The organism is Pseudomonas sp. S34 (assembly GCF_009866745.1).
In the GTDB taxonomy this organism is placed as follows: Bacteria; Pseudomonadota; Gammaproteobacteria; order Pseudomonadales; family Pseudomonadaceae; genus Aquipseudomonas; species Aquipseudomonas jessenii.
This window is the reverse complement of the sequence record NZ_CP019398.1, coordinates 114217-229559: the sequence shown is the minus strand read 5'-3', so window position 1 is coordinate 229559 and position 115343 is coordinate 114217. Positions and strand designations below refer to the sequence as shown.

Below are 115343 nucleotides of genomic sequence, written 5' to 3'. Positions count from 1 at the left end.
CACATTCAGGGCGATGCGCCTTTCGACATTCTCGATTTCGGCTGCGGGCCGGGTCGGGATTTGCAAACCTTCACCCGTATGGGCCACAGGGCTGTCGGCCTCGACGGTTCGGAAAAACTCGCGCAGATGGCCCGTGAGGACAGTGGTTGCGAGGTCTGGCAGCAGGACTTTTTGAAGCTTGATCTGCCGGCCGAGCGTTTCGACGGGATCTTTGCCAACGCGGTGCTGTTTCATGTTCCACGTCAGGAATTACCACGGGTGTTGAAGCAGTTGTGGGAAGCGCTGAAACCGGGTGGGGTGTTGTTCAGTTCCAATCCCCGTGGCGAGAATCAGGAAGGCTGGAACGGGCCGCGTTATGGGTCGTATCACGACCTGGCGGCCTGGCAGCATTTGTTGATCGAGGCGGGGTTTGTGGAGCTGGAGCATTACTACCGGCCGACAGGGCTACCGCGGGAGCAGCAGCCCTGGTTGGCGAGTGTCTGGCGCAAGGTGTAATGCCTGTGGATTTGCGGTGTTGGTACTGACGCCTTCGCGGGCAAGCCCGCTCCCACAGGGAACCGAGTATTCCTGAACAACTCGGTCAACTGTGGGAGCGGGCTTGCTCGCGAATAGAGCGCGAAGCGCTCGCCTTTACTGCACCTCTTTCTTCGGCTCGCGAATCTTGTACCAGGCCACATACAGCGCCGGCAAAAACAGCAGCGTCAGCAAGGTGGCGATAACGATCCCGCCGATCATCGCGTAGGCCATCGGCCCCCAGAACACTTCCCGGGCAATCGGGATCATCCCCATGCTCGCCGCCGCCGCGGTCAGCAGGATCGGCCGGCGCCGATGTTCGGTGGCCTGCACTACTGCATCCCACGGTGCATAGCCCTTCAGCTCGTATTCCTCGATCTGGGTCACCAGGATCACCGAGTTACGGATGATGATACCGATCAGCGCCAGGATCCCGAGGATCGCCACGAAGCCCATCGGCGTACCGGTAGGCACCAGCGCGATCACCACGCCGATCAGCCCCAGCGGCGCAACGCTGGCCACCAGGAACAGCTTCTGCACGCTGTGCAGCTGGATCATCAGGAAGGTCGCCATCAAGAACAGCATCAGCGGCACAACCTTGGCAATCGGTCCCTGGGCCTTGCCGCTTTCCTCCACCGTACCACCGGTGGCGACCTTGTAGCCCGCCGGCAATTTGGCAGCGAAATCGTCGATGGACGGCTTGAGGATTTTCACCAGGTCCGTCGGCTGGATCTCGTCGCGTATCGCCGCCTTGATGGTGATGGTCGGCAGGCGATCGCGACGCCACACCAGCGGCTGCTCCAGTTCGTAGCGCACCGTGGCGAACGCCAGCAGCGGTATCGACGTGCCGCTTGGCGTGACGATTTGCAGGTTCTGCAGGGTTTCCGGCGTACCGCGTTCGGAATCCACCGCGCGACCGACCACGTTGATCAGGTAAATGTCGTCATCGACCTGGGTCACCGACTGGCCGCTGACGATGCCGTTCATCAGGTTCGCCACATCCTCCGAAGACAACCCCAACTGCCGCGCCTTGTCCTGGGCGATGTCGATCCGCAGCACTTTGCCCGGTTCGTTCCAGTCGTAGATGATCTCGCCAATGTGCGGGTTCTTGTCCAGCTCAGTGGCCAGGTCGATGGCATGTCGGCGCACCTGGTCGACGTCCTTGCCGCTGACCCGGTACTGGATCGGACGCCCTACCGGCGGGCCCATTTCCAGTGCCTGGACATAACTGCCGATGCCGACGAAGTCGTTGCGCAAGCGCTCGCGAAGCTTCTGCATCATGGCCTCACGGGTATGGCCTTTGCTGACGATCACCAACTGCGCGTAGAACGGGTTTTGCAGTTGTTGGTCCAGTGGCAGATAGAAACGAATGGCACCCTGGCCGACGTAGGTGCTCCAGCGCACGATGTCCGGATCGTCCTTGAGCGTGGCTTCAAGGCGATCGACGGCCCGGCGGGTTTCGTCGATCGAGGCGTTTTGCGGCAGGTTCAGGTCCACCAGGATTTCCGGCCGATCCGAAGACGGGAAGAACTGGTTCTGCACGTAGCGCATGCTGAACACCGCCAGTACAAAGCACAGTACGGTGATGCCAATGGCCCACCAGCGATTGCGCATGCACCACAGCAGCCCGCCGTTGAACGCCTTGCCGATACGCCCGGGTTCGCCTTCATGGGGTTTCACGTTGGTACTGAGAATGTGCACGCCGATCACCGGCGCAAACAATACCGCCACCACCCACGACACCAGCATCGCGCAGGCAATCACCGCAAACAGGGTGTAGGTGTATTCACCGGCCGAGCTGGCGTTCAAGCCGATCGGCACGAAGCCCGCCACCGTCACCAGCGTACCGGTGAGCATCGGGAATGCCGTGGAGGTGTAGGCGAAGGTCGCCGCCTGCTCCTTGGTCTCACCCAACTCCAGACGCGTAACCATCATTTCCACGGTGATCATCGCATCGTCCACCAGCAGGCCGAGGGCGATGATCAGTGCACCGAGGGAAATCCGCTGCATGGTGATGCCGCTGTATTCCATGAATACGAACACCATCGCCAGCACCAACGGGATCGAGCAAGCCACCACCAGCCCGGCACGCACGCCAAGGCTGACGAAGCTGACCAACAGTACGATCACCACGGCCTCGAACAACGCGCTGGTAAAGCCGCCAACGGCCTCCTCCACCACCACGGCCTGGTCGGAGACGTTGTCAATGCCGACACCGACCGGCAGGTCGGCGGTCAACTCGTCGATACGGGTGTGCAGGGCCTTGCCGAACGCCTGGACGTTGCCACCCTTCTGCATGGCAATCGCCAGGCCGATGGCCGGTTTGCCGTTGAAACGGAATTCCGGCGAGGACGGATCGACGTAGCCGCGGCTGATTTCGGCAATGTCGGCCAGACGATAAAAGCGGTCATTGAGCTTGAGGTTGACCTCGGCCAGGTCTTTCTCCGAAGCGAACTGCCCCGAAGTGCGCACCGAAATCCGCTCCGGCCCGGCCTCGATGACACCCGCCGGGGTCACGGAGTTCTGGGTTTGCAGGCTCTGCACCACCTGACGCTGATCGATGCCCAGCGCAGCGAGTTTGCGCGTGGAGAAGTTCAGGTACAGCACTTCGTCCTGCTGGCCGACCATTTCGATCTTGCCCAGCCCCGGCACGCCGCGAATTTCCATGCGGGCCTGTTCCACGTAGTCGCGCAACTGACGCATGGTCAGGCCGTCGGCGGTGAAGGCGTAGATCGACCCGAAGACGTCACCGAACTCGTCGTTGAACGACGGCCCCTGTATGCCTTGCGGGAACTGGTATTTGATGTCGTTGATCTTCTTGCGCACCTGGTACCAGATTTCCGGGATGTCCTTGGCACTGGTGGTGTCACGCAGGTTCACGTACACCGTCGATTCGCCGGGGCGCGTGTAGCTTTTCACATAGTCGAGGGAGTCGAGCTCCTCGAGCTTTTTCTCGATCCGGTCAGTGATCTGTTCGAGGGTTTCCTCCTGGGTCGCCCCCGGCCATTTACTCTGGATCACCATGGTCTTGATGGTGAACGAAGGGTCTTCTTCGCGCCCCAGGTTGAAATACGAGAACACACCCATCAACAACGCGACGAACATCAGATACCAGATGAACGACTGATGCTTGAGGGCCCATTCCGAGAGGTTGAAAGGCCCTTTCATTGACTGTCCTCGTCGATTTTCACTGGTTGCCCCGGCTTGAGGCTGTTCACACCGGCACTGACCACCCGCTCGCCGTTCTTCACGCCGCCAGCCAGCACCACGGTGCTGTCGGTACGGCTGATCACGGTGATGTCACGGGGGGAGACGGTTTTACTCTGTGCATCAATCACCCAGATGCGTGGCTTGCCATCGACCTCCTGCAGCGCGGTGACAGGCAACTCGATACGCGGCTTGATCGCCGAGCTCAGGGTGACGCTGATGGCTGTGCCGAGGCGAAAGCCATCTGGTGTTTCAGCCAGGCTCAGGCGGGCGCGACGGGTGCGTGTGGCGCTTTGAGCCTGAGGTTCGATTTCACGGATGATGGCGGTGGTGTTGATGCTCGGATCCAGCTGCGCAGCGACCAGAAACACCACATCGCTGGGCAGTTGATCGACCAGGGTATCGGGCAGGTCGATCACCGCTTCCTTGATGTCCGGTTGCGCCAGAGTCACCACTTGCTGACCGGCCGTTACCACTTGCCCGGCCTCGGCGCTCCACTGGGTGACCACGGCTTTATGATCGGCGCGCAGCTCGGTGTAGCCCAGTTGGTCCTTGCTCTGGTTGACGGCCGCCCGGGCCTGATCGAGGGAGGCCTGGGTGGTTTTGAGGTCCGTGTTGGCCTCGTCGAGTTGCGCTTGCGCGCCGACCCCACGATCAAACAAGGCTTGCTGGCGCAGGGCACTGGCCTTGGCATTGATCAGTTGCGCCTGAATTTTCGACAGGTCGCCCTGGGCCGAACGCAATTGGTTCTGCTGGTCGGAAGGGTCGAGGGTGGCGAGCAGCGTACCCTTCTCCACCGCGGCGCCGACATCGACGTTACGGCTGGCGATTCGCCCGTCCACGCGGAAGCCGGTATTGCTTTCATAGCGCGCCTGGATGCTACCGGCGAAGCGGCCCAGGTCCTCTTCGCTCAAGGTCTGGACCTTGATCGACAACACCGGCCGTACCGGCGCCGGCGGCGGTTCGTTTTTGGAACAGGCGCTCAGCACCAGCCCGATGGACAACGCCCATAAAGGCTTCATGGCTTGGCTCCCCACGTCAGATCCTTGTAAGTGTTTTCGGCAATTTCGACTTCCATGTCCGGGTGCAAGAGTTGTCCGCCGGCGATGATGACTTTGTCCCCGTCCTTCAACCCGCCGCTGATGATGACCTTGCCGGTCAGGTAGCGGCCGACCGTGACTGAATGCAATTGGGCCTTGCCCTTGTCGTCGACAATCCAGACAGCGGGGGCACTGATGTTTTTGGTCAGCGCCGACCACGGCAACTCGATGACCGACTTGCCCGATCCGCTGGCCGTGGCACTCACCACCGAACCCAACTGCATGCCGTCGGGCAGTTTGTCGAGGCCGACCTTGACCTGCACGGTTCCGGATTGCGCCGACACCGCCGGGGTGATTTCGCGTACGGTGCCAGTGGTTTTGATCGCAGGGTTATCGACCAGGCTGAGGACAATGGTGTGATCTCTCGGCTTCTCGGCCAGCAGCGATTCGTAGACGTTGAACACCGCATCCCGGTCGCCGTCACGGGCCAGGCTGAAGATCGGCATCGTCGCCTGCACCACCTGGCCGACTTCCGCCTGGCGCTCGGTAATGATCCCCGGTGCATCGGCGATCAGCGCCGTATAGCTCAACTGATCCTTGGCATTGGCCAACTGCGCCTTGGCAGCGCTCAGGGCGCTCTGGCTGCTGTGCAAGGTTGCCTGGGCCGAGTCGTATTCGCTCTGGCTGGTGTAACCCTTGGGCAGCAATTTTTGCTGACGCACGAACGCCGCCGCACTTTGCGTCACCCGCGCCTGTTCGGCGACGACTTGCGCCTGGGCCGAATCGACATTGGTCTGCAAATCCTTGGGGTCGAGCCGGGCCAGCACTTGCTTGGCGGTCACTCGATCACCGACGTCGACCGAGCGCTGGATGATCTTGCCACCCACGCGGAAAGACAGCTCCGTCTGTACCCGGGCCTGGATATCACCGGTGAGGGTAACCGGGACCGCGTAATCGGCCGGCTTGACGACTTGCACGAACACCCGTGGCAGGTATTCCTGCACGGGTTTTTTCTCGTCGCAAGCCGTCAGCAGGGTGACGACACTCAAGGCCATGACTACTTTAAATCCGGGAACCACCATGCAAACTCCTTGGCCTTTTCCATGTACAACTCGACAGAGAGCTTAGAACAGGATTGAAACCTTGCACGAGCGTCTTATGAAGAAAAAGCTCACACTCTTTCAGCCCTGAAACACTTGCCATAGACGCCTGTGCATGCCTGACAATGAGCCCCGGTCGATCCCCCATCAGGAACCCAAATGCTCAAGACCCTCGCGGTGGCCAATTATCGCTCGATCAACAAACTGGTGATCCCGCTGGGACGGCTGAATCTGATCACCGGCCCCAACGGCAGCGGCAAGTCCAACCTGTACCGTGCGCTGCGCCTGCTGGCGGAAACCGCCCACGGCGGGGTGGTCAATGCCCTGGCCCGTGAAGGTGGCCTGGATTCGACCTTCTGGGCCGGCCCGGAAACCATCTCCCGGCGCATGCGCACTGGCGAAGTCGCCATCGAGCCCACCGTGCGCCAGGGCGTCAAACGCCTGCGCCTGGGATTTGCGGGAGAGGATTTCGGCTACTCGATCAGCCTCGGCCTGCCCGATTCCAATGGCCATTTCATGCTGCCCGGACGCAGCACGCCGATACCGTCTTATTTCAGCCTCGACCCGCAGGTCAAACGCGAATGCCTGTGGGCCGGAGCGTTCTATCGCCCGGCCAGTCTGCTGGTCGATCGTGACGGCCCGATGATCCGTGCCCGCGCCGATCGAAAGTGGGATGTATTGGCGCAGCACACGCCGACTTTCGACAGCCTGTTCGATCAGGTCGGCAGCCTGCGCAGTTCGCCGGAAGTGCTGGAGATGCGCGAGTTCATCCGCCGCTGGCGCTTTTACGATCACTTTCGCAGCGATGCCGACGCCCCGGCGCGGCAACCGCAACTGGGCACCCGCACGCCGGTGCTGCACCACGACGGACGCGATCTGGCGGCGGCCTTGCAGACGATCATCGAAATTGGCGACCCCGAGGCCTTGCGGGCGGCGATCAGCGACGCCTTCCCCGGCGCACGACTGAACATCGAACCTCTGCCGGGTGGGCGCTTCGCCATCGAGTTCTTTCAGGAAGGTTTGTTGCGGCCGCTGTCGGCCGCCGAGTTGTCGGACGGAACGTTGCGTTACCTGCTGTTGGTCGCAGCGCTGCTGACGCCACGCCCGCCGACGCTGATGGTGCTGAACGAACCGGAAACCAGCCTGCACCCGGATCTGCTGCCGGCGCTGGCGCGCTTGATCATCCGCGCGTCCGAGCAGTGTCAGGTGTGGGTGGTGTCCCATGCGCGACGTTTGATTTCGGCGTTGCAGGAGGACCCGGAGTGCAATTGCATCGTGCTGGAGAAGAATCTCGGACAGACCGGGATTGTCGGGCAGCGGATGCTGGATGAGCCGGCGTGGTATTGGCCGGATTGAGATCTAGAGGTGGACCACTCAGGTCCTTCGAATTCTTTTGTTCGGTTTGAGCGGCAACCACTGACGCCTGGCCACCAGGATTGGCCGGTTAGTTCCTACTTCAAGCATTTCATCATAGGATCGCTTGCCAGTCAGCTTCAGGGGGCCTGATCTGAATGCGCCTGGTGATAGTGGCGGGGCCGAGGGCGAAGTCGGGGCAAAAAAGGAAGGCGACTCAGGTGGTGCCGATGGCAGGAACCGGTCAGGCGGTGCCTCACCCGTTGTAACGACTCGCCCCTTGTTCTCTACAAAACGCTTCAAGGCAGGGACAGTCTTGGGATCGCGCGCAGCCCAGTAAACAGTCGCTCTCGATACCACCGTAAGCCCCGCTAATCCTAATGCAATAAACCCGAGAGTTTTAGCTGACTCAGAGTCCCCGGTAATACCCGCAACAGCACTGGCAACACCCGTCAGCGCTGAAGCCATCGTCGCCACTCCCGCCACAGTCGAGCCTGCTGCACCGAGGGTGTATTTGTAGGCTAACCGACCTGCTGCACCCCATTGCAAAGCATCCTTGGCCAACTTGAAGGGAATAGCGGGCGACATGGTAATTCGAGCATTGGCCACGCTGAACAGGCTCGTGATCAACCTGGCAAACCGCCCCGTCGGATCACTGAAATTCACCGGGTCCCCCAGGCAATACGCATACGCATTCAGTCCTCCCCGACCAAACGGGCTCAAGCTGTCCGGTCTGTTGAAGCGCATCAGCACCGGGTTGAACGCCCGATGCCCGTTACCCAGCAGATAATGGCCGGTGGCCGGATCGACCACTTCGCCGGTGAATCCGAGCAAACCGCCGGGACCACTCTCGACCCGCCGATGACCGTAGGGCGCGTAGACCTGACGCACACCTGCGTCGGGGCCGGTCATCTGCAATACCGAGCGTTGCTGATCAGTGACCAGTAACAGGCTGTTGCGCTCGGCACCGTCCAACGATTGCACTGCCAGCACTTGCCTGTCGTGTTGAAGCACGCTGTACGCATCCTGTCCTTTCAGTTGCGTCACCAGGTGTTCGCCGCGGTAGAACCGGGTCAATTTTTCCAGCTCCAACGGCTCCAGTTCGACCAACCGATCAAGAGCATCATAGCGGTAGCGATTGAGGGGGCGAGTCATTGGGCTCATGAGGGTCAACTCCCGGCGAAGGAAGCAGTTTGCACCCGCTTGAATGCGCCGACACCTAGCAGAACTGTTAGTACCGGGAGAAAGCCGTCGCCCGAATTTGCCCAGACAAGAGAGAACAGCTACTTTCCATTGCGCCGTAGGAAGGATCTTTTTTTCGAAACACCGCTCCAGGGACGAACCACTTTTGGCCAGAATCCCGGCCAAAATCTCACAAGGACGAGAACATGGCAGACGTACAACCGCCGCAACGGCTGGATCCGCAGGACATTCTGAAACTCTTGATGGCGTTGCGCAGGGCCTTGAAGGCCGGGCCGGCCTGAGCAATCCAGAGTCAACTGGCTCCCTGTGGCGAGGGGGCTTGCCCCCGTTGGGCTGCGAAGCGGCCCCAAACAGATCTCCCGCGCTCCCCTGGGCGAATGCTGCGCATTCGAACGGGGCGATGCGGCGGCCCGACAAGCCCCCTCGCCACAGTTAAATCGAGCACCCATAAAAAAACGCCGACGCTAAATCAGCCGTCGGCGTTTGAAACCTTGAAGGGGTTTGCTTCGCGAATCAGAACGCAGGCAGTACCGCGCCGCTGTACTTCTTCTCGATGAAGGCTTTCACTTCCGGGCTGGTCAGGGCCTTGGCCAGTTTCTGGATGGCAACGCTGTCCTTGTTGTCCGGACGGGCCACCAGGAAGTTCACATAAGGCGAATCGGCACCTTCGATCACCAGGGCGTCTTTAGCCGGGTTCAGACCCGCTTCCAGCGCGTAGTTGGTGTTGATCATGTCCAGGTCGACCTGATCCAGCACGCGCGGCAACATCGCGGACTCGAGCTCCTTGAACTTGAAGTTGTGCGGGTTCTTGGCGATGTCTTTCGGCGTGGCCAGGGCGTTTTTCGGGTCTTTCAACTCGATCAGGCCAGCCTTCTGCAGCAGGATCAGGGCACGGCCGCTGTTGCTGCCTTCGTTCGGGATGGCGATGGTCGCGCCGTCTTTCAGCTCAGCCAGGGTTTTGACTTTCTTCGAGTAGCCGCCGAAGGGTTCAACGTGAACACCGATCACGGTTTCCAAGTGAGTGCCTTTGCCTTCGTTGAAGCTCTTCAGGTACGGCAGGGTCTGGAAGTAGTTGGCGTCCAGACGCTTCTGATCGACCTGCACGTTCGGCTGAACGTAGTCGGTGAAGACTTTGATTTCCAGGTCCACGCCTTCTTTGGCGAGGGTTGGCTTGATCAGCTCGAGAATCTCGGCGTGTGGAACCGGGGTCGCGGCAACCACCAGTTTCTCGCCAGCCTGGGCCAGGCCCGCGGTCAGGGCAGCCGCCAGTGCGGTGAACAACAGAACCTTTTTCATGCAGTGTCCTTATCGAGAATCACAGTCGCTTGTGGCGACGGCTTGAACATGAGAGTGCCAGTGAAGTGCTATCGCTGGCGTGAAGCGGACAATACCGGGATTTTTTATTCCCGAACAATAACGTTTATTCAGCTTCATATTCCATTTTGTTCATACAGCTGTAGGAGCGAGCTTGCTCGCGATGGTCGCCAGGACAACGCGGGCATTCAGGAAACGCGCGTCATCGTTGACGACCATCGCGAGCAGGCTCGCTCCTACAGGAGGCCGGTGCCTTTAAGCATTTGTTTCAAGGCGTCTTTTTCGGCGTCGGAACCGTTGCCAAGAATCTGCTTGAGCTGCTTTTCGATCTGTCCCAGACCTTCATCAGGCAAATTCAAATGCTCCGGCAAGATCTCGTCGCCGGTACTCACCAACAGCGCAAAGTGGATGACGTTTTCCAGTTCCCGGGTATTGCCCGGCCATTGGTGGCGTTCCAGCACGCGTTGCGCGGCCTCGCTGATCAGCGGCACCGGCAGCTCCAGGCGTTGGCTGTAGATGCCGAGGAAGTACTCCGCCAGCGAGAGGATATCCCCCACCCGCTCGCGCAGTGCCGGCAGCTCGAGTTGGCCTTCGCTGAGGTAGTGATAAAGGCGTTCATGGAATTTTCCGGCGGCAACCGCCTGGGCCAGATCGATGCTGGTGGCCGCCACCAGACGCACATCCACCGGGCTCGGCTGATGGGCTCCGACGCGGGTGACTTCGTGGTTCTCCAGGGCAGCGAGCAATTTGGTCTGGATCGGCAGCGGCAGGTCGCCGATTTCGTCCAGGTACAGCGTGCCGCCATTGGCCGAACCGAACCACCCGGCGCGGCTGCTCGCCGAGCCGCTGTAGCTGCCCGCCGCATAGCCGAACAATTCGGCGTCGGCGTAGGTCGGGCTGATGGCGCCGCAGTTGACCGACACGAATAACCCGCCGCGATCACTGGCGCGGTGGATATGGCGGGCCAGCAACTCCTTGCCGGTGCCGGTTTCGCCACGGATAAGCACTGACACTGAACGCGTGGCCAGTTGCTCAAGGTCTTCACGTAATTGTCGTGAACGCGGATCGACAAACACCAGCGCCTTGGCGCGGATGCTCAGGGGACTTTTTTCCGCATCGGGAAAGGTCAGCAGCGGCTGGCCGAAGGTTTCAAAGCTCATGGCAGACTCCCGCCCAAAACCGCCGGGAGACGGGGGCGTTAAATAAAGAAAGTGTTCAAGCGCGGCGCAGGGCGTGGTGTTCCATGCGGTTTTGCAGTCGATAGAGGTAGGCAAAACCTTGCTCCCAACGCTGGTGACCGGACTTCACGTTGATGTGCCCGGCCCCCGACAGAATCCCCGCCTCGGCGCCCCAGTTACGCGCCAGCTCCAGCGCCCGCGGTGCACTGACGGCGCTGTCGTTGTCGGAGCTGACAACCTGGCTGGGGAACGGCAGCAGATCCGTCGGTATCGGTGCGAAGTTGCGCAACGCCGGCGCGCAAGCCGGGCGTTCGACATCTGCCGGTGCGACGAGCAACGCGCCGCGCACTTGACGCAAAAACTGCACGGGGGCACTCGCGGCCCAATGGGCGACGGTGATGCAACCCAGGCTGTGGGCAATGAGAATCACCGGCGTGCTGTCGGCGGCAATCGCCTCGGCCAGCGCCGCGACCCAGTCTTCACGGCGCGGCGTCAACCAGTCAGCCTGTTCCACCCGTGCGCTATTCGGCAGGCTGTTCTGCCAGTGGCTTTGCCAATGATCTTCTGGCGATCCTTGCCAGCCCGGCACAATCAGGTAGCGAATTGATTCGTTGCGCATGGGGGAGCTCTCCTGCGTGTCTGTTCCCGGTCGAGTATAGGGAGAGGATTTATATTCGTTAAGGAATAAGAAGCTATTTGTTAAGACCAGTATCGAATATACAATTCAATCTAATGTGGGAGCGGGCTTGCTCGCGAAGGGGCCATCAGATCCAACATCCTTGTCGCTTGACACTCTGCATTCGCGAGCAAGCCCGCTCCCACAGGGGGTTTGTGGTGTTACTGAAATCGAGGCATAAAAAAAGGGCCGCACCCTGCCAAGGAGACGGCCCCGGAAAACGAAAATCCGTTAACGCGCAGTAATCACCGACAGCCTGGTAATCCCTGCCCGTTCAATCGACGCCATGGCCCGTGCCACTTCGCCGTAATTCACCCCATCGTCCGCCTGCAACTGCACGCGCACCTCGGGGTCCTTGGCCTTCGCCGACTTGAGGTTGAACTCCAGCAAGTCCGGCTGTATCTCGTCCTTGTTGATAAACAGTTTGCCGGCACCGTCGATGCTCACCACCAACGGGTCTTTCTGCTCCACCGGCGCCACCGCTTCGGTCTTGGGCAGGTTGATCGGAATCGCGTTGGTCAGCAGCGGTGCGGTGACGATGAACACCACCAGCAACACCAGCATCACATCCACCAGCGGCGTCACGTTGATCTCACTGAGCACCTCATCGGTGTCTTGCGTGGAGAAGGCCATATCAGGACGCCTCCTTCACTTTCTGCACGCTGCCCTGGGCCGCCACTTTGTGCGCCGTCGGGTGGATCAGCACACGGAACGAACTCTTCTGCGCCAGGCTGTAGAAGTCGTGGGCGAAGTCATCCAGGTCCGCCGCCGTCAGTTTCAAACGACGCAAAAAATAGTTGTAAACCAGCACCGCCGGCACCGCGACGGCGATCCCTACGCCGGTGGCGACCAGTGCCGCGCCAATCGGCCCGGCGACCGTTTCAAGGCTTGCCGAGCCCGCCGCGCTGATGCCTTTCAACGCTTCCATGATTCCCCACACCGTGCCAAACAGACCAATGAACGGCGAGGTGCTGCCAATGCTCGCGAGTACCGCCAACCCGGTTTCCAGCGACCGGCGCTCGCGCACGATCTGCTGTCGCAAGGCTCGCTCCAGACGATCCTGATGATTGATCGCCTGGCTCAGGTCCGCCGCCTGCGGCGCCTCGCCCACCTGGATGGCCGCATAACCGGCCTGTGCAACCCGGGCTGCCGCTCCGGGCCTGGTTTCGCTCAGTTCGGCCGCCGAGTCGAGACTCGAAGCGGCCCAGAACTGTTGATGAAACTTTCGATCCTGTGCCTTGAGGCGACCGAACTGCACGCCCTTGAGCAATGCCAGACCCCAGGTCGCGACGGAAAAAACCACCAGCAGCCAGATCACCGCGCTTTCGATGGATTCAAGTGGAGATGCCAGTAACGTCATGATGTATTCCTCGTGTAAACGTTTCGCGCGAATTTGGTTTCGGTTTAATGAATCTTGAAATCGATCGGCACACTGACCCAACCGTCCTGGGCGACATCACCCTGCTTGGCCGGCACGAAACTCCAGTGCTTCACTGCATTCAGCGCCGCCTCATCAAGCGCATCGCGGCCACTGCTTTTCTGCAGCTGGATATCGCCGGGCTTGCCGCTGGCCAGCACATGCACGCGCAACAACACCGTGCCCTCCCAGCCTTTACGCTGGGCCAGCGAGGGGTATTCCGGTGCCGGGTTTTTCAAGTAACCGGCGGTGGCCGAGGCCGGTGTCACAGGTGCGGGCGCAGGCGGTGCAGGTGGCACCGGGGCCGCGACAGGCGCTGCCGGTTGTGGCGGCGCAGGTGGTTGTTCAACGGCTTTTGGCGCCGGCTTCGCTACCGGTTTGGCGACAGGTTTGGGCTTGGGAACCGGCTTCGGTGGCGGCGGCTTCACAGCCAGTTCGTCTTCCACGGGCGCAAGCGGCTCAACCACTGGCTGGACAGGTTGCGGTGGCGGCGGCTCGACCACCGGTGGCGCCGGACGCGAGAACTCGATGGTCATCGGCGGAATCTGCGGTGGCACGATGGGCAGCACGGTGGTCGGTTGCTGATTGACCCAATAGATCACCGCGCCATGCACCAGCAACGCCAGCAAGCCCAGCACGATCGTTTCCCGTCGGCGAAGGACGCCTTTTGGCGCGCGCTGCAAACGCAACTGGCCCAAGGGCACCCGGTGCGGTCGGCCGAGGTCGACCAGCTCACCACCGGGTGCCTGGCGCCACAGCACTTCATGTGCACCGGCGGCGGTCTGGACATTGCCCATTGTTTAACTCCCTGCGGTCTCTTTGCGGATTACCGGAACGTCGTGCTGAACATCCCCCGACGACGTCCTGGTAGAGCAATCATTGGCTTGAACGCTTAGCTCTGAAAGTAATGTTTAAACTTATGTTTAGACCTTTAGTGAATATATAAAACCATCAACCCACCGCCAGAGCCCGCCGTTCAAGGGCTCCGGCGTAGTGGAAAAAAACCGATGCCTTGCCCGCATTGAAAGTATTCATTCAAGGCATGGTTTTTTGCCGTCAGAAGTCGTATCGACCGGTCACGCCCAGCGTCCGCGGTGTGCCGAGCAGGCCTTCATAACCGCCATTGGCGGCCGTCCACAGCGTCGTGTAGTAGGTTTTGTCGAAGGCGTTTTTCAGCCACAGCGAAACGTCCCACTGCCCCTGATTGAAGTCGCCGCGAAGGCCGGTGGACAGGTTGACCACCGCATAACTCGGGATCTGCCCGAAGTCGGAATCTTCCACCGTGCCCACCGCTTTGGAGCGGAACGCATAGCTGGCGGTGACGTACTCTTCGAAGCCGTTGCTCAGGTTCCATTTGTATTCGCCATTGGCGTTGCCGATCCATTTCGAAGCACCGACCACTTGATGACCGCTGAGGTCGCAGGACGCTGGAGCGCCCGGCGCCAGGCTGACTTCCGGCGGGCAAGGTGCGTCCTTGTAGGAGAGGTAGCTGACGTCGTTGTACGAGCCGTTGATGTTCAGCGTCAGGCCACGCAGCGGGATCAGGGTGCTTTCAAACTCCACGCCACGGGAGCGCACGGAACCGGCGTTCGTCAGGTATTGCACGCGATTGACGGCGTCGTAGGCGTTGGTCTGATAGCCGTTGACCTGGGTCCAGAACAGGTTGGCATTGAGTTGCAGGCGACGGTCCCACAGGGTGCTCTTGAAACCGAGCTCGGCGTTATTGGCGCGCTCGGTGCCGATCAGCAGCGAGTCGGCGCCGGCAACCGCTGCCGTGCCTACCGCCAGATTGACCCCGCCGGACTTTTCGCCATGGGACAAGGTGGCGTATGTGAGCAGGTCGTCGGTGATGCGGTAGCTGAGGTTCAACAGACCCGAAGGGCTGGAGCTGTACTGATTCAGATCGCCGGAGTCGAAAGCGCCGGCACGACCGCGCCGTGCGGCGGCGGCCGCACCGGTTACCGCAACGCCACCGACCGGTGCCTCGCGCGTGACATTGGCGTTTTTCTCTTCATAGGTGCCACGTAGCCCGGCGGTGAAATCCAGGCGTTCGGTCAAGTGCCAGGTGCCTTGGGCGAACAGCGCAAAGCTGTTGGTTTCGATATGACCGTTGCCGACGCTGTCGATGTTGTTCAGCGCACCGTTAGGTGTACCGCTCCAGATATCCGCTTGCGGTCCGTAGAAGGTGAAGGATTTGTTGTCCAGGTCGGAACCGAAGTAGTAGGCGCCGAGCACGTAATCGAAGAGTCCACCGGTAGGCGACGCCAGGCGAAACTCCTGAGAGTACTGCTTATCCTCCACCGAAACGCCAGCGTTGTGGAAGGCGGATACGTTCAGACCATCATCGTTGCGCGGGGTGAAATTCCACCAGCGATAGGAGCTGATAGAGGTCAGGGTGAAGTCGCTTGGCAGCGTCCAGTTGGCCTCGACCGAAGTACCACCCTGATGCACGGTGACGTGCTGTTCGTTGTTCAGGTTGACCTTGCGGTGCGTGCCGTCGACCAGTGTCGCGCCCGCCGCGTTGGCCCGGGTCTGATACAGGTTGGTGCCATTGATGGTTGGGCCGGTGTTGTACAACACACGGGTGCCGGCGCTGGAATCTTCCTCGTTGTAGTCGCCGATCCAGCGCAAGTTGAACGACTCGTTAGGCTTGAACAGCAACTGCCCACGGAAGCCTTCGCGGGAGCCACCGTTCAAATCGTGGCCGTCGAATTCATTCTTGATGTCACCGTCGCTGCGGGTGCGATACGCGGAAAAACGTCCCGCCAGCTCGTCGTTCAGCGGGCCGGAAATCGTGCCCTTGGTCTGGAAGTAGCCATCCTCGCCCACCGAAGATTCGATGCTGCGTTCAGGGGTAAAGGTCGGCGCGCGGGTGCTGATGTTGATCACGCCGGCGGTGGTGTTCTTGCCGAACAAGGTGCCTTGCGGACCACGCAGCACTTCGAGTTGCTCGATGTCCATCAGGTCGAATACAGCCATGCCGGGGCGGCCGAGGTAAACGTTGTCGATGTACAGGCCGACACTGCCTTCCAGGCCATCGCTGGCCGGGTTGTTGCCCAGGCCACGGATCGACACGCTGGACTGGCGCGCATGCATGTAGGCGACGTTGACGCTCGGCACCAGTTGCTGCAGATCCTGGATGCGATAGACCCGCTGGGTTTCCAGGGTCTGGCCACTGACCACGCTCATCGGCGTCGGCACATCCTGAGAACTTTCTTCGCGGCGGCGAGTGGTGACCGTCACGGTTTCCAATTGCGCGCTGTCGGCCGTGGCGGCCTTGACCGGAATGGATTCCGGGGTGGCGCTGTCGGCTGCATAGCCTTGGGTCCAACTGGCGCTGCCTGCCAGCAACAAGGCCAGTGGCAGGCGTTTGAGCCGTTGGGGTGAAGAGGTTGAAGCGAGGTGCAACGGACTCATAAGGCGGGGTTCCCGATCAAAGTAAATGCTGTGTTGCTTGCCAGGCCGCCATCGCGAGCAAGCTCGCTCCCACACTGATCCTGTGAACTGCGAAGATCCCCTGTGGTAGCGAGCTTGCTCGCGATAGCGTCAGTTCAGACGCCGTCGATATCCGGCCCTTTCACCGTCTGGCTGACCTGCCCGTTCACCCCCACCGGCACTTCCCCCTTGAGCGTCACCCGGCGCACGATGCGATCCTGGGTCCCGTAGTCATCCACCGCGTAATGCTGGGTGGAGCGGTTGTCCCAGATCGCCACATCACCGGCCTTCCAGCGCCAGCGCACGATGTTTTCCTGGCGGATCACATGGCTCTGCAACAGACCGAACAGGTGCGCCGAATCGGCCTGGGAATAACCCTTGATGCGTTTGACGAAATGCCCCAGCAACAGGCTCTTCTCACCGCTGACCGGGTGCACGCGGACCACCGGATGCTCGGTCTCGTACACGGTCGAAGTGAAGATCTTGCGATAGCGCTCCAGCTTCTCGGCCGAGACGTCAGGCCTGGTGCCGGCGTAGTCGTATTCGTTGCTGTGCACGGCGACCAGCTTGTCGGCCAGCTCACGCAGCTCCACCGACAGCCCGTCATAGGCAGTGGCGGTGTTGGCCCACAGGGTGTCGCCGCCGAAAGCCGGGGCCACCACCGAGCGCAGGATCGAGGCTTTTGGGTAGGCTTCGACGAAGGTCACGTCGGTGTGCCAGGAGCTCGCACGCTGGCCCTCGGCACCGTCCAGCTCCAGCAGAAAACGCGTACCTTCGCGCACCGGCACAGTCGGGTGCGCCACCGGTTCGCCGAGCAGGTGGGCGAACGCCTCCTGGCGTTGGTCGTCGAGTTGGGTCTGGTCGCGGAAGAAGATCACTTTGTATTGCAGCAGTGCCTGTTGAATGGCTTCAACAGTGGCGGCATCCAGCTCGCCCGAAAGCTGTACGCCACGGATTTCGGCACCGATGCGACCGGCCACCGGATGGATTTCAAGCGCGTGAACAGCGGGTTGTACAGCGAAAGCGGCATTGCTCATGGGTAGACCCTCATCAGACTGCTTGCGGTTGAACCGGCCGCGAAACACTGCTCTATCTATATTCTATTTAGATCTAATAGATATCTATATGCTTCGTTGACGGAATAAGAGGTTGCATTTAAAACCTCAGTCAACCCTCGTCGCAAATGCCTTCGAGCTATTTTTAGGATGCCGGAAAAGCATATGGATCTTCGCCAGTTGCGTTACTTCATCGCCCTCGACGAACACCGCAGTTTCGTGCGCGCAGCCGAGGCCATGGGCATTACCCAGCCGGCCTTCAGCCGCAGCATTCAGGGGCTCGAACACGAGTTCGGCTGCGTCCTGGTGGACCGTGGCAACAAGGATTTGCGCCCCACCCCTGAAGGCTTGGTGGTGCTGCAACATGCCCGCAGCCTGGTGCAGGGTGCGGCGTTGCTCAGTTGCGAAGTGACGCAGATGACCAAGCTCGATGCCGGTGAACTGCGCTTCGGTTGCGGCCCGGCACCGGCGGTGAAACTGGTACCGGATGCGGTGGCGCAGTTCATCAACGCGCACCCGAAAGTGCGTACCTGTTTCGAGGTGGATAACTGGGAGAAACTCAGCCGCGCCCTGAGCCGTGAAGAGATCGAATTCTTCATCGCCGACATCCGCCATTTCGAGTCCGATCCGAACTTCCAGACCCAGGCTCTGACGCCCAAGCGCGGCGTGTTTTTCTGCCGGCCAGGGCATCCGCTGCTGGCCAAGGAGAGCCTGTCGACCAACGACATGTTCGATTACCCGCTGGCGACCACGATGATCCCGCCGGGCATTCGCAAACTGCTGGCGAACCTCAGTGGGCGGGTGGATTTTTCACCGAGCATCGAGACCGAACATTTTCCGGCGCTGGTGAAAGTGGTGCTGCAATCCAACGCCATCGGCGTGGGGACTGAAGAAGCGTTTATTGAAGACATTGCCCAGGGCTCGCTGGTGCTGCTGCACTGGCGCAACCTGCCGCAGAACATTGAGAGCATGAATGCGCGGTGCGGGATTGTCAGCCGCACGGGGTTCCGGTTGTCACCGGCGGCGCGGGCGATGATCGAAACGTTGGTGGCGGTGGACAGGCAGCAGATCAGCGTTGCTGTTTAGGGCCCCTTCGCGAGCAAGCCCGCTCCCACATTGGATTTGTGTACGACGCAAGTCCAATGTGGGAGCGGGCTTGCTCGCGAAAGCGTCCGCATTGACGACAAAAATTCAGAGCTTCGCCGCAGCCAACTCCGGCGCCACCCAATCACTGACCTTGAACGACTTGCGAATCAGCTTCTGCTGCGAAGCCAGGTCCACGGCATCCTGCAATTTGCCGAGGAACACCGGGTCAAGCGTCGAGGGGAACACCTCGCTCAGTTTCTGATCCTTCAGGTCCTGTGTGAGGATCACCGCCGGATAACTCGCCAGCCCCGACACCAACTGAATGTAGGCGTCCTTGTTGCTGTCCTGGGTCAGCCACTCCACGGCCTGCTGTTGGGCCTTGAGCAGTTTCGCCACCGCCTCCGGATGCGCATCGACAAACTTTCCAGTCCCTATCAGCACCGCCTGCACGCTGCCCGCACCGCCCAGATCCTTGGTGTTTAGCGGCAACTCGGCCAGCCCCTTGGCTTGCAACGCCGTCAGCCCGGAACCGCCCCACGAGGCATCGATCTGCTTCGCCGCCAGCGCCGCGACCGCCGCGTTGAAGTCGAGGTTGATGACTTTCACATCCTTCTCGCTCAACCCCTGGCTAGCCAACGCCGCGTCGAAGGACAGCTGGCTGGCGGTGCCACGGAAGATGGCCACGCGTTTGCCCTTGAGGTCCTGCAGGGTCTTGATCCCTGAACCCGGCACCACGCCGAGGTAATGCTTCACCCCGCGTGCCGAGGCGCTGAGCAGTCGTGTATCCAGACCATTGGATTTGCCGATGATGGCCGCCAGATCGCCGAGGTAGGCCAGGTCCACTTGACCGTTGGCGAACGCCTCGTTGATCACCGGGCCTGCGCCCTTGAAGAAGCTCCACTGAATCTTGATGCCTTGATCGGCGAAAGCCTTTTCGAAGATCTGTTGATCACGCAGCACATCCACGACACCGCCACCACTGTGCTGGGTACCGGCACTCAGGTCCGGCACGGCGATGCGGATTTCCTTGAGTTCACCAGCGTTGGCCGTGAAAGCCAGCAGGCCCGCCAGGGCCGGTGCGGCGAACAGACTGATGACACGTTTGAAGGGAAGGTTCATGGGTGCGGCTCCTTGAGGCAACGGGCGTTGAGGAGCCGAAAGTAGGCCCAAGTAGAACCAACACTTAAATACTATAAATTCACATTTTTAGACTATTTAGATCTATATCAACGCCTGCGGACCTCTCCGTGGCGTATGCCTTGGCAGCATCAAAAATATTCTTCGAATGCATTGGATGCAGTGGCTTATGGAGGCCTTAAATGGTTTCGCTTATCTCTCAATAGTATTGATTTTAATTTTTATAGATCAATTTTGCATACGCCTTGGACCCTGTGGGAGCGGGCTTGCTCGCGAAAAGGGAGTGTCAGTCACTTCATGGCTGCCTGATACGCCGCTTTCGCGAGCAAGCCCGCTCCCACAAAAAAGCAGGCCTGTATTGCAACTCGACAACGGAGGTCATCCATGGCCCGTGTTTCTCTGCTCAGCTTGCCATTGCCCGCGCCGTCGCTTGAAAGCAAGCAGCGCTGGCCGAGCCTGAACCATCGGCTGTTGCCATGGTTGTTGCCGACTCTCCTGTTCAGCCTCTGGTGGCTCGCCAGCCGCAATCACTGGATGAGCGAGCAGATCCTGCCGGCGCCGACCCTGGTCTGGAGCAGCGCACTGGAACTGTCCCAAGGCGAGTTGTGGGGCCATTTGTGGATCAGCCTGCAACGCTTGTTCTGGGGGCTGCTGGCAGGGATCAGCGCAGGTGCTGTTTTGGGTGCCGCACTGGGCTTCAGTCGTCGACTGGAGCGTCTGGTATTTCCAACCTTCGCCGGGTTGGCGCAAGTTCCGACCCTGGCCTGGATTCCATTGTTCATGGTGTTTTTCGGCATTGGCGAAGTACTGAAACTGGTGGTGTTGATCAAGGCCATCGTGGTGCCGGTGACCCTGCATACGCTGGTCGGTGTGCGTGATGCACAACCAAAACTGCGCGAAGCCGCCGCCGTGTTGCGCTTGCCCAGGCATCTGTTGATCCGACGCCTGGTGTTGCCTGCCGCACTGCCGGCATTCATGGCCGGTGTGCGCCTCGCACTGGCCGCCGGCTGGACTTCACTGCTCGCTGTTGAACTGCTCGCTTCCAGTGAAGGCATCAGCTACCTGATGGTCTGGGCGCGGCAGCTGTTCATGCTCGACATCGTGTTCGTGTGCATTGTGGTGATCGGTTTGATCGGTGTGGCGATGGATCGCGGCATCGGTTTGCTGGACAGGAAACTGGTGCACTGGCCGCACCCGGCCACGGCCGAAATCCGTCGCGGGCCGCGTTATCGAGGTTGGCAGCGATTGCAACCGTGGCTGCTGCCACTGGCGCTTCTGGCGTTGTGGCAACTGACCTCGGATCAGCAATGGATCGACGCGAACATTCTGGTCAGCCCGCTGGCCGTCCTGCAGACCACTCGGGATGGTTTGCTCGACGGCACATTGCTTGGTGGCATGGCCCTGAGCCTGGGCCGAACCCTTGGCGGGTTGCTGCTCGGTGGCGGGCTCGGGTTTGCCTTGGGATTGCTGCTGGGGTTGTCGCGCACCAGTGAACGCGTGCTCGGGCCAACCCTCGCCGCCATCCGTCAGATCGCCATTTTCGCCTGGGTGCCGCTGCTCACCGCGTGGTTCGGCCTGGGGGAATTGGCCAAATGGGTGTTCGTTGCCCTCGCCGCCTTTTTCCCGCTGTTTATCGCCACCCAACGCAGCGTCGTCCACCTCTCGCCGCAACTGAACGAGGCCGCGCAGGTGTTGCGCCTGAGTCTGCGTCAGCGCCTGGTTCGACTGGTACTACCGGGCGCGGCACCGGGAATTTTTGCAGGGCTTCGGCTGAGCCTTATCTACGCCTGGCTCGGCACCATTGGCGCTGAATACTTCATGCCGTCCAACGGCGGCATCGGCAGCCAGATGATCGGCGCCCAGCAACTGCTGCGCATGGACCTGATCATGGCCGGCATGCTGCTGGTGGGCCTGACCGGCGCCCTGCTCAACCTCATTGGCCAACGCCTGGAAATCCGCGTCACTCGCTGGAGACACGCATGAACGCACCGATAGTCAGCTTCAATCACGTGGGCAAAACCTTCGACGTCGACGGCTTCACACTTGAGGCCATTCGCGAATTCAACCTGGACATCGCCGAGGGCGAGTTCGTCGCCATTGTCGGCTCCAGCGGTTGCGGCAAATCCACTTTGCTGCGGCTGCTGGTGGGCCTCGATACGCAGTTTCGCGGGCAAATCAGCGTTGACGGAAAAGCCGTCACCGGCATCGGCGGCGAGCGCGGCATCGTCTTTCAGGAACACCGCTTGTTCCCGTGGCTGAGCGTGGCCGACAACATCGGCCTGGGCCTGGTCAACGAGCCATTGAGCGCTGCGCAAAAGCACAGGCGCATCCATGATTTCATCGAACTGGTGGGCCTGGTCGACTTCGCCCGCGCCTATCCGCACCAGCTCTCCGGCGGCATGGCCCAGCGCGTGGCCATTGCTCGCGGCCTGGTGGCCAGCCCACGGATTCTGCTGCTGGATGAGCCCTTCGGCGCCCTCGACGCACTGACCCGCCAGCAGATGCAGGACGAACTGTTGGCGATCCGCGCCCGGGCAAAAATCACCACCGTGCTGGTCACCCACGATGTCGAGGAAGCGATCTTCCTCGCCGACCGTGTCGTGGTGATGGAGCCGCGTCCGGGGCGGATCAAGCAAGTGGTCGACATTGCCCTGCCCCATCCGCGCCAGCGCAGCAGTTTCGACTTCCACCAGTTACGCGAGGAACTGCTTCACGAACTCACCAGCGACGATCACTACCAGCCCCCCGTGCCGGTGCAGGTCCGCGATCTGCCGTTGTCCTTCATTGCCTACTGAAAAAGGAAATTCTTGATGCCGCAACGTCCCAACTTTCTAGTGATCCTGGCCGATGACCTGGGCTTTTCCGACATCGGCGCCTTCGGTGGCGAAATCAACACGCCGAACCTCGATGCACTGGCCAACAATGGCCTGCGCTTGACCGACTTCCACACCGCGCCGACCTGCTCGCCGACCCGCTCGATGCTGCTCACCGGTACCGACCACCACATCGCCGGCATCGGTACCATGGCCGAAGCCCTGACCCCGGACCTGATCGGCAAACCGGGTTACGAAGGACACTTGAACGACCGCGTGGTCGCCCTGCCCGAGCTGCTGCGCGAGGCCGGTTACCAGACATTGATGAGCGGCAAATGGCACCTGGGCCTGACCGCAGAGCTGGCGCCTCACGCCCGGGGTTTCGAGCGTTCGTTTTCGCTGTTGCCCGGCGCGGCCAACCATTACGGCTTCGAGCCGACCTACGATGAAACGACGCCACGGCTGCTGAAATCCACCCCGGCGCTGTACATCGAAGACGACCAATTCATCGATGAACTGCCGAAGGATTTTTATTCCTCCGATGCCTTTGGCGACAAGCTGCTGCAATACCTCAAGGAGCGCGACCAGACCCGGCCGTTCTTCGCCTACCTGCCGTTTTCCGCGCCCCACTGGCCGCTGCAGGCGCCGGCCGAGGTGGTGGAAAAATACCGCGGGCGCTATGACGCCGGCCCTGAAGTACTGCGACTAGAGCGTCTGGAAAAACTCAAGAAACTGGGGCTGATCGAGGCCGATGTCGAGCCGCATCCGTTGATCCAGTTGACTGCACAATGGGACGCCCTGAACGACGAGCAACGGCAGATCTCCGCGCGGGCCATGGAGGTTTATGCGGCGATGGTCGAGCGCATGGACTGGAACATCGGGCGGGTTGTCGATTACTTGCGCCAGCAGGGGCAACTGGACAACACCTTCATCCTGTTCATGTCCGATAACGGTGCCGAAGGGGCGTTGCTGGAGGCCTTTCCGAAATTCGGCCCGCAGTTGCTTACCTATCTCAACCAGCATTACGACAACAGCCTGGACAACATCGGTCGCGCCAACTCCTACGTCTGGTACGGGCCGAACTGGGCACAAGTGGCGACCGCGCCGTCGCGGCTGTTCAAAGCCTTCACGACCGAAGGCGGGATCCGTGTTCCGACGCTGGTGCACTACCCGCAGCTGCCGCTCAAGGGCCAGATCAGCCATGGGTTTGGCACGGTGATGGACATCACGCCGACCATTCTTGATCTGGCCGGCGTGCGTCATCCAGGCAAGCAGTGGCACGGCAAACCCGTGGCGGAAGTTCGAGGCAAGTCGTGGCTTGGGTTCTTGTCGGGCGAGACGGCGCAAGTGCATGACGAGCACACCGTCACCGGTTGGGAATTGTTCGGACGACGGGCGATTCGGCAAGGGCAATGGAAGGCGGTCTACATCCCGGGACCGGTGGGGCCGGCGACCTGGCAGCTGTATGACCTGGGCAATGATCCGGGGGAGATTCATGACCTGGCGTCGAGCCAACCGCAGAAGCTCAGTGCCTTGATCGAACATTGGCAGCGGTATGTGGATGAGACAGGGGTGATCTTGAGTGAGTCGCCGTTTCAGCCGGATTGATATTGCCTGATGCACCGCATTCGCGAGCAAGCCCGCTCCCACAGGGGATCTCGGTTGTTCACAAATAATGTGTTCTCTGAAGATCAAATGTGGGAGCGGGCTTGCTCGCGAAGAGGCCCTTGCAGACAACCATCAAGCCCGAGCCGTACGCACCTTATCCCCGACCACTTCGTCCTTGCGCTCAAACCGGTTGGCCCGCGCAAACGTACCGAAATCATTGAACCGCACACCCATCTCGCGCATCACCTTGTGTCCCACCGGCACGGTGAGCTGCCGGATGTAGAACGGTTCCTTCACCACAAAATGATGAATCCCGTGGCTGCTGCCGAAGTTGAAGCAGAACGCCTGCAACGGCCACAGCCACCACGCGTTCAGCACTTGCGTCTGCTGCATCACGTTGCCCGGCTCCACGTCACCGTAGTAGTGCATGTTCGAGCTGATGAAGTGCAAGCAAAACGTGCGCAACACGTTCGGGCCGATGATCACGACCGCCGCGATGTCGATCACCTGCATCACCGACAACGTGGTCGCCGACCACTCGATAGGTGCGCCCATCAGATGCGCAACGCCATTCGCTGCGTGGAAACCGAGAAACACGTACCACGCGCCCCAATGCATCAGCGCCAGCGGTGCGTAGACCTTCAGGGTGCGCTGGACGATGTTGATCTTTTGCGCCCAGGTCTTGGCCCGCAGCATGCGGATGAACGACGACATCATGTTGTCGCCAATCATCAAGAATCGCGCGATGCCCCAAGGCTCGCCGTTGGTAATGGCGCGTTCTTCCATATCGGTTTCAGAGCCCGACACCTTGTGGTGATTGAGGTGCAGATGGCGGCGAATCCACGGATTGATAGTGCTAGGCCGCGCCAGCCACACCAGCCCCATCATCAGGTTGTGCGGCACCTTCTGCTTGCGGAAGTACATGCTGTGGATCAGGTCGTGCTCCAGCTCATGGGTCAACGAGGCGAAAAATGCGTTGAGCAACAGGCACGCCCACCACGCCATGTGCCCGGTCATATAGAGCACCGCTGAGCCGACCATACCGGCGATGGCGAAGGTCAGAATGCCTGCGCCGAGGGCGTCCTGATGCTTGAGAATCGGGTATTGCTCACGCAACTCGACGCCTCTGGCCAGCACCACTTCACGGATATGGGCCGATCGTTGGGCTGCATTCAGTCGTTGGGGGCTTGCAGAAGTACCGTCCATGCTTCCATCCTCTGGTTATTGATGGTTGCATCCTGCCTTGCGAACCCTCGCAACGCGGTAGCCGAGAACGCCAACCTGTTGACCGGAAGCGCCAATCAGCATGACTGAACCGACCTCCCTCGCCAGCTGGACCCGCGCCCTGCGCAAGCAACTCGATGCCCTGGGCATCGACAGCACCGCCCTGTGCCAGCAAGCGGGGCTCGACCCGCAACTGATGGACGACCCGAACGCGCGCTACCCACTGTCGGGCACCACGCACCTGTGGAATCTGGCGGTGCAGGCCAGCGGTGACCCGGCGATCGGTTTGCGGGTTTCGCGTTTCGTCAGCCCGACCACCTTCCATGCGCTGGGTTATGCGCTGGTGGCCAGCGGTAGCCTGCGGGAAGTGTTCGAGCGCATCGTGCGCTATCACCAGGTGGTCAGCGATGCCCTGGAACTGGAACTGACCCGTGCCGAGGATCGCTACCGTTTCAGCCTGAAAATCCCGGCCGGCAACCCCGCCCCGGCCTTCGAAGCCATCGATGCGTTCATGGCGATTTACGTGCGCACCTGCCGCAATCGCCTGGGTCGCGACTACGCGCCACTGGCGACCTACCTACGTCGCCCGGAGCCGGCGGACGCGCACCAATGGCATAAAGTCTTCCGCTCGCCCATGAACTTCGGCGCCGACGAAGACCGGTTGGAGTTTGCCCTCGTCGACTTCGACAGCCACCTGGATGACGCCAACCCGGAACTGGCCGAACACAACGAAACCGTGCTCAAACGCACCCTGGCACAACTCAAGCCGCTGACCTGGGAGCGCAAGGTTCGCGATGCCATTGAAGAACAACTGCCCGAAGGCGAACCCAGCGCCGAACACATCGCCAAGGCCCTGCACCTGAGCCTGCGCAGCCTGCAACGGCACCTGGCCGATGAAGGCTGCCGGTTCGACACGCTGCTCAACGAAAGCCGCGAAAACCTCGCCCTACTGCACCTGCGCGACCCTCAAGTCTCGCTGAGCGAAATCAGTTACCTGCTCGGGTTTGCTGACACCAGCAGCTTCAGTCGCGCGTTCAAGCGCTGGACCGGGATGACACCGGGGCAGTTTCGGGATGGGTTGCGGTGATTGATTCTGAAGGTGGGTTGTCTTATCCGGCCTCTTCGCGAGCAAGTCGGATCGCCGCACCGCCGCTCCCACAGGTTTTTTCGGCGACCACAAACTTTTGATTCACACAAATCCACTGTGGGAGCGGGCTTGCTCGCGAAGGCGTCAGTTCAGCCATATCAATATCGACTGACACACCGCTTTCGCGAGCAAGCCCGCTCCCACAATGGTTCGGTGTTCACCGTCAGATTGTGGCCAGTGCCCGCAATCGCTCGGCATCGAGGATTTCAATTTCGCCGTAACTCAGCCCGATGATCCCCTGCCCCTGCAGTTCCTTGAGAATCTGGTTGGTGGTCTGGCGCGACAGCGACAGCATTGCGGCAAGCTGCTCCTGGGGCAGTTGCAGGACGCGGCGCGCAGGGATGGTCTCGCCATAGCCTTCGGCGATCATCAATAAGCGGTGCGCCAGCCGTGCCGGGGCCGGCAACAGGCTCAGTTGTTCGAGGTTGATGAAGGTCATGCGCAATTTCTGGCTCATCAGCAATGCCAGTTGCCGCCAGTGCTGCGGATGCTCATCGAGCAGCGCCAGCAAGGTGTTCTGGGGAATGTGCAGCAGCGTGCACTGGCCCATGCCGTAGGCATCGTGAGTGCGTGGCTGGCCATCGAACAGGCAGATTTCGCCGAACCAGTGCGGCGGCTCCACCAGGCTCAGCAACGCTTCCTTGCCTTGCTCGCTGACGGCACCGACGCGCACCGCGCCTTCAAGCACCGCGTACAGGCCACAGGGCGGATCGCCACGCTTGAACAGCCGCTGGCCTGGCGACAGGCGCCGCAGCCTGGCCACCGACAGCAGGCTATCCTGTAGGGAAACAGGCAAATGGCTGAACCACTGACCGCTCATCAGGCGTGGACGCCAGACCTGCATATCCATGAAAACTCCTAGAGATTGTCGCCTGGCTGACAGAGCGGGAAATGGCCCCGGGGCATGATCAATCACCCTACAGGAGAACAACAATGAAAAGCCTCGTCGACCACCTCAGTCAATACGCCGCCTACCACCGTGACCCGCGCAACATTGCATCGCACTTTATCGGCATTCCGCTGATCGTGGTTGCCGTCGCGGTATTGCTGTCCCGGCCGCAATGGTCGCTGGGCGGCGTGTGGCTGTCACCGGCGGTGCTCGTCTCGCTGGCGTCGGCGTGGTTTTACCTGCGTCTGGAGTTGCGCCTGGGCGTGTTGATGACCGTATTGCTCGGGCTAAGCGTCTGGGCCGGTCATGCGCTGGCACAGCAAAGCACGCTGGTGTGGCTGGGCAGCGGCGTGGCGATGTTCGTGATCGGTTGGGCGATCCAGTTTGTCGGCCATCACTACGAAGGGCGCAAACCGGCATTTGTCGATGACGTGACCGGGCTAATTGTCGGGCCGCTGTTTGTGGTGGCCGAGTTGGCGTTCATGCTGGGGATGCGGCATGACCTCAAAGAGCAGATCGAGGCGCGGGCGGGTGGTGTGCGGGTCAATCCGAAGCGTGCTGCTGTCTAGATCGCAATCGCGAGCAAGCTCGCTCCCACAGAGGATCTATGGTGCACATAGACCCCCTGTGGGAGCGGGCTTGCTCGCGAAGCTTTTGCTTTAGATGTTGGCGACCTTCTGCCAGACCTTCGGCTTGAAGAACAGCGTCTCGCCTTTTGCCAAACCAACCAGACTGTCGTGATCCTTGACCACTTCGGCCTCGATCAGATCGCTCTGCCCTTCAACCTTAAGCGTCACCCGCGTTGTCGCGCCCAGCGGACGAATGTCCCGCACTTCCGCCGCGTGGTGGTCTTCCAGTTCATGGCGTGACAGCGACACCTCGTGCGGGCGGAACAGCACGTGGTTGTCTTCGCCCAGGTGCAGTCGGTTCGAATCACCGAGGAAGTGATAGACGAAATCGCTGGCCGGGTTTTCGTAGACGTCACCCGGTGAGCCGATCTGCTCGATCACACCCTTGTTCATCACCACGATACGGTCGGCGACTTCCATCGCTTCTTCCTGGTCGTGGGTGACGAACACCGAGGTCAGGTTGATGTCTTCGTGCAACCGCGCCAGCCAGCGGCGCAGTTCCTTGCGAACCTTGGCGTCGAGGGCGCCGAAAGGTTCGTCGAGCAGCAGCACTTTCGGCTCCACCGCCAGGGCTCGGGCCAGGGCAATGCGCTGACGCTGTCCGCCGGAAAGTTGTTCCGGGTAGCGATCCGACAGCCAGTCCAGCTGCACCATGTTCAGCAGTTCGTGGACTTTGGTTGCGATCTGGCTTTCACTCGGGCGCTGGTTTTTCGGTTTCATGCGCAGGCCGAACGCGACGTTGTCGAACACCGTCATGTGGCGGAACAAGGCGTAGTGCTGGAACACGAATCCGACGTTGCGATCACGCACGTCGTGGCCGGAAACGTCTTCACCGTGGAACACGATGTTGCCCTGGTCCGGGGTCTCCAGGCCGGCGATGATTCGCAGCAGCGTGGTCTTGCCGCAGCCCGACGGACCGAGCAACGCGACGAGTTCGCCGCTCTGGATGTCCAGGCTGATGTTGTCCAGCGCCTTGAACGCGTGGAAGTTCTTGCTGACATTACGCACTTCGATCGACATGAATTATTCCTCCGCGGCGCTGGCGCGCAGGCGGTTAATACGGTTTTCGCTCCACTGCTTGAGCAGCAGGATGAAGAGCGCCAGGATCAGCAACAGGCTCGCCACGGCGAACGCGGCCACGTGGTTGTATTCGTTGTAGAGGATTTCCACGTGCAGCGGCAGGGTGTTAGTCACCCCGCGAATGTGCCCGGAAACCACCGACACCGCACCGAACTCCCCCATGGCCCGCGCGGTACACAACACCACGCCGTAGATCAGGCCCCATTTGATGTTGGGCACGGTGACGTGCCAGAACATCTGCCAGCCGTTGGCCCCGAGCAGGCGCGCGGCCTCCTCTTCCTGGGTACCTTGCTCCTGCATCAGCGGGATCAGTTCACGGGCCACGAACGGCACGGTGACGAAGATCGTCGCCAGCACGATGCCCGGCAGGGCGAAGACGATCTGGATGTCGTGGTCCTGCAACCATGGGCCGAACAGGCCTTGGGCGCCGAACATCAGCACATAGACCAGACCGGCGATCACCGGCGACACCGAGAACGGCAGGTCGATCAGTGTCACCAGCATGCTCTTGCCGCGGAACGAGTACTTGCTCACGCACCAGGCGGCGCTGACGCCAAACACCAGGTTCAGCGGCACCGAAATCAACACGGCGATGACCGTGAGTTTCAGGGCCGACAGCGCGTCCGGCTCAAAGATCGCGGTGAAGAACGCACCGAGGCCGAGCTTCAGGCCCTGGGACACCACGATGAACAACGGCAGCAACAGGAACAGCGCAAAAATCAGCCAGCCAAGGCCGATCAGGATTCGCCGCGAGGTCGCGCTGCCACGGCGGGCAGCGTTCGAGGAAGCGGCAGCAATAGACGATTGGGACATGGGTGCGCCTCCTTATGGGGTTTCGATGCGCCGCTGCAACAAGTTGATCAGCAGCAACAGGACGAAGGAAACCACCAGCATCAGTACACCAATGGAGGTAGCGCCGGTGTAATCGTATTGGTCGAGCTTGACCATGATCAGCAGCGGCAGAATCTCGGTTTTCATCGGCATGTTGCCGGCGATGAAAATCACCGAACCGTACTCGCCGACCCCGCGGGCAAAGGCCAAAGCGAAACCGGTAAGCCATGCCGGAAGCAGTGCCGGCAGCAGGATATGGCGGAAAACCTGCAAGGGTTTTGCACCCAGGCACGCCGCCGCTTCCTCGACTTCACGAGGAATATCCGCCAATACTGGCTGTACGGTACGTACTACGAATGGAAGTGTCACAAAAGTGAGGGCAAGGGTGATGCCCAGAGGGGTGTAGGCGATCTTGAAACCCAGATCCGCCGCAAACTGGCCGACCAGACCCGTAGGGGTGTACAACGCCGTCAGCGCAATACCGGCCACCGCCGTGGGCAATGCGAACGGCAAGTCGATCATTGCATCGATCACTTTTCGCCCTGGGAAGGTATAGCGCACTAATACCCAGGCCAGCAGCGTGCCGATGATGCCGTTGATGATCGCGGCACACAGGGCGGTGCCGAAGCTGAGCTTCAACGCGGCCAGCACCCGTGGCGCCGAGATGATTGCCCAGAACTGATCCCAGGTGAGTTGAGCGGCATGCACGAACATCGCCGCCAGTGGTATGAGCACAATCAGGCTGAGGTACACCAAGGTGTAGCCCAGCGTCAGCCCGAAGCCGGGTATGACGGGGGAGATACGACGCGACATAAAAGTCCTTGGTTAAAAAGCGATCCGCTAAACGCATCAATGTGGGAGCGGGCTTGCTCGCGAAGAGGCCATATCAGTCAACATTTACGTCGCCTGACACACCGCCTTCGCGAGCAAGCCCGCTCCCACAGTTACGAGCCCAGGCATCAGGCTCGTTGCGTGGCTTGAGTCAGATTACTGCGCCTGGTAGATCTGGTCGAACACGCCCCCATCATTGAAGAATTTCGGCTGTGCGACTTTCCAGCCGCCGAAATCCTTGTCGATGCTCACCAGCTCCAGTTTCGGGAACTGCTGGGCGTATTTGGCGGCCACGTCCTTGTCACGTGGACGATAGAAGTTCTTCGCCGCGATTTCCTGGCCGGCCGGGCTGTACAGGTACTTGAGGTAGGCTTCGGCGATCTGCCCGTTGCCCTTTTTCTCGGCATTTTTGTCGACTACCGCCACCGGCGGCTCAGCGAGGATCGACAGCGAAGGCACGACGATGTCGAACTTGTCGGCACCACCCTCTTCTTTCAGGGCCAGGAAGGCTTCGTTTTCCCAGGCCAGCAATACGTCGCCCTGACCGTTGTTGACGAAGGTAATGGTCGAGCCGCGGGCGCCGGTATCCAGCACTGGCACGTGCTTGAACAGGGTTTGCACGTATTCCTTGGCCTTGGCTTCGTCGCCGCCATTGGCTTTCAGGCCATAGGCCCAGGCCGCGAGGAAGTTCCAGCGCGCACCGCCGGAGGTCTTCGGATTCGGTGTGATCACCGAGACATCATTCTTGACCAGGTCGCCCCAGTCCTTGATGCCTTTAGGGTTGCCCTTGCGCACCAGGAACACGATGGTCGAGGTGTAAGGCGTACTGGCGGCCGGCAGGCGCTTTTGCCAGTCCGCCGGCAGGGACTTGCCAAGCTTGGCGATTTCGTCGATATCGCCGGCCAGGGCCAAGGTCACGACGTCGGCACGCAGGCCATCGATCACCGCCCGACCTTGCTTGCCCGAACCGCCGTGGGATTGCTGGATTTTCACGGAGTCACCGGCGTGGTCCTTTTGCCAGAACTTGATGAATTCGGCGTTGTAGTCCTGATACAGCTCGCGGGTCGGGTCGTACGACACGTTGAGCAGCTCATAATCCTTGGCAACGGCGGAACCGGCAAAAAGGGCGCTGGCCAGGGCGGCCAAAGCGAAATGACGAATCGACGACATGGTGAAAGCTCCTGGAATTCTTGGTTTGTTGGCTTTTTCTTATGGGATATCGCGTTGCCTGATTCGCCTCAGCCCGACTTGTTGCCCGGCTGCTGCAAACGGAATTTTTCCTTGCGTTCGATCTGCACCACCTGGGCGTTGTGCACAGTGATTTCCACGGCGCCAAAGCGCAGATCGCGCAGTGCACTCTGGATTTCACGCAGGATGGTGGCTTCGTCTTGACCGTCGACGCTACGCAGGGATGCGCTCATATTGCTGCTCCTTCAACTGAGAGGTTGCCTCGCAGTGTCGGCACTGCTTGCGGCTTGAGAGCAATACTAGAGAGGTGTAGATATTCTTAAAAAGACTATTTAAGAATGTTTATATAACCAGAAGAGATTAACTGTGGAGACAAGAGCTTGAGGTGAATCACCCTCTTTCAGGCACACCAAAAAAACCCTGTGGGAGCGAGCTTGCTCGCGATGAGGGAGTGTCAGCCACCAGAAATGTCGACGGATATTCCGCTATCGCGAGCAAGCTCGCTCCCACAGGTTTTGCTCCTACACGATCACCGGCTCATGCATCCAGTCAAGCTGCTCCGCCGGTACCGGCCGCCCGAACCAGTAGCCCTGACCCAGATCGCAATCGTGCTCGAGCAGAAATTCCGCCTGCTCAGCCTGCTCGATCCCCTCGGCATGCACCTGCATGCCCATACTCTGGGCCAGCGCAATGATCACCCGCGAGATCGCCGCATCATCCTCATCCCACGGCAATCCGGCGACGAAGCCCTGGTCGATTTTCAACTTCTGCACCGGCAGACGCTTGAGCCGCAGCAGCGATGAGTAACCCGTGCCGAAGTCGTCGATGGCCAGGCGCACACCCAGCTCGCGCAGGCGATGCATCTGCTCCAGCGCGACTTCCGGGTCTTCCATCACCGCGCTTTCAGTGACTTCCAGCTCGAGAAACGCCGGCTCCAGCCCGGTTTCGCGCAGGACCTGCGCCACCTGCTGATACAGCTCACGACGGGCGAACAGACGCGAAGAAACGTTGACCGCGACGAACGACAGCACCACCCCGTCCTGCTGCCACTGGCACATCTGCCGGCACGCCTGCGCCATGACCCAGGTGTCGATTTCTGCAATCAGACCGGTTCGTTCGGCGACCGGAATGAATTCCGCCGGCGACACCAGGCCCCGCTGCGAGTGCTGCCAACGCACCAGCGCCTCGACGCCGATCAGGCGACGGCTCTTGAGGTCGTGAACCGGCTGGTAATAGACCCGCAGCTCTTGTCGGTCCAGGGCGCGGCGCAATTCGAAGGCGATCTCGAGCCGTTGCTGGGCGTGGGCCGTCAGCTCTTCGGTGTACAGGGCATAATCATTGCGCCCCGCGCTCTTGGCCTTGAACAGTGCAGAGTCGGCATTGCGCAGCAGTTGCTCGACGCTCAACGCATCGCTGGGGAACAGGCTGATGCCGATGCTGGTGTTGATGGACAGCTGGTGCCCATCAATAAGGAACGGCTCTTTAAGGCCCTCGATGATCCGCTGAGCCAACGCAGCGGCCTGAACCAGTTGCGGACAGCTTTCGGCAAGTATGGCGAACTCATCCCCGCCCAACCGCGCCAGGGTGACGCCCGGACCGAACATGGCCCCCAGGCGCTCGGCCACAGCCTTGAGCAACTGGTCGCCAATGGTATGCCCGAGGCTGTCGTTGATCATCTTGAAGTGATCGAGATCGATCATCAGCAGCGCGCAGCCACGCTTATGGACCTGTGCCGAGGCCAGGGCCTGTTCGGCGCGGTCGATGAACAGCAGGCGGTTCGGCAGATCGGTCAGCGGATCGTGGTGCGCCAGGTGCATCAGTTCGTGTTCTGAATTCTTGATTGCACTGATGTCGGAAAACACCGCCACATATTGGCTCGGCCGGCCGTAGTCGTCGTGGATCAGGCGGATCGTTTGCCATTGCGGGTAAATCTCGCCGCTTTTGCGCCGGTTCCAGATTTCTCCACTCCACTCCCCGACACTGGCGAGCGTGGCAAACATCACCTGATAGAACTCAGGAGAGTGTCGCCCGGACTTGAACAGGTTGGGCCGCTGCCCCAGCACGTCCTCACACCCGTAACCGGTGATTTCCATGAACGCCCGGTTCACATGGACGATCAGACCTTCCCGATTGGTGACCAGCACGCCTTCGCGGGTGCAGTCGAACACGGCTGCCGCCTGGCGCAAGCGCATGCGGTCGGCATCGCGCTCACGCAGTTTGGCGCCGATACCCAGACACCGCAGCACCCGCGCCCGGGCAATGAAGATCAACCCGGCACTGAACAGCACCCAGACATAACCGTTGATCAGTTGCCATCGCAATCGCTCGGCAGAGCTATCGAAGAAACTGTTTAATAAATAGCCACTGATCTGCAGCCAAACCACAGAAAGCAGCAGATAGAGCAGCGCTGCACGCAAGGCATCGCGATAGGTGGCAGACATCCGGCGATCCATGTCCCTACAAAAAGGTTGGAATTATAGTTTAAAGACACATCCAGCCACTCTTATCTGAAAGGGTGACTGGTTTTCTGTGTGGGCTTAGTGATAATGCAACGGCTGTTTTTTCTTTATCGAGGGCCCTACAGCCTATGTGGTACGAAGGTTTTCTTGGCTTGTCGCCCTGGTCGCTGGTAGCAGTCACCCTGCTGATGACCCACGTCACGATCATCGCCGTCACGGTCTATCTGCATCGTTACTCGGCCCATCGCTCCCTGGAGCTGAATGCCGGCCTGAAGCATTTCTTCCGTTTCTGGCTGTGGCTGACCACGGCGCAGAACACCCGCGAATGGACCGCCATCCACCGCAAGCATCACGCCAAATGCGAAACCGTCGATGACCCGCACAGCCCGGTCATCAAGGGTTTGTCCACGGTGCTGCGCAAAGGCGCCGAGCTGTACCGCGCCGAAGCGGAAAACCCCGAGACGCTGCGCATCTACGGCAAGAACTGCCCCGAAGACTGGATCGAGCGCAACCTCTACAGCCGCTTCCCGCTGCTGGGCATCGCGATCATGGGCGTTATCGACCTGCTGCTGTTCGGCACCATCGGCATCACCATCTGGGCCATCCAGATGATGTGGATCCCGGTGTGGGCCGCCGGCGTGGTCAATGGCCTGGGCCATGCCATCGGCTACCGCAACTTCGAATGCCGCGATGCGGCGACCAATCTGGTGCCTTGGGGCATCCTGATTGGCGGCGAAGAGCTGCATAACAACCATCACACCTACCCTAACTCGGCAAAACTGTCGGTGAAGAAGTGGGAGTTCGACCTGGGCTGGGCGTGGATTCAAGTCTTCAGCTTCCTGCGCCTGGCCAAGGTTCAACGGGTTGCGCCGATTGCCCACCGCGTCGAAGGCAAGGGCAACCTGGACATGGACACCGCCATGGCGATCCTCAACAACCGCTTCCAGATCATGGCCCAGTACCGCAAATTGGTGATCGGCCCGCTGGTCAAGCAAGAGCTGGAAAAAGTCGATCACTCGGTACGTCACCAGTTCCACCGGGCCAAACGCCTGCTTTCGCGGGAGACCAGCCTGCTGGATGAAAAACACCATGTACGCATCCAGAACATGCTCGAGCACAGTCAGGCGCTGAAGGTAATTTACGAGAAACGCCTGGCCCTGCAACAGATCTGGGTCAAGACCAGCTCAAATGGCCACGACATGCTGGCGGCCATCAAGGACTGGGTACACGAAGCCGAAGCCAGCGGGATTCAATCCCTGCGCGACTTCGCCGATCAGTTGAAGACCTACTCCCTGCGCCCTGCCGCCGTCTGAAGCAACCTGTGGGAGCGGGCTTGCTCGCGAAGGCGGTGAGTCAGTCGACATCTTCATTGACTGGCCCACCGCCTTCGCGAGCAAGCCCGCTCCCACATTGATTTGTGACTGCAAAAATCCGTCTCCCCTACCGCCCGGCGGGAGCAGGCTCCCTCGCCACACAAGGCGGGAACTTCATCCCAAAAGCCCTATCTCAAAGACACTTCGCCATTCCCGGCGGGCTTGGTGTTGGCCGCTGTCGAACGCGCGGCATGCCCTTTGAGATTTGTGTCGATGGCCCCAAAAAACCTGCAAGACTCATCTCCGCCCCATTGGCCCGAGGCCGCGCAGCCCCTGATAGCGCTGATGCATGCCCAACGTGAAGTCGCACGCCTGAGCGAACGCGAACAGTTGTTCAGCACCTTGCTGATGAGCGTCAATGCAGTGCTGTGGGCATTCGATTGGGAAACCCGCAAGGTGCTTTACGTCAGCCCCGCCTATGAACGGATCTTTGGCCGTTCGGCCGATCTACTGCTGGCCGACGGCAATCAATGGTGCGACAGCATTCACCCTGACGACCTGGACTATGCCGAACGCAGCCTTGCCGAAGTACTGGACAAAGGCGCCGTCGAAGACCGCGAGTATCGAGTCATCGCCGCCGACGGCCAGGTGCGCTGGCTAAGCGACAAATGCTACATCAACCGCCAGCCCGAGCCGGGGCAACCGGTGATCATCGTCGGCATCGCCGAAGACATCACCGACAAGAAGCAGATGGAAACCGAGCTGCATCGCCTGGCCACCATCGATGCGCTGACCCAGAGCAGCAACCGCCGTCATTTCTTCGAATGCGCCCACCGCGCGTTCGCACACACCCGGCAACAGGGCGAGCCGCTGTCGTTTCTGATGCTGGACATTGATAACTTCAAGACGATCAACGACACCTACGGTCACCAGGAAGGCGACAACGTGTTGCAGCGCATTGCCGAAAGCGGCCGCGCAGCGTTGCGTCGCGGCGACCTGTTCGGGCGTATTGGCGGTGAGGAGTTTGCAGCGGTGTTTCCCGGCTGTACACCGCAAATGGCCCTGCAAGTGGCTGAACGCCTGCAACGGCAGATTCAGCAATTGAGTTTCAACCATGAGGGCCAGATGTTCGGCATCACCGTCAGCCAGGGCCTGACCAGCCTGACCGCCGCGGACGAAAACGTGGAAAACCTGTTTTCCCGGGCAGATGCCGCGATGTACCAGGCCAAGCGCGAGGGAAAGAACCGGATTGTGACGGGCTGAGATTTCGTTGGCACCACCGGATACCTGTGGCGAGGGGGCTTGCCCCCGTTCGGTTGCGCAGCAGCCGTAAACCAGCGAATGCGGTTGTCCTGACAATGCTGGAACACCAAATGCAGGACTGCTTCGCAGCCCAACGGGGGCAAGCCCCCTCGCCACAAAAGCTCGCTCCCACAGGGGTTGGTGGTGTGCTTACTTTTTGCGCAAACGCATCAACTCCGGCAGGCCGATCTTGAGCAACCTCGCCGTCCGGCTCTTCGCCAGCGCCTCGATGCCCTCATGCTCGGTCAAGCGCGCCATCTGCGCCGCCATGTTCATCACCAGTGCTTCGCGCGAGTAAACCCCGCCACCGAGCTGATAGGCCGCCGCAATCAGTTCGCGCAACTCCAGTGGCAGACGCCAGCGCGTGCGCAGGGCCGAGCCATAGGCCGCGCCAAATTCAACCAGCGCTTCGCCCACTTCCTCCTGCTCGTCCAGTTCGCCACCGGCCTGTTTCCATTCCTGCAAACACCGCAGCAACGCCAGATCGCCGAGACGATGCAACATGCCGGCGCAATAGCAGCGCTCCTGATCCAGATCGAGCAAGCGCGCCAGGGTTCTCGCGTATTCGGCGGTGTGCAGGGACAGATCCCAGTAACGCTCGGCATAGTCGGCCAATTGCGGATCGCTGAGCCGGGCACTGCGCTTGAGCGCCAACCCGAGAATCAGGTTCATGCTCTGCCCGGTCCCCAGGCGATGCAGCGCCTGGGACAGGGTTTGCACAGCGGTGCCGTGGTGCTGGGCCGCGCTGTTGGCAGCGGCGATCAGCACAGCGGTAACCTGCGGATCGGTGCGGATTTCGTCTTCCAGCACCGTCAAATCGAGGCCATTGGGGTTGAGGCTGCGTTTGACCGCCACTTGCACGTCGGTCATCAGCGGCGCACCGTCAGCCAATTCCCGTCGACGCTCCAGAAACACCGACAACGTCATGCCCGGCGCCAGCGATGGCACCTCGCACGAGACTTCTTCGCCAGCGTTCAGCAGCACTCCCTGCAACCGATGGGTCAGGCTTTTCATATTCAGGGGTTTGGTCAGGTACGCGGCCGGCGCCAGCGGCAAGGCCTCGCGCACGCTGGCACTGTCGTTGCGACTGCTCATCAGAATGAACGGCATCGGCGGATTGCGTTTGCGCTGACGGATGCTGCGCAGGACGTTAAGGCCATCGACGCCGGGCAACTCCCAGTCGGCGATCACCAGGTCATAGGGGTTGGCGGCCAACAGTTCCAGCGCTTGCTGACCATCGGCGCACAAATCCAGCCGCGCATCGCAGCGTACGTTCAACAACACTTCCTTAAGCAAATCCCGGGACCAGGGGTCGGCCTCGGCGATCAGGACTCTTGGAACGGCGGGTAAAATGACGGTTGTCATACAGCTCTCCCTGGCAATGCGCAAACCTTAGCCAATGCTGGCCATCCGATACAGCGCTAATGGGCGGGATGTGTTTCAAGGGGCATGAAAAAACCCGCCGAAGCGGGTTTTTTGTGGATCAGGTCACACAGGGGATCAGAGTTCGGAGAAGCACTCTTCGATGATCGCCAGACCTTTGTCCAGTTGCTCGTCCGGCGAGGTCAGCGGTACCAGGACGCGCAGAACGTTACCGTAGGTGCCGCAGGACAGCAGGATCAGACCCTTGTCGCGAGCCTTGGCCACAACGGACGCCACGGCTGCAGCGTTCGGCTTGTGGCTGTCGCCGTTTTCGAACAGCTCGACCGCGATCATCGCGCCCAGGGCACGGACTTCACCGATCACCGGGTACTTGGCCTGGATGGCCTTCAGGCCGGTTACCAGACGCTCGCCAACAGCCTTGCAACGATCCAGCAGGTGTTCTTCTTCGAACACTTCCATCACGGCCAGGGCCGCGGCGCAAGCGATCGGGCTACCGGCGTAGGTGCCGCCCAGGCCGCCTGGAGCAATGGCGTCCATGTATTCGGCCTTGCCGCACACACCGGCCAGCGGGAAGCCGCCAGCGATGGATTTGGCGAAGGTGGTCAGGTCGGCAGCAACGCCCATCTGTTCCATCGCGAAGAATGTGCCGGTACGGCCAGCGCCAGTCTGTACTTCGTCAGCGATCAGCAGGATGCCGTGCTGGTCGCACAGGGCACGCAGACGCTTCATGAATTCTTTCGGCGCGACGTAGAAACCACCTTCGCCCTGAACCGGCTCGATGATGATCGCAGCGATGTCTTTCGGCTCGGCGTCGTTCTTGAAGATGCGTTCGATGGAAGCGATCGAATCGTCGATGCTCACGCCGTGCAGTTCGTTCGGGTACAGCGCGCGGAAGATGCCGCCTGGCATCAGGCCCATGCCGGCCGAGTAAGGCACGACTTTACCGGTCAGGCCCAGGGTCATCATGGTGCGACCGTGGTAAGCGCCGGTGAAGGCGATCACGCCGGCGCGGCCAGTGGCGGCACGGGCGATCTTGATGGAGTTTTCAACGGCTTCGGAACCGGTGGTCACCAGCAGGGTTTTCTTGGCGAAATCACCTGGCACCTTGGCGTTGATTTTTTCGCACACTTCCACGTACGGCTCGTAGGCCAGTACCTGGAAGCAGGTGTGGGTCAGCTTGTTCAGCTGCTCGGTCACGGCGGCGATGACTTTCGGGTGCACGTGGCCAGTGTTCAGCACGGCGATACCGCCGGCGAAGTCGATGAATTCACGACCTTCAACGTCGGTTACGGTCGCGTTCTTCGCGGAATCGGCGAAGATCGGGTGAATCTGGCCAACACCACGTGGAACAGCAGCGGTACGGCGGGCCATCAAAGAAGCGTTAGTCTTGCTCATACATTCCTCATTCACCGCTCATCGGGCGGCGTGGTTCAAGGATAAAGCGACGGGGAGCAACGGCGGCAGCATGCGATGATCGACTGCCACTGCGTTCCCGGCCACCGAGAAAATTCCGGTTTGAAGCGGCGCAAAGGGACAGCGCTCTCGTGCCCTTTGCGCTTGAAGCAATGCTCTTCCGGGGTTAGATGCCCAGGCAGAGGTATTTGATTTCCAGGTAATCTTCGATGCCGTACTTGGAGCCTTCACGGCCCAGGCCCGAGGCCTTGATGCCGCCGAACGGCGCGACTTCGTTGGAGATCAACCCGGTGTTGACGCCGACCATGCCGTATTCCAGGGCTTCAGCCACACGGAACACACGGCCCAGATCACGAGCATAGAAGTACGAGGCCAGACCGAACTCGGTGTCGTTGGACATCGCGATCACATCGGCTTCGTCTTTGAAGCGGAACAGCGGAGCCAATGGACCGAAGGTTTCTTCCTTGGCCACGGCAGCGTTATTCGGCACGTTGGTCAGGATGGTCGGCTCGAAGAAGTTGCCTTCCATCGACTTGCCGCCGGACAGCACGGTGGCGCCTTTGGAAACGGCGTCAGCGATGTGCTCTTGCACCTTGGCCACGGCTTTTTCGTCGATCAGCGGGCCAGTGGTAGTGCCGTCTTCCAGACCGTTGCCGATCTTGAGCTTGGCAACAGCCACTTTCAGCTTCTCGGCGAACGCGTCGTAGACCGAATCCTGAATGTACAGGCGGTTGGCGCAGACGCAGGTCTGACCGTTGTTGCGATACTTGGAAATGATCGCGCCTTCGACGGCCTTATCCAGGTCCGCGTCGTCGAACACGATGAACGGCGCGTTGCCACCCAGCTCCAGGGACACTTTCTTGATGTCCTTGGCGCATTCCGACATCAGTTGACGACCGATTTCGGTCGAACCGGTGAAGGACAGCTTGCGCACGATCGGGTTGCTGGTCAGCTCGCTGCCGATGTCGCCGGCGCTGCCGGAAACAACGCTGAACACGCCAGCCGGGATTCCGGCACGCTGGGCCAGTTCGGCCAGGGCGAATGCAGAGAACGGAGTTTGCGAAGCAGGTTTGAGCACCATGGTGCAACCGGCGGCCAGGGCTGGACCGGCTTTACGGGTGATCATCGCGGCCGGGAAGTTCCACGGGGTGATCGCAGCGGTCACGCCGATTGGCTGCTTGATCACGATCAGGCGCTTGTCTGGCTGGTGGCCCGGAATCACGTCACCGTAGATGCGCTTGGCTTCTTCGGCGAACCACTCGATAAAGGAAGCGGCGTAAACGATTTCGCCCTTGGCTTCGGCCAATGGCTTGCCTTGTTCCAGGGTCATCAGGCGCGCCAGGTCTTCCTGGTTCTCGATGATCAGCTCGTACCAGCGACGCAGCTTGGTCGCACGTTCTTTGGCGGTCAGTGCACGCCAGGCCGGCAGCGCTTTGTCAGCAGCTTCGATCGCACGGCGGGTTTCGGCAGCGCCCATTTTCGGCACGGTGCCCAGAATTTCGCCCGTTGCCGGGTTGTTGACCTTGATCGTCTGACCATTGTCCGCATCGACCCACGCGCCATCGATGAAGGCTTGCTGGCGGAACAACTGGGTGTCTTTAAGCTGCATGTCGGCTTTCCTTAACAGCACCGCAAAGAATGCGGAGCAAATTATGATTGTAGAAAGGCGCCTCGATAGGCTGCCGTCAGGGAAATCATTCACCGGGCTGAAGCACATAAATAGCGCACTGATTGAACTCGTGCGGTTCAGCACCCAGACAAGAGCGTTTGAAATCTCAAACGAATCCTAGGATCAAAGGGGGTAAAGGACAATAGCCTGTTCGAAAAAAAGAACGAAAACGACGCTTTTGCCCATTTTTTCTGATCAACGTAGCAACCGCGCGTTACAGCTTCAAAAAACACAGGCGATTCAGCAGCATGGACGCCTTCAACGCATATGAGTATCATGGCGCCCGCTGCACCAGTAGCTCAGCTGGATAGAGTACTGCCCTCCGAAGGCAGGGGTCGTGGGTTCGAATCCCGCCTGGTGCACCATTTCAAGACTCCTTCAATGATTTCGCATGCATACACATCGCTGAAATCATCACTGAAAAGCCCGCAAATTGCGGGCTTTTGTGTTTTTCCATCCTTCCAGATATTTGTGCACAGCCTTGGAACAACTGGCATCACCAGTTCGCACCGCCATACTGCTTTGCCAGCTTCTCGAATTTAGCGCAGGTGTTGTAGGTGGCCACATCATCGACCACGTTGGAAACGCAGCGGCCATAAGCGATCAATTCGTATACCTGCAGTCCATGACGCTTGGTCAGGTAGTACTCCACAGGTAATAGCTGTGCCATGTAGCCCACCTCCAGATGCGAGTCTTCAATGGCCTTCATGACCTGCTTCTGGTCACCACTACGATCGACTTCCTTGAACAGCATGTTGAATGTCCAGGCTGTACGCCCGGCACTTTGCAGGCTGGTGCGCAAATAGGATGCCGCACGCGCCGAGTCGCCAGCGATGGAGTAAGCCACCGCCAGTTTGTTGGTGACTGCAACATTGCCCTGCAGGGTCGTCGGCAAGGGCTGCGCCTCGATGCGAGCCAGATTCACCTTGAGCTGTTCGCGATTGCTGGAAACCAGATCGTTCAGTCGGAACAGATAGTCCGCCGAAGTGAAATCCGGTAGCGGCCCCGCCGGCCGGCGACGGCGCTGCTCTGGCGGCAGGCTGGCGGTGAGTTTCACGATCGGTTCCAGCCGCTGTTCGGACGGCTGGTAGATACTCTCGTCCACATGGCTCAGTTCCTTGCTACAGCCCTTCAGATTGATCTGGTAATTACCACCCTTACCCGTCACACAACGGGTTGTTTGCGGGGCGTGCGCCACCAGCGCACCTTCACTGTATTTGCCGAGACGGCGTACAGCCATTTTAAGACCATCGAGCGAATACCCGGCTTTCACCAGCAACTGCGCGGAAAAATGGTCTGCCGCAATTTCCTGCTCCTGGTTCCAGTGCCGATAGACTAGGCCCTTGGTCATGTCATCGACGGTCTCGCCGAAGAGCAGGCTATAACCACCGGCTCCAGCTGCCCAGGCGCCCAGCTTGGTCATGTCCAATGCAGTCTGTTGCAGGCCGCCCTTGGTGGTATCACCTTGATAGACATGCCCAAGCTCGTGGGCGATGACCGCTGCAACCTCATCTTCTGAACTGGCCTGGGCTATCAGCCCGGCCGACACCACGATGGTTGTAGCCGAGAGAGAATAGGCCTCGTACCCGCTGAACGAGTCCACGACCACCACGCAGTCGCACGGCACCGCCCAAGCACCTTCAAGGCGCTGGCGGATACCCTGCACATATTGGATCAGCGCAGGATCCAGGACTGGCGTGCGATCCATCTGCCGCAACAGCCGCACATCATCAATGTTGACTTTGCGATCGGCGCCCTCCAACGGCTTGAATGCACTGTACTTCGGGTCGACAGCGCAACCGGACAGCGCCGCCAGTGCAAATGCGAACAGACAGGCACCCAGTCTCATCATTTGCATCCTTCGCCCGCTCCCTTGACGCTTGCAGATTTCGCATCGCCAGCCAGGGTCACAGGTATGGTGCTACAGGCATCGACCACCAGTTTTTCGTTCACCAACTCCACATCGGCACGCGAAACCTTCCAGGCAGCAGCGCCCTGGCGAAACTCCAGGCGGTTGCCTTCCACTGACTTGGCCGCCAGTGGGTAAGTCAGTTTGCCCAGCTCCGACACCAACCGATACTCGCCACCCTTGGCGGCTTCAACTTCGATGAGTTCGGGATGGGGAATTGCCTGGATCTGCAACGTATCTGCCGAAGCCGAAACAATATTCAGGCTAGCAAGTAGCAACAGCTGGATTGAGAAACGCTTTTTCATCAGGTCCATCCTTAGAGTAATTCTGCTCACCGGCCAAGACGACTTCCCACAGGAAAGGCATGAAAGCCGCCAGCGCCAGCCAACCGTCGGGAGCCATGTTCGCCAGGTAGAACAGGTAGTAGCCGACCGCGACTACCAATGTGTTGAGTGCGGTAAAACCCAATGTCTTCATGATCTTAAAGACAAATGAATCTTTCTCGGCGGCGCTGGATTTGCGTGTCTGGACTTGCCAGCCAAGGGTGCCCTGCAAGTGCATACACATCAGAATCATCACCAACAGGAATAGAAAGTTGGCAATTTGGGAATCGCTCTGATGTATGTAGTGCTCTCCCCTTTCGTCCAGGTTTGCCAATGCATTGGCGTGCAGGTATACGCCAGCCACCTGGCCATACAATGGCGACTGTACGTAGTCGTTCAGGCTGGGCATGACGTTCCCCACCAATACCACGAAGGGTTCACCGGGCTTGAGTCGAGGCGGCCTTAGACTTACCGGGTGCTCGCCGTACAACTGCGACAGTCGAACCTGATGGACCGGCATGCACGCGGCTGTCGGGTTTTCGGCTGCCGTCGAGAGACCGGCGAGACGCCAAAGAATCGAAATCACATCGCGCAACGCACTCGCGTGCTCGGCCCTGCAATCGTCCCGCGAAGTCATAGCCCACTGAATGGAGAGCTCTGGCAGGCTTGCCGCCTCGGCCCAGCGACAATCTTCGGCGCGCGCCTTGCACAGATCCTGGTAGAGCGCGCCAGCCGCCGTCGCCACGGGTTCAGCGGTGGTCGCCGTGCCCAGAGGCGCCTTCAGCGGATAGAGATCGCCTACCCCGTCCCACGCAGAGACTGCCAGCGAGGCAGACTGCAACTGCTCGCGAGCCTGTGGAGACATCGGCACAAAACTCCCTCCCCCGGCCAAATGAATCCTCGAGGCCACCTGGTTTGCGTCCAAACGCTCCAGAACACGGCCAAGCTGCTGCAAGTCGCCACTCGTGGTGCGAGGGCGTTCAAAGAAGATGTCGTAGAAGATGGCCGCCGGAGCCGGCTCGCCGCTTTTGGGCAGGGCGAGGTCACGCAGAATGCGGCCATGATCGGCGTAGGTCAGGGGCCAGTCATTGGCCTCCAGCCAACCCTTTCCATCATTGTGCAACCCGGCGATGCTGGGGTAATCAATCGCGACGACCGTTACCGGTGCGGGCGCGACAGGATGGCTGAATGCCCGAAATCGCCCGAGTTGATCCGACAGAGCCTTGTCAGCGGCGGAGGACAGACCAAACGGATCACAGAACAAGCCCCAGTAGCCAAGCATCAAATAAAGCCCTATACGAGCCAGCGGCCACTTGCGGAGCTTTTCAAAACCGTCATCCAAAACCCTGAACACTTCATCGCTCCGTGATGTCACTAGGCCACTTTCCGATCAAGGATATCTAAATGATTTGTGCGATGTACATTTAATTAAATAGTTTTGCCTCCAGTCAGGTGGCGGACGTTGTCGGCGGTTAGGCCCACATGGGCAAACTGTTTAGACAGGAGAACGCCCCAGTTCCCAAGGCCCGAGGCTTTTTTGCGAAGCAAAAAAAACCGCCGAAGCGGTTTTTTTTCATTCTGTAGTCCAGTCGAATTCGTCGTACTCATCATCGTCCTCGTCGTCCTCGAAAAACTCCTCTTCAAGGTCGTCGTCTTCAACAACATCCTCTTCCGGCTGATTCAGCAGAAAATCCTTGCGACTCTCGGTAATCGCTCGCCGCAGTTCTTCACCCTTTTGCGGGCAGTTGAGCATTTGGGCGATGCGGTCGATCTTTTTTGCCACGGCATCCTCCAACGCATCGGCTATAGCACTGATAGTGCGCGCTTTCGGGGGTGGATGCCAAATCCCCGGAATGCCGCGCACTTCAGTTTTCTGCAAATCCGCTGGGGCGATCAGCCTTTAGCGGTGATAGCGCCGCACCACGCTGCTGTTTTTCAGGACGTGGCCTCTGATTTTTTCCAGCAGCTGCGCGCGGGTCAGGCCGGCGGGCAAGGCGTCCGGGGGCAGGTCCAGGGCGTAGATCTGGATGATGTAGTGGTGCGCGCTGTCGCCAACGGGCGGGCAAGGGCCGACATAGCCGGTGGTTGCCTTGCTGTTGGTACCGGCGACGCCCTCGAGGCCGGGTTTGCTCCCGGCACCGGCCGGGATCTGGTGGGTGCCGGCCTTGATGCCGTAATGCACCCACTGATCGATGCCCTGGCCCTGCTGGCCGTCAGGGTCGTGCATGACGATGGCGTAGCTTTGGGTGGCTGCCGGGCCGGCGTTCCAGTTCAATGCCGGGGAAATGTTATGCCCGCCACAGCCCGCGGAGTCGCTGGCGGCGGCCGATGTGAACAGGCGATCATCGGAGACTCCAGGAATGTTCAGGGTGAAACGTTCCTGGGCCTGCGCCGGGAACTGCACGCAAAGGGCGACTGCCAAGGCCGCGAGCCAAGGGTTCATTGAGGTCAATCGGGGCATACCGGAGCACCTTGTACGTGTTGGGCCGTCGTCGGCGTGCAAACTATAGCCGCACCGTTCACGCCGTGGCAGGGGCAATTGGCTGAACCTCGCGATAAGTACCAGACTCATAAGTGAAACGTCTGTCTGGAGAGCAATCATGACTCTGCATCGCGTTGCGCGTGTCGCCAATGTGCCCGAAGACCGGGGTCTGGAAGTGCAGGTCCAGGACAGCAAGATTCTGCTGTTGCGGGCCGGCGAACAACTGCGCGCGTATCAGGCCGAATGCCCGCATGCCGGAGCCCCGCTGGCGGACGGCGCGATATGCCACGGGCGCCTGACGTGTCCATGGCACAAGGCGCAGTTTCGGGTCGAGGATGGCGGGCTGTGCGAACCGCCAGCCCTGGACAGCCTCAAGCGCTATCCCCTTGAAGTCCGTGACGGCGACATCTGGGTCGGCGACCAGCCGATGCCGGACGCCCACGCGCCACCGGCCGACGATCCACGAACCTTCATCATTGTCGGCGCTGGCGCGGCAGGCACAGCGGCGGCGGCGTGTTTGCGCGAGAAAGGTTTCGGCGGCCGGTTACTGTTGATCGACCGCGAAGCCGATGCCGGATACGACCGCACGGCGCTAAGCAAATACGTGATCGCCGGGGAGATGCCGCTGCACGAAGTCCCGCCGCTACGCGATGAGGATTTTTACCGCGAGCAACGGATCGAGCGCCTGCGAGGCGAAGTGGCAAGCCTGGACGCGCAAAACCGGACGCTGCGGCTGACTGACGGCCAATCACTGACATACGACGCCGCGCTGCTGGCCACCGGCGGCGTGCCCAACCCGCTGACGCTGCCCGGCGCCGACCTGCCGCAAGTGTTCGTCCTGCGCTCCAAAGCCCATGCGCAGCAGATTCTGGACAGCGCCAGCGCCGGCCAGCAGGTGGTGATCATCGGCGACAGCTTCATTGCCATGGAATCCGCCTCGTCCCTGCGCCAGCTTGGCCTGCACGTGACCGTACTGGCCCGCCACGAGGTGCCGCTTGCCAAACAGTTCGGCGACACGGTCGGCAAGGCCATTCGCGCACGACATGAAGCCCATGGCGTCGTGTTTCATACCCAGGGCAATGCGGTACAGATCGAAGGGACGGACAAGGTCGAAGCCGTGCGCCTGGACAACGACCAACGCCTGGCGGCCGATCTGGTGCTGGTCGGCATCGGCGTGACGCCAGCCACGGCGGCCTTTACCGGGTTACCGAAGGAGCAGGATCACTCGCTGCATGTCGATGGCGCAATGCGCGTGGCCGACGGTCTCTGGGCGGCTGGCGATATCGCAACGTTCCCGCTGAACAACCAATACCTGCGCATCGAACACTGGCGACTGGCCCAACAACAGGCGCGGATCGCCGCGGCCAATATGCTGGGCGGTGACGAGCATTACCTCGACGTGCCGTTTTTCTGGACCTGGCATTTCGGTAAAACCTATGACTACCTCGGCCACTCCGAGGCCTGGGACGAAGTCGAGTTCAAGGGCGACCCTTACAACCCGCCGTTCATAGGCCTGTTCGGAAAAAACGGCGTGGTGTCGGCGGCGGTAGCCTGCGAGATGGACCGGGCAATGGCGATGCTCGCCGAGCGGATGAAACAACCGCTGCCATGGGAAGAGGCATGGCGCCTGATCCGTGACGTTCCCTAGAGTTGCCAGACAGCAAAACGCCCGGCGCCTGCGCGATGCAGAGGCCGGGCGTTGCGGGGTAAACGGCCGCCGTTATTCGGTGGCGCCAGCATCCGCAAACTTGCTCATCACAAAACCGGCAAACTCTTCGACGGTCATTTTCTGGCCGTTGAAGTCCACCTGATTGTTGGCGTAACGCAGGTTGGTGACGATGTTATTGCCGTCCAGTTTTGCCAGTTGGCTGCCGACCGCCATGCTGCTGAACATGTCCGCGGTGGCGGTGGCCTGATCGGCAATCAGCTTGGCGTCGGTCTGACCGTCGATTTGCGATTGCACGGTGAGCAAATCGATCAGCATGGGTTTGGACACTTGCAGCTTGAAGTCCAGCAGCGCGATCAGCTGTCTGACCAACTGATCGGTCGGCAGATCGATAGCTTGTGGCTTGGTCAGGTCGAGCACCATGTTGGCGCGGCTCTCACCGTTGGCGGTGTTGAACGACAGGTTTTCCAGGGCCACTTGTGGTCCGGCCGCCAGCAGTTTTTCCAGGCTGGACTTGAGCAGCGCCTCTTCGGCTTCGGTCAGTTTCAGCTCCGGTGCCGGCAGACCGGCTGCCGTTGCTTCGGCCACCGCCCTTTCATACGGCTGCAGTTTGCTCTGGTAAACCTGCATCAACGACAGGGTCGCCGGAATGTCGAGGTTCTTCAGGCTCATGGCCAGCGCACCGGAACCAATGGTCTTGCCGTTCAGGGACACTTCGCCGACCTTGTAGTCGGCACGCCCGGAGACGTTGCTGCCCTTTTCTTCAGTCAGGTTCTTCATTTCGAATTTCTTGAAGTCCAGCACCGACTGCTTGACGCCAAAAGTCGATTTGCCGCTAACCAGTTCAACGACGTTTTCGCCGGTGTAGAAACCGTAGGTACTTTTTGTCAGGTTGCTGGCCAGGGTCAGGCCATTGAATTCAACCTGCACCGGCGTCTGGTCTTCGGACACGGTGGTCACCTTCAGGCTGTCCATGTAGCCGTTGGCCTTGACCTTCTGCGCCTTGGCGCTGGCGTCGACGTCCATTTTCAAGCCGGAGAACTTCATGCTCGACTTGTCATCCAGTGCCATTTCCAGCGGCTGCAACTCGAAGGTGCCATTGGTAGCGTTGTCATAGCCGATATTGACCACGCCGGTCAGCGGGGACTTGTCCTTGGCGGCGGCAAACCACTTCTCGGTGAACGGGGTCTTTTCCAGCTCGTAGTGACTGGTCGCCAGGACCGGCAGCCACTTGAGCGACATCAGGCGCGAGAACGGCAACGGGCCGTGTTCGATGTGATCGACAAACAGCAACTCAACCGGCGCTTCGCCGAACATTTCGCCTTCGCCCTTGAGGCGATAGTGCGCGGTGCTGCTGAACACATGACGCTCCAGCGACACCAGCTCCAGCGACGCCGTGCCGTTGGAACCAACCATCGCCGCCTGCAGTTCCTTGTTGGCATCGGCAATCGAGGTGTTCAGCACACCTTCGATCCTGGTGCTGGTGAACCAGGCCCCGCCTGCGCTGATGGCACCGATTGCGACAACAATTCCCAGTAGCACGCCTGCTGATTTATTCATGTATGACCCGTTCAGTGTCCGTTGTTGAAAGTGAGGTCGTCTTCCCTGAACCCATGACGGGTTGCGGCTCGACTGTGCTGAAAGTGGAATGGAGATTAGCACCAGGGGCGACGAACGGCCCAATGATTAAAGGTGAAAGAGTGTCTTGGGGTTGTTCACAGGGTTGGGGATTATTTGTGCCTATGCAATCGCCTTCGCGAGCAAGCCCGCTCCCACATGAGAATGCATTCCAATGTGGGAGCGGGCTTGCTCGCGAAGGCGTAGGTACAGCCAATATCGATATCTCAGGAATACTGGACTTCAATCTCATCCAACTGATGATCAAAGCTTTTGAGCCGCGCAGTCCAGGTGTACACCAGCACTTCGAAGTCACGGTTGATCACCGCCCCGCCCGTCACTTCCGCGCGCGGGTCGCAGACGTCCAGTTGATAGCGTTCGCGGGCCATGGCCGTGGCGACATCGGCCAGTTCGCGGGCATTGCTGAGCCAGTGCCGACCGTCGTCAGCCACCTGCCGGTCCAGCGCCAGGCACTGTTTTTTCAGGCTCTCGAGGCTTTTTTCCAGCGGCGTGCCGGTCAATTCGCCCATGACTTCCTGAAAGGTGCGCCCCGGTTGCCAGTAACTGCCCCAGAAATAGCAGTCGAACACCGTTTCGACACGACGCAACGCCACCTTGGTGTCCCAGATGAGGACCAGGGTCTTGCCCTGTTCGAGTTGTCTTTTCTTGATGCGTTGATTCTGGACCGAGGCCCAGGCCACCACCGCAATGGACATCACGGCAATCAGCGCGGCGGCACTGTCGAGGAACGCCATAGCCTTGTCGATCTGGTGGGCCAGCATGATGCCGTAGAAATAGGTGGCCGACAGCAGCACCAACGCCACGATGGCGCACCAGAAGCCGAGAGCATAAGGGTTTTTCATTATTGGTTTCCCCCTGACCTGCGCGAGCCTTGTGCGAAGAAAGGGCGCTTTTGCACGGGGCGCCCCTCCAACACTTCAAAGCATAGCAACGGCCTCAGGGTTTGCCGGAGTTCGACGCTTGCGTTCGTCCGCTTTCCCAACCGCCGCCCAAGGCGAGGAACAAATCGATCTGGCTGGCGGCAACCTGGGTGTTAGCGGCCGCCAGCTGCGCCGTGACGTCGATGTAGGTGCGGGTGGCTTGCAGGTCGGCCAGGAACGAGGCGCGGCCGGCCTGGAAGAAGCGGTGGGTCTGGTCGGCCGCCAGTTTTGCCGATTGCTCGGCATCGGCCAGTGCATCGCGGCGTTGCAGCAATGCCGTGTACTGGGCAAGACCGGTCTGGGTCTCGCGAATGGCGTTGAGCACCACCCCGTCGAAATGCGCCAGGGTCGCCTGGGTCACCGCTTCGGCTTCGCGGATGCGCGCCCGGGCGCCGTTGGTCGGCACGTTCCAGGTCAGCGACGGACCGAAGCCCCAGCGGTTGGTAGACGGGTCGCCGAGATCGTCCAGGATACCGACGGTACCGATGGTCGCGCCGATGCTGATGTTCGGATACAGCTCGCCCGTGGCGACGCCGATACCGGCCGTCGCGGCCGCCAGTCGCCGCTCGGCCTGCCGCACATCGGGACGACGCTTGAGCAACGTGGCGCCATCGCCCACCGGTACCAGTTGCGCGATTTTTGGCAGCTCGTCGCAGGTGGCGGTGCCGGCCGGCAGTTGGTCCACCGGCTTGGCCAGCAACATCGACAAGCGGTACAGCCCGGCCTGACGCGACGCTTCATAGCGCGGCATGTCGGCGCGCAGGGATTTGAATTGGGTCTGCGAGCGGGTGACCTGGGTTTCGTCGCCACGCCCGGCATCGCGCAAGCGCTGGATCAGCGTGGTGCTCTGGGCTTGCAGGTCGAGGGAATGCTGGGCAATTTCCCGCTCTTCATTGGCCGCGCACACCTGGGTGTAGGCGCGAACCACGTCGGCCACCACGGTGATGCGTGCAGTATCGGCAGCTGCCTGTGTCGCATCGGCATTGGCCTTGGCCGCTTCGATACCGCGTTGCAAGGTGCCGAACAGGTCGAACTGGTACGACGCGCTGATGCCGATATCGCCGATGTTGGCCACCGGCACTTTTTCCGGCAGCAGGAATGCCTGGCCAGACTCCTGCAAGCGCTGGGCGCCCATCTGCACGCCGCCGCTCCAGCCGCCCGCCGCTTCGGCCTCATCAACCTGCGCACGAGACCGCGACAGGCTGGCCGCCGCCACACGCAAATCGGTGTTGGAGGCCATGGCCTGCTGCACCAACTGGTCGAGCCGCGGGTCCTTGTACAGGCGCCACCAATCGGCCGGCACCGGTGCGGAAACCACCGTTTTGCCGTCGACCGCCAGATCGCCCTGGAAGTCTGGACGATGGACAGCCGCCTCTTCGGGCAGATGATAATCCGGCCCGACCATCTGACACGCCGACAGCAGCAAACCCAATCCGGCGACCGCCAAACCCGAGGCCTTGCTCATTGCGCCGGCTCCCGTTGCCGATCGTCGATGATCGATACCGTGGCGGTGCGCCCGGCGATCATGCGGAAGTCGTCCGGCACGTCATCGAAGGCTATTCGCACCGGAATCCGCTGGGCCAGCCGCACCCAGCTGAAGGCCGGGTTGACGTTGGGCAGCAGGTTATTGCCGCTGGTGCGGTCGCGGTCTTCGATACCGGCGACGATGCTCTCCACATGCCCGCGCAGGCGTGCATTGTCGCCGATCACCCGGATGTCGACGCTCTGCCCGATATGAATGCCGTTCAGTTTGGTTTCTTCGAAATAGCCGTCGATGTGGAACGAGTTGCTGTCGACCACCGACAACACGGGCCGCCCGGCGCTGACGAACTCCTGGGGCCGTGGCGCGCGGTCGTTGACGTAGCCGTCCACCGGGCTGCGAATCACCGAGCGGTCGAGGTTGAGCTGCGCGCTGTCCACCGCCACCTGGGCTTCCATCAACGCCACTTGGGCGCGGGCCACTTTCGACTGGCTTTCTTCCAGTTGCTCACCCGGCACCAGGTTGCCAAGACCCTTGTTCCGCTTGGCCTCGCGCTGGGCCTGGGCCAGGGTTTCTTCACGGTCGGCGACTGCCGCTTTCGCTTGGCGCAGGGCCAGCTTGAAGCGGTCCGGATCGATACTGAACAGCACCTGGCCGCGCTTGACCAACTGATTGTCGCGCACCTCCACTTGCTGGATCAGCCCGGAGACATCCGGCGCGATTTGCACGATGTCGGCGCGGATGTGCCCATCGCGGGTCCAGGGCGCGAACATGTAATACATCACCATGCGCCAGACCACGACCACGGCGAAGCTCACGATCAGCAGGGTCAGCACCACGCGACCCAGGGTTAGAAACGGTTTTTTCATGTCATCAGGTATCGACTGAGTGAGTCCACGGCGCCAAGCAGCAAGGCGTAGAGGGCCACGTTGAACAATGCCCGGTGCCAGACCAGACGGTAAAAGTGCAGGCGCGTCAGCACCCCGTGCACCAACAGGTACAACACATACGTAATGCCCATCAGCACCAGCAGCGTAGGCAGGAACACCCCGCTCAGATCCAGGTCACCGATCATAAGGGTGCTCCATCAATGCCATGGGGAAGCGGCTCTTCGGGCTCGGCGGAACCGACGAATTCGACGCCGGGCAACAGTGCCAGGCGCAGGCCGCTCAGGGCGTGCAGCAGATGCCGACGGGTTTCATCATCGCCGGCACCGCTGAGGGCGCGACGCGTGCGGTCGAGGGTCATCAGCAACGGGCTCGGTGCCTGCAAGCGCTCACCGGCCTTGAGACAGGCCTTGAAGTACTCGCCAACCTCGGCCACCACCTGGCGCAGCAGCACCTGCGGCACACCAAGGACCCGCGGCGTATAAGCGAGCAGGTCCAACAGATTCAGCGCCACCCGCACTTCCCGCAGCGCCACGCCGGAGTCCTGGCCGGTCATGGCCAGGCGCGGCAGGTGCTGCATCAGCCGATCGAGCATCCGTATGCCCAGAAGCCGATGCTCAGACAACGTGGCCGGCTCGGCAAGGCCGACAATGTCACGCCAGCTGAAACGCGTCAGGCGCTTGGCTGCCAGTTCGGCACCGAACGGCCGGGCGATCAGGGTCCAGATGAACGCGAACAGCAACCCCATGGGGCCGGCCAGGTTGGAGTTGGCGAAACTGAGGAAGTCCGCGTCGTAAGCGCCCTGAATGCTGATGAAGGACGAGGTGTTGACCAGGGTCAGCAGCATGCCCAGGTAAAACTGCGGCTTGACCGTCAGGGTGCCGACACAAATGAACGGCACGGCAAACGCCAGTACCAGCATCGGAAAGTCATGCAGGTTGGGCAGCACCAGAAACAGATAAAGGCTGGCGAACACCACCGACATCGCCGTCCAGAAAAAGAACCGGTAAATCTGCGGCGCGGGGTCGTCCATCGAGGCAAAGAAACTACACGCCACCGCCGCCAGGATCACTGCGCTGCCGCCATCGGTCCAGCCGAGCAGAATCCACAGCAGCGAAGCGACGATAATCGCGGTGACGGTGGAAGCAGCGGAATAAAACATCAGGCCGCGATCCAGAAACGGGGACAGCCGCCCCAGCCGCCAATGCCGATACACCGCTCGCCAGTTGTCCTGGCTTTCGCACTGGATGGCGTACTGCAGGCTGCGGCAGTCCTGCCACAAATCGATCCACTCGCCGAGACGGTAAATGGCGTTGGAGAACAGCAGCTGCTTGCGGTCATCCAGCGCTTCGGGAGCCGGTTGCAGGGCCTCGAGTTTATCCTTCAGTGCCTGCCAGCGGTCGAGATCGGCCTCCTTGTGCGCGAGCCACTCGGTGGTGGCCGTCAGCAATGGCGCGAACTTGTCCACAAGCTCGGGGGTGCGCCGTTCCAGGGCGTAAAGCGCATCGTCGAGGGCATCGATCACTGGCAGCAGGTGAATCATCCGTCCGCGCAATTCCTTGGTGTTGCGCACCGTCTGCGGACGCGAGCCTTCGTGGGGCAACTGGCCGATCATCAACTCCAGGGAGTTGAAGGTAGCAACCATCGATGCCCGCAACGCGCTGACCTCTTCAGGCTGCACGTTGCGGCTGAGGAAGCGCAGGCTGTAGGTCGATGCATCGGTAAACCATTTACTCACCGAATCATTGAACACCGGCGCCAGGCGCCGGGGCCAGAACATGGCACCGACCACTGCCGCCACGGCGATGCCCAGAAAGATTTCTTCGGTCCGCGCTTCGGCCACGTCCCACACCCCCAGCGGGTTGTTCACCACCGGCAGGGCGATCAGCGGCAAGGTGTAACCGGCGAGCATCAAGGCGTAGTTGTTGGCCGTGCGCAAATGCAGGGACAGAAACAGCAGCGTCCCGGTCCACAGCGCAATCACCACCACCAGCACGTAGGGGCTCTGCACGAACATCGGCACGAACAAAACCGCCGCAGCTGCGCCGATAAAGGTGCCGACCGCCCGGTACAGCGCCTTGGAACTGGTAGGACCGAGAAACGGACTGGAAACGATGTACACCGTAGCCATCGCCCAATACGGACGCGGCATTTGCATGAGCAGGGCGATGTACAGCGCGATCATCGATGCGGCGAAGGTGCGGACTCCGTAGAACCAGTCCCGCGCCGGGGGCATGCCAGAGAAAAATCCGCTCAAGAGTTGGCCACCGATGGCGGCGTGGCCGCTTCAAATGCTCTCAGTACCCGCAGCGTAGCTTCCAGATCACTCTGGTCAATGCCTTCAAGGACTTCGTGGCGCAAGCGCACCAGTTCCACTTCGACCGCCTGCACCAGCTCCCGACCGGTTTCGGTCAGGCTCAGGCATTTGGCGCGGCGGTCCTGTGCATCTTCGGTGCGGCAGACGTAGCCGCCATGGCACAACTGATCGAGCAAGCGCACCAGCGACGGGCTCTCCATCCCTGCCGCCTGGGCCACCGTTACCTGACGCACACCCTCGCCCAGCCGCCCGATCATCAACAACGGAACGGCGCAGGCTTCGGAGATTCCATAGTTGGCCAACGTGGTCTGGCAGATTTTGCGCCAGTGCCTGGCGGCCACCACCATGGCACTGCTGATGTTCATCTGGAGGATGTCGAGGTTATTCGGCACGAGGGAAAACACACACTGTTAGTTTGCTAACTATCAATATCGCATTGGAAGGGATTTTTCGTCAAGTTTTGAAACATATTGGCTTCCATCCGTCGCGAAGCCATATGGGGTGAACAAGCCACCGTACTTAAGATGTATATACTTTGTCAGCACGACAACCGAGAAGGCAGCCATGTCGAAACAAGCCGTTTTTACAATGAAACTTGAGTCTGAACTGCGCGAGCAGTTCATGGCAGAGGCAGAAGCCGCTCATCGCCCCGCCTCGCAAATCGTCCGGGAAATGATGCGTCAGTTTGTTCAAACCCAACGGGAGGCTCGCGAGTACGAAGCATTCCTGCAGCGTAAGGTCGACACCGCACGCGCTTCGATGCGCGCCGGCGACGGGCTGACAAATGATGAAATTGAGGCAGAGTTCGCTGCCAGGCGCAGGCGGGCCGAGCTACAGGAATGAAAATAATATGGACGAAAGAAGCAGCACAGGACCGTGCAGACATTTGGGATTACCTGCATGCCGTTAACCCAAAAGCAGCCATCGACATGGACAACCGGTTCAGCAATGCGCTATCCCGGCTTGCCAAATACCCGGAAATCGGCCCTGCCGGGATCATTTCAGGCACTCGCGAGCTGACGCCACATCAGAGTTACCGCATTGTTTATGAGCAGGGACTGGACGCCATCTGGATACTCGCCCTGGTCCATACATCCCGGCAGTGGCCGCCCGGACGATGACGATTCACACCCCGCGCCCCTTCCTCAACATCACATCCAGTTGATCCACCACCTCGGCCCAATCCGCGTCATCGAGAATCTCCTCCCGCAGAAGTTCCGCCTGGCTCGGGCTCCAGAAAAACGCATCCGCAAGGTGCAGCTCCGGTTTGAGCGGTGAATGGGTGGCGATGAATTTATCGATGCTTTCGGCGTCGTCCGGCAGGCCGAGTTGCTTGAACAGCGAAGGAAGGTTGTGGGTCGGGCTTTCCATGTCGAACTCCTGGGGACCAATTCAAGGACCGCTGCGCGGTCATCGCGAGCAAGCTCGCTCCCACAGGAAATGCGATAAATCTGTAGGAGCGGGCTTGCCCGTGATGACGTCAGCATTGACGAAACAAAACTCAATGACTCAATTCCCGCACCTCGGCATGCGGCACCATTTTCAGAAACTCGGGCATGTCCATGCGCACCAGGTTGACGTGGTTTCCAGCCTCCAGATAGATGTCTTTTTGCCGGGTCAGCAGCGGATCGATGACCACCTCCAACCCATAGGACTCACCCAGCGCCGGTACTGCACCGCGCTCGCAATCATCGAACAGGTGCGCGAGGTTGCTTTCGCGGGAAACCTGCCACTCACCGCTGCTGCGGACTTTGCTCAGGTCAAGGTGACGGCTGGCGGGCAGCACGGCCATCAGGTAATGCCCATGGTGATCGTCGAGGATCACCGATTTGGCCACCCGTTCGGCAGGAATACCTGCGACCCGCGCCGTTTCAAGGCTGCTGGCCGAGTGTGGGTGGCTGACGATGTCGTATTCGCATTGAGCCTTTTCCAGGCTTCGCTGCACGGTTCTTGCCATACGCATGATGCACCTCGGTGTCCGCCATGATCGCTTGCGGACGATGATTAAAGCTTGGCTTGCGTAGTAAAAGTCTAGGCCCGTCAGCGCGTTCCGGTGGGAAATCCGCTCATCGGCTGCCGACGGTAATTGAGCAAAATTCATACCGGCCGAGGCTCAACTAAACTGTATTCAGAGCCACTCCACGACTCTCCCGGAGGGTCAAGTGAACATGCGGTGCTGTGCAGTTGCGTTGCTATTGGCGTTGAGCGGATCGGCCTGCGCCACCGACACAGTTGTGTTGCTGGTGCCCAACCCCATCGGGATCTGGTTGATCACCTTCGGCATTGCGTTCCTGATCGCCGAGGCGGCTCTGCCCAATTACGGCGTGATCGGCCTGGGCGGCATCGTGATGTTCGTGATCGGCGCGGTGATCCTGTCCAATACCGAAGTGCCCGTGCCGTTGATGATCGGCCTGGGACTGGTCAGCGCGCTGTTGCTGATCTACCTGGTGATTCACGCCATGAAGACACGACCGCGCGACATCGTCAGCGGTGATGCCGGGCTGCTCGGCAGCGTGACGGCGGTGACGTCATTGCAGACCGGTAACGCCTATGGCGGCTGGATTCATCTGCAAGGAGAACGATGGCAAGTGCTTAGCGCGACGCCGCTGCAACCCGGGCAGCGGGTGCGGGTGGTGGGGCGCAAGGGTTTGCTGCTGCAAGTGGCCGCGGCTGACGCGGCACCGGGCGGAGAATAGTCATGGGTTTGCAATTGGGTCTTGTCGCGCTGCTATTGTTGATCATCGCACTGGCAGGGGCGACGTTCCGCATCCTGCGCGAATACGAGCGCGGCGTGGTGTTCCAGCTCGGGCGCTTCTGGCAGGTCAAGGGCCCTGGCCTGATCCTGCTGATTCCGGTGGTTCAGCAAATGGTAAGGGTCGATTTGCGCACCGTGGTGCTGGACGTGCCGCCGCAAGACGTGATCACCCGCGACAACGTGTCGGTCAAGGTCAACGCAGTGCTGTATTTCCGCGTGCTCGATCCGCAAAAGGCGATCATCCAGGTCGAAGACTTTCTGATGGCCACCAGCCAATTGGCGCAAACCACGCTGCGGGCGGTGCTGGGTAAACACGAACTGGACGAACTGCTGGCCGAACGCGAACGCTTGAATCTGGACATCCAGCAAGTACTCGACGCCCAGACCGACGCCTGGGGCATCAAGGTCGCCAACGTCGAGATCAAGCACGTGGACCTCAACGAATCGATGATCCGCGCCATCGCCAAGCAGGCCGAAGCCGAACGGGAACGGCGAGCCAAGGTAATCCACGCCGAAGGCGAATTACAGGCCTCGGAAAAACTCATGCAAGCCGCCGAAATGCTGGGCCGCCAACCGGGGGCCATGCAGCTGCGCTACATGCAGACCCTGAGTTCGATTGCCGGCGACAAGAGCTCGACCATCGTCTTTCCACTGCCGATCGAGTTGCTCAAGGGCATGGCGGACTTGTCGTCGAAACCTTGAACTCAGACGCTTACTCAGTCTGCGCCGCCAACGGATACACCGACTCCCATCCGCCGCCGAGGGCCTTGTACAACCCGACCATCGCCAGCGACACGCCGGTCGAACTCTCGACCCATTGCTCCTGGGTCGCCAGTAGCGCACCTTGCACGGTGAGCACATTGACAAAGTCCACCACCCCTTCGACATATTGCTGTTGCGCTGTTTGCAAGGCGATCTGGTTCTGCCGCACCGCTTCGGCGAGGCTGTCGCGGCGCAACTGGCTGGCGTTGTAGGCAGTCAACTGGTCATCGATTTCATGCCAAGCGCGCAGCACGGTTTGTTGGTAGGCGATGGCCGCTTCCTGTTGCTGGGCTTCGCGCAAATTCAGCACGCCGCGCAAGCGCCCGCCGTCGAACAGCGGCAGGCTGAATTGCGGGCCGATGCCGAACGCTCGCGAGCCCCACGAACCAAAATCGCTCAACTGCATGGCTTGCGAACCGACATTGTCCGACAGGGTAATCCGCGGATAGAAATCGCCCTTGGCCACGCCAATGCTGGCCGTGGCGGCATGCAGCCGTGCTTCGGCCTGGCGAATGTCCGGCCTGTGTTCAGCCAGTTGCGAGGGCAAGCCAATGGCGACCTGGCGCGGCGTTTGTGGCACCGGTGCGTCTGTGGATAACTCCGCCGCCAATGCCTGGGGCGGTTCGCCCATCAACAGACTCAAGGCGTTGATCAGTTGCCACTGGCGCTGCTCCAGTGCGGGCAGGCGTGATTCGATGGCCGCCACCTGCGCGGCGGCTTCGGCGACATCCAGATCCGTCGCGACACCGTCGGCCAGGCGCAATTGCGAGAGCTTCAGGCTATGGCGGGCAACGTCGAGGTTCTGTTCGGTGACGAGCCTGGTGTTCTGTACACCGCGCAGCTGAATGTAGTCCTGGGCGGTTTCGGCCAGCACCGACAGCAGCACACCGCGTCGGTCGTTCTCGGCGACTTCCAGGTTGGCGTCGGCCGCTTCGGTTTCCCGCCGCACGCGGCCCCAGAGGTCAAGCTCCCAAGACGCGGAAAAGCCGGCATCCCACAGGTTGAATGCGGACTGGCCGTTGTGCCCTGACGGGTCGCTCAGGCCTTCACCACTATTACGTTTTCGGGCGTAACTTCCCGTGGCGGCGGTATTCGGATAGCGGTTGGCGGTGATCACCTGGCGAACGGCACGGCTTTGCTGCAAACGGCTGCCGGCCAGCTTCAGGTCGAGGTTGTCGGTCAGGGCGCGTTGCGTGAGGGCCGAGAGTTTCGGGTCGTTGAACACCTCCCACCAGCGCTCCTTCATCGTTTCGGCGAGTACTTGGCTGGTGGCTGCCTTTGATGGTTTCGACCACTCGGTGATTTGTGTGGGCTGAGGTTTGTGAAAGTCCGGGCCGACGGTGCAGGCGCTGAGGCTCATAGCGAGCAAGGCACTCAAGGTAAGTTGCGACAGTTGGCCCCTTCGCGAGCAAGCCCGCTCCCACAATGGACTTTCTGTGATGCGAAAATCTTGTACATCGCGCATAAACCTTGTGGGAGCGAGCCTGCTCGCGATGGCGTCCGTACCGTCAACACAGGTTTTCATCGCTGAGTCTCCTCACGCGAGACACCACTGACGGTATCGATGCTCGCCTCCACCGACATCCCCACCCGCAAGCGCTCGGCCAGCGATTGTCCCGGCTCCAGCACGATTTTCACCGGTATCCGCTGTACCACCTTGGTGAAGTTGCCGGTGGCGTTATCCGGTTTGACCGCGGCGAATGTCACCCCGGTGGCCGGTGCAATGCTTTCGACACGACCGCTCAGTGCCGCACCGCCCAGGCTGTCGACGCGCACTTGCACAGCCTGCCCAGGCTGCACATCCGTCAGTTGGGTTTCCTGGAAATTGGCCATCACATAAGCCTGTGCCAACGGCACCACTGCGAGGATTTTACTGCCCGGTGTGACGTAGGCGCCGACCCGCACCGCGCGCTCGCCGACCATGCCGTCCTGCGGCGCGACGATCCTTGTATAGGACAACTCGTAGCTGGCCATTTCCAGCTTCGCTTGCGCCCGTTTCAGGCCACCTTCGGCTGCGTCGCGCTGGGCCGTAAGTATCTCCACTTGCTTGCGCTCCGCCGCCAGTACCGCCGTGGCATTAGCCAGTCGCGCGGAGGCCTGATCGATGCGCGTTTGCGCCTGTTGCGCATTCTGCACCGTGCCGGCACCCACCCCGGCGAGGTGCTTGTAGCGGTTCAATTCATGCTCGGCAAACGCCATTTCCGCCTTGGCCGAAACCACCGAGGATTGCGCCTGGGCAATCACCGACACCTGGCGCTCGAGGGTCGCCCGGGCGTTTTGCAGTTGCGCCCTGGCCACCAGCGTTTCGGCATCGGCGGCATCGGCGGCGGCGCGTAGATCCCGGTCATCGATCAGTGCCAGCAACTGCCCGGCCTTGACCTGCTGGTTGTCCTCAACCAGCACTTGCTTGATAAACCCGGCGACTCGCGGCACTACCAGGGTGAAATCCGCCGAGACATACGCATCGTTGGTGTTCTGTTGGGTACGCTTGCCGAACAGGCCGGGCATCGCCAGGTACAGCAGCACACTGACGGCCAATGCGGCGGTCATGGCAACCGCGACTTTCTGCTTTGCTTGAGTGTTCATAAAAACCTTCTGTTTCAGTGGAGCAATCAGGTCGGTGCGCGCGGTGGATAAATCCGCGTCGGCAGCCAGAAAATCAGCAGGATCAAGGTCACGGCGATACCGGCCATGCACAGGTAAAGGTCGGAGGAAGTGAGCACCACCGCTTGTTCATGCAGACGATGAGCGAGACTTGCGCTGTCGCGCTCCGCCAGCGGTGAGTTGCCGAGACGGTCGACCAGCATGGTCGAGTGGAAATGCAGGCGTGCCGTGGTCAACGCCTCGATCACCCCGGTGGCGATGACCGCCGACAGGCCTTTGACGGTGTTGAACCAGGCCGATGCGAACGGCCCTTCCATCGGGTTGATGCTGCCGGTGGACAGCATCAGCAACGGCAACACCGCCATGGGCTGACCGAAAATCTGCAGCCATTGCAGCACATAGAAATCGTCGCGAATCCACGCGGACGTCAATTGCGAGCCGCCGACGCACGACAGCGTCAGCATGCCCAGGCCAATGCCCAACACCCAGCGGCAATCGACCCAGCGAAAGTTGCACAGCGCCGCCACCAACGGCAGCGCAATCAATTGCGGCAGCGCCGCCAGCAGCATGATCGGCGCGGTCTGCACCGGGCGATAACCCTGGACCTGCGCCAGGTAGCTGGACGGAATAATGATCACCGCCTGCAACACCACCAGCACGCCCGCCAGGGTCAGCAGGGCGAAAGACAGGTTACGGATGCCGAGCATCTGCATCTTGAAAAACGGAATCGGTTGCGACCACTCGCCGGTCAAAAACAGCACCAGCAACAACAGCCCGCCGCCGAGCAATCCGCAGATCAGGTTCGACTCGAACCAGTCCAGGCGATTGCCCTGCAGGATGCCGATCACCAGCATGCAGATGGCGGGAAAGCCCAGCAGCACACCACGCCAGTTGAAGGACTTGAAGCGCTCCAGGCGCAAGGGGTCCTGGGGTAAGCCATACGCCACTGCGGCCATGGCAATCAGGCAAGGCGCGATGATTTGCCAGAAGGTCCATTGCCAGCCGACATACTCGGTCCACAACCCCGCCAGCGGCGTGCCCAGACCCGGGCCGAACGTCGCCGTCAGGGCATAACCGGCCAGGCCATACAACTTCACATTGGCCGGCAGAAAGCGCAGGGCCACGGTCATCAGCATGGGTGGCAATGCACCGCCCGCCAGGCCTTGCAAGGTGCGTAGCAACAACAGGCTTTCGTAATTCGGGGCGATGGGGCACAGCGCACCCAATAGGGTGAACAGGCTGATGGCGCACAGGGTGAAACGCCGCAACGAGAACGTCACCGCACACCATGGCGCAAAAGCCATGGCCGCCACCGAAGTCGCGGTGTAACAGGCGACCAGCCAGGTGCCCTCGTCGTAGCCGATGGCCAACGCACCACGGATGTCGGCCAGGGCGACTTTGGTCACCATCTCGTTCAGGCCCGACACCAGCACTGCCAGCAATACGCCAACGAGGCCGATGATGATCCGCGGGCCGAAGACGGGTGGAGCGGCTGCCGTGCTGGCCGCAGCAACAGGTGCCGTGACCGTAAGGGAAGTCATGTACTGCAAGCTCCGGCGTGGAAAGACCGAAGCATTCTAGGAAGCGTGATGCCTGACGAAAATCAACTTATTGGCAGGTTATAAGTGCGCTAGACGCAACAATGCAAAGCCCTTGTGGGAGCGGGCTTACTCGCGAAGGCGTTGGGTCAGTCGGTATCAATGTTGAATGACAAATCGCATTCGCGAGCAAGCCCGCTCCCACAGGGGGAAATTGCGCTCGACCTCAGTCCGGCTGCGCAGCCAGCCACGTCTCATCGCAACACGCCTTGAGCGTTTCCCGCAGCCAACGGTGGGCCGGATCCTTGTCGAAACGCGGATGCCAGGACTGGGTCAGCATCAGGGTCGGCAACGGGATCGGCAAGTCGAAGGAGCGCAGCTTCAGCCCGAGCCGTCGCACGCTCAGCAGTGCCTCTTTGGGCACCGGCAGAATCAGGTCGGAATCGGGCAAGGCAAACATCGCCGCATGAAAGCTCGGCGCGATCACCGCCACCCGCCGCTCCAGCCCCAGGGCATTGAGCGCGGTATCAATCGGCCCCCGGGCAATTCCGCGCCGGGACATGCTGATATGCGAGAACCCCGCGTAACGCTCCGCGGTGATCTCACCGTCCAACAGCGGATGATCCTCGCGCACCAGACCAACGAAGTGGGTGGAAAACAGGTTCTGAATCTTCACTTCCGGGGTCAACGGCCGGGTGTTGCTGACGCTCAGATCGATCCGCCCTTCGCGCAACGCCTCATCATCGCCATCGCCTTCCGGGACGAAACGCAATTCGCAGTGCGGCGCCTGCCGGTCAAGGGTGTCGAACAGCTTGCCGCCGTAGACGCCGACAAAGAAGTCGTTGGCCCGAATACTGAAACGCCGCCGTAGCGAACTCAGTTCCACCGCATCGGCCGAACGAAACAGCAAACCGGCCTGTTCCACCACGCTGCGAACCTGTTCGCGCAACTCCAGTGCCTTGGGGGTCGGTACCAGGCCACGGCCGGCGCGCACCAGGATCGGATCGCCAATGGCCTCGCGAATGCGCGTCAACGTCCGGCTCATGGCCGCCGGGCTGAGGTTCATCCGCCGCGCCGCGCCCACCACACTGCCCTCGTCGAGCAAAGCATCGAGGGCGACCAACAGGTTCATGTCTGGGAGTTGCATGGTGAGCACTCGTGTTTGATCTGAGCTGATTCAGACGCAATGCTAGCAAACAAACTGCCGAATCATGTGTTGGCAGCACCGACCTCTTCGCGAGCCTGCTCGCGAAAGCGGTGGAACCGTCACCACATCCATTCGCGCTAACCCATAGATACAACTCACACCACTATCAGTTCTGATAGTTCGCAAACCTGGCTCAAGCGAGTAAAACTCAAAGCCTGCCCCGTTTCCGCGAAGATCCCGGCATGAGCCAACCTGTTGATCGAGACAACCGCAGCCGGCCACGCGTAGTACTGCTGGCAACCGACCGCAGCCAATCCATCATTGGCGAAATCGTCGATGGCCAGACCAAAACCATCGCCTACTCCGCTTACGGCGAGCAGTCAGCGCAGCAGAAAGTCGAGACACGACTGGGGTTCAATGGCCAGTTACGTGAAGCGAATATCGGTTGGTATTGGCTGGGTAATGGTTACCGCGCCTACAACCCTCGGTTGATGCGTTTTCATAGCCCGGACAGTTTGAGTCCATTTGGTAAGGGTGGACTGAATGCATATATGTATTGCGGCGGGGAACCGGTGATGAATTCGGACCCTACGGGGCACATACGCATTAAACTCCCCCTACCAGTTCGCTCTCTTCCGCAAAGAGCTAGCGTGATTGTAGAAAACCCAAACTCCTCCAAGCTCTTCCCAAAAGCAGCCGCTGAAATCAGCACGGTAAAGCCAAATACAAAAAACCCGGTCGCTGTACCTGTAGCCGCACTGGACCAACCCTCCTCAATCATAAACAACACCAATGCCAACGCGGTCGCACCAAGCATTTCCCCTTCTTCACTAACGGTTAATGCCCCGCATACACAATCATCAGAGCTGCAGGGCATGCCTAAGTTGAAAACAATGATCGACATCTATCAACAGCCACTAATGCGCGGAAAACGGAAAATGCCGGAGCTTTCCATTAGCGCTACAGAAGAGGAAATTAAAAAAATACCTCGATTGAACCCTGTCGTTCACCTGATTCGCCTTACTTAGAGCACTCTCTCGATCAGGTGAACACCTGTGATCTAACGATCGCACTTAGCAGGCAGGTCAGTTTCTTATTGGAGATAGCCATTCATAAGAAATGAATAAGATGTTGACACCCCCTCACCGCACCATCCCCCACCGCCTTACCGTCACCCGCTCCAACGAATCAAACACCAGATTCTCCACCAGCAACCCAATCAGAATCACCACCGCCAACCCGGCAAACACCTTGTCGGTGTACAGCTCATTGCGATTCTGAAAGATGTACCACCCCAACCCACCTTTGCCGCTGGTCGCACCAAACACCAACTCGGCAGCAATCAAGGTCCGCCAGGCAAACGCCCAGCCGATTTTCAGGCCGGCGAGGATTGACGGCAGTGCCGCCGGAATCAGGATGAACAGCACGAAGCGCATGCCCTTGAGGCCGTAGTTGCGCCCGGCCATGCGCAGGGTTTCCGAGACGCCGAGGAAGCCAGCGTAGGTGTTCAGCGCCAGCGCCCAGAGCACCGAATGCACCAGCACGAAAATCAGGCTGTTTTGCCCTAAGCCAAACCACAACAGCGCCAGCGGCAACAGCGCGATGGCCGGCAACGGGTTGAACATTGAAGTCAGAGTACTCAGCAGGTCACGACCGAACTGGGTCGACACCGCCAGCGTGGTCAGGGCAAACGCCAGGACGATGCCGATCAGGTAACCCTTGAGCAACACCACCAAAGAAATCCACACCTTGCCCAGCAACTCGCCGCTGAGCAGGCCGTCGTAAAGCGCTTGAGCGGTTTGCACAAAACTCGGCAGCAGCAGGTCGTTGTTTTGATACCTGGCAACAGCTTCCCAAAACACCGCGAGCAAAATCAGGATCAGGCTTTTGCGCAGCCAACCTTGCTGCCATAGACGCTGGCCGAGGGGTAACTCCCGCTCCAGCGGCACGCTGGTCAGTGGCTGCAAAACCGTTTCGAACTCTTCACGCGGGGATGATAAATGGCTCATCGGGCCCTCCTTTCAACTGGCTCAATAAGCGATGCGGATGTCGGCGAAATCCAGCTCATGCTCAGCGTTCGCCGCATCACCTTCGTCGAACAACAGCCGATGAATACGTCGCGCCGATTCCTGAAACGCCACACCGCCGAGGCTGTGCAAATCGTATTGGTGGCTGTGGACTTCCGCTCTCACCCGTCCCGGATGGGGTGACAGCAACAGAATGCGATTGCCCACCACCAGTGCCTCTTCGATGGAGTGCGTGACGAACAGCAGGGTGAAACGCACCTCCTCCCAGAGCAGCAGCAATTCTTCCTGCATCTTGCGTCGGGTCAGGGCATCGAGCGCGGCAAAGGGTTCGTCCATCAACAGGATTTTCGGCTGCATCGCCAGCGCCCGAGCGATGGCGACCCGTGCCTTCATCCCGCCTGACAAGGTGTGCGGATAAGCATCGGCAAACGCCGCCAGGCCGACCTTTTCCAGATAGTGCAGCGCTCGCTCTTCGGCCTCCCTGTACTTGAGGGTTTTTGAAGCCAGAAGCGGAAACATCACGTTCTGTTTGACGGTTTTCCACGGCGGCAGTTGATCGAATTCCTGAAACACCACGATCCGGTCCGGTCCCGGCGCATCGACGCGCTGACCTTGCAGACGGATCTCGCCCTCGACGGGCTGGATAAAGCCGGCAGCGGCCTTGAGCAACGTCGACTTGCCGCAACCGGACGGGCCGAGCAGGACAAAGCGGTCCGCCGGATCGATCTCGAAACTGACCTGATGGGTCGCCCGCACCACGCGCTGCGGTGTGCGGTATTCGAGGCTGACGTTATCGACCGACAGCAGCGCCTGGGCTGCCGCGATCGGTTTGCTGACCGTGTGGCCTTGCAAGGGAGCGTTCATTTCGGTCAGCTCCCTTGCAGTGGTTTGTTGTCCTGGAAGAAGTAATCCTTCCACGAATCCGGTTTGTTTTTGATCGCGCCAACGCGGTACAGGAACTCGGCCAACGGGTAGGTATTTTTCGGCGTGACGCTGAACTCGAACTGCGGGTTGTCGATGATTTTCAGTAACGCTGCGCGGTCGATCTTGGCCTTGGTGACGCGGATGTAAGTGTCGGCTGCCGCGCCCTTGTCGTTCTGCGCGAATTGCGCCGCTTCGGTCAAAGCGTCAATAAACGCTTTGTAGGTTTTCGGGTTCTCATTGCGGAATTTCTCGGTAGCGAACAACACCGTCGGCGAATTCGGCCCGAGCAGGTCATAGGTGTTCAGCACCACGTGCACGTTGGGATTGGCCAGTTCCTGATCCTGGAACGGCGGGTTGGAGAAGTGCCCGCTCAGCTCGGTGCCGCCAGCCACCAGCGCCGCTGTCGCATCGGGATGCGGAACCGCAATGGTGTACTTGTCGAGGCGATTGAACTCTTTGTCGCCCCACTGTTTGGCCGCCGCGTATTGCAGGAAGCGCGACTGTACCGACACGCCCACCGCCGGCACTGCGATTCGGTCTTTCTCGGTGAAGTCGGCAATGGTTTTGACCTTGGGATTATTGCTCACCAGGTAGTACGGGAAGTTGCCCAGGGAAGCCACGGCCTTGACGTTCTGCTTGCCGTGGGTGCGATCCCAGATGGTCAGCAGCGGGCCGACGCCGGCGCCGGCAATGTCGATCGAGCCTGCGAGCAACGCATCGTTGACCGCTGCACCGCCGGAGAGCTGGGTCCAGTCGACCTTGATGTCGATGCCTTCCTGCTTGCCGTACTTCTCGATCAGGTTCTGATCGCGCACCACGTTCAGCAGCAAGTAAACAATGCCGAACTGTTCGGCAATGCGGATTTCACCTTCGGCGTGGGCCACGTTTGGCGCCACCAGGCTGCCGGCAATCAGGCTGAAACCCAGACCGATGGCTGCGGCCAGCGGTGCGAATGGAAGACGTTTGGACATGGTCAGATCTCCGACAAATCAGAAAGGCGCGTCGCCCTGGATGGTGGTGCGATACAGCTTGCGGCGCAGATGGCTGGGGCATCCGGCGGCGAGGTGGATCAGCGAACGGTTGTCCCAGAACACCAGGTCATGGGGCTGCCATTGATGGCGGTAGATGTTTTGCGGCAGCACGCTGTGGGCGTAGAGCTCGGTCAGCAGTTGCTGGCTCTCGTCTTCCGGCAGGCCAACGATGCGGGTGGTGAACCCCTCGCTGACGAACAACGCCTTGCGACCGTTTTCCGGGTGGGTACGCACGACCGGGTGGACGACTTCGGCGACCTGGGCGAGTTGCTCCGGGGTCAGGGTCGGGCGCCAGTTGCCTTCGAATTTGGTCTCGCTGTAACGCGCGGTGTAGGAGTGCGCTGCCGAGCGCCCTTCAACGGCGTTGCGCAATGCAAGCGGCAGGTCGTCCCAGGCTTTGTGCATATCGGCGAACAATGTGTCACCGCCTTCTGACGGCAGCTCCTGGGCATGCAGCATCGAGCCCAGGCTCGGCAGTTCTTTGTAGGAGAGATCGGAATGCCAGAACTTGCCGGCGTCACCCAGGCCGATGTTCTGGCCGTTTTCGACGATGTTGGAGACGATCAGGATTTCCGGATGCCCTGCCAGCAGGAACTGCTTGAGCACATGGATCTGCAACACGCCAAAACGACGGCTGAAATCGATCTGTTGCTCAGGAGTTATGCGCTGGTCGCGGAACACCACCACGTGATGATCCAGGTGCGCGCGGTGAATACGGGCGAAGTCCCGATCATTGATCGGACGGGACAGGTCGAGACCGATGATCTCGACGCCCACCGCTCCGCTGAACGGGCGGACTTCAAAGAATTGTGGCGCGATGCTTGGCGAAGCTGAAGCTGAAGCTGCAGACATAAATCACTCCCACGCACGGCACGCTCAAAGGCGCGCGCGTCGATCAGAAACTCACGGAGGTCCCGTGTTGGTTCGTGTCGTGCGGCGCGCCGATTGGTCGACAGGTACGCAGGAGATTCACTTTATAGATATAAGAATTGAAATTTAAATACCGTTAACGAATAACGATATGGCGATTGCGAAGGGAGTGGAGGAATCGTGGGATGACGTTATTTGTCACTTTCTGACAGGATTTTGGTGTTTTGGCGGACGCTATCGCGAGCAAGCTCGCTCCCACAGGGGTCAGTGGAAACACAAAAATTGCGTTTCAATACAGATCCATTGTGGGAGCGAGCTTGCTCGCGATGGGGCCAGTGGCCCCGAAGGTGGATTACCGCTCGTGCAGCGCCTCGGCCCGCGCACGGATGATCGGCTTGAGCAGGTAGCTCAGCACGGTCTTCTTGCCAGTGATGATATCCACGGAAGCCACCATCCCCGGAATGATCAGCAACGGCTTTTCATCGGTGCCCAAGTGGCTGCGGTCGGTGCGCAGCTTGATGAGGTAGTAGGTGGTCTTCTTGTCTTCATCGGTGATGGTGTCGGCACCGATCTGCTCCAGTTTGGCCTTCATCCCGCCGTAGATGGTGTAGTCATAGGCGGTAAATTTCACCGTCGCTTCCTGCCCCGGGTGCAGGAACGCGATGTCCTGCGGGCGGATCTTCGCCTCGACCAGCAAGGTGTCGTCCAGCGGTACGATTTCCACCAGGTCGCTGCCCGGCTGGATAACCCCGCCGATGGTATTGACCAGCAACTTGTTGACGATGCCCCGCACTGGCGAAGTGACCAGCGTCCGGCTGACCCGGTCTTCCAGGGCCTTGCCGGTGGCCTGGGCCTTGTTCAGGTCGGTGCGTGCTTCATTGAGTTGGGTCAGGGCTTCGCTACGGAACTTGCCACGGGTTTCATCGACCTTGCGCTGCACTTCCTTGATTGCCGATTCGGCTCGTGGAATTGCCAGCGTGGTGGCGTCGAGCTGACCACGGGTCTCCGCTTCGGCACGCCTGAGGCGCAGGACTTCCACCGGTGATACCGCGCCTTGGGCCACCAACGGCTCGGACATGCTGATTTCCTGACGCTGGAAGCCCAATTGCTGGCGATACTGCGCCTGTTTGGAGGTGAATTCGCGCAGCTCTTGCTGGCGCTGGATCAGCTGCTCCTGCAAGCCACCAATCTCATCGTGCAACTGTTGGCGACGACTGATATAGAGCGACTCTTCACTCTTGGCCTGACCCGGCACGGCCTTGAGCACATCCTCGGGGAAGTTCAGCGGACGCTCTTCGACCTCGGCGCTCAGGCGCTCGACCCGCAGCAGCATCGACAACCGATCGGCCTCGGTTTCACCGACGTTCGAAGCAAATCGCGTGTCGTCCAGGCGAATCAGCGGTGCGCCGGCTTCGACAATCTGACCTTCCTTGACGAACAGCTCGGCAACGATACCGCCTTCAAGGTTCTGGATCTTCTGGATCTTCGACGATGGAATCGCCTTGCCGTCGCCCTTGGTCACCTCGTCGATCACCGCGAAGTTGGCCCAGAGCATCAGGAACACAAAGAACGCGATGATCGCCCAGATCGTCAGCCGCACCACGCGGGGCGCATCCTCGATCAGCGCCTTGTTGACCTCCGGCAGCGGCTGCCCCTGAAGTGAAGCAGAGCCTTTGAAGTAGCGAAGGATCGAACCCTTACCCGACTTAAGCAACACTGATCTGCCCCTTCTTCAACGCTTCCATCACTGCGGCTTTCGGGCCGTCGGCGAGTATCTGCCCGCGGTCGACCACGATCAGGCGATCCACCAGCGACAACAGCGATGCCCGGTGCGTTACCAGCACCATGGTCTTGTTTTCGATCACCGCTGCCAGGCGCTGCTTGAGGCGCTCTTCACCGGTGTTGTCCATGGCGCTGGTCGGCTCGTCGAGCAGCAGGATCGGCGGATTGAGCAGCAATGCACGGGCCAGGGCGACGTTTTGCCGTTGACCGCCGGAGAGGTTCTGCCCGCGCTCGCCGACTTGCAGCTCATAACCCTGCGGATGCAGGCGCGCATACTCGTGGACGCCGGCCAGTTCTGCGGCTTGCAGCACCAGTTCGTCCTCGACATACCGCGCACCGGAAACCAGGTTGTCGCGCAAGGTGCCGGCGAGCAACTGAATGTCCTGGGGCACGTAGCCGATGTTGTAGCGCAGCTCGCTGACGTCGATCTGGCGGATATCCACACCATCGACCAACAACGCGCCGTCATCCGGCTGATACAGCCCCACCAGCAACTTCGCCAGCGAGCTCTTGCCCGAACCGCTTCGACCAATGATGCCGACCTTCTCGCCGGGACTGATCGACAGGTTGATGTTCTTCAGCGCCAGGTTCTGCTGTTGCGGGTAGGTGAAGTTGAGCTGGCGGCACTCAATGCCGCCCTGCAGCACCTTGCGGCTGAGCGGACGCTCTTCGAAATTGCGCTCCTGGGGCAGCTCCATCATCTGGTCGACCGAGGTCATGGTCACCCGCGCCTGCTGATAACGAGTCAGCAGCCCGGACAGTGACGCCAGCGGGCTGAGCGCACGACCACTGAGCATGTAGCAGGCAATCAGGCCGCCCATGCTCAGGTGACCGTCGATGATCTGGTACACGCCGAAGACGATCATGATCACGCCGGCCAGTTGCTGGATCAGCAAGGTGATATTCATCGCCAGGCCGGAGAGCATTTTCACCCGCAACTCAAGGCGACTGAGGGTGCCGATGGTCTGCTCCCACTGATACTGGCGTTCGCTTTCGGCGTTGTTGACCTTCACCGCATCCAGGCCGGCCAGGGTCTCGATCAGGCTCGACTGACGCTCGGCCCCCAGCGCCATGGTCCGTTCCATGGTCGCCACCAGGGGTTTCTGCAAGGCATAGCCAATGGCCAGGGCGATCGGGAACGCCAGCACCGGTATCCACACAAGATGCCCGCCAAGGATCGCGATGACGATAAAGATCAGAATCGTGAACGGCAGGTCAATCAGGCTGGTCAGTGTCAGCGAGGCGAGGAAGTCCCGCAGGCTCTGGAACTCATGGATGTTCTGGGCAAAGCTGCCGACCCGCGCCGGCCGGTATTTCATGGCCATGCCGACGATGCGCTCGAACAGCGTGGCCGAGATAATCAGGTCGGTTTTCTTGCCGGCCAGATCCAGGCACAGGCTGCGCAGGCTTTTCAGGATCAGGTCGAACAGGTAGGCGCCCGAGATGCCGAATGCCAGCACCCAGAGCGTCGCTTCGGCCTGGTTCGGCACGACACGGTCGTAGACGTTCATCACGAACAACGGCGCGGCCATGGCAATGATGTTGATCAGAAAACTGGCGGCGATGGCGTCGGCGTACAACCAGCGCGAACGCTTGAGGGTGTCGCGGAACCACGAGCGCGCACGCGGAATCAGCGTGCCGTGATTGACGTCGAACTTGTGCTGCGGCTGGGCGAAAAAGACTTTGCCGGTGTAGTCATCGGCCAGCAGGTCACGGCTGACCAGGGACTCACCGCCGTCGCTTTCGCTGAGCAGCACCCGTACCTGATCTTCGCCTTGCCAGCCGAGCAGGACGGCACTTCGACCGTCCCTGAGCAACAACAATGCTGGCATCGCAATCGCCGGAATATCCTCCAGCTTGCGTTGCAGCACCCGACCTTGCAGCCCCGCGCGAGCTGCCGCGCGAGGTAGCAAGTCGACACTCAAGCGTTGCTCGGGCAGCGGCAGGCCGGTGGTGAGCATTGCCGCGCTGGCAGGCTTCTGGTGCAGCATGCAAAGAGCGAGCAGACCATCCAGTAGCGGATCGTCATGCAACGCGCGCGGATCATGAATGAGTTGAACCCGACTGACTTCTGATTCCACGCTCGGCACTCTTGGCTAACAATTGAACAATGAAGGTCCTGCTCAATTCATACCGGGCAATTGGACCTTGGGCTTCACGTCGTTCTGCACAACGGATGCCAATGGTGCGACCACTCCCTGGCTCTTGAGCAACTCGCCCATGGTCGCCTTGATTCGGTATTGAGTAAATAACTGAATGTTCTTGATCTCCACCAGACGGCGCGAAGAGGTGAACAGCTCGTTCTCGCTGTCGAGCAAATCCAGCAGGGTGCGCTCGCCAAGGCTGAACTGACGCTGGTAAGCGGTACGCACGGCGGTGCTGTGGTCGACGTATTGCTGGGCGATCGGCACTTGCGCGTTGGCGTTGTTCAGGGCGTTCCAGGCCAGGCCCAGCTCTTCATTCAATTGGCGCAGGGCGTTGTTACGGATATCCAGCGCCTGGTTCGACAGGTAGGACTTGGATTCCAGATCGGCCTTGTTGCTGCCGCCGGCATACAGATTGAAGCGCATGCGCAGCATGGCTTGCCATTCATTGTTGTGGCCGTTCTGACCATCAATATCGTTGTCCGCGGTGCGACCCAACTCAGCATCGAAGCGCGGGTAGAACGTCGACTTGGCCGTGTCGTATTGCTTCTCGGCAGCGGCGATATCGGATTCGGCCGAGCGCAGGATCGGGCTGTTTTCCAGCATCTGCGCACGGGCTTCATTCAGGTTGGCCGGCATCAGTGCCAGGAAACTCGCCGGGCGCTCCAGTTGATCGGGCATCTGGCCAACAGCGGAGAGGTAGTTGGTTTCGGCGTCAGCCAGGTTGGTCTGCTCGGTGATCAGGTTGTTTCGCGCCTGGGCCATCCGCGCCTCCGCCTGATCAAGGTCGGCGCCACTGCCGACGCCACGCTGGGTGCGCAGTTGGATCTGGTCGTAAATGCGCTGGTGGCTCTTGAGGTTGTCCTCGGCCAGACGTACGAATTCGCGGCGGGTCAGCACGTCGAGATAGACCTGGGCCACGGTCAGCCCGGTACGCTCGGAAGTACTCAGCAGCGAGTAGGCGCGGGAGTTGACAGTGGCTTGTTGACGCCCTACTTCGCTGGACGTCGCAAAACCGTCAAAAACCATTTGGGTCAGACGTAAACTTGACTCACTGCGATTCAGGGTTTCCCAGTGATTGTTGCTGCCGTCCGTTCGTGTGGTCACGCTGTCGGTGCCCTCACGACCATAACCGCCCAGCAGGTCGACCCGTGGCAGGTATCCACCTTTCGCAGCCTTCAACTGATAATCCGCAGCCAATCGACTGTTGACGCCTGCCTGGACCTCCGGATGGACATCCAGCGCTTGTTGCATGGCGTTTGGCAAGGACTGTGCCTGGACGAAAGACGCGGCGAGGGCGAAAGGTACAGCCATGAACAAAGGCGAACGCATTGTAGGAATTTCCCAGGACTTCTTGTCTTGAATCACAGCAAAAGAACGCGCTGCGTCGGAAGATGGCAAGCGGAATGACCGTATGTCGGAAAGTTCAAAAAGTGGAACTGGATCACATACCGAGGACGAGTCACAGCTTAAATATCAATGTGACATTATTGGGACGATTGTTTAGGATGGCTCCAAGAAGGTCAATAGTTTGGCATAAAGTTAATAGCGAAAAAATATAGCCAATAAATTGACGAATTGATGCGTCAAATTTGTGCATCTATTTTGCAATGTACGTCCAGACTGGTCGGCGCCGACAGACGCCATCAGGTCCATGGAAGTCAACTGAACGGACACCCCGGAGAGTCTTCAATGAGCAGTGTTGTTGCCATCGTCAAAAGCATTGTCGGTCAAGTTTTCGTGGTGTCCCCAGAGGGCATCCGCCGAGTTCTCGTTGAAGGCGACAAGTTGTTCGCCGGTGACCAGATCGACACCGGCCTTTCCGGTGCCGTATCCCTGGAGCTGGCCGATGGCCGCACCCTCGATCTGGGCCGTGACACTCAGTGGAGCGCCGACGCTCCAGACTCCAGCACTGATCTGGCAGCCGCCACCGCGCAAGCCGCGCCTTCGGTAGAAGAGCTGCAACAGGCCATTGCTGCCGGTGCCGACCCGACAAAAGACCTTGAAGCCACCGCTGCCGGCCCGGCTGTCGCAAGTTCTGGCGGTGCCGCCGGTGGTGGTCACAGCTCCGTGATGCTCGACGCCACCGCTGCCCGCGTCGATCCGACCATCGGCTTCGCAACCAATGGTCCTGATTTCACTGCTACCCCCACTACGCTCGATACCGGCAACCAGACCATCACGACCATCACGTCCGTCAACGCCTCGAGCGTAATGACCGCTGATACTGGCACTCTGGCCGAAGACAGCGTCGCAACGGGTAATGTACTGACCAACGATAGCGATGCCGAGACGCCGCTCAGCGTCACCGGCTTCACCATCGCTGGCGTGACCGGCAGTTTCACCGCAGGCCAGACAGCGACCATCGTCGGTGTCGGTACGTTGACCATCGGTGCCAATGGCGACTACACCTTTACTCCGGACGCCAACTACAACGGTGCTGTACCGCAAGTTACGTACACCACCAACACCGGCTCCAGCAGCACACTGGGTCTCACCGTGACGGCGGTCGATGACCCGAGCGTTTTGACTGCCGACACCCAAGTCACTGCTGAAGACACCGCAGCGATCGGCAACGTGCTGAGCAACGACAGCGACATCGACAACGTTCTGAGCGTGGTTACTTTCACCATTGACGGCGTCAATGGCACTTTCACCGCCGGCCAGACGGCGACCATCGCCAACGTCGGCAGCCTGGTGATCGGCGCCAATGGCGCCTACACCTTCACGCCGGCCGCCAACTACAACGGCACGGTGCCGACGGTCAGCTACACCGTGACCGACGGTTCCACCTCGACCCTGACCATCAACGTCACCCCGGTCGACGACAGCTTCAGCGACCTCAGCGAAAGCGTGACTACCAACGAAGACACCGCCGTGACCGGCAGCGTCCTCACTGGCACCTCGAGCGTCGACGGGCCGGTCAGCGTGGTCAACTTCACCATCGGTGAAACCACCTACGCCGCCGGCAGCACGGCGACCATCGCCAACGTCGGTACCCTGGTGATCGGCGCCAACGGCACTTACACCTTCACGCCGGCCGCCAACTACAACGGTACGGTGCCAACCGTCAGCTACACCGTCACCGACGGTTCCGGCAGCAACGTTACCTCGACCCTGACCATCAACGTCACCCCGGTCAACGACAACTTCACCGACGCCAACGAAACGGTCTCGACCCTGGAAGACACCGCCTTGACCGGCAGTGTGTTGACCGGCACCTCGAGCGTCGATGGCCCGGTCAGCGTGGTGAATTTCACCATCGACGGTGTTGCTGGCACTTTCACCGCCGGCAGCACGGCAACCATCGCCAACGTCGGCAGCCTGGTCATCGGCGCCAACGGCGCTTATACCTTCACGCCGGCCGAAAATTACAACGGCAGCATGCCAACCGTGAGCTACACCGTCACCGACGGTTCCGGCAGCAACGTCACCTCGACCCTGACCATCAGCGTCACCCCGGTCGATGACAGCTTCACCGACCTCAGCGAAAGCGTGAGCACCAACGAAGACACCGCCGTGACCGGCAGCGTCCTCACCGGCACGAGCAGCGTCGACGGCCCGGTCAGCGTGGTGAATTTCACCATCGACGGTGTTGCTGGCACTTTCACCGCCGGCCAGACCGCGACCATTGCCAACGTCGGCAGCCTGGTGATCGGCGCCAACGGCGCTTACACCTTTACCCCGGCCGCCAACTACAACGGCAGCGTGCCGACCGTCAGCTACACCATCACCGACGGCTCGGGCAGCAATGTCACCTCGACCCTGACCATCAACGTCACCCCGGTCGACGACAACTTCAGCGACCTCAGCGAAAGCGTGACCACCAACGAAGACACCGCCGTCACCGGCAGCGTCCTCACCGGCACGAGCAGCGTCGACGGCCCGGTCAGCGTGGTGAACTTCACCATCGGTGAAACCACCTACGCCGCCGGTAACACGGCGACCATCGCTAACGTCGGCACCCTGGTGATCGCGGCGAACGGTGCTTACACCTTCACCCCTGCCGAAAACTACAACGGCAGCGTGCCGACGGTGAGCTACACCGTCACCGACGGCTCGGGCAGCAACGTCACCTCGACCCTGACCATCAACGTCACCCCGGTCGATGACAGCTTCACCGACGCCAGCGAAACGGTCTCCACCCAGGAAGACACCGCCGTCACTGGCAGCGTCCTCAGTGGCACCTCGAGCGTCGACGGGCCAGTCAGCGTGGTGAACTTCACCATTGGTGAAACCACCTACGCCGCCGGCAGCACGGCGACCATCGCCAACGTCGGTACCCTGGCGATCGGCGCCAACGGGACTTACACCTTCACCCCGGCCGCCAACTACAACGGCAGCGTGCCGACGGTGAGCTACACCGTCACCGACGGCTCGGGCAGCAACGTCACCTCGACCCTGACCATCAGCGTCACCCCGGTCGACGACAGCTTCACCGACCTCAGCGAAAGCGTGACTACCAACGAAGACACCGCCGTCACCGGCAGCGTCCTCACCGGCACGAGCAGCGTCGACGGCCCGGTCAGCGTGGTGAATTTCACCATCGACGGTGTTGCTGGCACGTTCACAGCCGGCCAGACCGCGACCATCGCCAATGTCGGCACCCTGGTGATCGGTGCCAACGGCACCTATACCTTTACGCCGGCCGAAAATTACAACGGCAGCGTGCCGACGGTGAGCTACACCGTCACCGACGGCTCGGGCAGCAACGTCACCTCGACCCTGACCATCAGCGTCACCCCGGTCGATGACAGCTTCACCGACCTCAGCGAAAGCGTGACTACCAACGAAGACACCGCCGTCACCGGCAATGTGTTGACCGGCACGAGCAGCGTTGACGGCCCGGTCAGCGTGGTGAATTTCACCATCGACGGTGTTGCTGGCACGTTCACCGCCGGCCAGACCGCGACCATCGCCAACGTCGGCAGCCTGGTGATCGGTGCCAACGGCGCTTATACCTTCACGCCGGCCGAAAATTACAACGGCAGCGTGCCGACGGTGAGCTACACCGTCACCGACGGCTCGGGCAGCAACGTCACCTCGACCCTGACCATCAGCGTCACCCCGGTCGATGACAGCTTCACCGACCTCAGCGAAAGCGTGAGCACCAACGAAGACACCGCCGTGACCGGCAGCGTCCTCACCGGCACGAGCAGCGTCGACGGCCCGGTCAGCGTGGTGAATTTCACCATCGACGGTGTTGCTGGCACTTTCACCGCCGGCCAGACCGCGACCATTGCCAACGTCGGCAGCCTGGTGATCGGCGCCAACGGCGCTTACACCTTTACCCCGGCCGCCAACTACAACGGCAGCGTGCCGACCGTGAGCTACACCGTCACCGACGGTTCCGGCAGCAACGTCACCTCGACCCTGACCATCAACGTCACCCCGGTCGATGACAGTTTCACCGACCTCAGCGAAAGCGTGAGCACCAACGAAGACACCGCCGTCACCGGCAGTGTGTTGACCGGTACCTCGAGCGTTGACGGGCCGGTCAGCGTGGTGAATTTCACCATTGGTGAAACCACCTACGCCGCCGGCAGCACGGCGACCATCGCCAACGTCGGCAGCCTGGTGATCGCGGCGAACGGGGCTTACACCTTTACCCCGGCCGCCAACTACAACGGCAGCGTGCCAACCGTGAGCTACACCGTCACCGACGGTTCCGGCAGCAACGTCACCTCGACCCTGACCATCAGCGTCACCCCGGTCGACGACAGCTTCACCGACCTCAGCGAAAGCGTGAGCACCGCCGAAGACACCGCCGTCACCGGCAGTGTGTTGACCGGCACCTCGAGCGTCGACGGTCCGGTCAGCGTGGTGAACTTCACCATCGGTGAAACCACCTACGCCGCTGGCAGCACGGCGACCATCGCCAATGTCGGCAGCCTGGTGATCGGCGCCAACGGGACTTACACCTTCACCCCGGCCGAAAATTACAACGGCACGGTGCCGACGGTGAGCTACACCGTCACCGACGGTTCCGGCAGCAATGTCACCTCGACCCTGACCATCAACGTCACCCCGGTCGATGACAGCTTCACCGACATCAGCGAAACCGTGACCACCGCCGAAGACACCGTCGTGACCGGCAGCGTCCTCACTGGCACCTCGAGCGTTGACGGTCCGGTCAGCGTGGTGAATTTCACCATCGGTGAAACCACCTACGCCGCCGGCAGCACGGCGACCATCGCCAACGTCGGCAGCCTGGTGATCGCGGCGAACGGGACTTACACCTTTACGCCGGCCGCCAACTACAACGGCACGGTGCCGACGGTGAGCTACACCGTCACCGACGGCTCGGGCAGCAATGTCACCTCGACCCTGACCATCAGCGTCACCCCGGTCGACGACAACTTCACCGACCTCAGCGAAAGCGTGAGCACCAACGAAGACACCGCCGTGACCGGCAGCGTCCTCACCGGCACGAGCAGCGTCGACGGCCCGGTCAGCGTGGTGAATTTCACCATTGGTGAAACCACCTACGCCGCCGGCAGCACGGCGACCATCGCCAACGTCGGCACCCTGGTGATCGCGGCGAACGGGGCTTACACCTTTACCCCGGCCGCCAACTACAACGGCAGCGTGCCGACGGTGAGCTACACCGTCACCGACGGCTCGGGCAGCAACGTCACCTCGACCCTGACCATCAGCGTCACCCCGGTCGACGACAGCTTCACCGACCTCAGCGAAAGCGTGACTACCGCCGAAGACACCGCCGTCACCGGCAGTGTGTTGACCGGCACCTCGAGCGTTGACGGTCCGGTCAGCGTGGTGAATTTCACCATCGGTGAAACCACCTACGCCGCCGGCAGCACGGCGACCATCGCCAACGTCGGCACCCTGGTGATCGCGGCGAACGGGACTTACACCTTTACGCCGGCCGAAAATTACAACGGCAACGTGCCGACGGTGAGCTACACCGTCACCGACGGTTCCGGCAGCAATGTCACCTCGACCCTGACCATCAGCGTCACGCCGGTCGACGACAACTTTACCGACCTCAGCGAAAGCGTGACCACCGCCGAAGACACCGCCGTCACCGGCAGCGTGTTGACCGGTACCTCGAGCGTCGACGGCCCGGTCAGCGTGGTGAACTTCACCATCAACGGTGTTGCTGGCACTTTCACCGCTGGCCAGACCGCGACCATCGCCAACGTCGGCAGCCTGGTGATCGCGGCGAACGGGACTTACACCTTCACGCCTGCCGAAAATTACAACGGCAGCGTGCCGACGGTGAGCTACACCGTCACCGACGGTTCCGGCAGCAATGTCACCTCGACCCTGACCATCAACGTCACCCCGGTCGACGACAGCTTCAGCGACCTCAGCGAAAGCGTGACTACCGCCGAAGACACCGCCGTCACCGGCAGTGTGTTGACCGGCACCTCGAGCGTTGACGGTCCGGTCAGCGTGGTGAATTTCACCATCGGTGAAACCACCTACGCCGCCGGCAGCACGGCGACCATCGCTAACGTCGGCACCCTGGTGATCGCGGCGAACGGGACTTACACCTTTACGCCGGCCGAAAATTACAACGGCAACGTGCCGACGGTGAGCTACACCGTCACCGACGGCTCGGGCAGCAATGTCACCTCGACCCTGACCATCAGCGTCACGCCGGTCGACGACAACTTTACCGACCTCAGCGAAAGCGTGAGCACCAACGAAGACACCGCCGTGACCGGCAGCGTCCTCACCGGCACGAGCAGCGTCGACGGCCCGGTCAGCGTGGTGAATTTCACCATTGGTGAAACCACCTACGCCGCCGGCAGCACGGCGACCATCGCCAACGTCGGCAGCCTGGTGATCGCGGCGAACGGGGCTTACACCTTTACCCCGGCCGCCAACTACAACGGCAGCGTGCCGACGGTGAGCTACACCGTCACCGACGGTTCCGGCAGCAACGTCACCTCGACCCTGACCATCAGCGTCACCCCGGTCGACGACAGCTTCAGCGACCTCAGCGAAAGCGTGAGCACCGCCGAAGACACCGCCGTCACCGGCAGCGTGTTGACCGGTACCTCGAGCGTCGACGGCCCGGTCAGCGTGGTGAATTTCACCATCGACGGTGTTGCTGGCACGTTCACCGCCGGCCAAACCGCGACCATCGCCAATGTCGGCAGCCTGGCGATCGGCGCCAACGGGACTTACACCTTCACCCCGGCCGCCAACTACAACGGCAACGTGCCGACGGTGAGCTACACCGTCACCGACGGCTCGGGCAGCAATGTCACCTCGACCCTGACCATCAGCGTCACCCCGGTCGACGACAACTTCAGCGACCTCAGCGAAAGCGTGAGCACCGCCGAAGACACCGCCGTCACCGGCAGCGTCCTCACCGGCACGAGCAGCGTCGACGGGCCGGTCAGCGTGGTGAACTTCACCATCAACGGTGTTGCTGGCACTTTCACCGCTGGCCAGACCGCGACCATTGCCAACGTCGGCAGCCTGGTGATCGCGGCGAACGGGACTTACACCTTCACGCCGGCCGAAAATTACAACGGCAGCGTGCCGACGGTCAGCTACACCGTCACCGACGGTTCCGGCAGCAATGTCACCTCGACCCTGACCATCAACGTCACCCCGGTCGATGACAGCTTCAGCGACCTCAGTGAAAGCGTGAGCACCGCCGAAGACACCGCCGTGACCGGCAGCGTCCTCACCGGCACGAGCAGCGTCGACGGTCCGGTCAGCGTGGTGAACTTCACCATCGGTGAAACCACCTACGCCGCCGGCAGCACGGCGACCATCGCCAACGTCGGCACCCTGGTGATCGCGGCGAACGGGACTTACACCTTCACGCCGGCCGAAAATTACAACGGCAACGTGCCGACGGTGAGCTACACCGTCACCGACGGCTCCGGCAGCAACGTCACCTCGACCCTGACCATCAACGTCACCCCGGTCGATGACAGCTTCACCGACCTCAGCGAAAGCGTGAGCACCAACGAAGACACCGCCGTGACCGGCAGCGTCCTCACCGGCACGAGCAGCGTCGATGGTCCGGTCAGCGTGGTGAATTTCACCATCGACGGTGTTGCTGGCACTTTCACCGCTGGCCAAACCGCGACCATTGCCAACGTCGGCAGCCTGGTGATCGGCGCCAACGGGACTTACACCTTCACGCCTGCCGAAAATTACAACGGCAGCGTGCCGACGGTGAGCTACACCGTCACCGACGGCTCGGGCAGCAACGTCACTTCGACCCTGACCATCAGCGTCACCCCGGTCGATGACAGCTTCACCGACCTCAGCGAAAGCGTGAGCACCGCTGAAGACACCGCCGTCACCGGCAGTGTGTTGACCGGCACCTCGAGCGTTGACGGTCCGGTCAGCGTGGTGAATTTCACCATCGGTGAAACCACCTACGCCGCCGGCAGCACGGCGACCATCGCCAACGTCGGCAGCCTGGTGATCGCGGCGAACGGGACTTACACCTTTACGCCGGCCGAAAATTACAACGGCAACGTGCCGACGGTGAGCTACACCGTCACCGACGGCTCGGGCAGCAATGTCACCTCGACCCTGACCATCAACGTCACCCCGGTCGATGACAACTTCACCGACATCAGCGAAAGCGTGACCACCGCCGAAGACACCGCCGTCACCGGCAGCGTCCTCACCGGTACCTCAAGCGTCGACGGCCCAGTCAGCGTGGTGAATTTCACCATCGACGGTGTTAGTGGCACTTTCACCGCTGGCCAAACCGCGACCATTGCCAACGTCGGCACCCTGGTGATCGGCGCCAACGGCACTTACACCTTCACGCCGGCCGCCAACTACAACGGTACGGTGCCAACCGTCAGCTACACCGTCACCGACGGTTCCGGCAGCAACGTCACCTCGACCCTGACCATCAACGTCACCCCGGTCGATGACAGTTTCACCGACCTCAGCGAAAGCGTGAGCACCAACGAAGACACCGCCGTGACCGGCAGCGTGTTGACCGGTACCTCGAGCGTTGACGGGCCGGTCAGCGTGGTTAACTTCACCATCGATGGTGTTAGTGGCACTTTCACCGCCGGCCAGACCGCAACCATTGCCAATGTCGGCACCCTGGTGATCGGCGCCAACGGCGCCTATACCTTTACGCCGGCCGAAAACTACAACGGCACGGTGCCGACGGTCAGCTACACCGTCACCGACGGCTCGGGCAGCAACGTCACTTCGACCCTGACCATCAACGTCACCCCGGTCGATGACAGCTTCAGCGACCTCAGCGAAAGCGTGAGCACCGCAGAAGACACCGCCCTCACCGGCAGCGTCCTCAGTGGCACCTCGAGCGTCGACGGTCCGGTCAGCGTGGTGAACTTCACCATCGGTGAAACCACCTACGCCGCCGGCAGCACGGCGACCATCGCCAACGTCGGCACCCTGGTGATCGCGGCGAACGGGACTTACACCTTTACGCCGGCCGAAAATTACAACGGCAACGTGCCGACGGTGAGCTACACCGTCACCGACGGCTCGGGCAGCAATGTCACCTCGACCCTGACCATCAGCGTCACGCCGGTCGACGACAACTTTACCGACCTCAGCGAAAGCGTGAGCACCGCCGAAGACACCGCCGTCACCGGCAGCGTCCTCACCGGCACGAGCAGCGTCGACGGGCCGGTCAGCGTGGTGAACTTCACCATCAACGGTGTTGCTGGCACTTTCACCGCTGGCCAGACCGCGACCATTGCCAACGTCGGCAGCCTGGTGATCGCGGCGAACGGGACTTACACCTTCACGCCGGCCGAAAATTACAACGGCAGCGTGCCGACGGTGAGCTACACCGTCACCGACGGTTCCGGCAGCAATGTCACCTCGACCCTGACCATCAGCGTCACGCCGGTCGACGACAACTTTACCGACCTCAGCGAAAGCGTGACCACCGCCGAAGACACCGCCGTCACCGGCAGCGTGTTGACCGGTACCTCGAGCGTCGACGGCCCGGTCAGCGTGGTGAACTTCACCATCAACGGTGTTGCTGGCACTTTCACCGCTGGCCAGACCGCGACCATCGCCAACGTCGGCAGCCTGGTGATCGCGGCGAACGGGACTTACACCTTCACGCCTGCCGAAAATTACAACGGCAGCGTGCCGACGGTGAGCTACACCGTCACCGACGGTTCCGGCAGCAATGTCACCTCGACCCTGACCATCAACGTCACCCCGGTCGACGACAGCTTCAGCGACCTCAGCGAAAGCGTGACTACCGCCGAAGACACCGCCGTCACCGGCAGTGTGTTGACCGGCACCTCGAGCGTTGACGGTCCGGTCAGCGTGGTGAATTTCACCATCGGTGAAACCACCTACGCCGCCGGCAGCACGGCGACCATCGCTAACGTCGGCACCCTGGTGATCGCGGCGAACGGGACTTACACCTTTACGCCGGCCGAAAATTACAACGGCAACGTGCCGACGGTGAGCTACACCGTCACCGACGGCTCGGGCAGCAATGTCACCTCGACCCTGACCATCAGCGTCACGCCGGTCGACGACAACTTTACCGACCTCAGCGAAAGCGTGAGCACCAACGAAGACACCGCCGTGACCGGCAGCGTCCTCACCGGCACGAGCAGCGTCGACGGCCCGGTCAGCGTGGTGAATTTCACCATTGGTGAAACCACCTACGCCGCCGGCAGCACGGCGACCATCGCCAACGTCGGCAGCCTGGTGATCGCGGCGAACGGGGCTTACACCTTTACCCCGGCCGCCAACTACAACGGCAGCGTGCCGACGGTGAGCTACACCGTCACCGACGGTTCCGGCAGCAACGTCACCTCGACCCTGACCATCAGCGTCACCCCGGTCGACGACAGCTTCAGCGACCTCAGCGAAAGCGTGAGCACCGCCGAAGACACCGCCGTCACCGGCAGCGTGTTGACCGGTACCTCGAGCGTCGACGGCCCGGTCAGCGTGGTGAATTTCACCATCGACGGTGTTGCTGGCACGTTCACCGCCGGCCAAACCGCGACCATCGCCAATGTCGGCAGCCTGGCGATCGGCGCCAACGGGACTTACACCTTCACCCCGGCCGCCAACTACAACGGCAACGTGCCGACGGTGAGCTACACCGTCACCGACGGCTCGGGCAGCAATGTCACCTCGACCCTGACCATCAGCGTCACCCCGGTCGACGACAACTTCAGCGACCTCAGCGAAAGCGTGAGCACCGCCGAAGACACCGCCGTCACCGGCAGCGTCCTCACCGGCACGAGCAGCGTCGACGGGCCGGTCAGCGTGGTGAACTTCACCATCAACGGTGTTGCTGGCACTTTCACCGCTGGCCAGACCGCGACCATTGCCAACGTCGGCAGCCTGGTGATCGCGGCGAACGGGACTTACACCTTCACGCCGGCCGAAAATTACAACGGCAGCGTGCCGACGGTCAGCTACACCGTCACCGACGGTTCCGGCAGCAATGTCACCTCGACCCTGACCATCAACGTCACCCCGGTCGATGACAGCTTCAGCGACCTCAGTGAAAGCGTGAGCACCGCCGAAGACACCGCCGTGACCGGCAGCGTCCTCACCGGCACGAGCAGCGTCGACGGTCCGGTCAGCGTGGTGAACTTCACCATCGGTGAAACCACCTACGCCGCCGGCAGCACGGCGACCATCGCCAACGTCGGCACCCTGGTGATCGCGGCGAACGGGACTTACACCTTCACGCCGGCCGAAAATTACAACGGCAACGTGCCGACGGTGAGCTACACCGTCACCGACGGCTCCGGCAGCAACGTCACCTCGACCCTGACCATCAACGTCACCCCGGTCGATGACAGCTTCACCGACCTCAGCGAAAGCGTGAGCACCAACGAAGACACCGCCGTGACCGGCAGCGTCCTCACCGGCACGAGCAGCGTCGATGGTCCGGTCAGCGTGGTGAATTTCACCATCGACGGTGTTGCTGGCACTTTCACCGCTGGCCAAACCGCGACCATTGCCAACGTCGGCAGCCTGGTGATCGGCGCCAACGGGACTTACACCTTCACGCCTGCCGAAAATTACAACGGCAGCGTGCCGACGGTGAGCTACACCGTCACCGACGGCTCGGGCAGCAACGTCACTTCGACCCTGACCATCAGCGTCACCCCGGTCGATGACAGCTTCACCGACCTCAGCGAAAGCGTGAGCACCGCTGAAGACACCGCCGTCACCGGCAGTGTGTTGACCGGCACCTCGAGCGTTGACGGTCCGGTCAGCGTGGTGAATTTCACCATCGGTGAAACCACCTACGCCGCCGGCAGCACGGCGACCATCGCCAACGTCGGCAGCCTGGTGATCGCGGCGAACGGGACTTACACCTTTACGCCGGCCGAAAATTACAACGGCAACGTGCCGACGGTGAGCTACACCGTCACCGACGGCTCGGGCAGCAATGTCACCTCGACCCTGACCATCAACGTCACCCCGGTCGATGACAACTTCACCGACATCAGCGAAAGCGTGACCACCGCCGAAGACACCGCCGTCACCGGCAGCGTCCTCACCGGTACCTCAAGCGTCGACGGCCCAGTCAGCGTGGTGAATTTCACCATCGACGGTGTTAGTGGCACTTTCACCGCTGGCCAAACCGCGACCATTGCCAACGTCGGCACCCTGGTGATCGGCGCCAACGGCACTTACACCTTCACGCCGGCCGCCAACTACAACGGTACGGTGCCAACCGTCAGCTACACCGTCACCGACGGTTCCGGCAGCAACGTCACCTCGACCCTGACCATCAACGTCACCCCGGTCGATGACAGTTTCACCGACCTCAGCGAAAGCGTGAGCACCAACGAAGACACCGCCGTGACCGGCAGCGTGTTGACCGGTACCTCGAGCGTTGACGGGCCGGTCAGCGTGGTTAACTTCACCATCGATGGTGTTAGTGGCACTTTCACCGCTGGCCAAACCGCGACCATTGCCAACGTCGGCACCCTGGTGATCGGCGCCAACGGCGCCTATACCTTTACGCCGGCCGAAAACTACAACGGCACGGTGCCGACGGTCAGCTACACCGTCACCGACGGCTCGGGCAGCAACGTCACTTCGACCCTGACCATCAACGTCACCCCGGTCGATGACAGCTTCAGCGACCTCAGCGAAAGCGTGAGCACCGCAGAAGACACCGCCCTCACCGGCAGCGTCCTCAGTGGCACCTCGAGCGTTGACGGGCCGGTCAGCGTGGTTAACTTCACCATCGATGGTGTTAGTGGCACTTTCACCGCCGGCCAGACCGCAACCATTGCCAATGTCGGCACCCTGGTGATCGGCGCCAACGGCGCCTATACCTTTACGCCGGCCGAAAACTACAACGGCACGGTGCCGACGGTCAGCTACACCGTCACCGACGGCTCGGGCAGCAACGTCACTTCGACCCTGACCATCAACGTCACCCCGGTCGATGACAGCTTCAGCGACCTCAGCGAAAGCGTGAGCACCGCAGAAGACACCGCCCTCACCGGCAGCGTCCTCAGTGGCACCTCGAGCGTCGACGGTCCGGTCAGCGTGGTGAACTTCACCATCGGTGAAACCACCTACGCCGCCGGCAGCACGGCGACCATCGCCAACGTCGGCACCCTGGTGATCGCGGCGAACGGGACTTACACCTTTACGCCGGCCGAAAATTACAACGGCAACGTGCCGACGGTGAGCTACACCGTCACCGACGGCTCGGGCAGCAATGTCACCTCGACCCTGACCATCAGCGTCACGCCGGTCGACGACAACTTTACCGACCTCAGCGAAAGCGTGAGCACCGCCGAAGACACCGCCGTCACCGGCAGCGTCCTCACCGGCACGAGCAGCGTCGACGGGCCGGTCAGCGTGGTGAACTTCACCATCAACGGTGTTGCTGGCACTTTCACCGCTGGCCAGACCGCGACCATTGCCAACGTCGGCAGCCTGGTGATCGGCGCCAACGGCACTTACACCTTCACGCCGGCCGCCAACTACAACGGTACGGTGCCAACCGTCAGCTACACCGTCACCGACGGTTCCGGCAGCAACGTCACCTCGACCCTGACCATCAACGTCACCCCGGTCGATGACAGCTTCAGCGACCTCAGCGAAAGCGTGACTACCGCCGAAGACACCGCCGTCACCGGCAGTGTGTTGACCGGCACCTCGAGCGTTGACGGTCCGGTCAGCGTGGTGAATTTCACCATCGGTGAAACCACCTACGCCGCCGGCAGCACGGCGACCATCGCCAACGTCGGCAGCTTGGTCATCGGTGCCAACGGCGCCTATACCTTCACCCCTGCCGAAAATTACAACGGCAACGTGCCGACGGTGAGCTACACCGTCACCGACGGCTCGGGCAGCAATGTCACCTCGACCCTGACCATCAGCGTCACCCCGGTCGACGACAACTTTACCGACCTCAGCGAAAGCGTGACCACCGCCGAAGACACCGCCGTCACCGGCAGCGTGTTGACCGGTACCTCGAGCGTCGACGGCCCGGTCAGCGTGGTGAATTTCACCATCGACGGTGTTGCTGGCACGTTCACCGCCGGCCAAACCGCGACCATCGCTAACGTCGGTACCCTGGCGATCGGCGCCAACGGGACTTACACCTTCACCCCGGCCGCCAACTACAACGGCAACGTGCCGACGGTGAGCTACACCGTCACCGACGGCTCCGGCAGCAACGTCACCTCGACCCTGACCATCAACGTCACCCCGGTCGATGACAGCTTCACCGACCTCAGCGAAAGCGTGACCACCAACGAAGACACCGCCGTCACCGGCAGCGTCCTCACTGGTACGAGCAGCGTCGATGGTCCAGTCAGCGTGGTGAATTTCACCATCGACGGTGTTGCTGGCACGTTCACCGCCGGCCAGACCGCGACCATCGCCAACGTCGGCAGCCTGGTGATCGGTGCCAACGGCACCTATACCTTCACCCCGGACGCCAACTACAACGGCAGCGTGCCGACGGTGAGCTACACCGTCACCGACGGCTCGGGCAGCAACGTCACCTCGACCCTGACCATCAACGTCACCCCGGTCGATGACAGCTTCACCGACGCCAGCGAAACGGTCTCCACCCAGGAAGACACCGCCGTCACTGGCAGCGTCCTCAGTGGCACCTCGAGCGTCGACGGGCCAGTCAGCGTGGTGAACTTCACCATTGGTGAAACCACCTACGCCGCCGGCAGCACGGCGACCATCGCCAACGTCGGTACCCTGGCGATCGGCGCCAACGGGACTTACACCTTCACCCCGGCCGCCAACTACAACGGCAGCGTGCCGACGGTGAGCTACACCGTCACCGACGGCTCGGGCAGCAACGTCACCTCGACCCTGACCATCAGCGTCACCCCGGTCGACGACAGCTTCACCGACCTCAGCGAAAGCGTGACTACCAACGAAGACACCGCCGTCACCGGCAGCGTCCTCACCGGCACGAGCAGCGTCGACGGCCCGGTCAGCGTGGTGAATTTCACCATCGACGGTGTTGCTGGCACGTTCACAGCCGGCCAGACCGCGACCATCGCCAATGTCGGCACCCTGGTGATCGGTGCCAACGGCACCTATACCTTTACGCCGGCCGAAAATTACAACGGCAGCGTGCCGACGGTGAGCTACACCGTCACCGACGGCTCGGGCAGCAACGTCACTTCGACCCTGACCATCAGCGTCACGCCGGTCGACGACAACTTCAGCGACCTCAGCGAAAGCGTGAGCACCGCCGAAGACACCGCCGTCACCGGCAGCGTCCTCACCGGCACGAGCAGCGTCGACGGCCCGGTCAGCGTGGTGAATTTCACCATCGACGGTGTTGCTGGCACGTTCACCGCTGGCCAGACCGCGACCATCGCCAACGTCGGCAGCCTGGTGATCGGTGCCAACGGGACTTACACCTTCACGCCTGCCGAAAATTACAACGGCAGCGTGCCGACGGTGAGCTACACCGTCACCGACGGCTCGGGCAGCAACGTCACCTCGACCCTGACCATCAGCGTCACCCCGGTCGATGACAGCTTCACCGACCTCAGCGAAAGCGTGAGCACCGCCGAAGACACCGCCGTCACCGGCAGCGTCCTCAGTGGCACCTCGAGCGTCGACGGTCCGGTCAGCGTGGTTAATTTCACCATCGACGGTGTTGCTGGCACTTTCACCGCTGGCCAGACCGCGACCATCGCCAACGTCGGCAGCCTGGTGATCGGCGCCAACGGCGCTTACACCTTTACCCCGGCCGCCAACTACAACGGCAGCGTGCCGACGGTCAGCTACACCGTCACCGACGGCTCGGGCAGCAACGTCACCTCGAGCCTGACCATCAACGTCACCCCGGTCGACGACAGCTTCACCGACCTCAGCGAAAGCGTGAGCACCGCCGAAGACACCGCCTTGACCGGCAGTGTGTTGACCGGCACGAGCAGCGTCGATGGTCCGGTCAGCGTGGTGAATTTCACCATCGACGGTGTTGCTGGCACGTTCACCGCCGGCCAGACCGCGACCATTGCCAACGTCGGCACCCTGGTGATCGGCGCCAACGGCGCCTATACCTTTACGCCGGCCGAAAACTACAACGGCAGCGTGCCGACGGTCAGCTACACCGTCACCGACGGCTCCGGCAGCAACGTCACCTCGACCCTGACCATCAACGTCACCCCGGTCGATGACAGCTTCACCGACCTCAGCGAAAGCGTGACTACCAACGAAGACACCGCCGTCACCGGCAATGTGTTGACCGGCACGAGCAGCGTTGACGGCCCGGTCAGCGTGGTGAATTTCACCATCGACGGTGTTGCTGGCACGTTCACCGCCGGCCAGACCGCGACCATCGCCAACGTCGGCAGCCTGGTGATCGGTGCCAACGGCACCTATACCTTCACCCCGGACGCCAACTACAACGGCAGCGTGCCGACGGTGAGCTACACCGTCACCGACGGCTCCGGCAGCAACGTCACCTCGACCCTGACCATCAACGTCACCCCGGTCGATGACAGCTTCACCGACCTCAGCGAAAACGTGACCACCAACGAAGACACCGCCGTCACTGGCAGCGTCCTCACCGGCACGAGCAGCGTCGATGGTCCGGTCAGCGTGGTTAACTTCACCATCGGTGAAACCACCTACGCCGCCGGTAACACGGCGACCATCGCTAACGTCGGCACCCTGGTGATCGCGGCGAACGGTGCTTACACCTTCACCCCGGCCGAAAATTACAACGGCAGCGTGCCGACGGTCAGCTACACCGTCACCGACGGTTCCGGCAGCAACGTCACCTCGACCCTGACCATCAACGTCACCCCGGTCGATGACAGCTTCAGCGACCTCAGCGAAAGCGTGAGCACCAACGAAGACACCGCCGTCACCGGCAATGTGTTGACCGGCACGAGCAGCGTTGACGGCCCGGTCAGCGTGGTGAATTTCACCATCGACGGTGTTGCTGGCACGTTCACCGCCGGCCAGACCGCGACCATCGCCAACGTCGGCAGCCTGGTGATCGGTGCCAACGGCGCTTATACCTTCACGCCGGCCGAAAATTACAACGGCAGCGTGCCGACGGTGAGCTACACCGTCACCGACGGTTCCGGCAGCAACGTCACCTCGACCCTGACCATCAACGTCACCCCGGTCGACGACAGCTTCACCGACCTCAGCGAAAGCGTGACCACCGCCGAAGACACCGCCGTCACCGGCAGCGTCCTCACCGGTACCTCGAGCGTCGACGGCCCGGTCAGCGTGGTGAACTTCACCATCGGTGAAACCACCTACGCCGCCGGCAGCACGGCGACCATCGCTAACGTCGGTAGCCTGGTGATCGGCGCCAACGGCGCCTACACCTTCACGCCGGCCGAAAATTACAACGGCAGCGTGCCGACGGTCAGCTACACCGTCACCGACGGCTCGGGCAGCAACGTCACCTCGACCCTGACCATCAGCGTCACCCCGGTCGATGACAGCTTCACCGACCTCAGCGAAAGCGTGAGCACCGCCGAAGACACCGCCGTCACCGGCAGCGTCCTCACTGGCACGAGCAGCGTCGACGGCCCGGTCAGCGTGGTGAATTTCAGCATTGGTGAAACCACCTACGCCGCCGGCAGCACGGCGACCATCGCCAACGTCGGCAGCCTGGTGATCGCGGCGAACGGGACTTACACCTTCACGCCTGCCGAAAATTACAACGGCAGCGTGCCGACGGTGAGCTACACCGTCACCGACGGCTCGGGCAGCAACGTCACCTCGACCCTGACCATCAGCGTCACGCCAGTCGATGACAGCTTCACCGACATCAGCGAAACCGTGACCACCGCCGAAGACACCGTCGTGACCGGCAGCGTCCTCACTGGCACCTCGAGCGTTGACGGTCCGGTCAGCGTGGTGAATTTCACCATCGGTGAAACCACCTACGCCGCCGGCAGCACGGCGACCATCGCCAACGTCGGCAGCCTGGTGATCGCGGCGAACGGGACTTACACCTTTACGCCGGCCGCCAACTACAACGGCACGGTGCCGACGGTGAGCTACACCGTCACCGACGGCTCGGGCAGCAATGTCACCTCGACCCTGACCATCAACGTCACCCCGGTCGACGACAACTTCACCGACCTCAGCGAAAGCGTGACCACCGCCGAAGACACCGCCGTCACCGGCAGCGTGTTGACCGGTACCTCGAGCGTCGACGGCCCGGTCAGCGTGGTGAATTTCACCATCGACGGTGTTGCTGGCACGTTCACCGCCGGCCAAACCGCGACCATCGCTAACGTCGGTACCCTGGCGATCGGCGCCAACGGGACTTACACCTTCACCCCGGCCGCCAACTACAACGGCACGGTGCCAACCGTGAGCTACACCGTCACCGACGGCTCCGGCAGCAACGTCACCTCGACCCTGACCATCAACGTCACCCCGGTCGATGACAGCTTCACCGACCTCAGCGAAAGCGTGACTACCAACGAAGACACCGCCGTCACCGGCAATGTGTTGACCGGCACGAGCAGCGTTGACGGCCCGGTCAGCGTGGTGAATTTCACCATCGACGGTGTTGCTGGCACGTTCACCGCCGGCCAGACCGCGACCATCGCCAACGTCGGCAGCCTGGTGATCGGTGCCAACGGCACCTATACCTTCACCCCGGACGCCAACTACAACGGCAGCGTGCCGACGGTGAGCTACACCGTCACCGACGGCTCGGGCAGCAATGTCACCTCGACCCTGACCATCAGCGTCACGCCGGTCGACGACAACTTTACCGACCTCAGCGAAAGCGTGACCACCGCCGAAGACACCGCCGTCACCGGCAGCGTGTTGACCGGTACCTCGAGCGTCGACGGGCCAGTCAGCGTGGTGAACTTCACCATCGGTGAAACCACCTACGCCGCCGGCAGCACGGCGACCATCGCCAACGTCGGCAGCCTGGTGATCGCGGCGAACGGGACTTACACCTTCACGCCTGCCGAAAATTACAACGGCAGCGTGCCGACGGTGAGCTACACCGTCACCGACGGTTCCGGCAGCAATGTCACCTCGACCCTGACCATCAACGTCACCCCGGTCGACGACAGCTTCAGCGACCTCAGCGAAAGCGTGACTACCGCCGAAGACACCGCCGTCACCGGCAGTGTGTTGACCGGCACCTCGAGCGTTGACGGTCCGGTCAGCGTGGTGAATTTCACCATCGGTGAAACCACCTACGCCGCCGGCAGCACGGCGACCATCGCTAACGTCGGCACCCTGGTGATCGCGGCGAACGGGACTTACACCTTTACGCCGGCCGAAAATTACAACGGCAACGTGCCGACGGTGAGCTACACCGTCACCGACGGCTCGGGCAGCAATGTCACCTCGACCCTGACCATCAGCGTCACGCCGGTCGACGACAACTTTACCGACCTCAGCGAAAGCGTGACCACCGCCGAAGACACCGCCGTCACCGGCAGCGTGTTGACCGGTACCTCGAGCGTCGACGGCCCGGTCAGCGTGGTGAATTTCACCATCGACGGTGTTGCTGGCACGTTCACCGCCGGCCAAACCGCGACCATCGCTAACGTCGGTACCCTGGCGATCGGCGCCAACGGGACTTACACCTTCACCCCGGCCGCCAACTACAACGGCACGGTGCCAACCGTGAGCTACACCGTCACCGACGGCTCCGGCAGCAACGTCACCTCGACCCTGACCATCAACGTCACCCCGGTCGATGACAGCTTCACCGACCTCAGCGAAAGCGTGACTACCAACGAAGACACCGCCGTCACCGGCAATGTGTTGACCGGCACGAGCAGCGTTGACGGCCCGGTCAGCGTGGTGAATTTCACCATCGACGGTGTTGCTGGCACGTTCACCGCCGGCCAGACCGCGACCATCGCCAACGTCGGCAGCCTGGTGATCGGTGCCAACGGCACCTATACCTTCACCCCGGACGCCAACTACAACGGCAGCGTGCCGACGGTGAGCTACACCGTCACCGACGGCTCCGGCAGCAACGTCACCTCGACCCTGACCATCAACGTCACCCCGGTCGATGACAGCTTCACCGACCTCAGCGAAAACGTGACCACCAACGAAGACACCGCCGTCACTGGCAGCGTCCTCACCGGCACGAGCAGCGTCGATGGTCCGGTCAGCGTGGTTAACTTCACCATCGGTGAAACCACCTACGCCGCCGGTAACACGGCGACCATCGCTAACGTCGGCACCCTGGTGATCGCGGCGAACGGTGCTTACACCTTCACCCCGGCCGAAAATTACAACGGCAGCGTGCCAACCGTGAGCTACACCGTCACCGACGGTTCCGGCAGCAACGTCACCTCGACCCTGACCATCAACGTCACCCCGGTCGATGACAGCTTCAGCGACCTCAGCGAAAGCGTGAGCACCAACGAAGACACCGCCGTCACCGGCAGCGTCCTCACCGGTACCTCGAGCGTCGACGGGCCAGTCAGCGTGGTGAACTTCACCATCGGTGAAACCACCTACGCCGCCGGCAGCACGGCGACCATCGCCAACGTCGGCAGCCTGGTCATCGGTGCCAACGGCGCCTATACCTTCACCCCGGCCGAAAATTACAACGGCACGGTGCCAACGGTGAGCTACACCGTCACCGACGGTTCCGGCAGCAACGTCACCTCGACCCTGACCATCAACGTCACCCCGCTCGACGACAGTTTCACCGACCTCAGCGAAACCGTGACTACCGCTGAAGACACCGCCGTCACCGGCAGCGTCCTCACTGGCACGAGCAGCGTCGACGGTCCGGTCAGCGTGGTTAACTTCACCATCGACGGTGTTAGTGGCACTTTCACTGCTGGCCAAACCGCGACCATTGCCAACGTCGGCAGCCTGGTGATCGGCGCCAACGGCACTTACACCTTCACGCCGGCCGCCAACTACAACGGTACGGTGCCAACCGTCAGCTACACCGTCACCGACGGTTCCGGCAGCAACGTCACCTCGACCCTGACCATCAACGTCACCCCGGTCGATGACAGCTTCAGCGACCTCAGCGAAAGCGTGACTACCGCCGAAGACACCGCCGTCACCGGCAGTGTGTTGACCGGCACCTCGAGCGTTGACGGTCCGGTCAGCGTGGTGAATTTCACCATCGGTGAAACCACCTACGCCGCCGGCAGCACGGCGACCATCGCCAACGTCGGCAGCTTGGTCATCGGTGCCAACGGCGCCTATACCTTCACCCCTGCCGAAAATTACAACGGCAACGTGCCGACGGTGAGCTACACCGTCACCGACGGCTCGGGCAGCAATGTCACCTCGACCCTGACCATCAGCGTCACCCCGGTCGACGACAACTTTACCGACCTCAGCGAAAGCGTGACCACCGCCGAAGACACCGCCGTCACCGGCAGCGTGTTGACCGGTACCTCGAGCGTCGACGGCCCGGTCAGCGTGGTGAATTTCACCATCGACGGTGTTGCTGGCACGTTCACCGCCGGCCAAACCGCGACCATCGCTAACGTCGGTACCCTGGCGATCGGCGCCAACGGGACTTACACCTTCACCCCGGCCGCCAACTACAACGGCAACGTGCCGACGGTGAGCTACACCGTCACCGACGGCTCCGGCAGCAACGTCACCTCGACCCTGACCATCAACGTCACCCCGGTCGATGACAGCTTCACCGACCTCAGCGAAAGCGTGACCACCAACGAAGACACCGCCGTCACCGGCAGCGTCCTCACTGGTACGAGCAGCGTCGATGGTCCAGTCAGCGTGGTGAATTTCACCATCGACGGTGTTGCTGGCACGTTCACCGCCGGCCAGACCGCGACCATTGCCAACGTCGGCACCCTGGTGATCGGCGCCAACGGCGCCTATACCTTTACGCCGGCCGAAAACTACAACGGCAGCGTGCCGACGGTCAGCTACACCGTCACCGACGGCTCGGGCAACAACGTCACCTCGACCCTGACCATCAGCGTCACCCCGGTCGACGACAGCTTCACCGACCTCAGCGAAAGCGTGACTACCAACGAAGACACCGCCGTGACCGGCAGCGTCCTCAGTGGCACCTCGAGCGTCGACGGCCCGGTCAGCGTGGTGAATTTCACCATCGGTGAAACCACCTACGCCGCTGGCAGCACCGCGACCATCGCCAACGTCGGCACCCTGGTGATCGGTGCCAACGGCGCCTACACCTTCACGCCGGCCGAGAATTACAACGGCAGCGTGCCGGCCGTGAGCTACACCGTCACCGACGGCTCCGGCAGCAACGTCACCTCGACCCTGAGCATCAGCGTCACCCCGGTCGACGACAACTTCACCGACCTCAGCGAAAGCGTGAGCACCGCCGAAGACACCGCCGTGACCGGCAGCGTCCTCACTGGCACGAGCAGCGTCGACGGTCCGGTCAGCGTGGTGAACTTCACCATCGGTGAAACCACCTACGCCGCCGGCAGCACGGCGACCATCGCCAACGTCGGTACCCTGGTGATCGGCGCCAACGGGACTTACACCTTCACCCCGGCCGAAAATTACAACGGCAGCGTGCCGACGGTGAGCTACACCGTCACCGACGGTTCCGGCAGCAACGTCACCTCGAGCCTGACCATCAACGTCACCCCGGTCGATGACAGCTTCACCGACCTCAGCGAAAGCGTGAGCACCAACGAAGACACCGCCGTCACCGGCAGTGTGTTGACCGGTACCTCGAGCGTTGACGGGCCGGTCAGCGTGGTGAACTTCACCATTGGTGAAACCACCTACGCCGCCGGCAGCACGGCGACCATCGCCAACGTCGGTAGCCTGGTGATCGCGGCAAACGGCGCCTATACCTTCACCCCGGACGCCAACTACAACGGCAGCGTGCCAACGGTGAGCTACACCGTCACCGACGGTTCCGGCAGCAACGTCACCTCGACCCTGACCATCAACGTCACCCCGGTCGATGACAGCTTCACCGACCTCAGCGAAAGCGTGAGCACCAACGAAGACACCGCCGTGACCGGCAACGTCCTCAGTGGCACCTCGAGCGTTGACGGCCCGGTCAGCGTGGTTAACTTCACGGTTGGCGGCACCCAGCACCAAGCCGGTGAAACCGCAACCATTGCCAATGTCGGCACCCTGGTCATCGGCGCCAACGGCGCCTACACCTTTACCCCGGACGCCAACTACAACGGCAGCGTGCCGACGGTGAGCTACACCGTCACCGACGGCTCCGGCAGCAACGTCACCTCGACCCTGACCATCAACGTCACCCCGGTCGATGACAGCTTCACCGACATCAGCGAAAGCGTGAGCACCGCCGAAGACACCGCCGTCACCGGCAGCGTCCTCACTGGCACCTCGAGCGTCGACGGGCCAGTCAGCGTGGTCAATTTCACCATCGACGGTGTTGCTGGCACTTTCACCGCCGGCCAAACCGCGACCATCGCCAACGTCGGTAGCCTGGTGATCGCGGCAAACGGCGCCTATACCTTCACCCCGGACGCCAACTACAACGGCAGCGTGCCAACCGTGAGCTACACCGTCACCGACGGCTCCGGCAGCAACGTCACCTCGACCCTGACCATCAGCGTCACCCCGGTCGATGACAGCTTCACCGACCTCAGCGAAAGCGTGAGCACCAACGAAGACACCGCCGTCACCGGCAGTGTGTTGACCGGCACCTCGAGCGTTGACGGTCCGGTCAGCGTGGTCAATTTCACCATCGGTGAAACCACCTACGCCGCTGGCAGCACGGCGACCATCGCCAACGTCGGCACCTTGGTGATCGGCGCCAACGGCGCTTATACCTTCACGCCGGCCGAAAATTACAACGGCAGCGTGCCGACGGTCAGCTACACCGTCACCGACGGTTCCGGCAGCAACGTCACCTCGACCCTGACCATCAGCGTCACCCCGCTCGACGACAGCTTCACCGACATCAGCGAAACCGTGACCACCAACGAAGACACCACCGTGACTGGCAGCGTCCTCACCGGCACGGGCAGCGTCGACGGCCCAGTCAGCGTGGTGAATTTCACCATCGGTGAAACCACCTACGCCGCCGGTAACACGGCGACCATCGCCAACGTCGGCAGCCTGGTGATCGGCACCAACGGGACTTACACCTTCACCCCGGCCGCCAACTACAACGGCAGCGTGCCAACCGTGAGCTACACCGTCACCGACGGCTCCGGCAGCAATGTCACCTCGACCCTGACCATCAGCGTCACCCCGGTCGATGACCCGAGCGTTCTGATCGCAGATACCAAGACCGTCGATGAAGACCACGTTGCAATCGGCAATGTGCTTGGCAATGACATCGATGTCGATAACGCCCTGAGTGTCGCGACATTCGCCATACAAGGCGTCCCTGGCTCCTTTACTGCGGGTCAAGTCGCGACTATCAGCGGCGTCGGTACTGTGACTATCGCCACCAACGGCGATTACAGTTTCACCCCTGCCGCAAACTGGAACGGCACCGTTCCACAGATCAGCTACACAACCAATACCAATGTCACCAGCACGCTGGATATTACGGTCAACTCGGTCAACGACGCTCCGACCGTTAATTCCACCTCGGCCAGCGGTAATGAAGATCATGTGATCGCCGTGCAGCTCGGCGGAAATGACATTGACGGCAGCGTCAACCACTTCACCCTGACCAGCCTGCCGGCCAATGGCAGTTTTTACGCAGACGCGGCCGGGACCATTGCGTTGACCACCAGCAGCGTGATCGCCGCAACCGCCAATGGCGCAACGGTTTACTTCAAACCCACCGGCGACTGGAGTGGCACCACCAGCTTCACCTACAGTGCGACCGACAACGGGGGCATGCCTTCTGCTACTTCGGCGACCGGCACCATCGTCGTCGCGCCAGTGACCGATACCCCGAGCCTGTCACTGACCGGTGGCGGTATGGTTGCCTCAACCGACTTCCAGGAAGTCGCGGTGAACGGTTCGAATACCAACGTCGATGTCAGCAAGCTTGGCAACGGCGTCTGGCACACGGACAACCAAGGAGGTATGGTCGAAATCGGCAAGGCCAGCGTTTACGGTGCCGGCGGCAATAGCCAGGTCATCGAACTTGAGCGCAATGCCGGTGATGCGAGCAACCTCTACACCACTATCGATGCGAAGTCCGGCACCACCTATAACGTGTCGTTCGACTATGCACCGCGTGCCGGCGTAGATAATTCGCTTATCAACGTGTACTGGGGCGGCAAGCTCATTGGCACCCTGAACACCTCGACCACGGGCATGCAGCACTACAGCTTCGACGTTCCGGTCATTGCCGATGGCAACCAGAATCTCGAATTCCGCGCCGGGGACAGCAACAGCCTGGGCGGCGTGCTGGACAACATCAATGTCACTCAGGTGCTCAACTCTGGCCTTGAAGACAACGCGATCCTGTTGTCCACCATCCAGGCCCACACCAATGACGCCGACGGTTCGGAAACGCTCACTCTCACACTGAGTGGCTTGCCGGCGGGCTCCATACTCACCGATGGCAACCATACCTTCAATGCTGCCGACAGCTCGACGTCGGTGGACATTACGGGTTGGAACCTGTCCACGCTCAAGCTGACACCGCCGACGAACTTCAATGGCGACATTCCCCTGACCGTTACGGCCACCGCCAAAGACGGCGACGCCCCAAGTGCGAGCACCTCGCTGCCACTGGTGGTGCACGTTGCTGCCGTCGATGACGCAAGCGTGCTGCAGACGGACAAGATCACCGTCGAAGAAGATCACAACGCGATCGGCAACGTGCTGACCAACGACCACGATGTCGATAATGTCCTGAGCGTCGCAAGCTTCAGCGTGAACGGGGTCAACGGCAGTTTCACGGCGGGCCAGACCGCAACCATCACTGGTGTCGGTACGCTAATCATCGCCAGCAACGGCGACTACACCTTCAAGCCGGCTGCCGACTGGAATGGCAACGTTCCACAGGTGACGTACACCACCAATACTGGCTCAAGCAGTACGCTGAACATCAGCGTCACGCCGGTCAACGACAACGTTACCGACGCCAACGAAACCGTCTCGACCCTGGAAGATACCGCCTTGACCGGCAGTGTCCTCACCGGCACGAGCAGCGTTGACGGCCCGGTCAGCGTGGTTAACTTCACCATCGGTGAAACCACCTACGCCGCCGGCAGCACGGCGACCATCGCCAACGTCGGCACCCTGGTCATCGGCGCCAACGGCGCCTACACCTTTACCCCGGCCGCCAACTACAACGGCACGGTGCCAACCGTCACCTACACCGTCACCGACGGTTCCGGCACAGACGACACTTCGACCCTGAACATCAGCGTTACGCCGGTCAACGACAACTTCACCGACGCCAGCGAAACAGTCTCGACCCTGGAAGACACCGCCTTGACCGGCAGTGTGCTCACTGACACGAGTAGCGTTGACGGCCCGGTCAGCGTGGTCAACTTCACCATCGGTGCAACCACTTACACCGCCGGCAGCACGGCGACCATCGCCAATGTCGGCACCCTGGTGATCGCGGCGAACGGGGCTTACACCTTCATCCCGGCCGCCAACTACAACGGCACGGTGCCGACTGTCACCTACACCGTCACCGACGGTTCGGGACCGAACGACACCTCGACCCTGAACATCAGCGTCACGCCGGTCGATGACAGCTTCACCGACGTCAACGAAACGGTATCGACCTTGGAAGATACTGCCCTCACCGGCAGTGTCCTCACCGGCACGAGCAGCGTCGACGGGCCAGTCAGCGTGGTTAACTTCACCATCGGTGAAACCACCTACGCCGCTGGCACCACGGCGACCATCGCCAACGTCGGCACCCTGGTGATCGGCGCCAACGGCGCCTACACCTTCACCCCGGCCGCCAACTACAACGGCGCGGTGCCAACCGTCACCTACACCGTCACCGACGGTTCGGGACCGAACGACACCTCGACCCTGAACATCAGCGTCACGCCGGTCGATGACAGCTTCACCGACGTCAACGAAACGGTATCGACCCTGGAAGACACGGCCCTCACCGGCAGCGTCCTCAGCGGCACGAGCAGCGTCGACGGGCCGGTCAGCGTGGTCAACTTCACCATCGACGGTGTTACTGGCACTTTCATCGCCGGCCAGACCGCGACCATCGCCAACGTCGGCACCCTGGTGATCGGCGCCAACGGTGCCTACACCTTCACCCCGGCCGCCAACTACAACGGCACGGTGCCGAGCGTCACCTACACCGTCACCGACGGCTCGGGATCCAACGACACCTCGACCCTGAATATCAGCGTCACGCCGGTCAACGACAACTTCGCCGACGCCAACGAAACCGTCTCGACCCTGGAAGACACTGCCCTCACCGGCAGCGTCCTCACCGGCACGAGCAGCGTCGACGGCACGGTCAGCGTGGTCAACTTCACCATCAACGGTGTTACTGACACTTTCATCGCCGGCCAGACCGCGACCATCGCCAATGTCGGCAGCCTGGTAATCGCAGCAAACGGGGCTTACACCTTCACCCCGGCCGCCAACTACAACGGCACGGTGCCAACCGTCACCTACACCGTAACCGACGGCTTGGGACCCAACGTCACCTCGACCCTGAACATCAGCGTCACGCCAGTCGATGACCCGAGTGTGCTGGCTGCTGACCTCGAAACCACCCTTGAGGACAAGATCGCCGCCGGTAACGTTCTGACCAATGACCGCGATGTGGACAACGGTCTCAGCGTGACCAAGTTCACTATTGGTGGCATCGAATACACCGCGGGGGGCACTGCCACCATCGCAAACGTGGGCAGGCTGACTCTCGGTGCCAACGGTGACTACAGCTTTACCCCTGCCGACAATTGGAGTGGCAAGGTTCCGACTGTGACCTACACCACCAATACCGGTTCAAGCACCACGCTGGACATCAGTGTGACCGCGGTCGCGGATACACCGATCGTGACCGCCACCACGTCTCAGGTGGCCGAGAACAGCAGCATCGCGTTGGGCTTGAAGGTAACGTCAGTGGACACTGATGGCTCTGAAACCCAGACCATTACCTCGATCGGCGGCATCCCGGCAGGTGCGACCCTGACCGATGGCACGCACACCTTTACCGGCACAACCGGTAACGGCGTCGTCAACCTCAGCGGGTGGGATGTAAGCAAGTTGAGCTACACCCCGGCACCGTACGCCACCGGCACCAACACGCTGACCGTGACGGCAGTCTCGACCGAGAGCCAGGGTGATTCGGCCAGCAATACGACGCAAATTCCGATCACGATCAATCCAGCGGTCTATAACCCGATCACTGCCACCGCAGATAATGACAATGTCACCGGCACCGATGCCAATGACATCGTGGTAGCGGATATCGGTGGGCTGACGGTCGTACCGGGTCAGAACTACAATATCGCCTTCATGGTCGACAGCTCCGGCAGTATGAGTTCCTCGTCGATCAACTCGGCCAAGAACTCGCTGACGTCGGTGTTCAACACCCTCAAGCAAAGCCTGGGCAGCAACTCGGGTACAGTGAACATCTTCCTGGTGGACTTCGACACCCAGGTCAACAAGTCGGTATCGGTGAACCTCAAAGACCCGAATGCGCTGACTCAGTTGAAGGCGACTCTGGACTCGATGTCATCCGGCGGCGGCACCAACTACGAGGACGTGTTCAAAACCACGGCCAACTGGTTCCAGAGTGCGGACGTCGTGGCCAACACGGGGGCGAAGAACCTCACGTATTTCATTACTGACGGCAAGCCAACTTACTACCAAAGCGGCGAGTCGACCAACCCGACCCTGTATGGCAGCACAACACTCGATAGCCTGATCACCACCAGCAACTATCAGCCGGGCACAGCGATCAGCCTGTTCCCCGACAGCACGCACCAGATCGACATTACCGCCTCGGGCTATGTGACCGTCTGGACCAAGAGCAGCAACGGCAACAACGGCAATGGCAATGGCAATGGCAACGGAGGTAGCTGGTCATACAAGGACTTCGGGTATCTGCGTGCCCAGGGTGACGGAACCTACGAATTTTCGAGTCGTGACGGCGACGGCAGTAGCACCGACTGGGACACCACCAGCAACTCAACCGGCAGCTTTACGTTGCTGAGCAACCTGTCGAATGTCGAGGCCATTGGCCTCAACAGCGGAGTGAGCCTCAACGACCTGAAGCCGTACGACTCGAATCAATCGCCACAAACCAACATTGATCCGAAGGACCTGGCCAACTCGATCATCGGCCACACCGAAGCGACGATGCCGGGTCACGACACCGTCAGCGGTGGCGACGGCAACGACCTTCTGTTCGGCGATCTGGTGAGTTTCAACGGCATTGCCGGCGAGGGTTACCAGGCAATGCAAGCCTTCGTGGCGCAGCAATCCGGTGTGGACGTCAGCAACGTCACCACCAGCAATGTGCACCAGTACATCACCGAGCATTACAACGCGTTCGATGTGTCCGGTGCCCATGACGGCAACGACACCCTGCTGGGCGGGGCGGGCAATGACATCCTGTTCGGTTCGGGCGGTAGCGACACCCTCGACGGAGGCAAGGGCAATGACATCCTGCTCGGAGGTACCGGCAACGACACGCTGATGGGCGGACAGGGCAACGACATCCTGATCGGTGGTTCCGGTGGTGACACCTTCGTCTGGAAAGCGGGCGACACCGGCAACGACGTGATCAAGGACTTCAAGGCCAGCGAAGGTGACCGGATCGACCTGCGCGATCTGTTGCAGGGTGAAACCGGCAGCACCATCGACAACTTCCTGAAGATCTCCACGGTCGATGGCGTGTCGTCGCTGCAAGTCAGCACAACCGGCCAGTTCAACTCGGGCAATGCGGCCGCCGCCACACCGGACGTGACGATCAAACTGGAAGGCAACAACTGGTCGAGCGCCAACCTGCACAACCTGATTGCCGGTAGCGACCCGACCATCAAGATCGATCACAACAACAGCTGATGCACGAAAACGGCCGTCCTTAGGGGGCGGCCGTCATGTTTGCGTCCACTGCCCGGTGACGATTTCGTCGCCGCGCCACATACTGGCGCGCAGTTGACCTATGCTGCTGACAGCACGACGCTGGTTCAATTCTGAGGGATGCTCAATGTTTTACGTGCAACGCGATGCGCAGGGCCTGTTGGTACGCGTGGAACCCGCCGCCTACGCCGAGGCCACGGAAACGCTGGCGGCCGACAATCATGAAATCCTGGCCTGGTTTGCCAACGCGGCTGTGGAAAACAGCCTCAAACAGCTCAAGCAGAGCGACTTTGAAATGATTCGGGTACTCGATGACCTGATTCAGGTGCTGACCCAAAAAGGCGTGATCCGTGTCACCGACCTGCCACCGGCGGCCCAGGCCAAACTGATGGACCGGACCCAGGCGCGTGAGGCGTTGGGTGGGTTGAGTCAGTTGATCGATGAGAATGAAAGCGGGTTGATCTGATCATCGATCTTCAGTGACTGTTCCAGCCGTCGTCGCGGGCTTGCCCGCGATGAAGGCGTCACTGACAACCCGACGCCAAGAGTTACTTCCAGGGCTTGGGCTCGCCGAACAGCTGGCCCTGCACACCATATAGCCCCATCTCGCGAATCACCGACAATTCCCCTTCTGTCTCGACCCGCTCGGCAATCAGGGGCAAGTCAATGCTGTGCGCCGCTCGCTGGATCGCCTCGATGAACAGGCGTTTGTCACTCTCCAGATCAATCGACCGAATGTAGCTGCCATCGATTTTCAGGTACGCCAGACCCAGCCGGGCCAGGTTGCCGATCATGCTGAAGCGGCCACCGAAACGTTGCAGGCTCAGGGAGAACCCCAGTTCGCGCAGACGCCGGGTCAGTTGCTCCAGCACTGCCTGATCAGGCAGTTGCTCTTCGCCAATTTCCAGGGTCAGACGCGGGCCGAGGTTGGAATGCGAGCGCAGTATCTCGAGGATTTTGTTTTGCGCCTGCGGATCGGCCAGGGTAGCCGACGACAGGTTCAGCGCCAGCGATTCCTCATGCCCGCTCATTTGCTCCAATACCCGCTCGAGCATCAGCCGATCCAGACGTGCAGTCCAGCCGAAGCGCTCCAGCCAAGGCAGAAAACGCCCGGCGGGGATGGTCTGGCCGTGTTCGTCGAGCAGCCGCGACAACACTTTGTAGTGCAACACCAGTTGCGTGTCCTGGGCGGCCACTACCGGTTGGAAATACAGCTCGAAACGTTGCTGTGTCAGCGCCTGGTCGAGCATGAGGTGCCAGGCGTGGTGATCGTCGCCGACACTGGCCGCAAGGCTGTGTTCGATACAGGCCCAGTTTTGCTCGCCCTGGCCTTCGGCCTGGGCCAGTGCCTGATCGCCGAGGCTAAGCACGGCTTGCGGCGAGTCGCCGTGAGCAAAAGGCGCCAGGCCGATAGAGGCTACGGCAGCCACATCGGTGGCGCCGGTAGCGTGAAGACTGGCCAAGGCGCTGTCGAGGTTCTGTGCCAATTGCAGCGCTTCTGTGCGCACCAGTCCCGGTGCCAGTACGGCAAATTCGCCACCACGGATACGGGTGACCAGGTTTTGGGTTTCCGGGTATTTGGCGCACTCGCGGGACAATTGCTCGCCGACGGCCTTGAGCACTTCATCGGTGCGCTGACCACCAAGGCGCTGGTTGAGACCGGCCAGATCCTTGACCCGCAACAACAGCAGGTAACCGGAACTGGCCTGCTCCGGGTTGCTTACCCGCGCATTCAATTGCATCTCGAAATAACGCCGGTTGGCCAACCCGGTCAACGAGTCCTGATAGGACTCGACCCGAAGTTTTTCACTGCGTTCGGCCTGCTCCTGGAAGAGTGCCTTGAGCTTCTCGACCATCTGGTTCATGGCCTGCACTACCCGGCGAAGTTCGGGGGTGCGCGGCAGTTCTGGCAGACTGAGGAATTCCCGCCGGGCGATGGCGTGGGATTGCTTGACCATGTAATCCAGCGGTTTCAATTGCTGACGCAGCAACAATGCGCCAAGTACCGCACTGACCGCGCCACATAGCAGCAACCAGCCCAGGCTGCCCAAAGCGCTTTGCCATAACTTGGCCAGCGCGAACATTGGGTGGCTGACCACCTCGACCCGGGCAGCCTGCTCCCAGCCACGGCTGACGATCGCATCACCACCGGCGGGCTCCAGGCCGATCAGTTTGACGAACCAGTCCGGAACATTGTTGATCGCCGGAATGCCCGTGCGCTCGACCAGGGGCTGATTGGTTTTCACATCGACCACGCGGATGCTCGCGTAGTAACCGCTGTCGAAAATCGAGCTGACCAGCAACTCGACCATCGCCGGGTCGTCGATGTTCGGTGTCAGGGACAGCGCCAGCGCCGTCGCGGCGTCCTGGGCATGGGAGCGCAACTGGTTGACGTACTGAGTACGCGAGCTCTCCAGGCTGACCATGAAACTACCGGTGAAGGCGACCACCAGGAACAGACAGATAGCAATCAACAGCTGTTTGAACAAAGACATCTGAGCACGTGCTCCTAGTTAGTCGTCTCGACCGGGAATCCTTCGGCCTGCATTTTTTTCAACACATCCTGCCAACGCGAAAGGCGTTTGGTATCGCCGACCTTTTTATTGCCCTTGGCACCCGGCAACCACATCCCTTCCGCATTGAAAGAGTAGACCGGCAGCAAATCCTTTCGCTGGCTGGCCGGCTTGATTGCATCAATCAGGCTGTCGAGCACCAGGGGCTCGGCCTCCGGACTCGAGTAGTAGGTCAGCACCATGTGCGCACGGTTCTGGGTCAGTGCCTTGACATAGGTGATACGCAGCTTTTCACTGGCTACACCGAGGTGTCGCAGGCTGAAGTACTTGGCAATAGCGTAGTCCTCACAGTCGCCGGCGCCTTTCCAGAGGGCTTCGATCGGGGTTTCCCAGTAGTCGACTTCATGCCACAGATCCATGTCTTCGACGTATCGCAGCTGTTTGTTGAAGAAGCGATTGACCACATTGAGTTGTTCCAGCTCGCCGAGCTGCTTCTGGCTGGTCAACAAGTATTGCCAATCATTAATGCGCTGCTGACCTTCTCCCAAAGGTCCGTACAATGCCTGCGCTCGCCGGCTGATCAGGGAAAAATCCCAATCGGCGCTCAAGCTGCCCAGCATCACGCCAGTCAGCAGCAATGCGCTGCACAGCCAGCGTAAAACCCGGGGGATCGTTAAACTTGCCACCAATGCGAGGCATCCTGGATAGGCAGGAGGGAGTCGTTCGAATGGTGAAGGTTAGCCCGGAAAAAGACAATGGCACTGTGAGATCACTGGCGGCGCGCTAAACTGGAAGAAAGGCACTCCAGAGCTTGTTTGACAAGCAGTCAGCCAGTCACTAGTGTCATTTGGATCCAAAAATATTCCATCAATCAGGGTGCGTTTAGTGACACAAAAGCCCAACCCTCTCAGCAGTATCAAGGTCAACGGGCCGATTCCTGCACACATGGCACGCTCGGTGATCGAAGAAACCCTGCGCGCGGCCATACTCGACGGGCGCATTCCTTGCGGTGCGGCCTTGCGACAGCAAGACCTCGCCGACCTGTTCGGCGTCAGCCGCATGCCTGTACGCGAAGCCTTGCGCCAACTCGAAGCACAATCGTTGCTCAATGTGGTTGCCCATAAGGGCGCCGTGGTCGCGCCGCTGGTACAGGGCGATGCCGTGGAAACCTATGCGCTGCGCATCCTGCTGGAATCCGAAGCCCTGCGTCTCTCGGTACCACTGCTCCAGGACGAAGATCTCGAACAGGCTGCCCGCTACATCGATGCACTGGAAATGGAAAGCGACTACACCGAAATCGGTCGGCTCAATCGCCTGTTCCACATGACGCTTTACACCCGGGCGCCGAATCGCCGGCTGTTGAAACTGGTCGAAGACGGCCTGACCGAAGAAGAACGGTTCCTGCGTTTCAACCTGGAAGCCATGGGCCTGGGCAAACTCTCCCAGGATGACCACAAGGCACTGTTGCAGGCAGCCGAAGCCCGGGACGTCGAACACTCCGTGCAGCTGCTCGAGCATCACCTGAACCGAGGGGTCGAGGTCATTACGCGCTACCTCAACAGCCCTGAAGTCCAGGCCAGGAACAGGTCGAAGTAGCCCGCGGCGGCAAGCCCGGGGAATGTACCGAAGGGTTTTCCTCGCTTGCCGCGCATCCCCCCAAATGCTCCGCGAATGATTTGATTACAAATCCCCCGCCCCCATACCACACCACCCTTGCGGCGCCATACCGCGCCCCAACGCCCCGCCGCCTTAAAACCCGACCATTGCAACGTTTGCGTGATGCCTCAGTAATGGCGGCCACCTCGATTTACGCCCACTCTGGATAACCAGGACAAAAAACGGGTGACGCTCCGTGCGAATGGAGCAGTCTCTGTCCCCAGAAGCGAAGGAAGGAGCCTCATCACGGGAACGGAAGGATCGGTATCACTCGCGACCCACTTCCACCCCCTCAGACACCCACAACGACGCCCGTAAAAAGTTACTTCGAGTGAGGCATTCACTCTTTATTTAATTCTGACTTACATAAGCCGGAAGGAGTAACTACGCCAAAATAAAACCAATATAAGAAGTTTTATTGGAACTTTTCATCTTCGAAAAAGTTGAATATTGAAATAACAACAAAACAACTTGATCAAGACTTTATATGTGTATTAGTTTTTCTTCGCCGCCAGCCACAAACGGCAGTAACGCCTCAGCTACTCGGCATCAATAGCACTGAAAAAGATCAATACGTTTGAGGTACCCGTTCGCCAGGAGAAAACTTCCAGCGAACTTCAGTGCTTGATTACTTCTCACCCCGGATCATTTACAGGCTCATCCATGAAACCAACTAAAGAACGTCTGCTTCAAAAAAAATCAGAACTTAGCGAGCACCCGATCTTCTCTGAAATACATTCGCTGCCGGTCCTGCGACGCTTCATGGAAACCCACGTGTTTGCCGTATGGGACTTCATGTCGCTGACCAAGCGTCTGCAACAGGAATTGACCTGCGTGCGACTGCCCTGGCTGCCACCGCAGGATCCCCAGGCCGCGCGGTTGATCAACGAGATCGTACTGGGTGAGGAGTCGGATGATCGTCCGGCCCGGGGTCATTACAGCCACTTCGAGTTGTACCTGGATGCAATGCGCGAGGTCGGCGCCTGTACCGTTGCCATCGAACGCTTCGTGGCCCTGCAGCAAGAGGGTGTGAGCTACGACGTGGCATTGCAGAGCATCAAGGTCGATCCGGCGGCCGCGGATTTCGTTCGCCATACGCTACACACCGCACTGCATGCACCGGGTCACAGTGTGGCGGCGGCGTTTCTGCACGGTCGCGAGAGCGTTATCCCGCAGATGTTCCAGCGCATCCTCGACGATTGGGGCATCGGTATCGAACAGGCACCGACTTTCCGGTACTACCTCGAACGGCACATTGAGGTCGATTCCGAGGACCACGGCCCGGCAGCGGAAAAGCTCCTGTCGCGACTGGTCGATAGCGACCCGCAACGGCAGGAAGATGTATACGCCAGCGCCATCGCAGCCGTGGAAAGTCGTATCGCCCTGTGGGACGGGTTGCGCCTGAGCATGAACGCATCCGTCACGGAGGTGAGCGCATGAACGCCGCAGACTACCAATCCTTCGCTGATGCCTGGGAGAGCCGCGCGACCATCCGCACCCGCCCGCGCCGTGTGCTGGAAAACGACGACAAACTGATCTACCCGTTGAGCCGCCAACCGCTGGTGCTGAGCGAAACCTTTGTGCGCCAATGCCCGGAACAGCGCGACTTCGCCCTGGTGCAGACCCTCTACAAGTTCATCAACGATGTGGTGATCTTCGAAACCGAGATCGTCGACAAAACCGCCCGCAGCATCGCCAAGAATCGCTTCGCGGTCGAGTTCCCGTTCGCCTGCCGCTACGACGCCATGACTGTCGTGGTGGACGAGGATTATCACGCACTGGTGGCGATGGATTTCATGCAACAGACCATCGCGTTGACCGGCATCACCCCCATTGAATTGCCGGATGAAATCGAACTGAGCCGAGCAATACCGGCGGCCGTGGCGCTCGCACCGGAGCACCTGCGTAGCGCTGTAGAACTGATCTGCGTGGCCATCGCCGAAAACACGGTGACCGGTGATGTCGCCGCATTTGCCAAGGACGACACGGTCAAGCAATCGATCAAGGGCCTGATGGCCGATCACTTGCTGGACGAGGGGCGTCACTCCGGTTTTTGGGCGCGGCTGGTACGCATCTACTGGCATGCCGCAAGTGCAGACGACCGCCAGTGCATCGCCCAGATCTTGCCGGTGTTCATTACTCATTACCTGACCAACGACATCCAGAAATCCTTCGACTTCTGCCTGATCGACGCACTGCAGATCAATGACGCGGCGCGCCACGCCCTCAGGAACGAAGTATCGGCACTGGCCTTCCCGATAAGTCGCCATCACCCGCTGGTGGCCAACATTGTGCGGTTTTTCCACAGCAGTTCGTTGCTCGATTCGCCGTGCGTACAAACCGCCCTCAGCGACTACCTGGTTTGACGAGGAGCCCATCATGAGACGTCTCGACATCTTGCTCATCGGACAAAGCCAGGCGCTGACCGAGCTGGCATTGGAACTCGAACAACACGGTCACTCACTGACGCGGATGTTCGCACTCGACGAAATGTCGGGGCCTGCGGATCTACTGATCGACGATGGCACGTCACCTCCGTTCCCCTGTCAGGCGCAACGACTGACATTGCAATTGGGCCTTGGCCTGCCGCAGGCGTCCGGCCTGCCTTCGCTGGACCTGTTGTGCTGCCATGGTTCAACGCTGCTGACCCGTGTACCCATCGCCGATGAACCGTCGGGTAACGGCCAGGCGTTGCGTAGGCAGACCATGACAGCACTGGTTGACCACGTGGCGCTGCTGGTCAGTCGCTACTCGCGCGATGCCGACTATTTTCGGCTCGCCGAACCCGCCGAACCTGTTCGCTTCGAGCGCATCGAGAGTTTGCGGTTCCTTGATAGCCTCGCGTTCGTGCATCGCCTCAATACCACCGCCGACCCACGACTGCAGCAACTTGCGCAAACGCCGATGATCGAAAGGCTGGAGCAACAGTGCATCCAGAATGCTGACCGTCCGGCCTTGAGCATCGATGGCACCACCCTCGACTATCGCCAGTTGCACGCCCACAGCCGCGCCATCCAGCAACGCCTGCGACCGCTGCTGGAGCAGCATCAAGGCCCGATAGTCATCGGGATCTGCCTGCCCAAATGCAGCGCGCTGTATGCGGGAATCCTGGCGATCCTGGGCAGCGGCGCGGTGTACTTGCCGCTGGAGCCGAGCCATCCGTTGCAACGTCAGCAGTACATCCTGTCGAATGCCGGGGCGGTGTTGTTGCTGCATGACGGCGAGCACCCCCTGGCGAACGAGATGCCAGGGCTGGACATCAGCAGCATCGACGCCCATGCAGCAGATCTCTCTCAACCGTTGATGCGCCAACGCCCCGACCTCGATGCACCATGTATGGCCCTCTACACCTCGGGCACCACCGGCCATCCGAAGGGCGTGCTGCTCAGCCAGGCCAACCTCGCGCACTTCACCCACTGGTACGCCGACTATGTTCAGCTGACCAGCCAGAGCCGGGTGCTGCAGTTTTCTTCGTTGAGCTTCGACTCATCGCTGATCGACATCTTCCCCCCCCTGTTGCAGGGCGCCGAGCTGATCGTGCCCGGCGATGACCAACGCCGCGATCCCCTGCAACTGGTGGAACTGATCCGTCATCGGCAACTGAGCCACGCCTTTTTGCCGCCGGCCTTGTTGAGCATCCTGCCGCTGGAGCAATTGCAGCGCCTGGACCATGTGATGACCGGCGGCGATGTCTGCGAGCCGTGGGTCATCGAGCAGCTGAGCCGTCAGGGCAAGCTCTACAACCTCTACGGGCCCACCGAGGCCACGGTGCTGATTACCGCGCGCAAACGCCAGCCAGGCGACCACAACCGCTCGCTGGGCGCTCCAATCGCCAACAGCCAGGTGTTGATTCTCGATGACGATTTTCAACCAGTGGCCGAACAAACCGTCGGCGAGTTGTACATCGCCGGCCCCGGTGTGTGCCTGGGTTACCTGAACAACCCGCAGCAAACCGCAGAACGCTATCTGGAACTGAACTTGCCTGATGGCCGGACCCTGCGCGTCTATCGCACCGGGGACATGGCGAAGTGGACGGCTGAAGGGATCGAGCTGTGCGGTCGGCGTGATAATCAGGTGAAGATTCGCGGCTTCCGGGTCGAGCCGGAAGAGATTGAGCGCTGCCTGCGCGACAGCCAGTTGTACCGCCAGATTGCCGTGGTCATCGATAGCCAGCGGCGGATTCTGGCTTTCCTTGCCCAGCCCCGAGAGAACCTTCCCGGCAGCGCTCGCCAGGCGTTGAGGGCCCACGCGACACAGCACCTGCCGGACTACATGCACCCTGTTGCATGGACCGAGCTGGCAAGCATGCCTTACGCCAGCAATGGCAAGGTCGACCGCAAGGCGTTGCTGGATCTGCCGGTGAGCGTCACCGAGAACCCTTCACGGCGCCTGCCCGTCAACGCCGATGAGGCCCTGCTGCTGGAAATCTGGGCGCAGTTGCTGGAGCTGCCGGCGAGCGACATTTCCACCGACGAAAGCTTCTTCAATCTGGGCGGGCACTCGATCCTGCTGTCGCGCATGCTTCTGCGACTGCGCGAGGAGTTCGGGCGCAGCATCTCGATCAACCGCTTCATCGAAATGCCCACCCTCGAGAAACTGGCGACACTGGTACGCGGTTTCGGCAGCGAAGAAGTGCTGAGCGAACAGGCCATGCGCGATGCCTTCCGCGAGCTGGATATTCAGCCAATGCCCGTCAGCCGCATGGGCGATGTGCACAAGGTGATCGTCACCGGTGCCAACAGTTTTGTCGGTGTACACATCGTCGAGGCATTGCTGGCCTGGGGCGCCAGTGAAGTCGCCTGTCTGGTTCGCGACGGCAACGGGCAATCGGCAAACGAGCGCTTTGCCCAGGCGTTACGGGAGAACCGTCTGGAGCATCTGGATATGAGCCGGGTGCGGGTTTACACGGCAGACGTCACACGGCCGGAACTCGGTTTGGCGCCCGAGGTTTACCAGCGGCTGGATCAGGAGTTTGGCGCTCTGGTGCACAACGCGGCCAACGTCAATCACGTCCTCGATTACGAGTCGCTCGCCCAGGACAACGTCGAGCCGATTTTCGAATGTTTACGCCTGTGCGAAGGACGCAGCAAAAAAATCTTCAACTTCGTCTCGACGCTCTCGGCCTCCAGCACGATATCCGCCGATGGCCGAGTGCTTGAGTTGCCGGCCGCACTCACACCACCGATCTACATCAAGAACGGCTACAACCTGTCCAAATGGGTTGGCGAGCGAATCCTCGAACGGGCACGGGAGCTTGGTGTGCGGGTCAATCTCTACCGTCCCGGCAACATCAGCTTCAACAGCCTCACGGGCGTGTGTCAGCCGCACAAGAATCGCCTGATGCTGATGCTCAAGGGCTCGATCCAGCTTGGCCAAGTACCGGAGTTCGCCTTGAATTTCGACTTGATGCAGTGGACTTTCTCGCCCGATTCATCGCCTTCCACGCCAGTCGTTATCAACCGGAACAAGCGGTATTCAACCTGCACAACCCCGAACCCTTGAGCTGGGACAACTACGTGGCGTCCTTCCGCGAGGCAGGCCGCGAATTCACGATGGTCAGCGTCGCCGACTGGCAGCAGCAACTGGGTCGGGTCGACAGCGACAACGCGTTGTTCGGCGTGCTGGGGTTCTACCTCAACGGTTTCGAGGAGGACATCGGCGATATCTCGATGATCGGCCACGACAACGCCCAGGCCGGTGTTCGGCTAATGGGCGCGCACTACCCGCAAAAGTCCCCGGCGCTGCTGCGTCGCGGCTGCGATTACCTCAAAGAAATCAATTTCATCTGACGCAACCAAACGGAGCAAAACCATGAGTATTCTGCAACCCGACACCCTGATCAAAAACCCTCAAGGCTGCCACGTGGTGTCCTCGGTGGACGTGCCCGCCGATGCCACTCGGGTATGGGCCGTAGTCGGTAACTTTGCCGGCTTCGATCGCTTCATCCCGGCACTGTCGCATATAGAGATGACCGGCGAAGGCGTGTCATCGTTGCGCAAAAAGTTTTTCAAGGACGGCAACCTGGTGGTCGAGCAGCTCAACTCCCGGGACGACCAGGCACGGCACATGACCTGGACCACTATCTACAACACCCTGGGTGTGGCCAATCTGTGGGCCGCGATGAGCGTTGAACCACTGGATGCGGGCAAGTCCAGAGCCACCTGGACCATCATCGCCGAACCGGCGCAGGGCGCCGCCGAGGCACTGCCGGGCTTCAAGGACTTCGTACAGGGTTTTGCCGATGATGCGATGAACAATGTGCTGAAGCTGTTTGCGTAAGACGTGAAAAAGCCCGTTGTGGAGAGGCTCCACAACGGGCTTTTCAGTACCCCTGAAACGACAAAACCCCTGTCTGCGTTAGCAGACAGGGGTTTCGGAATTCAATCTTGACGATGACCTACTCTCACATGGGGAAACCCCACACTACCATCGGCGATGCATCGTTTCACTTCTGAGTTCGGGATGGGATCAGGTGGTTCCAACGCTCTATGGTCGTCAAGAAATTCTGTAACCAGCCCGTTAGAACTTTAACGTGCCAGTGAAAACTGGTGACTTCTACTAAAACAAAACCCCTACCTGCATACGCAGATAGGGGTTTCGGAATTTAATCTTGACGATGACCTACTCTCACATGGGGAAACCCCACACTACCATCGGCGATGCATCGTTTCACTGCTGAGTTCGGGATGGGATCAGGTGGTTCCAACGCTCTATGGTCGTCAAGAAATTCGGGTACTGAGTCGTGACCGGCTGGCCTCGCTTCAGCAAATTGGGTATGTGATAAAAATCGGTGTTTTGTGAGCGTCGAACTTTCGGTTCGTTTCGTCTTCACACACCGCAATCTGATGCTCTTTCGAGTAGTCAAATTGCTTGGGTGTTATATGGTCAAGCCTCACGGGCAATTAGTATTGGTTAGCTCAACGCCTCACAGCGCTTACACACCCAACCTATCAACGTCGTAGTCTTCGACGGCCCTTCAGGGGACTCAAGGTCCCAGTGAGATCTCATCTTGAGGCAAGTTTCCCGCTTAGATGCTTTCAGCGGTTATCTTTTCCGAACATAGCTACCCGGCAATGCCACTGGCGTGACAACCGGAACACCAGAGGTTCGTCCACTCCGGTCCTC

Annotated in this window: 73 protein-coding genes, 1 tRNA gene, 3 rRNA genes and 1 pseudogene (2 of these 78 only partly in view); 24 read left to right on the top strand and 54 right to left on the bottom strand. The window is 60.9% G+C overall.

The window, feature by feature from the left end:
• On the top strand, positions 1–495 hold the 3' portion of the coding sequence (locus tag PspS34_RS00960) for a class I SAM-dependent methyltransferase (protein WP_154861267.1). The gene continues 132 nt to the left of window position 1, outside the view; the window shows 495 of its 627 coding nt (coding positions 133–627); its start codon lies off the left edge, out of view; the stop codon is at positions 493–495.
• Positions 496–630: 135 nt separating this feature from the next.
• On the opposite strand, the gene PspS34_RS00955 is transcribed toward PspS34_RS00960, so the two are convergent.
• The 3 genes from PspS34_RS00955 to PspS34_RS00945 are packed head-to-tail and all read right to left on the bottom strand — an operon-like array spanning position 631 to position 5842.
• Positions 631–3681, bottom strand: a complete 3051-nt coding sequence (locus tag PspS34_RS00955; protein WP_154861268.1) for an efflux RND transporter permease subunit — start codon at positions 3679–3681, stop codon at positions 631–633.
• On the bottom strand, positions 3678–4742 hold the full coding sequence (locus PspS34_RS00950) for an efflux RND transporter periplasmic adaptor subunit (protein ID WP_150812057.1): 1065 nt from the start codon (positions 4740–4742) through the stop codon (positions 3678–3680). Before PspS34_RS00950 ends, PspS34_RS00955 begins: the two co-directional genes overlap by 4 nt.
• The gene (locus tag PspS34_RS00945) at positions 4739–5842 is read right to left on the bottom strand and encodes an efflux RND transporter periplasmic adaptor subunit (protein WP_057712492.1); all 1104 of its coding nucleotides are present in this window, start codon (positions 5840–5842) and stop codon (positions 4739–4741) included. The genes PspS34_RS00950 and PspS34_RS00945 overlap by 4 nt, the downstream gene beginning before the upstream one ends.
• A 177-nt stretch (positions 5843–6019) precedes the next feature.
• Here PspS34_RS00945 and PspS34_RS00940 point away from each other — a divergent pair, with 177 nt between their 5' ends.
• The gene (locus tag PspS34_RS00940; RefSeq protein ID WP_154861269.1) at positions 6020–7216 is read left to right on the top strand and encodes an AAA family ATPase; all 1197 of its coding nucleotides are present in this window, start codon (positions 6020–6022) and stop codon (positions 7214–7216) included.
• An 18-nt stretch (positions 7217–7234) separates the two neighbouring features.
• Here the strand turns inward: PspS34_RS00940 and PspS34_RS00935 are convergent, their stop codons facing one another.
• From PspS34_RS00935 to PspS34_RS00895, 9 genes are all read right to left on the bottom strand, one after another.
• Positions 7235–8377, bottom strand: coding sequence for an RHS repeat-associated core domain-containing protein (locus PspS34_RS00935; RefSeq protein WP_154861270.1), 1143 nt, complete (start codon positions 8375–8377; stop codon positions 7235–7237).
• 552 nt (positions 8378–8929) lie between these two features.
• A complete protein-coding gene (locus tag PspS34_RS00930) occupies positions 8930–9712 on the bottom strand; it encodes a MetQ/NlpA family ABC transporter substrate-binding protein (protein ID WP_007972924.1) in 783 nt (260 codons plus the stop codon).
• 254 nt (positions 9713–9966) lie between these two features.
• Positions 9967–10890 carry a sigma 54-interacting transcriptional regulator gene (locus PspS34_RS00925; protein WP_154861271.1) on the bottom strand — a complete coding sequence of 308 codons (924 nt, stop codon included), beginning with the start codon at positions 10888–10890 and terminating at the stop codon, positions 9967–9969.
• Positions 10891–10945: 55 nt separating this feature from the next.
• Positions 10946–11527, bottom strand: coding sequence for an alpha/beta hydrolase (locus tag PspS34_RS00920; protein WP_090452457.1), 582 nt, complete (start codon positions 11525–11527; stop codon positions 10946–10948).
• A 288-nt stretch (positions 11528–11815) separates the two neighbouring features.
• A complete protein-coding gene (locus PspS34_RS00915; RefSeq protein WP_008045412.1) occupies positions 11816–12217 on the bottom strand; it encodes a biopolymer transporter ExbD in 402 nt (133 codons plus the stop codon).
• 1 nt (position 12218) lies between these two features.
• Positions 12219–12944, bottom strand: a complete 726-nt coding sequence (locus PspS34_RS00910; RefSeq protein WP_057712499.1) for a MotA/TolQ/ExbB proton channel family protein — start codon at positions 12942–12944, stop codon at positions 12219–12221.
• Between the two features lie 44 nt (positions 12945–12988).
• Complete coding sequence (locus tag PspS34_RS00905; protein ID WP_154861272.1) at positions 12989–13798, bottom strand: energy transducer TonB; 810 nt, start codon at positions 13796–13798, stop codon at positions 12989–12991.
• Positions 13799–14057: 259 nt separating this feature from the next.
• Entirely contained in the window at positions 14058–16418 is a 2361-nt protein-coding gene (locus PspS34_RS00900) for a TonB-dependent receptor (protein WP_154861273.1), read from the bottom strand.
• A gap of 134 nt (positions 16419–16552) precedes the next feature.
• Positions 16553–17473 carry a TauD/TfdA family dioxygenase gene (locus tag PspS34_RS00895; protein WP_090452452.1) on the bottom strand — a complete coding sequence of 307 codons (921 nt, stop codon included), beginning with the start codon at positions 17471–17473 and terminating at the stop codon, positions 16553–16555.
• 183 nt (positions 17474–17656) lie between these two features.
• Here PspS34_RS00895 and PspS34_RS00890 point away from each other — a divergent pair, with 183 nt between their 5' ends.
• Positions 17657–18577 carry a LysR family transcriptional regulator gene (locus PspS34_RS00890; RefSeq protein WP_154861274.1) on the top strand — a complete coding sequence of 307 codons (921 nt, stop codon included), beginning with the start codon at positions 17657–17659 and terminating at the stop codon, positions 18575–18577.
• A 105-nt stretch (positions 18578–18682) separates the two neighbouring features.
• Here PspS34_RS00890 and PspS34_RS00885 read toward each other — a convergent pair whose 3' ends face one another.
• Complete coding sequence (locus PspS34_RS00885) at positions 18683–19696, bottom strand: ABC transporter substrate-binding protein (protein WP_154861275.1); 1014 nt, start codon at positions 19694–19696, stop codon at positions 18683–18685.
• 402 nt (positions 19697–20098) lie between these two features.
• On the opposite strand from PspS34_RS00885, the gene PspS34_RS00880 reads away from it, so the two are divergent.
• Genes PspS34_RS00880 through PspS34_RS00870 form a run of 3 tightly spaced genes read left to right on the top strand, consistent with a single transcriptional unit; the run spans position 20099 to position 24135 of the window.
• On the top strand, positions 20099–21697 hold the full coding sequence (locus PspS34_RS00880; protein ID WP_159389494.1) for an ABC transporter permease subunit: 1599 nt from the start codon (positions 20099–20101) through the stop codon (positions 21695–21697).
• The gene (locus PspS34_RS00875) at positions 21694–22509 is read left to right on the top strand and encodes an ABC transporter ATP-binding protein (RefSeq protein WP_154861277.1); all 816 of its coding nucleotides are present in this window, start codon (positions 21694–21696) and stop codon (positions 22507–22509) included. The genes PspS34_RS00880 and PspS34_RS00875 overlap by 4 nt, the downstream gene beginning before the upstream one ends.
• Positions 22510–22524: 15 nt before the next feature.
• The gene (locus PspS34_RS00870; protein ID WP_154861278.1) at positions 22525–24135 is read left to right on the top strand and encodes an arylsulfatase; all 1611 of its coding nucleotides are present in this window, start codon (positions 22525–22527) and stop codon (positions 24133–24135) included.
• A 132-nt stretch (positions 24136–24267) separates the two neighbouring features.
• Here PspS34_RS00870 and PspS34_RS00865 read toward each other — a convergent pair whose 3' ends face one another.
• Positions 24268–25341, bottom strand: coding sequence for a fatty acid desaturase (locus tag PspS34_RS00865; RefSeq protein WP_154861279.1), 1074 nt, complete (start codon positions 25339–25341; stop codon positions 24268–24270).
• 100 nt (positions 25342–25441) lie between these two features.
• Here PspS34_RS00865 and PspS34_RS00860 point away from each other — a divergent pair, with 100 nt between their 5' ends.
• The gene (locus PspS34_RS00860; RefSeq protein ID WP_150812069.1) at positions 25442–26446 is read left to right on the top strand and encodes an AraC family transcriptional regulator; all 1005 of its coding nucleotides are present in this window, start codon (positions 25442–25444) and stop codon (positions 26444–26446) included.
• Between the two features lie 223 nt (positions 26447–26669).
• On the opposite strand, the gene PspS34_RS00855 is transcribed toward PspS34_RS00860, so the two are convergent.
• Complete coding sequence (locus PspS34_RS00855; protein ID WP_154861280.1) at positions 26670–27356, bottom strand: Crp/Fnr family transcriptional regulator; 687 nt, start codon at positions 27354–27356, stop codon at positions 26670–26672.
• A gap of 83 nt (positions 27357–27439) precedes the next feature.
• Between PspS34_RS00855 and PspS34_RS00850 the strand changes: the two genes are divergently transcribed.
• On the top strand, positions 27440–27964 hold the full coding sequence (locus tag PspS34_RS00850) for an Mpo1-like protein (protein ID WP_154861281.1): 525 nt from the start codon (positions 27440–27442) through the stop codon (positions 27962–27964).
• A gap of 90 nt (positions 27965–28054) precedes the next feature.
• On the opposite strand, the gene PspS34_RS00845 is transcribed toward PspS34_RS00850, so the two are convergent.
• The 6 genes from PspS34_RS00845 to dibA all read right to left on the bottom strand — a co-directional run bounded on the left by PspS34_RS00845 (position 28055) and on the right by dibA (position 34395).
• Positions 28055–29044 carry a sulfate ABC transporter ATP-binding protein gene (locus tag PspS34_RS00845; RefSeq protein WP_154861282.1) on the bottom strand — a complete coding sequence of 330 codons (990 nt, stop codon included), beginning with the start codon at positions 29042–29044 and terminating at the stop codon, positions 28055–28057.
• 3 nt (positions 29045–29047) lie between these two features.
• The gene (cysW, locus tag PspS34_RS00840; protein ID WP_007972954.1) at positions 29048–29917 is read right to left on the bottom strand and encodes a sulfate ABC transporter permease subunit CysW; all 870 of its coding nucleotides are present in this window, start codon (positions 29915–29917) and stop codon (positions 29048–29050) included.
• Between the two features lie 12 nt (positions 29918–29929).
• A complete protein-coding gene (gene cysT / locus PspS34_RS00835) occupies positions 29930–30748 on the bottom strand; it encodes a sulfate ABC transporter permease subunit CysT (protein ID WP_007972956.1) in 819 nt (272 codons plus the stop codon).
• Between the two features lie 174 nt (positions 30749–30922).
• Positions 30923–31936 carry a sulfate ABC transporter substrate-binding protein gene (locus PspS34_RS00830; protein WP_159389493.1) on the bottom strand — a complete coding sequence of 338 codons (1014 nt, stop codon included), beginning with the start codon at positions 31934–31936 and terminating at the stop codon, positions 30923–30925.
• Between the two features lie 68 nt (positions 31937–32004).
• A complete protein-coding gene (oscA, locus tag PspS34_RS00825; protein WP_056726967.1) occupies positions 32005–32187 on the bottom strand; it encodes a sulfur starvation response protein OscA in 183 nt (60 codons plus the stop codon).
• A 288-nt stretch (positions 32188–32475) separates the two neighbouring features.
• Positions 32476–34395 carry a phosphodiesterase DibA gene (dibA, locus tag PspS34_RS00820; protein WP_154861284.1) on the bottom strand — a complete coding sequence of 640 codons (1920 nt, stop codon included), beginning with the start codon at positions 34393–34395 and terminating at the stop codon, positions 32476–32478.
• Between the two features lie 146 nt (positions 34396–34541).
• Between dibA and desA the strand changes: the two genes are divergently transcribed.
• On the top strand, positions 34542–35726 hold the full coding sequence (gene desA / locus PspS34_RS00815; protein ID WP_154861285.1) for a delta-9 fatty acid desaturase DesA: 1185 nt from the start codon (positions 34542–34544) through the stop codon (positions 35724–35726).
• A 273-nt stretch (positions 35727–35999) separates the two neighbouring features.
• Complete coding sequence (locus tag PspS34_RS00810; RefSeq protein WP_154861286.1) at positions 36000–36989, top strand: sensor domain-containing diguanylate cyclase; 990 nt, start codon at positions 36000–36002, stop codon at positions 36987–36989.
• A gap of 189 nt (positions 36990–37178) precedes the next feature.
• On the opposite strand, the gene PspS34_RS00805 is transcribed toward PspS34_RS00810, so the two are convergent.
• From PspS34_RS00805 to gabD, 3 genes are all read right to left on the bottom strand, one after another.
• Positions 37179–38393 (bottom strand): response regulator, encoded by a 1215-nt coding sequence (locus tag PspS34_RS00805; RefSeq protein WP_150812075.1) that lies wholly within the window; start codon positions 38391–38393, stop codon positions 37179–37181.
• Between the two features lie 135 nt (positions 38394–38528).
• Positions 38529–39806 carry a 4-aminobutyrate--2-oxoglutarate transaminase gene (gabT, locus tag PspS34_RS00800; protein ID WP_057712519.1) on the bottom strand — a complete coding sequence of 426 codons (1278 nt, stop codon included), beginning with the start codon at positions 39804–39806 and terminating at the stop codon, positions 38529–38531.
• A gap of 184 nt (positions 39807–39990) precedes the next feature.
• Positions 39991–41433 carry an NADP-dependent succinate-semialdehyde dehydrogenase gene (gene gabD, locus PspS34_RS00795; protein ID WP_154861288.1) on the bottom strand — a complete coding sequence of 481 codons (1443 nt, stop codon included), beginning with the start codon at positions 41431–41433 and terminating at the stop codon, positions 39991–39993.
• Between the two features lie 348 nt (positions 41434–41781).
• Between gabD and PspS34_RS00790 the strand changes: the two genes are divergently transcribed.
• Positions 41782–41858: transfer RNA gene (locus PspS34_RS00790), tRNA-Arg, on the top strand.
• Between the two features lie 131 nt (positions 41859–41989).
• Here PspS34_RS00790 and PspS34_RS00785 read toward each other — a convergent pair.
• The 5 genes from PspS34_RS00785 to PspS34_RS00765 all read right to left on the bottom strand — a co-directional run bounded on the left by PspS34_RS00785 (position 41990) and on the right by PspS34_RS00765 (position 46186).
• Positions 41990–43342 (bottom strand): M48 family metalloprotease, encoded by a 1353-nt coding sequence (locus PspS34_RS00785; RefSeq protein ID WP_223508439.1) that lies wholly within the window; start codon positions 43340–43342, stop codon positions 41990–41992.
• Positions 43342–43707 (bottom strand): hypothetical protein, encoded by a 366-nt coding sequence (locus PspS34_RS00780; protein WP_154861291.1) that lies wholly within the window; start codon positions 43705–43707, stop codon positions 43342–43344. Before PspS34_RS00780 ends, PspS34_RS00785 begins: the two co-directional genes overlap by 1 nt.
• On the bottom strand, positions 43667–45079 hold the full coding sequence (locus PspS34_RS00775; protein ID WP_154861292.1) for a CHASE2 domain-containing protein: 1413 nt from the start codon (positions 45077–45079) through the stop codon (positions 43667–43669). The genes PspS34_RS00780 and PspS34_RS00775 overlap by 41 nt, the downstream gene beginning before the upstream one ends.
• Positions 45080–45298: 219 nt before the next feature.
• Positions 45299–45589: a hypothetical protein gene (locus PspS34_RS00770; protein WP_223508440.1), complete on the bottom strand. Its 291-nt coding sequence runs from the start codon at positions 45587–45589 to the stop codon at positions 45299–45301.
• A gap of 36 nt (positions 45590–45625) precedes the next feature.
• A complete protein-coding gene (locus tag PspS34_RS00765; protein ID WP_154861293.1) occupies positions 45626–46186 on the bottom strand; it encodes a YbhB/YbcL family Raf kinase inhibitor-like protein in 561 nt (186 codons plus the stop codon).
• A 139-nt stretch (positions 46187–46325) separates the two neighbouring features.
• Here PspS34_RS00765 and PspS34_RS00760 point away from each other — a divergent pair, with 139 nt between their 5' ends.
• Complete coding sequence (locus tag PspS34_RS00760) at positions 46326–47855, top strand: FAD-dependent oxidoreductase (protein ID WP_154861294.1); 1530 nt, start codon at positions 46326–46328, stop codon at positions 47853–47855.
• 72 nt (positions 47856–47927) lie between these two features.
• Here PspS34_RS00760 and PspS34_RS00755 read toward each other — a convergent pair whose 3' ends face one another.
• The 7 genes from PspS34_RS00755 to PspS34_RS00725 all read right to left on the bottom strand — a co-directional run bounded on the left by PspS34_RS00755 (position 47928) and on the right by PspS34_RS00725 (position 55480).
• A complete protein-coding gene (locus PspS34_RS00755) occupies positions 47928–49433 on the bottom strand; it encodes a YdgA family protein (protein ID WP_154861295.1) in 1506 nt (501 codons plus the stop codon).
• Positions 49434–49717: 284 nt separating this feature from the next.
• The gene (locus tag PspS34_RS00750) at positions 49718–50353 is read right to left on the bottom strand and encodes an NADH:ubiquinone oxidoreductase subunit N (RefSeq protein WP_159389492.1); all 636 of its coding nucleotides are present in this window, start codon (positions 50351–50353) and stop codon (positions 49718–49720) included.
• Between the two features lie 94 nt (positions 50354–50447).
• The gene (locus PspS34_RS00745) at positions 50448–51896 is read right to left on the bottom strand and encodes an efflux transporter outer membrane subunit (protein ID WP_154861296.1); all 1449 of its coding nucleotides are present in this window, start codon (positions 51894–51896) and stop codon (positions 50448–50450) included.
• Positions 51893–52780 carry an HlyD family secretion protein gene (locus PspS34_RS00740; protein ID WP_154861297.1) on the bottom strand — a complete coding sequence of 296 codons (888 nt, stop codon included), beginning with the start codon at positions 52778–52780 and terminating at the stop codon, positions 51893–51895. The genes PspS34_RS00745 and PspS34_RS00740 overlap by 4 nt, the downstream gene beginning before the upstream one ends.
• On the bottom strand, positions 52777–52986 hold the full coding sequence (locus PspS34_RS00735) for a DUF1656 domain-containing protein (protein ID WP_007987399.1): 210 nt from the start codon (positions 52984–52986) through the stop codon (positions 52777–52779). Before PspS34_RS00735 ends, PspS34_RS00740 begins: the two co-directional genes overlap by 4 nt.
• A complete protein-coding gene (locus PspS34_RS00730; RefSeq protein ID WP_154861298.1) occupies positions 52983–55055 on the bottom strand; it encodes an FUSC family protein in 2073 nt (690 codons plus the stop codon). The genes PspS34_RS00735 and PspS34_RS00730 overlap by 4 nt, the downstream gene beginning before the upstream one ends.
• A complete protein-coding gene (locus PspS34_RS00725; RefSeq protein ID WP_046040691.1) occupies positions 55052–55480 on the bottom strand; it encodes a MarR family transcriptional regulator in 429 nt (142 codons plus the stop codon). Before PspS34_RS00725 ends, PspS34_RS00730 begins: the two co-directional genes overlap by 4 nt.
• A gap of 199 nt (positions 55481–55679) precedes the next feature.
• Here PspS34_RS00725 and PspS34_RS00720 point away from each other — a divergent pair, with 199 nt between their 5' ends.
• Both PspS34_RS00720 and PspS34_RS00715 read left to right on the top strand, forming a co-directional pair.
• On the top strand, positions 55680–55958 hold the full coding sequence (locus tag PspS34_RS00720) for an antitoxin of toxin-antitoxin stability system (protein ID WP_150812085.1): 279 nt from the start codon (positions 55680–55682) through the stop codon (positions 55956–55958).
• Positions 55955–56236 carry a type II toxin-antitoxin system RelE/ParE family toxin gene (locus PspS34_RS00715; RefSeq protein WP_102672451.1) on the top strand — a complete coding sequence of 94 codons (282 nt, stop codon included), beginning with the start codon at positions 55955–55957 and terminating at the stop codon, positions 56234–56236. Before PspS34_RS00720 ends, PspS34_RS00715 begins: the two co-directional genes overlap by 4 nt.
• Before the next feature lie 4 nt (positions 56237–56240).
• On the opposite strand, the gene PspS34_RS00710 is transcribed toward PspS34_RS00715, so the two are convergent.
• On the bottom strand, positions 56241–56486 hold the full coding sequence (locus PspS34_RS00710; protein ID WP_015092958.1) for a DUF2789 domain-containing protein: 246 nt from the start codon (positions 56484–56486) through the stop codon (positions 56241–56243).
• A 130-nt stretch (positions 56487–56616) separates the two neighbouring features.
• Entirely contained in the window at positions 56617–57078 is a 462-nt protein-coding gene (locus PspS34_RS00705) for a YbaK/EbsC family protein (RefSeq protein ID WP_007975646.1), read from the bottom strand.
• Between the two features lie 199 nt (positions 57079–57277).
• Between PspS34_RS00705 and PspS34_RS00700 the strand changes: the two genes are divergently transcribed.
• Both PspS34_RS00700 and PspS34_RS00695 read left to right on the top strand, forming a co-directional pair.
• Positions 57278–57811, top strand: a complete 534-nt coding sequence (locus PspS34_RS00700) for an NfeD family protein (RefSeq protein WP_154861300.1) — start codon at positions 57278–57280, stop codon at positions 57809–57811.
• A 2-nt stretch (positions 57812–57813) separates the two neighbouring features.
• The gene (locus tag PspS34_RS00695; protein WP_057399130.1) at positions 57814–58572 is read left to right on the top strand and encodes a slipin family protein; all 759 of its coding nucleotides are present in this window, start codon (positions 57814–57816) and stop codon (positions 58570–58572) included.
• Between the two features lie 10 nt (positions 58573–58582).
• On the opposite strand, the gene PspS34_RS00690 is transcribed toward PspS34_RS00695, so the two are convergent.
• From PspS34_RS00690 to PspS34_RS00675, 4 genes are all read right to left on the bottom strand, one after another.
• Entirely contained in the window at positions 58583–60157 is a 1575-nt protein-coding gene (locus PspS34_RS00690) for an efflux transporter outer membrane subunit (protein ID WP_154861301.1), read from the bottom strand.
• Positions 60154–61218 carry an HlyD family secretion protein gene (locus PspS34_RS00685; RefSeq protein WP_154861302.1) on the bottom strand — a complete coding sequence of 355 codons (1065 nt, stop codon included), beginning with the start codon at positions 61216–61218 and terminating at the stop codon, positions 60154–60156. The genes PspS34_RS00690 and PspS34_RS00685 overlap by 4 nt, the downstream gene beginning before the upstream one ends.
• Before the next feature lie 26 nt (positions 61219–61244).
• Positions 61245–62777, bottom strand: coding sequence for an MFS transporter (locus PspS34_RS00680; protein WP_154861303.1), 1533 nt, complete (start codon positions 62775–62777; stop codon positions 61245–61247).
• 223 nt (positions 62778–63000) lie between these two features.
• Positions 63001–63921 (bottom strand): LysR family transcriptional regulator, encoded by a 921-nt coding sequence (locus PspS34_RS00675; protein ID WP_150812089.1) that lies wholly within the window; start codon positions 63919–63921, stop codon positions 63001–63003.
• Positions 63922–64163: 242 nt separating this feature from the next.
• Between PspS34_RS00675 and PspS34_RS00670 the strand changes: the two genes are divergently transcribed.
• A complete protein-coding gene (locus tag PspS34_RS00670) occupies positions 64164–64949 on the top strand; it encodes an RHS repeat-associated core domain-containing protein (RefSeq protein ID WP_154861304.1) in 786 nt (261 codons plus the stop codon).
• Positions 64950–65063: 114 nt separating this feature from the next.
• On the opposite strand, the gene PspS34_RS00665 is transcribed toward PspS34_RS00670, so the two are convergent.
• The 7 genes from PspS34_RS00665 to PspS34_RS00635 all read right to left on the bottom strand — a co-directional run bounded on the left by PspS34_RS00665 (position 65064) and on the right by PspS34_RS00635 (position 74031).
• Positions 65064–65930: an ABC transporter permease gene (locus PspS34_RS00665; RefSeq protein WP_154861305.1), complete on the bottom strand. Its 867-nt coding sequence runs from the start codon at positions 65928–65930 to the stop codon at positions 65064–65066.
• 21 nt (positions 65931–65951) lie between these two features.
• Complete coding sequence (locus tag PspS34_RS00660; RefSeq protein ID WP_154861306.1) at positions 65952–66812, bottom strand: ABC transporter ATP-binding protein; 861 nt, start codon at positions 66810–66812, stop codon at positions 65952–65954.
• 5 nt (positions 66813–66817) lie between these two features.
• The gene (locus tag PspS34_RS00655; protein ID WP_154861307.1) at positions 66818–67843 is read right to left on the bottom strand and encodes an ABC transporter substrate-binding protein; all 1026 of its coding nucleotides are present in this window, start codon (positions 67841–67843) and stop codon (positions 66818–66820) included.
• Positions 67844–67861: 18 nt separating this feature from the next.
• Positions 67862–68755, bottom strand: coding sequence for a TauD/TfdA family dioxygenase (locus PspS34_RS00650; RefSeq protein ID WP_154861308.1), 894 nt, complete (start codon positions 68753–68755; stop codon positions 67862–67864).
• 370 nt (positions 68756–69125) lie between these two features.
• Entirely contained in the window at positions 69126–70490 is a 1365-nt protein-coding gene (locus tag PspS34_RS00645; protein ID WP_150812095.1) for an HlyD family type I secretion periplasmic adaptor subunit, read from the bottom strand.
• Positions 70480–72636 (bottom strand): type I secretion system permease/ATPase, encoded by a 2157-nt coding sequence (locus PspS34_RS00640; RefSeq protein ID WP_150812096.1) that lies wholly within the window; start codon positions 72634–72636, stop codon positions 70480–70482. The genes PspS34_RS00645 and PspS34_RS00640 overlap by 11 nt, the downstream gene beginning before the upstream one ends.
• Before the next feature lie 42 nt (positions 72637–72678).
• Positions 72679–74031: a TolC family outer membrane protein gene (locus PspS34_RS00635; RefSeq protein ID WP_150812097.1), complete on the bottom strand. Its 1353-nt coding sequence runs from the start codon at positions 74029–74031 to the stop codon at positions 72679–72681.
• Between the two features lie 360 nt (positions 74032–74391).
• Here PspS34_RS00635 and PspS34_RS00630 point away from each other — a divergent pair, with 360 nt between their 5' ends.
• Both PspS34_RS00630 and PspS34_RS00625 read left to right on the top strand, forming a co-directional pair.
• Positions 74392–104031, top strand: coding sequence for an Ig-like domain-containing protein (locus tag PspS34_RS00630; protein WP_159389491.1), 29640 nt, complete (start codon positions 74392–74394; stop codon positions 104029–104031).
• Between the two features lie 145 nt (positions 104032–104176).
• Positions 104177–104515, top strand: a complete 339-nt coding sequence (locus PspS34_RS00625; RefSeq protein ID WP_150815185.1) for a tryptophan synthase subunit beta — start codon at positions 104177–104179, stop codon at positions 104513–104515.
• Positions 104516–104597: 82 nt separating this feature from the next.
• Here PspS34_RS00625 and lapD read toward each other — a convergent pair whose 3' ends face one another.
• Together lapD and lapG are read right to left on the bottom strand one after the other, a co-directional pair.
• Positions 104598–106544: a cyclic di-GMP receptor LapD gene (lapD, locus tag PspS34_RS00620; RefSeq protein ID WP_154862439.1), complete on the bottom strand. Its 1947-nt coding sequence runs from the start codon at positions 106542–106544 to the stop codon at positions 104598–104600.
• A 14-nt stretch (positions 106545–106558) separates the two neighbouring features.
• Positions 106559–107251, bottom strand: a complete 693-nt coding sequence (gene lapG, locus PspS34_RS00615; RefSeq protein WP_150815187.1) for a cysteine protease LapG — start codon at positions 107249–107251, stop codon at positions 106559–106561.
• Between the two features lie 196 nt (positions 107252–107447).
• Here lapG and PspS34_RS00610 point away from each other — a divergent pair, with 196 nt between their 5' ends.
• The 5 genes and pseudogenes from PspS34_RS00610 to PspS34_RS00590 all read left to right on the top strand — a co-directional run bounded on the left by PspS34_RS00610 (position 107448) and on the right by PspS34_RS00590 (position 114497).
• On the top strand, positions 107448–108158 hold the full coding sequence (locus tag PspS34_RS00610; protein WP_154862440.1) for a GntR family transcriptional regulator: 711 nt from the start codon (positions 107448–107450) through the stop codon (positions 108156–108158).
• A 723-nt stretch (positions 108159–108881) separates the two neighbouring features.
• On the top strand, positions 108882–109658 hold the full coding sequence (locus PspS34_RS00605; protein WP_150815189.1) for a DUF3050 domain-containing protein: 777 nt from the start codon (positions 108882–108884) through the stop codon (positions 109656–109658).
• The gene (locus PspS34_RS00600) at positions 109655–110584 is read left to right on the top strand and encodes a diiron oxygenase (RefSeq protein ID WP_090452364.1); all 930 of its coding nucleotides are present in this window, start codon (positions 109655–109657) and stop codon (positions 110582–110584) included. The genes PspS34_RS00605 and PspS34_RS00600 overlap by 4 nt, the downstream gene beginning before the upstream one ends.
• 13 nt (positions 110585–110597) lie before the next feature.
• A pseudogene (locus PspS34_RS00595) lies at positions 110598–114007 on the top strand (non-ribosomal peptide synthetase).
• Positions 114008–114029: 22 nt separating this feature from the next.
• Positions 114030–114497 (top strand): SRPBCC family protein, encoded by a 468-nt coding sequence (locus PspS34_RS00590; RefSeq protein WP_102672825.1) that lies wholly within the window; start codon positions 114030–114032, stop codon positions 114495–114497.
• Between the two features lie 105 nt (positions 114498–114602).
• Here the strand turns inward: PspS34_RS00590 and rrf (PspS34_RS00585) are convergent.
• From rrf (PspS34_RS00585) to PspS34_RS00575, 3 genes are all read right to left on the bottom strand, one after another.
• Positions 114603–114718, bottom strand: a 5S ribosomal RNA gene (gene rrf, locus PspS34_RS00585).
• Between the two features lie 108 nt (positions 114719–114826).
• A 5S ribosomal RNA gene (rrf, locus tag PspS34_RS00580) occupies positions 114827–114942 on the bottom strand.
• A 157-nt stretch (positions 114943–115099) separates the two neighbouring features.
• Positions 115100–115343: ribosomal RNA gene (locus tag PspS34_RS00575) — 23S ribosomal RNA — on the bottom strand (it continues 2650 nt past the right edge of the window).

Coding starts and splice junctions, on each gene's coding strand:
- PspS34_RS00955 (WP_154861268.1), bottom strand. CDS start 3,681: ATGAAAGGGCCTTTCAACCTCTCGGAATGGGCCCTCAAGCATCAGTCG.
- PspS34_RS00950 (WP_150812057.1), bottom strand. CDS start 4,742: ATGAAGCCTTTATGGGCGTTGTCCATCGGGCTGGTGCTGAGCGCCTGT.
- PspS34_RS00945 (WP_057712492.1), bottom strand. CDS start 5,842: ATGGTGGTTCCCGGATTTAAAGTAGTCATGGCCTTGAGTGTCGTCACC.
- PspS34_RS00940 (WP_154861269.1), top strand. CDS start 6,020: ATGCTCAAGACCCTCGCGGTGGCCAATTATCGCTCGATCAACAAACTG.
- PspS34_RS00935 (WP_154861270.1), bottom strand. CDS start 8,377: ATGAGCCCAATGACTCGCCCCCTCAATCGCTACCGCTATGATGCTCTT.
- PspS34_RS00930 (WP_007972924.1), bottom strand. CDS start 9,712: ATGAAAAAGGTTCTGTTGTTCACCGCACTGGCGGCTGCCCTGACCGCG.
- PspS34_RS00925 (WP_154861271.1), bottom strand. CDS start 10,890: ATGAGCTTTGAAACCTTCGGCCAGCCGCTGCTGACCTTTCCCGATGCG.
- PspS34_RS00920 (WP_090452457.1), bottom strand. CDS start 11,527: ATGCGCAACGAATCAATTCGCTACCTGATTGTGCCGGGCTGGCAAGGA.
- PspS34_RS00915 (WP_008045412.1), bottom strand. CDS start 12,217: ATGGCCTTCTCCACGCAAGACACCGATGAGGTGCTCAGTGAGATCAAC.
- PspS34_RS00910 (WP_057712499.1), bottom strand. CDS start 12,944: ATGACGTTACTGGCATCTCCACTTGAATCCATCGAAAGCGCGGTGATC.
- PspS34_RS00905 (WP_154861272.1), bottom strand. CDS start 13,798: ATGGGCAATGTCCAGACCGCCGCCGGTGCACATGAAGTGCTGTGGCGC.
- PspS34_RS00900 (WP_154861273.1), bottom strand. CDS start 16,418: ATGAGTCCGTTGCACCTCGCTTCAACCTCTTCACCCCAACGGCTCAAA.
- PspS34_RS00895 (WP_090452452.1), bottom strand. CDS start 17,473: ATGAGCAATGCCGCTTTCGCTGTACAACCCGCTGTTCACGCGCTTGAA.
- PspS34_RS00890 (WP_154861274.1), top strand. CDS start 17,657: ATGGATCTTCGCCAGTTGCGTTACTTCATCGCCCTCGACGAACACCGC.
- PspS34_RS00885 (WP_154861275.1), bottom strand. CDS start 19,696: ATGAACCTTCCCTTCAAACGTGTCATCAGTCTGTTCGCCGCACCGGCC.
- PspS34_RS00880 (WP_159389494.1), top strand. CDS start 20,099: ATGGCCCGTGTTTCTCTGCTCAGCTTGCCATTGCCCGCGCCGTCGCTT.
- PspS34_RS00875 (WP_154861277.1), top strand. CDS start 21,694: ATGAACGCACCGATAGTCAGCTTCAATCACGTGGGCAAAACCTTCGAC.
- PspS34_RS00870 (WP_154861278.1), top strand. CDS start 22,525: ATGCCGCAACGTCCCAACTTTCTAGTGATCCTGGCCGATGACCTGGGC.
- PspS34_RS00865 (WP_154861279.1), bottom strand. CDS start 25,341: ATGGACGGTACTTCTGCAAGCCCCCAACGACTGAATGCAGCCCAACGA.
- PspS34_RS00860 (WP_150812069.1), top strand. CDS start 25,442: ATGACTGAACCGACCTCCCTCGCCAGCTGGACCCGCGCCCTGCGCAAG.
- PspS34_RS00855 (WP_154861280.1), bottom strand. CDS start 27,356: ATGGATATGCAGGTCTGGCGTCCACGCCTGATGAGCGGTCAGTGGTTC.
- PspS34_RS00850 (WP_154861281.1), top strand. CDS start 27,440: ATGAAAAGCCTCGTCGACCACCTCAGTCAATACGCCGCCTACCACCGT.
- PspS34_RS00845 (WP_154861282.1), bottom strand. CDS start 29,044: ATGTCGATCGAAGTGCGTAATGTCAGCAAGAACTTCCACGCGTTCAAG.
- cysW (WP_007972954.1), bottom strand. CDS start 29,917: ATGTCCCAATCGTCTATTGCTGCCGCTTCCTCGAACGCTGCCCGCCGT.
- cysT (WP_007972956.1), bottom strand. CDS start 30,748: ATGTCGCGTCGTATCTCCCCCGTCATACCCGGCTTCGGGCTGACGCTG.
- PspS34_RS00830 (WP_159389493.1), bottom strand. CDS start 31,936: ATGTCGTCGATTCGTCATTTCGCTTTGGCCGCCCTGGCCAGCGCCCTT.
- oscA (WP_056726967.1), bottom strand. CDS start 32,187: ATGAGCGCATCCCTGCGTAGCGTCGACGGTCAAGACGAAGCCACCATC.
- dibA (WP_154861284.1), bottom strand. CDS start 34,395: ATGTCTGCCACCTATCGCGATGCCTTGCGTGCAGCGCTGCTCTATCTG.
- desA (WP_154861285.1), top strand. CDS start 34,542: ATGTGGTACGAAGGTTTTCTTGGCTTGTCGCCCTGGTCGCTGGTAGCA.
- PspS34_RS00810 (WP_154861286.1), top strand. CDS start 36,000: ATGGCCCCAAAAAACCTGCAAGACTCATCTCCGCCCCATTGGCCCGAG.
- PspS34_RS00805 (WP_150812075.1), bottom strand. CDS start 38,393: ATGACAACCGTCATTTTACCCGCCGTTCCAAGAGTCCTGATCGCCGAG.
- gabT (WP_057712519.1), bottom strand. CDS start 39,806: ATGAGCAAGACTAACGCTTCTTTGATGGCCCGCCGTACCGCTGCTGTT.
- gabD (WP_154861288.1), bottom strand. CDS start 41,433: ATGCAGCTTAAAGACACCCAGTTGTTCCGCCAGCAAGCCTTCATCGAT.
- PspS34_RS00785 (WP_223508439.1), bottom strand. CDS start 43,342: ATGAGACTGGGTGCCTGTCTGTTCGCATTTGCACTGGCGGCGCTGTCC.
- PspS34_RS00780 (WP_154861291.1), bottom strand. CDS start 43,707: ATGAAAAAGCGTTTCTCAATCCAGCTGTTGCTACTTGCTAGCCTGAAT.
- PspS34_RS00765 (WP_154861293.1), bottom strand. CDS start 46,186: ATGCCCCGATTGACCTCAATGAACCCTTGGCTCGCGGCCTTGGCAGTC.
- PspS34_RS00760 (WP_154861294.1), top strand. CDS start 46,326: ATGACTCTGCATCGCGTTGCGCGTGTCGCCAATGTGCCCGAAGACCGG.
- PspS34_RS00755 (WP_154861295.1), bottom strand. CDS start 49,433: ATGAATAAATCAGCAGGCGTGCTACTGGGAATTGTTGTCGCAATCGGT.
- PspS34_RS00750 (WP_159389492.1), bottom strand. CDS start 50,353: ATGAAAAACCCTTATGCTCTCGGCTTCTGGTGCGCCATCGTGGCGTTG.
- PspS34_RS00745 (WP_154861296.1), bottom strand. CDS start 51,896: ATGAGCAAGGCCTCGGGTTTGGCGGTCGCCGGATTGGGTTTGCTGCTG.
- PspS34_RS00740 (WP_154861297.1), bottom strand. CDS start 52,780: ATGAAAAAACCGTTTCTAACCCTGGGTCGCGTGGTGCTGACCCTGCTG.
- PspS34_RS00735 (WP_007987399.1), bottom strand. CDS start 52,986: ATGATCGGTGACCTGGATCTGAGCGGGGTGTTCCTGCCTACGCTGCTG.
- PspS34_RS00725 (WP_046040691.1), bottom strand. CDS start 55,480: ATGAACATCAGCAGTGCCATGGTGGTGGCCGCCAGGCACTGGCGCAAA.
- PspS34_RS00720 (WP_150812085.1), top strand. CDS start 55,680: ATGTCGAAACAAGCCGTTTTTACAATGAAACTTGAGTCTGAACTGCGC.
- PspS34_RS00715 (WP_102672451.1), top strand. CDS start 55,955: ATGAAAATAATATGGACGAAAGAAGCAGCACAGGACCGTGCAGACATT.
- PspS34_RS00710 (WP_015092958.1), bottom strand. CDS start 56,486: ATGGAAAGCCCGACCCACAACCTTCCTTCGCTGTTCAAGCAACTCGGC.
- PspS34_RS00705 (WP_007975646.1), bottom strand. CDS start 57,078: ATGCGTATGGCAAGAACCGTGCAGCGAAGCCTGGAAAAGGCTCAATGC.
- PspS34_RS00695 (WP_057399130.1), top strand. CDS start 57,814: ATGGGTTTGCAATTGGGTCTTGTCGCGCTGCTATTGTTGATCATCGCA.
- PspS34_RS00690 (WP_154861301.1), bottom strand. CDS start 60,157: ATGAAAACCTGTGTTGACGGTACGGACGCCATCGCGAGCAGGCTCGCT.
- PspS34_RS00685 (WP_154861302.1), bottom strand. CDS start 61,218: ATGAACACTCAAGCAAAGCAGAAAGTCGCGGTTGCCATGACCGCCGCA.
- PspS34_RS00680 (WP_154861303.1), bottom strand. CDS start 62,777: ATGACTTCCCTTACGGTCACGGCACCTGTTGCTGCGGCCAGCACGGCA.
- PspS34_RS00675 (WP_150812089.1), bottom strand. CDS start 63,921: ATGCAACTCCCAGACATGAACCTGTTGGTCGCCCTCGATGCTTTGCTC.
- PspS34_RS00670 (WP_154861304.1), top strand. CDS start 64,164: ATGAGCCAACCTGTTGATCGAGACAACCGCAGCCGGCCACGCGTAGTA.
- PspS34_RS00665 (WP_154861305.1), bottom strand. CDS start 65,930: ATGAGCCATTTATCATCCCCGCGTGAAGAGTTCGAAACGGTTTTGCAG.
- PspS34_RS00660 (WP_154861306.1), bottom strand. CDS start 66,812: ATGAACGCTCCCTTGCAAGGCCACACGGTCAGCAAACCGATCGCGGCA.
- PspS34_RS00655 (WP_154861307.1), bottom strand. CDS start 67,843: ATGTCCAAACGTCTTCCATTCGCACCGCTGGCCGCAGCCATCGGTCTG.
- PspS34_RS00650 (WP_154861308.1), bottom strand. CDS start 68,755: ATGTCTGCAGCTTCAGCTTCAGCTTCGCCAAGCATCGCGCCACAATTC.
- PspS34_RS00635 (WP_150812097.1), bottom strand. CDS start 74,031: ATGCGTTCGCCTTTGTTCATGGCTGTACCTTTCGCCCTCGCCGCGTCT.
- PspS34_RS00630 (WP_159389491.1), top strand. CDS start 74,392: ATGAGCAGTGTTGTTGCCATCGTCAAAAGCATTGTCGGTCAAGTTTTC.
- PspS34_RS00625 (WP_150815185.1), top strand. CDS start 104,177: ATGTTTTACGTGCAACGCGATGCGCAGGGCCTGTTGGTACGCGTGGAA.
- lapD (WP_154862439.1), bottom strand. CDS start 106,544: ATGTCTTTGTTCAAACAGCTGTTGATTGCTATCTGTCTGTTCCTGGTG.
- PspS34_RS00605 (WP_150815189.1), top strand. CDS start 108,882: ATGAAACCAACTAAAGAACGTCTGCTTCAAAAAAAATCAGAACTTAGC.
- PspS34_RS00600 (WP_090452364.1), top strand. CDS start 109,655: ATGAACGCCGCAGACTACCAATCCTTCGCTGATGCCTGGGAGAGCCGC.
- PspS34_RS00590 (WP_102672825.1), top strand. CDS start 114,030: ATGAGTATTCTGCAACCCGACACCCTGATCAAAAACCCTCAAGGCTGC.